The organism is Pseudomonas fluorescens, assembly GCF_001623525.1.
In the GTDB taxonomy this organism is placed as follows: Bacteria; Pseudomonadota; Gammaproteobacteria; order Pseudomonadales; family Pseudomonadaceae; genus Aquipseudomonas; species Aquipseudomonas fluorescens_Q.
Map to the genome: position 1 here is coordinate 1,315,897 of NZ_CP015225.1, position 114,032 is coordinate 1,429,928.

Genomic DNA, 114,032 nt, shown 5'->3' on the forward strand with positions numbered 1-114,032 from the left:
CGTGGTGCGTCCGACCTTCGGGCAATTGGCGCCGGGTTTTGTCATCGACGATGACGAGGCCACGTTCGGCAACCCGGAGCTTAAACCGCTGGAATCGAGCAACCTGGACCTGGGCATCGAGCACTTCATGGGGCACGCCGGCACGGTCTCGGCCTTCGTGTTCTACAAGGACATCAAGAATTTTGTCTACAACACCGACCTGGCCGGCACGGGCGCCTGGACCGATTTTTCAGAGGCCCACAGCTACGCCAACGGTGACAGCGCCAAGCTGTATGGCCTGGAACTGGCCTACTCGCAAAAGTTCGACTGGCTGCCAGCACCTTGGAATGGCCTGCTGCTCGGCGCCAACACCACCTTCAGCCGTTCGGACGCCGAGATCGAAGGCTTCGACCAAGCCAGTGGTACCCAGCGCAAACGTAGCATCGACTTGCCGAACCAGTCGGACACGGTCGGCAACCTGATGTTGGGTTGGGAAAACGACAAGCTGAGCCTGCGGCTGTCGGCCAACTACAAATCCGCGTACCTGTTCGAGCTGGCGTCGATCAGCGACCGCGACCATGACCTGCATGTCGATGCCCAGACCTTCGTCGACTTCAGCGCGCGTTACTCGCTGACCAAGAACCTGCAAGTCAGCCTCGAGGCCCAGAACCTCACCGACGAGCCGTATTTCGTCTACACCGGCCACCGCTCCTACAACGGCCAGTACGAAGAGTACGGCCCGACCTACAAGCTGGGGCTGACCTTTACCCATTTCTGAACCGCGATACCTGTGGCGAGGGAGCTTGCTCCCGCTTGGGTGCGTAGCGCCCACAAAACAGGTCTGCTGCGCAGCCCAGCGGGAGCAAGCTCCCTCGCCACAGGAATAGTGAACATGCCATTTCTGAAGTTGGCCCAATGACAAGGATTTTCCCGTTGATCACGATGTTTTTCTTACCCAAGCGCTGCCTACTGGCGATGGCGCTCAGCCTGGCATCAGCTGCCGCGCTGGCGGCTGCTTCAGCGCCCAAGCTAAAGCTGCAACCCTGGCCTCAAGCCGAACTACGGTCGATCAACGCCCTGGCATTCCTGCCTGGCCCTTCGACGACCGAACGCCTGGCCAGCGCCCGCGAGGGCCTGTTCTTGCTCGATGCCCAAGGTCGCGAACTGACGCGCCTGAAGGGCACTTTCGAAGGTGTCGATAGCCGTGCCCAAGGCGAGAACGTGCTGGTCGCCAGCCTCGACAGCGAGCGCCAGCAAGCCATGGTCGTCAGCCTCGACCCAAAAAGTCGCCAGTGGAGCACGCCGCTGTACCTGCCCACGCGGGACTTCCCGGTCAACGGCCTGTGCCTGTACCGCGACGAGGCGAGCAACCTGTTTGTGTTCCTGGTCGGCGAGGAAGGCAAGGGCGAGCAATGGCTGGTGGGCAATGGCGAGCGCCTGAGCGACACCGCGCAACGGGTGCGGGGCCTGCCGTTGCCGCCGGATGCCAAGACCTGCCAGGTGCAGGACAGCGCTAATCAGTTATTCGTCAACGAGGAGCGGGTGGGTTGGTGGGCCTACCCGGCATCCTCTGAGGCCGAGACCGTGCGGGTGCCCGTGGCGATGCGCGCACCGTTCGGCGAGCTCCAGCAACGCGCCGGGGCCATGGCCGTGTTGCCGGGAGGCCTGTTGGGGCTGGACCCGGAAGCGGCGCGCCTGCATGTGTATCAGCAGCAGGGAGAGGGTTGGAGTGCTGAAGCCAGTCTGCCGCTGGCGGGTCTGAAGGAACCGGAAAACCTCGCGGCGCGGCTGACGAAAAGTGGCATTGAAGTGCTGCTGCGCGACGATGACAACGGGCACCTGTACCAAGGCGAAATCAGCTGGAAACCCACGCCAGTGCCTTTGCCGCCGGTACTGCCCACTGTGACGGCCATCGTCCAGAGCGAACCGGTGGCCCGCCAGGGCGATGCCGCCGATGACCCGGCGATCTGGGTGCATCCAACGACGCCCGGGCTGAGCCGGGTGCTGGGCACCAACAAGAAGCAAGGCCTGCTGGCCTATGACCTGCAAGGCAAGCTGCTGCAGGAGCTGGCGGTCGGGCGCCTGAATAACGTCGATGTGCGGGCGAACTTCAAGCTGGGCACGCAAACCGTCGATCTGGCCGTGGCCAGCAACCGAGATCGCAACAGCTTGAGCCTGTTCAGTATCGACCGCGCCAGTGGCGAGTTGCGCGAAGCGGGCGAAATCATGACGTCATTGAAGGAAATCTACGGCATCTGTCTGTTCCAGCCTGCCGAAGGTGAGCTGTATGCCTTCGCCAACGGCAAGGACGGGCGCTTCGTGCAGTACCGCCTGAGCGCGCCGGACGGCGTGGTGAAAGGCCAGTTGGTGCGCCAGTTCAGCGTCGACAGCCAGCCCGAGGGTTGCGTGGCAGATGAGCGGCGCCAGCGTCTGTTTCTCGGTGAAGAGGATGTAGGTGTCTGGGCGGTGGATGCCCGGGCCGACCAACCGGCGACCTTGAACAGTGTGATCAAGGTTGGCCCATTGTTGCACGCTGACGTTGAGGGCATGGCCTTGTACCAGGCCAACGGCCACGACTACCTGGTGATCTCCAGCCAGGGCAACGACAGCTACCTGGTGCTCGATGCCGAGCCGCCTTATGCCGTGCGGGGCGCCTTCCGGGTCGGCCTGAACGCTGCCGCGGGCATTGATGGCGCGTCGGAAACCGATGGCCTGGAGGTGACCTCGATGAACCTCGGCGGGCCTTGGAGCCAGGGCATGCTGGTGGTCCAGGATGGACGCAAGCGCATGCCCGAGCAGACCCAGAACTTCAAGTTCGTGCCCTGGGCCGACGTGGCGAAAGCGCTGCGCCTGCCTTGAGCGACGCTGTCATCAACCGGTCACGAACATTTCATCGAATAACTGCCAGACAGGAGTTTCAACCATGCAAGCCACTCTGGAACACATGACGATCTGGGGCCTGATCAGTGACGCGAGTCTGCTGGTCAAGGCGGTCATGCTCACGTTGCTGCTGGCCTCGCTATTGAGCTGGTATCTGATCATCCAGCGCAGCGCCGTGCTGCAACGCAACGAGCGTCAGCTCAACGGCTTCATGCAGCGTTTTCGCAGCAGCCAGGATCTGTTGCCCTTGTACCGGGAACACGCACAAGTCCGCGAAGAAGACGCTGGTGTCACGCCGATCTTTCAGGCGGGTGTGCTGGCCTTCACTCAGCTCAACCAACCTTCAAGCACGCCAGAAGTGGTGCTTGAAGGCGTCGAGCGCGCGCTGCAAGTGGCGATCAGCGAACAGGAAATACAGCTGGAAAAAGGCCTGCAATTTCTCGCCACCGTCGGTTCGGTCAGCCCCTACATCGGTTTGTTCGGCACCGTCTGGGGGATCATGAATGCCTTTATCGGCCTGTCCCAAGTGCAACAGGCCAGCCTTTCCACTGTGGCACCGGGCATTGCCGAAGCGTTGATCGCCACGGCCATCGGCTTGTTCGCGGCAATCCCGGCGGTCATTGCCTATAACCGTTTCGCCGCTCGCGGCCAGACCCTGCTGACCCGTTACTACGCCTTTGGCAACGAGCTGCAGGCGCGTCTGCACCGCAAGCTGCACGGTGCACCGATGAACCTGGCCACGGCCGCTTGAGAGGAGAGGGCAGATGCTCGTCAAGCCACAACGCAAGCACGGCCCCAAGGCCGAAATGAACGTGGTGCCGTACATCGACGTGATGTTGGTGCTGCTGGTGATTTTCATGGTCACCGCACCGATGCTGACCCAGGGCGTGAAGATCGAACTGCCCAAGGTCGCCAGCGAAGCACTGGCCAACGACAGTCGCCAGCAAATCCTCACCCTGTCGGTCAAGGCCGAGGGCGGTTACTACTGGAACCTGGGCGGTGAGCTGGACACCCACCACGCTACTGACAGCGCTGTGGATCTGGAGCAGATGCGCGTGAAGGTGGCGCAGGTCGTGGCCGAGCGCAGCGATACCCAGGTGTACATCCGTGCCGACGAGCATGCCGATTATGGCCGGGTCGTTGCAGCCATGGCCGCGTTGCAGCAGGGCGGCGTGAGCAATCTGGGACTGGTGACCGAGGCGCCGCAATGACGGCGATGATCATGCACAGGCCCTCCTTGAGCGTGCCTGCGCTGGGCCGTCGCTTCTGGAAAAACGGCCTGGCGGCGGGGCTCGCCGTGGCCCTGCACGTGGGTGTGGTGGCGTTGTTGGTGCTGGGTTGGAGCGTGGAAAAGCCAGCCGCCGAGGCGCCCCGGGTGTTGCGCACGCAACTGGTGATGTTGCCAGCGCCGCCGGTGCCCGAAGCGCCTGCACTGGCCGCTGTCATTCCTGTAGCACCGCCATCGGCCGAGCCGACTTCGGCGCCGGTAGAAGCGCCGCGTCCCGTTCCCAGCCAACCCGTTGTCGATCCGCGTGTCCAGGCACAGAAACTGGAGCAGGCGGCCCTGGCGCGCAAACGGGTCGAGGAGCAAAAGCGCGAGCAACAGGCCCAACAGCAGCGCGAACGCCAGGAAAGCGAACGACGCAGGCAAGACGCCGAGCAGCAGGTCGCCGAACAACAGCGTCAGGCCCGGCAGGCGCAAGCACTTGCCGAGCAACGCCAAGCCGAACAGGCGCGCCAGGCCGTCGCCGACAGCCGCAGCTACCAACCGCTGAGCAAGCAAGCCCCGGACTATCCACAACGCGCCCTGGACAAGGGCCTGGAAGGCGATTGCACCGTGGAATACAGCGTGACGCCGGACGGGCGGATCGATAACCCCAAGGTGCTCGACGGTTGCCACCCATTGTTCATCCGACCGTCCTTGGCTGCCGCCCAGACGTTTCGTTATCAGCCGCGGATCATCGATGGCAAGGCGGTGACGGTGCCGGCAGTGCGCAATACCTTTCACTACCGGATCAAATAAACGCCGTATCTAGACATCGGCCAAGAACCCCATTGTGGCGAGGGAGCTTGCTCCCGCTGGAGCGCGCAGCGGTCCCAAAATCTTGCGCTCGCTTCGCAACCGAGCGGGAGCAAGCTACCTCGCCACAGGGGATGTGTGGTCCTTACTTGCGGTAATGACTTGGCGCCACACCCACTTCGCGACGGAATACCTGGGAGAAGTGACTGGCGCTGCCATAGCCGACCTCCAGGCCGATATCGATGACGCTGCGCTCGGTTTCCAGCAGCAGTTGCCGGGCCCGGGCCATTCTCAGTTGGATGAAGTATTGCGAAGGTGACCGCCCGGTGGCGCGTTTGAACAGGCGGCTGAAGTGGTATTCGCTCATACCGATGGCTTGGGCCAGGTCACCGAGGCTGAAGGGTTCGGCCAGGTGTTGTTCCATCAACTGGGTCACCCGTTTGAGCTTGAAAGCGGGCAGGGCGTTACGTGCGGACATGTCGTCGGCATTGGCATCCAGATAATGCCGCGCCAGGTGCACCGCTACGCACTGAGCCACGCCCTGGATCAGCAAGGCACTGGTTTCACCACGCCGGGTCAATTCCGCCCGAATCTGTTCGAGCAAGGCCGAAAGTGCTTCATCCCGCCCGCCAGAGACTTCCCGCAGCTGGATCGCGCCGCTGCCGCCGGCTTCGGCAAGGGCGCGTTCCAGCAATGCCAACCCCAGGTACAGATGCATGACCACAAACGGCTCGCGACTGGTCACTTGCCAGCGCATCTCATAAGGAACCGGGGATGTGGTCAGGAAAAAATCTCCGCTGCCCACGGTATTCGCTTCCCACGCCTCGTCGGCAACGCGCTCCTCGACGATGGCTTCCCCGGACAGCACCCAGACGAGCAACGGTTCGGCCACTGCCGGCACGACGATGTGTGCTTCGCTGCGCTCACGGACAAAGATCTCGACCAGAATCTCCTTGGCCGATACGCCGTCGGACGTCGCCAGGCGCTCGCCGCGAATGTGTGCCTGCAGGCCGGTTGCTGATGTTCGTTCAGTGACTTCCATGCTTCGCATGCCTCGATGGAACGGCCGCCAGGTCAAGCCGGGCCGGCAGCAGGACGGTGCTGGCGCAACAGTTCGATCTGCTGGGACGGGATCAACTCGCGCAACGCCTTATAGAGCGCGCGAGTTTCGAGCAGGTTCCAGATGCGCAACATGGTTTCCAGCGCGTCCAAGGGTTTGCTGATGAAATCCCGGGCGCCGAGGGCCAGGGCCCGCAGGCGCGTGTCTCGGGTCGCGTCGGCAGTCAGCACCAGGATCGGCAGGTAATCATTGGCCGGAATGCGCCGGTTGAGTTGCTCCAGCACGGCAAAGCCGTCGAACGCCGGCATGTGCAGGTCGAGGATGACCAGGTCCGGCTCGAAGCTGTTGAACAGATCGAGCGTGCGCAAAGGTTCGGTGCTGCTCAGCACGTTGTGCAACCCTTCGCGGGCCAGCAGTTGTTCCATCAGGTCCAGGTTGGGGCGCTGATCGTCGACGATCAGGATGCGCAAGTCGCGATTCATGCGGGCTCCGGTAGATAGTGCTCGAGGTGGCCCAGGAAGGCCTGGATATGAATAGGTTTGGTCAGGATCGCCGTGGCGCCGGCGTCACGCAGGGCGCGGTGGGTCAGGTCGCTGGCATCGGCGGTGATCATCAGCACGGGCGTGGCGGCGGTGGCCGCGGACTGGCGCAAGCGGCGCAAGACTTCCAGGCCTTCGAGGTCAGGCAGGCTGACGTCCAGCAGGATCAGTTGCGGGCTGTGCTGGCGAGCGAGGTCCAGGCCCATCTGGCCTTGCATGCTCGACAACAACTGGATGCCCGGGCGGCGTTGCATCAGGGTTTCGATCAGCGCCAGGCTCGACAGGTTGTCTTCGATGCAGAGGACTTTGCCGTGATAGTCCAGAGGCGAACGCGTCACCGCCAGGGCGGCGATGGGTGGCAAATGCGCGCCAACTACCTGGGTGCCGGGCAGTTGCAGGGTGAAACAGCAGCCGTGTCCGGGCTCGCTGTGGACCTGCAGGTTACCTTGCATCATTTCCAGCAGGCTCTTGCTCAACGACAACCCCAAGCCAGTACCCTCGACCTGGGGATCGGCACCCAGGCGTTCGAAGGGCTTGAACAGTTGGTCCAGCTGTTCCGGGGCAATGCCATGCCCCGTGTCGTTGACGGCGATGCTCACCTGATGGGCCTGGACGCTGACTTCGATGCGCACCTCACCGCCGGGCCGGTTGTACTTGATGGCGTTGGACAGCAGGTTGAGCAGTACCTGCACCAGGCGTTGGCGGTCCGCGAGCACGCCGCTGTCGTCGGGCAGCGCTGGCAGCTCGGCCAAGTGGATCCCGGCGTCGGCGGCCATCGGTGAAACCAAGGTCAGGGCTTCGTGCAGCACCGTCGACAGGGCGATCGGCTCGATGTTCAGCGGCAGGCGCCCGGCTTCGATCCGGGCAATGTCCAGCACCTCGTTGATCAGCGCCAGCAAGTGCTGGCCGGCCCGCAGGATATGGCTGACCTGGGGGCGTTGGCCAGCCGTGGAGTCCATGTCCAGCAATTGAGCAAAACCGAGGATGGCGTTCAGTGGCGTACGCAGCTCATGGCTCATGCGCGAGAGAAACTCGCTCTTGGCCCGGCTGGCGCTTTCGGCTTCTTCGCGGGCGGTACGCAGGGCGATCTCGGCAGCGCGCCGGTCGGTGATGTCGCGGGTGATCTTGGAAAAACCGCGCAAGGCGCCGGTGCCATCGTATTGGGCGGTGATGACCACGCTGGCCCAGAAGCGGCTGCCGTCCTTGCGGCAACGCCAGCCTTCTTCCATGTAATGACCGTCGCGGGTGGCTTCGCGCAAGGCCATGTCCGGGTGCGCCGGGCATTCCTCGGCCAGGTAGAACAGGGAAAAATGGCGGCCGAGGATTTCCTGCTCGGTGTAGCCCTTGATCCGTTCCGCGCCGGCGTTCCAGGTGGTGACGTAGCCTTGGGCATCCAGGGCGAAGATCCCGTAGTCCTTCACGCCATCGATGATCAGCCGCAAACGCTCCTCGTTGTCGCGCAGGGCCCGCTCGCGTTCGGCGAGCAACTGCCCGGCCTCCACCAGGCGCGTGCCGAGCTGGCCTATTTCGTCCTGCTCCGGCGGTTGCGGCAACAAGGGTTGGCCCAAGGCCAGGCGCTGCGCGTTGCCTTGCACCTGCTGGACGCGGGCGACAATGCCCTTGGACAGGAACAACACCGCGACAATCGCCCCCAGCAGCCCGCACACCGCCGCCAGCAAGGTGGCGAACAACAGGCGCATGCGCGTGGCCGAGGCGGCGGCGCTGCGGTCGGCGAGCAGGGCGTCCTCGCGGATGCGCATGGCGCTGATCTGCTCGCGCAGCACATCCAGCACCTGTTTGTTTTCGATCAGGATCGCGGTGATGGCCTCGGGGTCGTCGCGCTTGCCGTTGCGCAACGCGAGCAGACCGTCGAGCTTGTCGGCGATCAGCGGGGTGATGGTCTTGAGGTGTTCACGCATCCTGGCATCGCGAATGTTGTGGTCCAGGCGCTGCAACGCCGCGTGGATCAGCGGCGTGGCCTGTTCGTAGCTGGGCAGGAAATCTTCGCGCCGGGTCAGCAGGTAACCTCGTACGCTGGCCGCTGCCTCGGCCAACAGGGTATGGACTGTCTGGATATCTCCCTGGACCAGCAGCACCCGGCGCACGTCCTCTTCGGCCCGTGCGGTCTGGCGTTCGGTGATATAGATCAGCACCAGCGACAACAGCAGGACCACCAGGGGCAGGGAAATCACCACCAGGGCCTTGCCTCGCAAGGGCAGGTCGGCCCAGCGGCGGGCGGCGAGAAACCTCATGGCCATTGCCCGGAGGGTTGCGCCACCAGGCCCAGGGCAACGCCGCGCACGGCGGCCTGGGTCCGGTCGGCGGCGCCCAGTTTGCCGATGACCCGCTCTACGTGGGCCTTGGCCGTGCCGGGCGCGATGCCCAGCTTTTCGCCGATTTCGCGGTTGCTGAAACCGCCGGCCACCAGCCCCAGGACCTGGCGTTCTCGGGCGGTCAGGGCCTGGACTTGAGTGGCGCCATTCGCACCGCGCTCGGCCATGCGGCGCAGCAGGCGCGCGCTGACCGAACTGTTCAACGCCTCTTCGCCCTGGGCGACCCGTTTGAGGGCGTCGAGCACTTCATCGCGGCTGGCGTCCTTGAGCAGATAGCCGACCGCGCCCGCACCGATGGCGGCTTCGAGGTGGTCTGGGCTGTCATCCATGGTGAAGATCACGACTTTGATTCCGGGCTGGCGCTGTTGCAGGATCCGCGCCGCGCCCAGGCCGTTGAGGACGGGCATGCGGATGTCGAGAATCGCGATGTCCGGCTGTAGCCGCTCGCACAGGTCGAGGGCTTCCTGGCCGTCGCGGGCCTGGCCGACGACCTCGAATCCCGGGTTGCCGGCGAGCATGCTGATAAACCCGGTGCGGGTGACTTCGTGGTCATCGGCCAGCAGCAGGCGCAAGGGTGGGTTCATGGGTGTCCTCCGTGGGCCGGTAGCGGCACGCTGGCCAGCAGTCGGGTGCCGCCTCCGGGCTGGCTGCAACAGCTCAAGTGGCCGTCCAGCAAGTGCGCGCGTTCCTGCATGGCGGCCAGTCCCAGATGGCAACTGCCGTTGGTTTCGATGGGTTGCTCCAGGGCGAAGCCACGGCCGTCGTCCTCCACGCGCAGGCAAGCGTGGCCGTCTTCTACCGCCAACCCCAAACACACGTGGCTGGCCTGGGCGTGCTTGAGGATGTTGTTGATGCCTTCCTGGGCAATGCGAAACAGGGCGATCTCCGTGTGGCCCGGCAGGCGCGCGGTGCTGTGTTCGACCCAGGTCACCGTCAGGTCCGCGTCACGCAGGCGGTCGGCTTCCTTGTCGACGGCTTTGTACAGGCCGAAATCATCCAGTACGTGGGGGCGCAGGCCACCGATCAACTGCCGGCCCTCGCCAACGCAGCCTTGGGCCAGGTCGAGGATGCTTTGCAGTTCGTTCGCCAGTGCAGGCGGTAGCGACGGGCAGCGACCGGCGAAGCCCTGCAAGCGTTGATGCAAACCGGCGAGGTTCTGCGCCAGGCCGTCGTGCAGGTCGTAGGCCACGCGCTTGCGTTCGTCTTCCTGGGCGCTGAACAGGCGGTGGACCAACTCGGACATGGTCCGCTCGCGGGCCTGGAGTGCTTCGAGCAGACGGCTGTTCTCCAGGTGCGCCGCCAACAGCGTTGCCAGCAATTGCAGCGATTCGATGTCTTCGTTGTCCGGCGCGCCGAGGGCCACGCTGTTACCCAGCAACAACGCCCCGAACTCTATACCGTCGGAGGCCCGCAACGGCACCCGCAAGACCTGGGGCAGGGCGCTGCCGGGCGACTCCAGCCATTGTGGGCCGGGCGTTTGTGGCCGGGCCAGGTTGGCGAGCAGCTCGAGTCGCTCCGCGCTGCCGTGGCTGGCGAGGGTGCGCAACGGATGGTCCGGTGCCCACTCCAGCAGCAGGCCATGGTCCATGGCCATGAACGCACACGCCCGTTGCAGCGCACGCTGGCGCATGGCCGACAGGGGCAGTTGCGTCAGTTCATGGCCGGTGCCCAGCAGCAGGCCCAGGCGTGCGGCGCGGCTTTGCGACTGGCGATATTGGCTGCGGATGGCCAGGGCGCTGCCGGGGTCATGGGGTGGGCTTTGCATGGGGAACTCCAGCGTGGAAGAGGACCGGTCCGGTTCGCGGTGGCGTCATTAGAACGTGTCACCGGCACCGGGCCTATCTGCCGAACGGCATAGGCGATTGGCACCGGTTGGCCGATGGCGAAGGCAGGGAAGGCCGGCAAAGTGGCCCCATTGAAACCCAAAGGAACGCTTTGATGAAAATGAAAACCTGCGCCATTGCTGCTTTATTCCTGCTGGCCGCACCACTTGTCCAGGCGCTTGAGGCTACGCCTTATGTGTATCGCACGGTGGCCGAGCAGCCCAAGAATGTGAATGACCGCGAGATCGCGGCACTGTTTGACCGCTGGAACGCCGCGCTGCAAACCGGTAGCGCCACAGCCGTGACCGGCCTCTACGCCCCGGATGCGATTTTGCAACCGACTGTTTCCAACAAGGTGCGCAATACACCGGCGCAGATCCAGGATTACTTCGAGCATTTCCTGGCCGGCAAACCGGTCGGGCAAATCAACTACCGGGAGATCCGCCATCTGGGCCCCGATGCGGCGATGGACAGTGGTGTCTATACCTTCACGCTCACCCAGGCCGACGGTTCCAAGCGCGAGGTCCAGGCGCGCTACACCTTCCTCTATGAGCGCCTCGATGGCCAGTGGAAGATCATCAACCATCACTCATCGGCCATGCCCGAGGTGGCGAAGACCTTGCACGCCAGTCACTGATCGCACTGCTCGCTCCCACAGGTTTCAAAGTCTGCCCTGTGGCGAGGGAGCTTGCTCCCGCTGGGCTGCGTAGCAGCCCCCAACCACTACCATCCCCTGTTTAGACACACTTTGTACAAAGAGCTTGGATTAACGCGCGAACATTAATTAGAATCAGTCTCATTTAAGACTTTGCGCAGGCTTCTGGACATGTGTGATGCAGTTACGCCGACGGAGCATTCCCTCCATGCGTTGTACCGTGACCACGGTAGTTGGCTGGAAGGCTGGCTGCGACGGCGCATGGGCAATGCCTGGGATGCGGCGGACCTGCGCCAGGATACCTTCCTGCGGGTGCTTTCCAGTTCCCAGACATTGGCTGACCTGCAAGAACCCCGGGCTTATCTGCTGACCGTTGGCAAACGTCTGCTGAGCAATTTCTACACCCGGCGCAGTCTGGAACAGGCGTATCTCGACGCCCTGGCGAGCCTGCCAGAAGCCTGCGCACCGTCGCCAGAGCAACGCTGGCTGCTGCTGGAAACCCTGCAAGCCTTGGACGAACTGCTCGATGGCCTGCCGCCCCTGGTGCGGCGGGCTTTTCTCTGGAGCCAACTTGAAGGCCTGGGTTATCGCGAGATCGCCGAACGCCTGCACGTGTCCGAACGCACCGTGAAACGCTACATGGCCCAGGCCTATGAGCATTGCCTGTTGGTGGACTTCTGATGCGCTCGGCCCCTTCACCCGAAGCCCGCGAAGCGGCGCGGGCGGCGGCTCGCTGGTTGACCCTGATGGAGTTCGACGCAGATGCGTTCGACTCGGCGGCCCTGCAACGCTGGCGCGACAGCAGCGCTCATCACGAAGCGGCCTGGCAGAAGGCCCAGCGATTGCGCCAGCGTTTTGCCGGGGTGCCCGCGTCCCTGGGCATGGCAGCACTGGACCGCCCAGTGCTGGCTCGGCGCGAGGCGCTCAAACGCGCATTGGGCGTCGCCGCATTGGTCCCGACCGCTTGGTTGCTGGGGCGAGAGCTGCCATTGGAGGCCTGGCGCGCTGATTTGCACACCGCCACGGGCGAGCAACGGCGCTGGTCGCTGGTCGATGGCAGTGCGCTGCAACTGAACACCGACAGCGCCGTTGACCTGGACCTCAAGACGCATCGCCTGGTGCTGTTGCGCGGCGAAATCGCCCTCACGCTCGCCGGGCGCACGCCGCTGTCCGTTCAATCACCCTACGGGCTCATCACCGTCGGTCGTGGCGAAATCTGTGTGCACCTGGGCGAACGCGATTGCCGGGTGTCGGTGGTCAGCGGCTCGGCACAACTGCAACCCTTGCGCGGGCCATTGCTGAGCCTGGAAGCAGGCCAGCAGGTCAACATTCAGGACTCGGGCGCGGGGCCAGTGAAGGCGTTCGACGTGGCACAGCTGGGTTGGCGTGACGGCGTATTGGTTGCGCAGGACCAGCCACTGGGGCATTTCCTGCGGGAACTGAGCCGCTATCGCCCCGGGGTGTTGCGTTGGGACGAAACCCTGGAACCCCTGCGAATCACAGGCAGCTTCCGCCTGGACAACACCGACCGAATCCTCACGCTGCTTGCGGCCAGCCTGCCGCTGGACGTGCACATGCGCACTCGCTACTGGGTCACGTTGACACTTCGCAAAAATATGGCCTGAGGCCTGTCCCCTTTTTTTGTCTCGCTTGTCATTCAAGGCAACTGAACAAAAATGAGAGCGCTTTCCAATGTCCGCAGTTGCACCTTTGCTTTTGCGCCCGGCCTTTGCCGGCTGGCGTCCGCTGTTGAACCTGAGCCTCATGCTGAGTTTGAGCACCAGCCCATTCTTTATCTCGTCGAGCCTGGCCGAAGACGCCGACCGGCGCAGCTACCAGGTGCCGGCTGGCAGCCTCGGCGTGGCGTTGACCCGGTTTGCCGGGCTGGCGGGCGTCAACCTGTCGGTGGACCCGGCCCTGGTGGGTGGTCGCAACAGCGCCGGCCTTTCGGGTGAATTCGGGGTTGAGGAGGGGTTTGCCCGGCTGTTGTCGGGCTCGGGCCTGCAATTGCAAGCGGTGGGTGAGCAGGCCTATATCCTGGCGCCGGCACCGGAACGCGGCAGCCTGCAACTGGCACCCACCTCGATTCTCGGCGCCACGGCGTCGACAGATAGCCCGGCGTATGCCGGTGGCCAGGTTGCTCGTCGCGGTTCGCAAGGCTTGCTGGGCTCGCGGGACTTCATGGAAACGCCGTTCAGCATGACCACCTATACCAGCGCGGTGGTCAAGAACCAGCAGGCGCGCACCTTGGGCGACCTGATCGCCAGCGACCCCTCGGTCCGCGCCACCAACCCGGCGGGCGGGCGCTACGAGCAGTTCACCATTCGCGGTTTCAGCCTGTTCAACAGTGATGTGGCGTACAACGGTCTCTATGGCATCTTGCCGACCTACACCATCGACATGGAGATGGCCGAACGCGTCGATATCCTCAAGGGCCCGAGCCAGCTCATCAACGGTATCTCGCCGCGGGGCAGCGTGGGGGGCGGGATCAACGTGGTGCCCAAGCGTGCCACCGACAAGCCCATCACCTCGTTCACCGGCAGCTATGCCTCCAACAACCAGCTTGGCGGTGCCGTGGATGTCGGTCGGCGTTTTGGTGAGGATGACAAGTTCGGTATCCGTTTCAATGGCGTGAAGCAGGCGGGCGACACCGAATGGGATCACCAGAGCGTGGACCGCGAGATGGCGGTGCTGGGCCTGGATTTTCGCGGTGAGCGCCTGCGACTGTCGACGGACATCGGCCACACCGAGCGTAACACCGACGCGCCCCAGGAACGCGTGCAGGTGGGTGCCAATGCACAGGTTCCTCATGCCAGTGACGTACGTGACAACTACGCCCAGTCCTGGAGCAAGGCACGCACCAAGGACACCTTCGGCGCCGTGAACGCTGAATTTGACGTCAACGATTCCGTCATGCTGTATGGCGGTGTCGGCGCGCGCAAAAGCGAGCACGACTTCCTCAGGCACAACGTTTCGGTCACCAACGACGCCGGTGACTTCACGGTTCAGCCCCGAGATTTTACCCGCGACGAAAATGTCCGCACGGCCACGGCCGGGGTGCGCAACTGGTTCCATACCGGTCCGGTGAGCCATGAGGTCAACCTGGCGGCCAGTTATTTCTACATGGATTTCGAAAATGGCGGCGCCCGCTACGCCAACGGTCGCAGCAACCTCTATGACCCGGTACAGACCCCGACGCCGAGCAACCCGACCCGACAGGACGACAAGGTCTATACCGAGAACCGCTTCAGTGGCGTGGCCTTGTCCGACACCCTGGGGCTGCTCGATGATCGCTTGCTGCTGACCCTCGGCGCCCGCTGGCAGCGGGTGAAGGTTGACGACTGGACGAATAACGTCAAGGGCGACACCGCCTACGACGAAGAAAAGGTTTCGCCGTCGGGCGGTATCCTGTTCAAGGCGACCGACAAGCTGTCGTTGTATGCCAACTACATGGAAGGCCTGAGCCAGGGCAAGATCGCGCCGTCGACCTCGGTGAACGAGGACGAGATTTTCCCGCCGTTCATCAGCCGTCAGGTCGAGGTGGGCGCCAAGTATGATGCCGGTCCGTTCGCCGTCACCGCCGCCCTGTTCCGGATCAAGCAGCCGGCCTATGCGACCGACGCGACGACGCGTGTCTTCGGCCCGAACGGCAAGCGAGAAAACACCGGCGTGGAGTTGAGTGTGTTTGGCGAACCGCTGAAGGGAACCCGTTTGCTCGGCGGCGTGATGTACATCGACAGCGAACTGACCCATACCACCAACGGCACTTTCGACGGCAACCGCGCACCGGCCACGCCGAAGTACAACGTCAACCTCGGCGCCGAGTGGGACGTGCCGACGCTACAGGGCCTGACCCTGACCAGCCGTGGCATCTATTCCAGCTCGCAGTACCTGGACCAGTCCAACACCAAGGAAATCGATTCCTGGGAACGTTTCGACGTGGGCGCCCGCTATGCATTCAAGGTCGACGAAAAACACATCACCCTGCGGGCCAACATCGAAAACGTGGCCGACAAGCGCTACTGGAGTTCGGCCGGCGCGTCGGATGACAGTGAGCCTGGCTTGACGCTGTCGACCCCGCGCACCTATCTGCTTTCCGCAACCGTGGATTTCTAGGCCGAGGTGCCGCTCCAGGGAAGGAGCCGCCTGGGTTCAGATGTCGCGAAACAGATCGTGGGCATCCAGCAACCGCCAGGCGATCTCGGGGCGTTTTTCCAGACCGCGGCGAATGGCGGCGGGGATTGACTGGCGAATTTTCCGGCACAGCCCGGGCTGCTCCTGGAATTCGATGGCGATGCCGCGCATGGTCCGCACTTCGTTATAGCCGGGCTCGACGCTCAAGCGGATCCCCAGGTTCTCGTACAGGCGTTGCTGCAGGCGCTGGAGTTCGTCGAGGCTCTGGATGTTCTCCAGGCGTTCAAGCAGGCGTTTTTCTTCCTGGCGATTCAGGCAAAGGATGCGCAGGTCGCTGCCAGGCGCTTGCAGCAAGGCATCACGGCCACAATCGCAGACGCCGGGCGGGCAGGGGGGACGGATCGGAATCGACGCGGTCATGGGCTCCACAAAAATCTGCTGCACAACGAAACAGCGAGCTTATCGCCGGCCCAGGCAATGTGATGCCTGGCGGCATGTGGGTCAAGCCTGTTGGAGGGGCCGCTTGTCTGGCGCGGCTGTGGGAGCTTGCTCGTGATAGCGGTGAGTCAGCCTGCACCTTTGTCGGATTTGCCACCGCCATCGCGAGCAAGCTCGCTCCCACATTGCGGATACACATGTTGTGCCCGACATGGATCCCCTGTGGGAGCGAGCTGGCTCGCGATAACGGTGGTTTAGTCAAGAGCGTTACAACCCCAACTCAGACAACCCCGGATGATCATCCGGCCGGCGGCCCAGCGGCCAGCGGAACTTGCGCTCGCTTTCCTTGATCGGCATGTCGTTGATGCAGGCATAACGGTTGTACATCAGGCCTTGCTCGTCGAACTCCCAGTTTTCGTTGCCGTAGGAGCGGAACCAGTTGCCCGAGTCGTCGTGCCATTCGTAGGCATAGCGCACGGCGATGCGGTTATCGGTGAAGGCCCAGAGTTCCTTGATCAGCCGGTAATCCAATTCCTTGGCCCACTTGCGGGTCAGGAACGCCTTGGCTTCCTCGCGGTTATGGGCGAATTCGGCGCGGTTACGCCATTGAGTATCCAGCGTGTAGGCCAGGGATACTTTTTGTGGGTCACGAGAGTTCCAGCCGTCTTCGGCCAGGCGAACTTTCTCGATCGCCGATTCACGAGTGAACGGCGGCAACGGCGGGCGAACTTCGGAAGAGGCAGACATGGCGGATCTCCAGTGAATTGACGAATTGCACAAGGGTTCAACGGGTCAGGCGTGTAACAGTTTTTTCAGCAAGTCCTGGGCGTCGTCAGCCGCGCTGTGGTCGCCCATGACCAGCGCCACGGTAATGGCGCCGTCAATCAGAATCAGGAGTTGGCGGGCCAATGCGTCCGGGTTCTGGACACCTTGTTCGACGCACAGCCGGGTGACGTAATCGAGCAACTTCTGTTTGTGCATCTTCGCCACTTGGCGGACCGGATCCTGTGGATCGCCTGTCTCGCCACTGGTGTTGATGAATGCACAGCCGCGAAAACCTTCGCTGTCGAACCAGCCCTTGAGCACGGTGAACAGGCTGAGCAGCCGTGCCGTCGGTGTGGGCGCCTTGTCCACTTCGCTGCTGAACCAGTGCATCCAGCGCTCGTCCCGCCGCCTGAGGGCGGCCACGATCAGGTCGTCCTTGTTGGCGAAGTAGCGATAGACACTTTTCCTGGAGACGCCGGCGGTTTTCACCAGAAGGTCCATGCCGGTGGCGGCGATGCCACTTTTATAGATCAACTTTTCGGCGACATCGAGAATGATGTCTCGTGTTTCATTACTAGTGATTTCGTTCATGAAACAAAAGTAGAATGATCGTTCTCCTTGGTCAAGTCTTTTTTTCTTGAGGACAGGAAGACCCAAACCCATCCATGGTGTAAGCTCATCCGTTCTTCGGAATCGACCTTTTGCGAGCCCTATGCCGTCGCTTTTCAAACGCTCCCTGCTGCCCAAGCTGCGCAGCTTTGCACTGACCGCCGACGCGGTGACCATCCTCGATGGCGCCGCCCAATTCCGCCGTTGCCTGCTGGAGAAAATCGCCCAGGCCACCCAGCGCATCTACATCGTCGCGCTGTACCTGCAACAGGACGAGGCCGGCCAGGAAATCCTCGATGCCCTGCATGCCGCCAAGGCCGCGCGTCCGGAACTGGATGTGGTCGTGGTGGTGGACTGGCTGCGGGCCCAGCGCGGGCTGATCGGCGCCAAGAAGCAGCCGGGCAACTCGGCGTGGTACCAGGAACAGACTCGCACCCATGCCAGCGAAGTGCCGATCTACGGCGTGCCGGTACAGACCCGCGAGCTGTTCGGCGTGCTGCACTTGAAAGGCTTCGTGATTGACGACTGCGTGCTCTACAGCGGCGCCAGCCTGAATAACGTCTACCTGCACAAGTTCGACAAATACCGCTACGACCGCTATCACCTGCTGCAGAACACGGCACTGGCCGATTCGATGCATCACCTGGTGCAGCACGGCCTGATCACCTCCAGGGCCGTGCACCGCCTGGACCTGCCGAACCTGCCCAGCACCCGCAGTTTGCGCAAGGACATCGGCGACCTGCGCAGTCGCCTCAAGTACGCGACCTATGACACCAGCGTTGGCAGCCTCGATAAGAGTGGCCTGTCGGTAAGCCCGTTGCTGGGGGTGGGCAAGAACAATCCGCTGAGCCGGGTGATCGGTGAGCTGATCGCCAGCAGTCGCCAGCAACTGACCATTTGCACACCGTATTTCAACCTGCCCCTGGCGGTGACCCGGGAGCTCAATCGCGCCCTGGCCCGGGGGGTCAAGATCGACATCATCGTCGGCGACAAGACTGCCAACGACTTCTACATTCCGCCAAGCGAGCCGTTCAAGATCATCGCGGCGCTGCCATACCTCTACGAAATCAGCTTGCGGCGCTTCGCCAAACGCCATCAGCGCGCTATCGACAGCGGCCAATTGAACCTGCACCTATGGCGTGATGGGGACAACACCTATCACCTCAAGGGCATGTGGATCGACGAGCGCTACACCTTGCTGACCGGCAACAACCTCAATCCACGGGCCTTTCGCCTGGACTTGGAAAACGCGCTGTTGCTGGACGACCCCAAGGGCGAGTTGCTGGCGCCGCGCCAGGCCGAGCTTGAACAGATCTACCGCCACACTCGCCGGATCGAACGCTACCTGGACCTGGAAACCCTGCCGGATTACCCCGACGCCGTGGCCAGGTTCCTGAAACGGGTCAGCCGGGTGCGGATAGAACGGCTGCTTTACCGGATCCTGTGAACATCCGCGCCATGTCGAAAAAAGACACTATCTCCATTCAGTTGGTGCGTGAGGCGCTGCTGCAAAGCTGCGCTCCCGGAGCGGCTACCGATGAGGTATTGAGCAAGGTAGGCATCGATCCCGCATTGCTCGACGACGCCCAGGCGCGGGTCCCGGCCCATGCCTATGCGCGGCTCTGGCGTTTGCTCGCCCGGCGCCTGGATGACGAGTTTTTTGGCATGGACCCGCGCAAGCTCAAGTCCGGCAGCCTGGCGTTTCTCTGCCAGTGCGCCATGGCCCAGCCGACGCTGGCGAGCGGCTTGACGGCGGGGCTGGGTTTTCTGTCGCTGATGCTCGAACACCTGCCGGCCCAGTGGGTGCGCCAGCAAAGCCTGGCGGAGATCGTGCTGCTGGAAGACGATCAGGAACCGCGCCGGGCCTTTACCTACTTCACCTACTGGATGATCGTCCATGGGGTGGCCTGCTGGTTGGCTGGGCGGCGCATTCCCATTCTTTCCGTCGAGCTGCGTTGCCCGGCGCCGGATTTCTGCGACGACTACCGGGTGATGTTTTCCCAGAACCTGCGTTTTGACCGGCCTCGCACCCGGATGATTTTCGCCGCCGAATGCCTCGACCTGCCGATCAGACGCAACGCTGATGAGCTCAAGCGCTTCCTGGCCCAGGCCCCGGCCAACATCCTGGTCAAATACCGCGACCCGCAAAGCCTGGCCAGCCGTATCCGGCACGACCTGCGGCAGTTGCCTGCCGAACAGTGGCCGGAAACCGAGGCCCTGGCCCAGCAGTTGTGCGTGTCCGCCTCCACCCTGCGTCGACGCCTGGCGGAGGAGGGCCAGACTTACCAAGGCCTCAAGGACAGCGTGCGCAAGGACCTGGCGATCACCTGGCTGGCCGAGCCCTCCATCAGTTTCGTCGAAATCACCTCACGCCTGGGTTTTGCCGATGCCAGCTCCTTCTACAAGGCGTTTCGCAAATGGTCCGGGTCCAACCCGGGGCATTATCGCAGCCTGATTCTCAACGACCCTGATTGACCCATCGGGTGGCCTCCAATCTTGTGCCTCCCACAGGGTTTTTCGCTACGCTCATAAAACCGTCATTTATTTCTGATAAAAGCCTGTGCAGGCCCCGGAAAAGCCGAGCCATCCATCAGGTAATGTATGCAAATGACCGTTTTGGGCCGCGTATGAGAGTACTGGTCACTGGCGTCGCAGGGTTCATCGGATTTCATACCGCCAAGCGGCTGTGCAGCGATGGTCATCAGGTCATTGGCATCGACAACCTCAACAGTTACTACAGCGTCGAGCTGAAACAGGCACGACTGGCTCAGTTGGCCGAATATCGCGATTTCCGCTTTCAGCTGCTGGATGTGGCAGACAAACAGGCACTGTTGGAGTTGTTTGCCGAACAGGCCTTCGACCAAGTCGTCCACCTCGCGGCCCAAGCCGGCGTGCGTTATTCCATCGACAATCCGGACGTTTATGCGCAAAGCAACCTGGTAGGTTTCCTCAACGTATTGGAAGCCTGCCGTGCCCATCGGCCGGCGCACCTGATTTTCGCCTCGAGCAGTTCGGTGTATGGCTTGAACGACCGCCTGCCGTACGCCACGACCGACCCTGTCGATCAGCCGGTGTCTTTCTATGCCGCGACCAAGCGTGCCAATGAGCTGATGGCTCACGCCTACTCGCATCTCTATGGCATTCCCACCACCGGCCTGCGGTTTTTTACCGTGTATGGGCCTTGGGGACGGCCCGACATGGCGCCATTCAAATTCACCGATGCCATCCTCAACGGTCGCGCCATCGACGTTTACAACGACGGCGCGATGTCTCGCGATTTCACCTATATCGACGACATCGTCGAGGGCCTCGTGCGCCTGATTCCGCTGCCGCCGACCGATGAGACCGGCGTGCGCAACAAGGTCTACAACATCGGCTTCGGCTCACCGGTGAAGCTTTTGCAGTTTATCGAGTGCATTGAAGAAGCGCTGGGCATCCGCGCGATAAAGAATTTCTTGCCACTGCAATCGGGCGACGTGGTCGACACGTGGGCGGACACTCGTGAACTGGAGGAACGGGTGGGGTTTCGCCCACAGGTCGCAGTGCCCGTCGGTGTGCGGTCGTTTGTCGATTGGTACCGCGACTATTACGCCGTCTAACCACTCATTTCCCAGCTTTTTTTCTGGAGCATCATGCACGAACCCCCTTATGTATCGGTTCTGATTCCGGCCAAAAACGAGGCAGGTAATCTCATTCCACTTCTTGAAGAAGTGCGCACGGCGTTGGCCAATGAGAACTTTGAGGTCATCGTGGTGGACGATGGGAGCACCGACGCCACCGCCGCTGAGTTAAGCACCTTGCAAGGTAGCGGCTACCAGCAATTGCGAGTGCTCAGCCACACCCGTTCCCTCGGGCAGAGCACCTCGGTCTACCACGCCGCTGAAGTGGCACGCGGGCATTGGTTGGCAACCCTGGACGGCGACGGTCAGAACGACCCGGCCGATCTGCCGAAAATGCTCGACCTGGTGCGCGGCTCCGAAGGCACCCCCGCGGGCGTCAAGCTGGTGGCAGGGCATCGCGTCAATCGCCGGGACACGGCGAGCAAGCGCTGGGCCTCGCGATTTGCCAACAAATTGCGCGCCAGCCTGCTCAAGGACCAGACGCCCGATACCGGTTGCGGCATCAAGTTGATCGAGCGCGAGGCGTTTCTGCGCTTGCCGTATTTCGATCACATGCACCGTTTCATTCCGGCGCTGATCCGCCGTCACAACGGCCGGATGCTGGTTCATCCGGTCAATCACCGTGAGCGCGGGGCCGGGGTGTCCAATTACGGCAACCTGGACCGGGCGCTGGTGGGCATTGTCGACCTGTTCGGGGTGTGGTGGCTGATCAAACGCACCCGCCTGGACGTCAACGCACAAGAAACCGAGGTGTGAAATGGGCAGAGAATCGTTGTGGTTGGCCGTTGGCTTCGGTGGTCAATTGGCATTCACCGGGCGTTTTGCCCTGCAATGGCTGTACAGCGAATACAAGAAGCGCAGCATGATTCCCGTTGGCTTCTGGTACCTGAGCATCGTCGGCAGCGCGCTGTTGCTGGCCTATGCCATCTACCGCGAAGACCCGGTGTTCATTGTCGGCCAGTCCTTCGGCTTTATCGTTTACCTGCGCAATTTGCAGTTGATCGCCAAGCATCATGAGCAGGAAAACCCCGAACTGGCCAAGAAGGGCTGAGACGGTGCGGATACGACTATCTTCCTCGCGGCTCGAGCTCCTGGCGTTTGTGGTATTGGCCTTGATCATGGTGGGCGCTGGCCTTGGCTGGCGCCAACCGATGAACGTCGATGAGGAGCGCTTCCTTGGCGTTGCCCTGGAGATGCTGCAGAACGGATCCTGGTTCATTCCCCATCGCGCCGGTGAAATCTACGCCGACAAACCGCCGCTGTTCATGTGGACGGTGGCGCTGTTCGTGCAACTGACCCATCTGCCCAAAGTTGCCCTGTACTTGCCCGCGCTGCTGGCAGGCGCCGTTACCACCGCGTGCCTGTATGACCTGGGCCGACGCTTGTGGGGGCGGCGCGTAGGGGTGATCGCGGCGCTCTTGTTTCTCGCGACCTACCAGACCTACAGCATCCTGCGCACCGGGCAGATCGATGGTTTCCTTGCGCTCTGGACCATCCTGGGGATCTATGGCTTGTGCCGGCACATGCTGCTCGGCCCGGCCTGGCGTTGGTACTACGTGGCGTGTGCGGCGATGGGCTTGGGGATCATCAGCAAAGGCGTGGGTTTTCTGCCGGTGCTACTGCTGATTCCCTACGCCTATGCGCTGCGCAAAGGTTGGAAAGGCGTGGTGGCCATGCCTGGCCAGGCGGGACGCTGGTGGCAGGGGCTGCTCGTAGCATTGGTCGCCATCGCGTTATGGCTGGGGCCTTTGCTGATGATTGTCTCGCAGGGCAGTGCCGACAGCCTGGCATACGCCCAGGAAATCCTGTTCAAGCAGACTGCCGGGCGTTATGCCAACGCATGGGAGCACCGCGAGCCATTCTGGTATTTCTTCGTCCAGGTGATTCCGAAGTACTGGCTGCCGATTGTGTTCATGCTCCCCTGGCTGGTGCCGGCCTGGCGTAAACAACTGCTCAAGCACGACGGTCGGGTGTTGGTGCTGCTCGGTTGGGTACTGCTGGTGTTGGTGTTCTTTAGCCTGAGCAGCGGCAAGCGCAAGCTGTATATCTTTCCCGCGTTACCCGCGTTGATTCTGGTGGTGGCGCCGCTTGTGCCATGGATGCTGCGCCGCTGGTTTGGCGCGCGACCGAGGGGCAGGAGGGTTTTCAACGTATTGGTTGCGCTGTGGTTGTGTGCCTGGTTTGTACGCGGCTTCGTCGAGCCCCACAAGGAAGGCATCAACCCCCACCAGACCTTGATGCGCGATGTCGCGGGGATGACTTCAAATGCCGAGTTGGTACTCGTGGGTTGGCGTGAGGGCCATTGGCTGTTCGCCCGGCAACCCATCGTGCATTTCGGCTTTTATAAGGGCAACGCCCTGGAACAATCCGCCACCTGGCTGCGCAGCCACCCCCGGGCCTTCGCCCTGGTTCCCGCCCGGGACCTGGCCCGCTGTTACGACCCGCAAAAGGCTCGCCGGGCCGGCGATACCTCGAGGGCCGAGTGGTTCCTGGTGGGGGCTGATGCGGATAACCAGCGCTGCCAGTCGCCGGCGCCGGAAAAGGTTTACTCATTCACATGGGCGCATCCTTTCTAGTGGCTGAAAACTCCTCTGTGGCGAGGGAGCTTGCTCCCGCTGGGGCGCGAAGCGGCCCCAGAACCGGACAACCTGGTGTGTCAGGCTGATTGAGTTGAGTGCTTTGGGGCTGCTGCGCCGCCCAGCGGGAGCAAGCTCCCTCGCCACAGGGGGGGCGACAGGCAACACACCCCTGAACCATGGCCAAACCAGTCAAGCAACTTGAAAGCTTTGACCATTGCCGCCACAGCCCTTCGGCGCGAGTATTTGCCTGCTATCCACGGTTCCCCCAACCAATAAAAACCACAGAGGGATGCTGGTCATGCGCGATTATTCGTCCGCCACTTCGCAATTCGATTACCTGCAAACCGTCAACGCCGCGCTGCACGGCTCGCTCGAGGCGCTCAATGCCTGTGTCGAGTGTTGCGACCGACATGCGTTGCCGGGTCGTATCGCCTTGTTCTGGGAGGGCCGTGACGGCAGCGATGCGACTTGGACTTACCGTGATCTGCAGGACAACGCCGCGCGGTTCGCCAATTTCCTCCGCGCCCAAGGCGTCGGCAAGGGCGACAAAGTGGCCGGCCTGCTGCCGCGCACCGCGGAACTCTTGATCGTTGTACTCGCCACCTGGCGTATCGGGGCGGTGTATCAACCGCTGTTCACCGCATTCGGGCCCAAGGCCATCGAGCACCGCGTCGGCAGCTCGGGCGCACGGATCGTCGTGACCGATGCCGTCAACCGTCCAAAGCTCAATGAAATCGCCGGTTGCCCCACCATCGTCACGGTCGGTGGTGAAAAGGGCCAGGGCATCGTGCGCGGCGACTACAGTTTCTGGGCCGAAGTGGCGAACCACTCCAGCCAGTGCGAACCGCTGATGCTCACCGGCGAAGACCCGTTCCTGCTGATGTTCACCTCCGGTACCACAGGACCTGCCAAGGCACTGTCGGTGCCGCTCAAGGCCATCGTGGCGTTCCAGAGCTACACCCGTGACGCGGTGGACCTGCGCCCTGAAGACGCCTTCTGGAACGTCGCCGACCCCGGTTGGGCCTACGGCATTTATTTCGGCGTGACCGGGCCGCTGGCCATGGGGCATCCGATTACCTTCTACGATGGCCCGTTTACCCTGGAAAGCACCTGCCGGGTCATCAACAAATACGGCATCACCAACCTGACCGGCTCGCCCACTGCCTATCGCCTGTTGATCGCCGGGGGCGAGCAGTTCGCCCGCTCGATCAAGGGCAAGCTGCGCATCGTCAGCAGCGCTGGTGAGCCGTTGAACCCGGAGGTGATTCGGTGGTTCGCCGACAATCTGAACGTGGTGATCCACGACCATTACGGCCAGACCGAACTAGGCATGGTGCTGTGCAACCACCATGGGCTGGAACACCCGGTACATCTGGGGGCGGCTGGTTTTGCCTCGCCGGGCCATCGGATCGTGGTGCTGGATGAAAACCAGCGCGAGCTGGGCGTGGGCCAGCCGGGCATTCTCGCGGTGGACCGCAGCCAGTCGCCCATGTGCTGGTTCGCCGGTTACGAAGGCGCGCCGACCAAGGCCTTCGTTGGCGACTACTACTTGAGCGGCGACACCGTGGAGCTGAATCTGGATGGCAGCATCAGCTTCGTCGGCCGCAGCGACGACGTGATCACTACCTCCGGCTACCGGGTCGGTCCGTTCGATGTGGAAAGTGCGCTGATCGAACACCCGGCCGTGGTGGAAGCGGCGGTGATCGGCAAGCCCGATCCGGAACGCACCGAGCTGGTGAAGGCCTTCGTGGTGCTCAGCACCCAATATCGCGCCTCACCGGAGCTGGCCGAGGAATTGCGCCTGCATGTGCGCAAGCGCCTGGCGGCCCATGCGTATCCCCGTGAAATCGAATTTGTCAGCGACTTGCCGAAAACCCCAAGCGGCAAGTTGCAGCGCTTTATCTTGCGCAACCAGGAAATCGCCAAGGCTCAAGAGGCCGCGGCGCAGAACGTTTCAGCTTGAACCCAAGGAAACCATGATGCAGATCGACAACAAGATTTTCCTCGTCAGCGGCGGCGCGTCCGGCCTCGGTGCGGCCACCGGCGAGATGCTGGTCAAGGCCGGCGCCAAGGTGATGCTGGTGGACCTCAACGCCGACGCCGTGGCCGCCCAGGCGCAAAAACTGGGCTGCCAGAGCGTGGTGGCCGATATCAGCAACGAAGCGGCGGCTGAAGCGGCGGTCCAGGCCACGGTCGATGCGTTCGGTGGTCTGAATGGCCTGGTGAATTGCGCCGGTATCGTGCGCGGCGAGAAGATCCTCGGCAAGAACGGCCCCCACGGGCTGGACAGCTTCAGCCAGGTGATCAACGTCAACCTGATCGGCAGCTTCAACTTGCTGCGCCTGGCGGCTGCGGCCATTGCCGAAACCGAGGCAGACGCCGATGGTGAACGTGGCGTGATCATCAACACCGCTTCGGTAGCGGCCTTCGACGGCCAGATCGGCCAGGCCGCCTACGCGGCCTCCAAAGGCGCCATCGCCAGCCTGACGTTGCCGGCCGCCCGTGAGCTGGCGCGCTTCGGTATCCGGGTGATGACCATTGCCCCGGGGATTTTCGAAACCCCGATGATGGCCGGCATGACCCCCGAGGTGCGTGATTCCCTGGCCGCCGGCGTGCCATTTCCGCCGCGCCTTGGGAAACCGTCCGAGTACGCGGCGCTGGCCAGGCATATCATTGAGAACAGCATGCTCAACGGCGAGGTGATCCGTCTCGACGGTGCCTTGCGTATGGCAGCCAAATAAGTAAGGAGGATTCATGATGTCCAACGATCCTATTGTCATCGTCAGCGCCGTCCGTACCCCCATGGGCGGTTTCCAAGGCGAACTGAAAAGCCTCACCGCCCCGCAACTCGGTGCCGCCGCCATCAAGGCCGCCGTGGAGCGGGCCGGTATCGCGCCGGGTGTGGTTGAAGAAGTGCTGTTCGGCTGCGTGCTCGCCGCCGGCCAGGGCCAGGCACCGGCACGTCAGGCCGCACTGGGCGCCGGGCTCGACAAGTCGACCCGCTGCACCACGCTCAACAAGATGTGCGGTTCGGGCATGGAAGCGACGATCCTCGCCCACGACATGCTCATCGCCGGCAGCGCCGAGGTGGTGGTGGCCGGCGGCATGGAGAGCATGTCCAACGCCCCGTACCTGCTCGATCGCGCCCGCGGCGGTTATCGCATGGGCCATGGCCGGGTGCTTGACCACATGTTCCTCGATGGCCTGGAAGACGCCTACGACAAAGGTCGGCTGATGGGCACTTTCGCCGAAGATTGCGCCGAGGCCAATGGTTTGAGTCGCGAGGCCCAGGATGCCTTCGCCATTGCGTCCACCACCCGCGCCCAGCAGGCGATCAAGGACGGCAGTTTCGATGCCGAGATCGTGCCGTTGCAGGTCATGGTCGGCAAGGAACAAGTGACCATTCGCCACGACGAGCAGCCGCCGAAAGCGCGGATCGACAAGATCGCCTCGCTCAAACCGGCGTTCCGCGAGGGCGGCACGGTGACGGCGGCCAACGCCAGTTCCATTTCCGATGGTGCCGCTGCCCTGGTGCTGATGCGCCAGAGCCAGGCTGCCCAGCGTGGCCTCAAGCCCCTGGCGGTGATCCACGGTCACGCGGCGTTTGCCGATACTCCGAGCCTGTTTCCCACCGCACCGATTGGTGCCGTGAAGAAACTGATGCAGAAAACCGGTTGGTCGCTGGATCAAGTCGACCTGTTCGAAGTCAACGAAGCCTTTGCCGTGGTCGGGCTGGTGACCATGGACAAGCTGGAGATTGCCCATGACAAGGTCAACGTCCACGGCGGCGCCTGTGCGCTGGGCCACCCGATTGGCGCGTCTGGCGCACGGATCCTGGTGACCCTGCTGTCAGCCCTGCGCCAGAAGGGTCTCAAGCGCGGCGTCGCGGCGATCTGCATTGGTGGCGGCGAAGCCACGGCCATGGCCGTCGAATGCCTGTATTAAGGAATTACCATGCTTGCGACTGAAGAACAGACTCAAATCCGCGACATGGCCCGGCAGTTCGCCGAGGAACGCTTGAAACCGTTCGCCGCCGAATGGGACCGCGAGCACCGTTTTCCCCGGGAAGCCATCGATGAAATGGCCGAGCTGGGCTTCTTCGGCATGCTGGTGCCGGAGCAGTGGGGCGGCTGCGACACCGGTTACCTGGCGTATGCCATGACCCTGGAAGAAATCGCCGCCGGCGACGGCGCGTGCTCGACCATCATGAGTGTGCACAATTCGGTGGGCTGCGTGCCGATCCTCAAGTTCGGCAACGATGAGCAGAAGGCGAAATTCCTCACGCCCCTGGCCAGTGGCGCGATGCTTGGTGCCTTCGCCCTGACCGAGCCCCAGGCCGGTTCGGACGCCAGCAGCCTCAAGACGCGGGCGCGGCTGGAGGGGGATCATTACGTGCTCAACGGTTGCAAGCAGTTCATCACCTCCGGGCAGAACGCCGGGGTGGTGATTGTGTTTGCGGTGACCGATCCGAGCGCAGGCAAGCGTGGCATCAGTGCGTTCATCGTGCCGACCGATTCGCCGGGCTACAGCGTCGCGCGGGTCGAAGACAAACTCGGCCAGCATGCCTCCGACACTTGCCAGATCCTCTTCGAGGATTTGAAGGTGCCGGTGGGCAATCGCCTGGGGGAGGAGGGCGAGGGCTACAAGATCGCCTTGGCGAACCTGGAAGGCGGGCGCGTGGGCATCGCGGCGCAAGCGGTGGGCATGGCCCGCGCGGCGTTCGAAGCGGCCCGGGACTATGCCCGGGAACGCTCCAGTTTCGGTAAGCCGATCATCGAGCACCAGGCCGTGGCGTTCCGCCTGGCCGACATGGCGACCCAGATCGCCGTGGCCCGGCAAATGGTGCACTACGCCGCCGCCCTGCGGGACAGCGGCCAGCCAGCGCTGGTGGAGGCCTCCATGGCCAAGCTGTTCGCCTCGGAAATGGCTGAAAAAGTCTGCTCCATGGCATTGCAAACCCTGGGCGGCTACGGTTACCTGAACGACTTCCCGCTGGAGCGCATCTACCGCGACGTGCGGGTCTGCCAGATCTACGAAGGCACCAGCGACATTCAGCGCATGGTCATTTCGCGCAATCTTTGAACAGGAGTCCTGCATGAGTTACGAAACGATTTTATTGGAGATCAAGGACCGCGTCGGCCTGATCACCCTCAACCGTCCCCAGGCCTTGAACGCCTTGAATGCGCAGATCGTCAGCGAACTGAACCAGGCGCTGGATAGCCTGGAGGCTGATCCGAAGATTGGCTGCATCGTGCTGACCGGCTCGAAAAAAGCCTTTGCCGCCGGTGCCGATATCAAGGAAATGGCCGAGCTGACCTACCCGCAGATCTACCTGGACGACCTGTTCAGCGACAGCGACCGCGTGGCTAACCGTCGCAAGCCGATCATCGCGGCGGTGAACGGTTTTGCCTTGGGCGGTGGCTGCGAGCTGGCGTTGATGTGCGACTTCATCCTGGCCGGCGACAACGCCAAGTTCGGCCAGCCGGAGGTCAACCTCGGCGTGCTGCCAGGCATGGGCGGCACCCAGCGCCTGACCCGGGCGGTGGGCAAGGCCAAGGCCATGGAAATGTGCCTGACCGGGCGCTTCATCGATGCCGTGGAGGCTGAGCGTTGCGGTATCGTGGCGCGGATCGTACCGGCCGATGAGCTGCTGGATGACGCACTGAAAACCGCAGCGTTGATCGCCTCCAAGTCGGTGCCTATCAGCATGATGGTCAAGGAAAGCGTCAACCGCGCCTTTGAGGTCAGCCTGTCCGAAGGCGTGCGTTTTGAGCGGCGGGTATTCCACGCCGCGTTTGCGACGCAAGATCAGAAAGAAGGCATGGCGGCATTCGTGGCCAAGCGCGCGGCGGAGTTCCAGGATAAGTAAGGCGGCGTCAGCCCCAGACAACCCATAACCCGTGGCGAGGGAGCTTGCTCCCGCTCGGCTGCGCAGCAGTCGCAAACCGGATCATGCGGTTCGGCTGAAAAAATGCAGAGGCCTGCTTCGCAGGCCAGCGGGAGCAAGCTCCCTCGCCACATTGGGTTTGTGTAGAGCCGAAATTGGAGCTCGACCAAAGTCCCTGTGGGAGCGAGCTTGCTCGCGATGCTTTTACAGCCATCACACCAGGTAGTGTTTCAACTCCCGGGCGATGACCATCCGCTGTATCTCGCTCGATCCTTCATAGATCTGGGTAATCCGCGCATCACGGTAGTAGCGTTCCACCGGATAATCCTCGAGATACCCATACCCACCATGAATCTGTATGGCCGAGGAGCAGACTTTCTCGGCCATTTCCGAGGCAAACAGCTTGGCCTGGGAGGCTTCTGACAGGCAGGGTTGGCCCGCGCTGCGCAGGCGGGCGGCGTGGAGGATGAGCAGGCGGGTGGCGTTGATGCGGGTGTGCATGTCGGCCAGCAGGTTGGCGATGCTCTGGTGCTCGATGATCGGCTTGTCGAACTGGACGCGATCACGCGCGTAAGCCAGCGCCGCTTCGAATGCCGCGCGGGCGATGCCCAAGGCTTGCGCCGCGATGCCGATGCGGCCGCCTTCCAGGTTGGACAGGGCGATGGCCAGGCCTTTGCCGCGAGCCCCCAGCAGGTTGGCTTCGGGAATGGTGCAATTGCTCAAGGTGACTGCGCAGGTGTCCGAGGCGCGGATGCCCATTTTGTGTTCGGTGCGATCAACGATGAAACCCGGCGTATCGGTGGGCACCAGGAACGCTGAAATGCCTTTCTTGCCCAGTTCAGGGTCCGTCACGGCAAACACGATCGCCAGTTTCGCTCGCTTGCCATTGCTGACGAACTGCTTGGCGCCGTTGATGACCCATTGGCCATCGCGCAATTCGGCCCGGGTGCGCAGGTTGTGGGCTTCGGAGCCGGCCTGGGGCTCGGTCAGGCAGAAGCAGCCAATGGCCTGGCCACTGGCGAGGTCGGCCAACCATGTCTGTTTTTGTTCGTCGGTGCCGAAATTCAGCACCGGCCCGCAACCCACCGAATTGTGGATGCTCATCACTGCGCCGGTAGCACCGTCGCCTGCGGAGATTTCCTCCACGGCCAGGGCATAGGCGACGTAATCGACGTAGGTACCGCCCCATTCTTCCGGCACTACCATTCCCAGCAGGCCCAGCTCACCCATCTTCGCCACCAGACCGTCGTCAATCCAGCCGGCCTTTTCCCACGCCTGGGCATGGGGGGCGATTTCACCACGGGCGAAGTCCCGGGCCATGTCGCGGATCATCACTTGTTCTTCGGTCAGTTCGAGGTCATGCATGGCTCAGTTCCCGTGGTCGTCGAAGCCCTCGAAGAAACTCGCCACATGGTCGGCGTCCAGCGCCTCCAGGGTCGGCGGGTTCCAACGCGGGTTCTTGTCTTTGTCGATCAGCAAGGCGCGTACACCTTCGATCAGGTCACCGCGTTCGAACCATTGCTGATCCAGATGCAGTTCCAGGGCAAAACAGTCTTCCAGGCTCAAATGCCGACCGCGCCGCAGCATTTCCAGGGTCACGGCCATGGCCAGGGGAGAGCGGCTGTCCAGCAGGTCGGCGGTCTTTATTGCCCATTCATGGCTGTTGGCGACGGTGACCTGGCGCAACTGCTCGACCATGCTCGGCACGTCGGGCAGGCCGAAGAAATGATCGATGGCTGGCCGCAGATCGGCCAGGGGCGGGGCAGGCAGCTGTTGCACACCGAGTTTGGCCAGCAGGCTCTGCAGGTCCTTGAGTGGCGTATCACCCCACTCCAGGCGATCGAGGCGCGCATCGAGCTGTTCAAGCTTGCGACTGTCCAGATACCAGTCGGCCAGCCCGCAATACAAGGCGTCCGCCGCGCGGATCTGCACGCCGCTGACGCCCAGGTAGATCCCCAGTTCGCCAGGAATGCGCGGCAGGAAGTAACTGCCGCCCACGTCCGGGAAATACCCGATGCCGACTTCCGGCATGCCCAGGCGGCTGCGCTCGGTCACCACCCGCAGGTCGGCCCCTTGTGCCAGCCCCATGCCGCCGCCCAGCACGAAGCCATCCATCAAGGCGACGATTGGTTTGCGGTAGTGATGAATCGTCAGGTCGAGGGCGTATTCCTCGACGAAGAAATCTTCATGCAGGGTGTCACCCTGCTTGTGGCTGTCGTACAACGAACGGATATCACCGCCGGCGCAAAACGCCTTCTCGCCCGCGCCCCGCAGCACCACGGCTCGGATCTGTGGGTCCAGGGCCCAGCTATCGAGTTGTTGCTGCAAGCTGCGCACCATGCCCAGGGTGAGGGCATTGAGGCCGGCGGGGCGGTTCAGGGTCAAATGGCCAATGTGATTGCGAACTTCGACCAGCACCTCATAGGCCGCGGTGTCGAGGGTTTCCGCGGCGTGTGATGAAACCTGAGCTGTCATCGCTAACTCCCTGCTTTTATTCTTCTTTATGAATTGTGTCGCGCGTACCTATTCAGGATCGTAACAGTGCAAATTTGCATTGCACAACCGGGATACGTGCAGGTCCTTTCTGCATATTTATAGCAGCCACAGGCTCAATCGCGACTAGAGAGAACCTCCGCGATGCTGCGGCGCTTGGCATTTCGCTCGCTGGCGTGGATCAACTGCTCGAGATCTTCCGGCGTGACGTCAAAGAATGCTTCCATTTCCGCCAAGGCCAGTTTCAGGTCTTCGGCCGTGATCGCCTGGCGGTCGACGGGAGGGTGGTCAGCCGGTATGACGGCCAGCGGTTCGCTGGCACGCTTGGGATAGCGCACCTGCGTCAGGTTGTTATACGCCAGCGCAAAGGCCAGCAACCCGGAACCGGCCAGCATCGCCGCACCAACGGCTTGCCAGTCCAAGGCAATGATAGACGGGGCGGCCAGCACCAGCGTCGCCGCCAGGGCGCCTGCCGGCGGATGCAAGCAACGCAGCCAGCACATCAACACCAGCGCCATGCCCGCCGCCAGGCAGGCGCTACCCAGCGTACGGCCCAGTACATGGGCCACCAGCAGCGCGACGACCGACGCACACAGGTAACCGCCGACAATCGACCAGGGCTGGGCGAGGGCGCCCGATGACACCGCAAACAACAGCACCGCCGAGGCGCCGAGGGGGCCGATCAGGTGTTGCGCCACCTCAAGGCCGAAGACCTGGCCACAAAGCCAGACACTGAACATCGTCCCCAGCGCCATGCCGATGGCGGCGCGGCTCCACTCGGTGGGACGGGTATTGATAGCGGCGGGGAACCAGCGAGAAAGCATTAAGCGAAAATCCAAAAAACGAACAAAAAAAGGGGCTTACGGGAGTGTCCCAGAAAGCCCTTTAAGTGTTCCAACAGTTGGGGGAGGAACGGTGCACAGTGTGCCCCTCACAACTCTTGCTTACAAATTCATATTAATGCTGGTTGAGTGCATTAATTTTGAGGTAACGCCCACAGGTCACGCGCTTCTCGAAGCCGGGAACCACGTTTGCTGGGCGATAGGCAGGTTGCGCGACTGCCCGCGACCCATCGGGAAATAGGTGAAACCCTTGTCGGCCATGCGCTCCGGATCGAAAAGGTTACGACCGTCAAAAATCACCGGGGCCTTGAGCCGTTGTTGGATCAGGTCGAAGTCCGGCGCCTTGAAGGGCTGCCATTCAGTACAGATGACCAATGCGTCGGCCCCCGGCAACACCGATTCCGGCGTACCCATCAGCATGAGTCGGGGCTCGTCGGGGTAAAGCAATTGCGTCTGTTGCATCGCCTCCGGGTCAAAGGCTCGGACACTGGCTCCCGCAGCCCAGAGCGACTCCAGCAGGGTGCGGCTCGGAGCATCGCGCATGTCGTCGGTGTTGGGCTTGAAGGCCAGGCCCCAGAGGGCGAAGGTCTTGCCGCGCAGGTCGCCCTGGTAGAACGCGTTGATCCGCTCGAACAGCTTGTGTTTCTGCCGCCCGTTGATGGCTTCCACCGCTTGCAGCAGGTCGCTGGAGCAATGAGCCTGCTCGGCGGTGTGGATCAGGGCGCGCATGTCCTTGGGAAAGCACGAGCCGCCGTAGCCGCATCCCGGGTAGATGAAGTGGTAGCCGATGCGCGAGTCGGCGCCGATGCCCAGGCGCACGGACTCGATGTCGGCCCCCAGGTGTTCGGCCAGTTCGGCAATCTGGTTGATAAAACTGATCTTGGTCGCCAGCATGCCGTTGGCGGCATATTTGGTCAGCTCGGCACTGCGCAGGTCCATGAACAGGACCCGGTCGTGGTTGCGGTTGAACGGGGCGTACAGGTCGCGCATGGTTTCGCGCACTTCATGGCGCTCGCAGCCGATTACGATGCGATCCGGACGACGGCAATCGGCGACCGCCGAGCCTTCCTTGAGGAATTCGGGGTTGGAAACAATATCGAACTGCAGCAGGCGACTGGCCTTGAGCAGGCATTTGTCGATGTGCCCCCGCAGAACGTCGCCGGTGCCCACCGGCACGGTGGACTTCTCCACCACAATGAGCGGTTGCTCGCGGTAGCGGGCGACGGCCTCGCCGACGGCCAGGACCTGGCTCAGATCGGCACTGCCGTCGTCCCGGGAAGGCGTGCCCACGGCGATAAACAGCACCTGGCCGTGCTGCACGGCGAGCTGTTCGTCGCAGGTGAAATGCAAGCGGCCAGCCTCCAGGCCTTCACGCACCAGCGCGGCCAGGCCAGGCTCGTAAATGCTCACTTGGCCTTGGCGCAAACTGTCGACCTTGCGCTCGTCGATGTCCATGCACACCACGTCATGGCCCACTTCGGCCAACACGGCAGCTTGCACCAAGCCTACGTAACCACTTCCGAATACGCTGATTTTCATGGCGAACTCCCTGGAACTTTCCGAGCGGGCGACATGCACAACCAGCCATTCGCCGCCGTGCGCTCGGTCCAGAATAAGTCGGGGATATTGCAGTTCACTTACAGCCTGCCACCGCAGTCGTTTTCAGCGGAAGAAAGTAGGCGCCCCATCCGCTTGCCAGCAGCACCAGGTTCGCACCATCGCGCAGCAGCAGGCGCCCCGTGGCCCATCCCAGCTGCCTGGCGCTGACGCGGCCGCGGGCAATGTCCCAGCGAGCAAAACCATGCAGATGCCGCAGGACATCGAAGCTCATCAGCGCCGACGCGGCCAAAAAATAGACAATCCGCTGCCAATAGGGGACACCCAACGCCTGGAGCAGATCGGTGGTGACGTGCTGATGAGCCACTTCTTCGGCGCAGTGCCAGCGCCACAGGCGTGTTTGCGAGGAGGTGCTGGTCGACAGCAGCCCGCCACTGCGCAAGGCGATCCGCGAGGTGACGGCCGTCACATGCTCGAACGCCGCGGCCAGGGACAGCTGCGCATGGAGTGACAGCTTGGCACGCAGGGCATCGAGGTCCTTTTCGATCTCGCGTTCGTATTTCTTGACTTCAAAACCCTGCTTTTCCAGTTGTTGGTTGTAGAGACGATGGGCTCGCTGGTGGGCGCGTTCCTCGGCCACGAAGTCGCGCGACTGGTTAGCCAGTGGCGAGGTTGGCGGCAACTGCAAAGCGGATGATTGCACCACTGAAATCACAAATTGTTCGCCGGCAGGGAGCAGCACCGAAAAGGCATCGAACAGGTAGGTTCTGATCGGTGTGTCGTTCCAGAAGGGCTCGCAGTTGTTTTTCATGGCTTATTTCCAGAGTCGGGGACCGAGTCGCATCCATGTCGCAACGAACGTGGGCAGTCCTGTCGTGCCACCGGGCTTGTCTTTGGCGAGCACCCTCGATTGCGCGTACGCGTGGAACCAACGGGTTGCCGGCGCATGATGGTGGGTGCGATGCAGCGAACGATGGAGGATCAGCCAGGAGAGGATCTTTGGCAGGCGCACGTCCGTGGTGATCTCACAGGGCGCGCGTCGCGGGCCTTGGGCCGAGATCCGTACGCCATAGTGCTCGGCCTGCGTCAGCCAGAAATCCATCCAGGCAAACAGGCAATAAGGGAGCAGATAGACGCAGACGACCAGTCGAGGCACCTCATAGAGACCGAACGCCAGCGCACCCGCAAAAACGCCGATCACGGCGTTGTTCCAGCGCCAGCGCCAGACCGCGTTCGGCGGCAGGTAGCGGCGGGAGATCCTGTTGGTGGATATCGCCACCCAGAGTTGCTCCGCGGCGCCCAGCAGGCTGATCCAGCGGGTCGGCCAGGTCTGTTCGTACATCAAGCCTTCGGGATCATCGGCCTGGCAGGTCTTGCGGTGGTGTTCGAGGTGGAAGTAGCGGTAGCCCACGAAGTTTGCCGCAAAAATGCCCGCCGCGAACACACCCACCGCCTCATTGAGAGGTGTGCCCACAAGGAACTGGCGATGCACGCCTTGATGCTTGATCTCCTGGACACCGATCATCAGGATCGCCTGGAGCACGATCAGCGGTGCGACAGCCAGCCATGTGAATGCCTCCTGCGTCGCCAGCCAGCCGATCGCGGCAGTATTCAGGACGCACAGCAGCATGAATAGGTAGCTGGGAAGATTGCTGCTCGATGAAGGAAAAGCCACTGCACGGGCAACGGCTAGAGCCCGGGAGGTACTCACAGGCACACGAAGACCAGTTTTTTCATGCGTTGCAACCAGGGCAACGGAACTCTCTTCCAGATGAATGAAAGGCCCGACAGCGGTACTTTGCCTTGGATCAGCACGCCGACATCCAGCGAAGGCTCATGGGGGAAGTAGTTGTCTTTGATGGCGACAATCTTGCGAAAGCCTTTCTTGAAGTAGTACCGCAGCTGTGGGTCCAACGGCACTCCCTGGCGTTTACTCAGGATGTAGTGCGCCTCTGTGAAGCCGGGGTTTTTCGAGCGCCAATCCCTTAGGCCCGGGACCGGAGATCCCAGGTAGATGACCGACCAGCCTTGTTTCAGCGCGTAGGGCCAGAAGAATTCGAAAATCGCCTTGGCCGCTTTCGGGTCGACGCTGCTCAGGCTAATGCCAAACAACGCATCCGTTTTGGCCGACTCGTCACCGTGCTGTTTCCTCGCGCAATCTGCCCAGGTCGGACACTGGCGAATATGGTCGTGCCGAGTCGGTTTCATGAACAGCGATGCCCGCGCGCTGCCGCTGCGTGTGCAAAACGCACCGACACTCAGGGCAGGGAATGCGGCGATTCGGGAGGCCAGCATGGCGGCATCGGCCCGCTGGTCGTCCGTCCATTTCCTTTGCTCGAGCTCAAGCAGCGAGGGGATGTCTGCACACGACAGGAACCGAACACATATCTCACCTTCACGGGACCTGTCGCTGTTCTGCGCGTCATGCCTGTGTTCCCGATGATCTGGCGTTGTAGCCGGCGCTTCGGGCGTTCTGTTTTTCAGGAATGCTTGCATCAGGCAGATGGCTCACCGATCGAGGGACGGGATCAATCGGTGCCCACGGTATGTCACCGGTGTGAATATCTGATGACGAAATGAATGGGCAGCTCAATTCATATCGAGTCGATACCCGGGCGGTAACTGTGCGACGAATTCGCCGACCACTTCCCGGGTCAGGCTGACGATGTCTTCTACCCGTTCCATTCCGGCGCCGGTCCGCCAACTGGCGACGATGTCCATGACCGATGGCAGCGGCACGCCGTCCACCAAGGTCAATGTGCCCTGGGCCAGTTCGCCGACGACCAGCGCCGCGGGCATGGCGCCAATGCCAAAGCCGTCGCGAACCAGGCGGGTAATGGCCGAGGCCGAGTTCACGCAGTTGATGCGGGGCGAGACGATGTTGGCCGAATGCAGGAGGTTGAGAATGTCCTGGTGGGGGCGAGAGTTGCGTGAGAAGGTCACTATGCGTTCCTGGGACAAGTCCTCCAGCGACGCATAGGACCGGTCATAGACGGAGCCGGTGCGCACCACCCAGTGCATCGGGTAACGGGTCAGCAGCGCGTTGCGTACACTGTCCAGGCGCAGGATGTCGGTCTGGAAAATGATGTCCTGGTAGCCTTTTTCCAGTTGCGAGCACAGGTTGCTCGCGGTGTCGGCCGACAGTTCGATTTCCAGGGCCGGGTAACATTCCATCAGGCGCGTCACCAAGGGGCTGAGCCAGGTGTGGATCACCGTATCCATCGCACCGATGCGGATTCGGCCACGCACCTGGCGCGGATCCTTGATCACGGCTTTCATGCTTTGCATGGTGTCCATGATGCGCTCGGCGTATTCCAGCACGCGCTGGCCTTCGGAGGTCAGCGACACACCTTTGGAATCGCGCACGAACAGGCGCACGCCCATTTCGTCCTCCAGGGCGGCGATCCGACTGGAAATGGACGCCTGGGTGGTGAACAGCTTTTCCGCGGTGAGGCGAAAACTCTTCAGGCGGGCGACCCAGACGAAGGTTTCGAGAAACTTGATGTTCACTTGGGGCGATTCCTTGAAACAGTCATGCAAGACTCCTGAAAGCGCACGGGCGGCCTGATCAAAGATCTTCCAGGTACCGGATAACATCCTGGAGCGCGCCTGAATCCGGGACGTTATCGAGAACCGCTTCAGGCTGGCACCATGGGTACTCCAGCCGCGATGCCCAGGCCATGATCATTGGCAGATCGGTTGCCGGCAGGGTCTTCATGTGTTCGATGGTGATGGTCAGTCGCTCGGCCAGGCTCGACGCCGGATCGAACTGCCAGTCATACAGGCCACAACCGACGCGTGCCTCGCCACCGTTCTTGTCGGACATCGCCACCAGCCACTTGCACTGGAACGCCTCGGCGTTTGCCGGCGGCGGGGCGGCCAGGCAGAACGTGTAGACGTTTTCGAATGTCTGGCCAAAGCGACTGACCAACACGTCGCCAATGGCGGTACGGCCTTCGACGTGGTCGGGAAACGTGATGGAACCGGTGCGCACGTTCATGTGCAGCGTAGCAGTCGGCGTAAAAGCCTGATCCAGCAGGTGAGGCCGGTTGCCGTCCTTGGCGCTGATGTATTGTTGAATCGATTGCTGAGCGGTGTTCATCGTGTGTCCCTTCAAGTTGAAAGCGGCCTCGTCCGAGGTTTACAAATCACTGTTCCATAAGTCCGTCACCAGCATGCAGCCAGGGGCGTGGGTGATGCACAACGGTGGACGTGAGGCCTGGACCACCGATTGAGGCGTTACACCGCAGGCCCAGAATACCGGGATCTCGTCCGCTTCCACCGGCACGGCATCGCCGTAATCCGGTGAGTCCAGGGATTGAATGCCGATCAGTGACGGATCGCCGATGTGTACCGGGGCGCCGTGAACGTTGGGCATGCGCCCGGTAATCTGGATCGCCTGGATCGCCGCGGCGGCTTTCATCGGCCGCATGGTCACCACCATTTTGCCAGACAGGCGGGCGGTGGGGCGTGTGTCGATGTTGGTCTGGAACATCGCGACATTGCGCCCCAACTCAATGTGCCGCAAACGGATGCCGGCCTCCAGCAGGGGTTGTTCGAACGAGAACGAGCAACCGAGGGCGAAGGCCACCAGGTCGTCCTGCCACAGGTGTTCGATGTCCAGCGGCGCTTCGCTCAACTCGCCGTGGCGGTAGACCCGGTATTGAGGTACCTCGTGGCGGATATCGATGGCGGCGCCCAGGTTACGGAAGAACGGATCGCCTGGCTCGGTCACGTCAAGCACCGGGCAAGCCTGGCGATTGAGGGTGCAGTAGCGCAGGAACTCATTGGCCCAGTCGCCGGGCAGGATCACGATATTGGCTTGCACGCGGCCCTGGCCCAGGCCGCTGGTATGGCCCTGGTACTGACCGGCGGCGATGTTTTGGCGCAGGGCCAGGGGTGTGCATTGCTGCAGTTGTTCGAAGGACATCATGACGGGGCTCTCCAAGCGTTCGTTCGCTACTTTGAGAACAGCGTGGGTATGACGTCCAACAAGGAATATTGCTACCCCGTGACAACTAAAAGTTATTCAAGAGGTGGTTGGCCGTTCAGCCCGGGAGCCGCCACCATGCGTTGCGGCCCGACATCAACGGCGTATTGGCTGACCACCTGGCGACTCATCTGGACGATGTTCTCGACCAGTTCCAGGCCGACACCCGCGCGCCACGAGGCCACGACGTCGAGTTGGGGCAGGGCGGTGCCGGGTTCGAGCTGGATCAATTCGCCGCTGGCCAGGGGCTTGGCCACCAGCGCGGCGGGCAGGGCGCCGATGCCGAATCCGTCGCGAATCAATCGGGTCATGGCCGACACCGAGTTGACGCAACTGACCCGTGGCGCACTCACGCCATGGGCGTACAACAGGTTGAGTACATCCTGATGCGGTCGCGAATGCTTGACGAAGGTGATGATGCGCTCGCCGGCCATCTCCACCAGTGACGCGTAGGGGCGGGCATAGATCGACTGGCTGGCGGCGATCCAGTGCATGGGGTAGTGACCCAATTCCAGGTTGCGCACGCTTTCGTGGCGGACCAGATCGGTCTGGAACACGATGTCCAGGTAGCCTTTTTGCAACTGGTCACAGAGATTGCGCGCGGCATCGGCGGTGATTTCGATTTCCACGGCGGGGAAGGCTTGCATCAGCATCGACATCAACGGGCTGAGCCAGGTGTGGATCACCGTATCCATCACGCCGATGCGCACCAGGCCTTGCTGCGCACTGGTGGTGTCCAGTGACTGCTTCAACGCCCGCTGCACTTCGAGCATCTGCTCGGCGTAGTCGAGCACCTTGAGGCCTTCGGGGGTCAGCGAAACCCCGCGCGAATCCCGTACGAACAGGCGCAGGCCCAACTCCTCTTCCAGCGAAGCGATTCGGCTGGAGATCGCCGCCTGGGTGCTGAACATCTTCTCGGCGGTGAGGCTGAAACTCTGTAGCCGGGCGACCCAGACAAAGGTTTCGAGGAATTTGAGGTTCATGAGGGCTCTCTGGGTGCGGGTGGTTCTTATGTTGCAATTGTTTTGCAATTGTCACTCCAGATCGGGCCGTTGGGGCATCAAATTTTCTTATGTCCCATCTGCTGTTTTTCCCGTTTGACGCTGTGCCGATCCGCCACCAAGAATCCGCTCCACGACGCAGCCACTGCGTCCGCATCCCCAACGACAACGCCTTCACAAAAAAATAACGAGGCGTGTCCGTCATCTTCGCTTGCTGCCGCAGGAACCTTCCATGGAAAAGACCATGACTGACTGCGTAACCACCGGGACAGGGCGCACGGGCCCGTTCAGTTGGTACGGCCCCCTGTCGAAAAATGAAAAACGTACATTCTGGAGCTGCAAGATCGGCTATGCCCTGGACGGCATGGATACGCAGATGCTGAGTTTCGTCATCCCGACCCTGATCGCGACCTGGGGGATTTCCAAGGGCGACGCCGGCTTGATCGGCACCTGCACGCTGCTGGCCTCGGCGGCCGGCGGTTGGATCGCCGGGATCCTGTCCGACCGAATCGGCCGAGTACGGACCCTGCAATTGACGGTCCTGTGGTTCGCATTCTTCACCTTCCTGTGTGGGCTGGCGCAGAACTACGAGCAATTGCTGGTGGCCCGGACCTTGATGGGTTTTGGCTTCGGCGGTGAATGGACCGCAGGGGCGGTATTGATCGGCGAGGTGATCCGCTCCCAGGACCGGGGCAAAGCGGTGGGCATGGTGCAGGCCGGATGGGCGCTGGGCTGGGGGCTGACGGCGCTGTTGTATGCCGGGTTGTTCAGTTTCCTGCCGCCGGAAGACGCCTGGCGGGCGTTGTTCCTGATTGGCCTGGTGCCGGCGCTGTTTGTGCTGGTGATCCGTCGACTGGTCAAGGAGTCGGACACCTTCGAACATGCGGTGCGAGAACGCCAGGCCAAGCCGGAACTGGGCTCTCGCTGGGCCTTCTTCGAGATCTTCGCCCCACGGATGCTCAGCACGACGTTGCGCGCCTCGCTGTTGACCACCGGTGCGCTGGGCGGCTACTACGCCATCACCACGTGGTTGCCGACGTACCTGAAAACCGAGCGCGGCTTGAGTGTGCTCGGTACGGGCGGCTACCTGGCGATGGTCATCGTCGGTTCCTACATCGGCTACGTGACCAGTGCGTTGCTGACCGATGCCATCGGCCGCAAGAAGAACTTCATCCTGTTCGCCGTCGGGTCCATGGCCATCGTCCTGGCCTACACCCAATTGCCAATCGATAACACCTGGATGCTCTGGCTGGGCTTTCCACTGGGTTTCTTCGCCTCGGGCATCTTCGCCGGCATGGGCGCATTCCTGACCGAGCTGTTTCCCACCCGCATGCGCGGGTCGGGGCAGGGCTTCTGCTACAACGCCGGGCGTTCCATCGCGGCGCTGTTCCCATTGTTCATCGGCGCGTTGAGCAACACCTTGCCCATCGGCACCGGGATCGGCGTGTTTGCGGCCGGCGCCTATGGCGTGGTGATCCTGGCGGCGTTGAGCCTGCCGGAAACCCGCGGCAGGCAGCTCGAGTCCTGACCACCCGCGGCGTCCGCGCACAGCGTGGACGCCGCTACAACCCTTAAAACAACAACCATCGGACGCGATTGCAACGCCCCCGAGAGGGTTCGCTCGCGTCCAAAAAAAGGAGCATGCCATGGGGCATTTCACATCCACCTGGTTTTATACCCCCGCCGGTACGTTGCTGGGCCTGAGCCTGATCGGCGTGCCGAACGCCCAGGCCGACTTCATCGCCGACAGCAAAGGCAGCCTGGAGGCCCGCAACTTCTACTTCAACCGCGACTTCCGCCAGGAGGGGGCACGGGACAAGGCCAAAGAATGGGCGCAGGGCTTTCTGCTGCGGATGGAGTCGGGATACACCGCCGGGACCGTGGGTTTCGGCCTCGATGCCTTGGGCATGGCCGGTTTCAAACTGGACTCCGGGGGCGGTACGGCGGGCACCAACCTGCTGCCAGCGGATCGGTCTGGCGGCTCGCAAGACCGCTATGGCGAACTGGGCCTGACCGCCAAAGTCCGTGTGTCCAACAGCACCTTGAAGCTGGGAACGTTGCAGATCAAGGACCCTGCGGTGAGTTCCAACGACACGCGACTGTTGCCGGGAACCTTCAAGGGCGGCTTGTTGAGCGTGCAGGAAATCGATCGTTTGAAGCTGACCGCCGGGCAACTCACGCAGATCAATTTTGTCGACTCCACCGATTACCAGGACATGACCGCCAACCGCATCGGCGGCAGCAGCGACAAGTTCCAGTTCGCCGGAGCGGACTATCAGTTCCTGCCGAACCTCACGGCGCAATACCGCTATAGCCTGTTGGAAGACATCTACCAGCAGAACTACCTCGGCTTCGTCCACACCCTGGACCTGGGCGCAGGCCAGTCGTTCAAGAGTGACGTGCGCTATTCGCGCAGCACCGAAGACGGCAGTTTTCGCGAACTCGACAACCAGGCTTTCGGCGCCATGTTCACCTACAGCCTGGCGGGCCATGCACTGGGCCTGGGCTACCAGCGCATGAGCGGCGACGATCCGTTCCCGTACATCGGACGCAGCGATCCCTACCTGGTCAACTTTGTGCAGATCGGCGACTTCGCCAACATCGACGAGCGTTCCTGGCAAGCGCGCTATGACTATAACTTTGCGGCTATTGGCGTACCCGGGTTGACCTTCATGACTCGCTACATCACCGGCGACAACGTCCAGCGCAGCGCACCGGGCGAAGGCAAGGAATGGGAGCGCAACACGGATATCGCCTATGTGGTACAGGATGGCACCTTGAAGGGCCTCGGCTTGAAATGGCGCAACGCAACGGTGCGCTCGAATTTTGGCAACGACCTGGATGAGAACCGGTTGATCGTCAGCTACACGATGGCGCTTTGGTAAAGAGATCGCTGGTAAAACCGATCCTGTGGCACAAGAACTGGCTCCCTCGCCACAGGGTCATCACTCCTTGGATAAAAGGAGCATTGCACTCGATCAATGGCGTCGTTGCCTGTATACAGGTGCGCTTCGAAAGGGATTTTCAAGGCAAAACAAGGGAGCTGTCGCTGTGATTTACCTGATACGCCATGCCACGCCGCTGATCGATTACAAGCCCTGCAAAAGCGCGGACTGCAGGCGCGCAGGGTGTATCGCTCGGGGTGTTTTACCGTCGAGTCGCTAACACCATGACGGGGATTGCTCGGCCACCAGCAGTAACGACTGCGGCACCGGGCTTTGTGGGTGCTGAGGTTCCTGCAGGAGCACCAATCGGAAACCGGCCATGTCCAGGGCATTGAGCCAACTGGACAAGGTGCGGAAGTACCACGGCATACGTTGCCATTGGCCTTTGAACCCATCGAAGGTTTCTTCTCGCCAACCGTCCTGATAATCGCCCGCCGCCACGGTCCATGGATGCAGCGTCTGAACCACCAGCGCGCCACCTGGGCTGAGCAGGGCATTCATCGCAGCGAGCAATGGGATGATGTCCTGGTGCAGCAGGGCGAAGTTGGCGCAGATCAGGTCGTAGCCGCTGCCAACGTCCACCTTCTCCTGCACCAGTGCCTCATAGCTTGCCAGATGCACCGGCGAGGAACCCGCCGCCCGGGCCGCTTCGACCAGCGTCGCGTCGCCATCCACACCGACCGCTTCGATGCCCCTGTCAGCCAGCGCCCGCAACAGCCAGCCTTCGCCGCAGCCCAGATCGAGCACGCGCTCGGGCTGGCGGCTCTGCACCACCAATAGCATGGCCTGGTCCGTGACCGTCAGCCGGCTTTCGATGGCCCCCGTGCGGATGGCTTCGATCCAGGACTGGGCATTGTGGTGCCAGCTTTGAAGGAGGGTGGTTTCCGAGGACGACATTGATCCAGCTCCGCAATGGATTGGGTAAGCATAGGCCAATCGCTGGCGCAGGGAAGCCAGTGGTCAAAGCGGGCGGTCAAGAAACAACAGGCGTGCGGCCAACGCTGCCATGACCCCGGCAAAACCATACGTGCCCAGGCGCCTTGAAATCCCGCCGCTTGCCAGCTTCGCCCTGAGCTGAGCGGCGCAAACACCCAACAGCGTATGAAAGACGAGTGCAATCAGCGCCAGCAACGCGCCCAGGAAGATCAACTGCACACTGACGCCTCCAGCCTTGACGTTGACGAACTGGGGCAGGAACACCATGAAGAACAGCAGCGCCTTGGGATTCAAGAGGCTGTTGAGGGCGCCTCGGCAGAAAATTCTCCACAGCGAAGCCACCTGGAGCTGGCTATCCTGAGTCGCTGCTGGCGTTCTCAGTGCTTGCCAGGCAAGCCAAAGCAGATAACCAGCCCCGGCCAGGCGCAGGATGTCGAACGCCGGCGCCCAGCTCATCACCAGCGCACCAATGCCCGCGCTGACCATCATCGTCATCAGCACGTCCGAAAAGGAAATGCCAAGGGCGGCGGCAATACCGGCACGCCAGCCGTGGGCCAGCGCATGACTGGTGACAAAGGCCATGTTGGGCCCTGGGACGATCAGCAGAAGCACAACAGCAACCACGAACAGGTAGAGATTGGCGGTATCCGGCATGGGGATCACTCCGTGGGGTGAGCCACGACAGTAAGCGAATGACGAGGAGGGCGTCAGTTACAGTCCGGGCCAATCTGATAGCAACAGTCGTTTCTCGCGATGCATCAAGGCAATCGCTAAACTGCTGGCCCGAATTTCAGCAAGGAAGTGGGTGGATGCGTTCGCTCGTCAGCAGTGTGCTTCTTTCCATGACGCTGGTATCCCCGGCCATGGCCGAGCCAAGGGCGTTTTCGGTGAATGATCGTAGCGGCCAATACCTGGTCGACGTGTTGTTCCCGGAGCCGCCGGAAGACCCGCATCAACTGGCGCGTGCCTTTATCACCATTCGCGACAACACCACCCACCAAGCCCTGCAGCAATTGCAGACGCCCGCCGGCAATGTGCCCGTGGACCGCAACGGCAAGGTCGATAATTGGTTACTCGGCCCCCAGAGCCTGTTGTACTTCGACGACTTCAACTTCGATGGCCGCCTGGACTTGGCGATTCGTAACGGTAACGATCCCGACGCGAGTTACAAACCGGCGTTCGACGTCTACCTGCAAGACCCGCAGAAAACCCAATGGGTCCTCAATCCTGCGCTGACGGGCCTGGCAAAGGAGGACAGCAAAGGCATGTTCTCCGTCAGCCCGCTGGACGGCGTCCTGCTTTCGCAAACCGACCGCGACTGCTGCTGGACTCGCGCCACCCACTGGAAAATGCGCGGCGACGAGTTGGTCCTGCTTCACTCAGACACCGAGGAGCAAATCCAGCCGACCGAGGAGGGCGAAAATACCAGCATGCCCAGCGGCTACACGCGACGCACCACCGGTGAATTGAAAGATGGCCAGTGGCTCGAACAATCGAGCCTGGAAGGTCCGGAGAAGGAGGATCCAGTGATTCTTGCCGGAACCCTCGACGCCAGGACCCCGGTAGAACTCTGGTACCAGGTCCAGGGAACCGTGATCATTGGCGAGGTGCGCTACACCCAGGCTGGCACTGGCGACGCGATCAAGCTGCTAGGAACACGGGACGACGCCGACGACGATCTCATCAGTCTCCACGAATACGCCGATGACGGTCGTCAAACCGGTACCTGGCGGATCTCCCGGGAAACAGCCGAACCCTACAATCACACCGGCACCTGGGTCAGCGGCATTCAGGGCGACGACAGCAAGTTGGCGATCCTGCTGCACGATGAAGAACGGGAATTGGATGGCGACAAAATCGACGACGTCGACGCTGGCCAGCGCAGCGGCCATTACCAGATGCGCCAGGACGCCCTGGGGCGCGACGCCGACCTGGACTTGAAGATCCTGCCGGACCGCGACGCCAACGGAAAAGAAATCGCGGAATTGAGTGTGACCTTGAAGGGCGGCGTGACCGAGCATCACATCGTACCGATGGAAAGCGAAAACCTGATCATCGTGCGCGAGCCGCAAGTCTCCGAGAAAAACGCTCCGTATCACATTCAATTGGTGAAAGGCTTCGCGGTCATTGGGAACAACGCTGGGCCGGATTCGCAGGAGGGGCTGGCTGGGGTATATTTGAAGCAGTGAACACAGCTTCGGTTAGGACGCATTGCTGTCGACGCTGACCAGGTCGTCAGACAATGCTTGCCGGTTTCCAACTTGAGGTCCGGGGCACCGAAGCCGCACTTGCCTCCACCTGTACCATCAGTGGCCTGTAGCAGGGTCTCCATGATAATCATCTAGACTGCTCCTTCATCCTCCTGCCTGGGACTGGCAGCTTATGCGGATATGTTTTTTTGACGGGGCTGATCGCATCGAACTGGGCTCTCGATCCAGTTTTGCTGACGGTCCGTCCATGCAGCAAGGGGGGAGCGGGGCGACCAGGATCGAAATGCGTGAACCGTGGCTGGCCGACAGCTTTATTCACCGACATTTTGCCGGGGCCGATCAGACACACCGTTTGCGCGCGCTGTTATCCGCCCAGGAGTCTCTGGTCCATCTGCTGGATGATCGCGAAGTTCACCGCCAGGTAGCCAGCAAACTATGGAGCGGGGAGCTGTGTGCTTACGTTTTTCCATACCAACGGCCGATGCCCGTTCGCGTACCGGCCTCGGTCGCTGTAGAAGAGGTCGTTGCGCCGGTGTCTGCCGCAGCCCGCAAGCGTCTGCCAGTAAAAGCCTCATCCGAATCTGCCAGTCGACCTGAGCCGGTGGTACTGACATTCGTGGAGATCGAGTTGTTGGATATGCAGGGGCAGCCCGTTGCCGGGGAATCCTATGTCATTGCATTACCAAACGGGACCCAGCACAGCGGTGTGCTTGACGAGCTCGGACGGGCGAGGGTGGATGGCCTTGATCCGGGCAACTGTCAGGTGACGTTTCCGGAATTGGATCAGCGTGCGGTGGAGCGCTGGAAGGGCTCATGAATTGGACTTGAGACGGATATGCTGCCACGCGGCGTCCAAATTCTGGGGCATGCCGGCGCGCTTGCGCAGCCCGGTGGCCTTGGGCGTGATCCAGGGTTTCGGTGGGTCTGGCAATGGAAATGGCATCACTGTTTCGGGAGTATTGCCTATTTTCAGTTTAGCGACGGCCTCGGCAATTTCCTTCAGTGTGACGCGCATGCTGCTGGTGCTGTTGCTCACATCTTCGTTTGCGCAGGCCTGGCACCGACGGTCGAGCTCAGCGGTAAGTTGCTCACCAGCCTGAGCGATCTTGACCACTTCGTCGCACCAGGGCGCTGTCTGATTCAAGCTTCGATTCAGGGTGAACGCTTGTGTCGCACCGTTGAGTCTGACGACGATCTGGTTGCAATGGACAGTGAGGTCTTCTGCGAGATCCGGCCCATATTCCGTCAGGTTCTGGTTCATCGTGTCCATCGCGCTGCTCCATGTATCCTTGTCGCACTCATAGGTTTCCAGGGCATTCCAGACATCAAGGACATCGCGCTCGTGGCTCAGAAAAGCAGTGACAAAAGCCGGGTCGTGACGGGGATAGCCTTTTTGGTCCTTGTAAAATTTGGCGTGCAGAGCCATGACCTTTGCCAGGCGGTCCCGGCAGACGTATTCGATGTGCGTTTGCTCAAATCCGGCATTCCATAACGGGGCATACGCACCAAGGGTGTCACACGCCGCTTTCAGTGCCTCCATGTCCGCTTGGTAGGTAGCCAGGATGACCGCATGCAGGCCGAGCCGGGGAAGTTCGTGGACGCTGCGGGTGGCCGGGGCATTCCCGCTTTGTGCGGCCTGCAGCTGAGTGATGTGCTCGCGTGACTGCAGCACGTGCGTGGCCAGCTCCAGGCTCCAGCAGGCAAGGGCATCCATCGCCAAAGCCGAGAACGGCGCCTGGGGCGTCGTCGAGTAGTACAAGAACTCGATGGCCGAGCGGGTTTGATCCTCCGACACGGGGTAAGCGGTGTAGCGTTTCACTTTGTCGCGCAATGTTGGCACCGTCAGGGTTTTGAACCACTCGTCTCCACGCTGCCATTTCAGGAACTCGATCGTTAGGTTGAGGCTGTGGGTCATCTCCAGAAACACGCCTCGCAACATTGCCAGGTGCCGCATGCGGGCGAACACAAGCTCCTTGCGGTTCAGGCCGAGGACAAGAATGTTCTTGCCACCCCTGTCGCTCGTGGGCTGCATTTGTTGGTTAAGGTCGTCGAGAGGGGCAGGAATGGCTTCTCCCGTCTCGGAATCGAAGCTGATGTGTTCGCGCGGATTCTCGGTGACAGGATTGATCAACACCGGCCTTTCGGCATTGCTCGGGTTGTTCCACGCGTCGTGTCGCGGTGGACCCAAACGACCCCATTCGCCAATGGCTACCCAGAACTCCTCCTCGGTGTCGAAGTCTTCCAGGCGCGGCGGTGGGGTCGTCAGGTTGTCCGGTATCACGTCGAAGTAGTTCTTCTTGTAGGTCTCGTTGCACTCCTTGCATGACCACAAGTGGTTGCTCCAGTCATAAACGTATTGAAAATAGCCGAGGTTATCGAGTGCCTGGGCGCCCACGGGGACGAAACCGTCGTGGCGTTTTTTCGGTCGAAAGTGCTCGACGTCCCCGCCTGCGGTGCTCATGAAGCGCGCCTCGCAAAAGGCACACTTGCCATATTGGTCCACCTTCAGCAGCGCCTTGGCGTGAGGCGGCTTGTACTGATCGTCGTCGATGACGATTTTCACCGCGCCTTTTGGAACACTTTTTGTTTTGGCGGTGTTGGTGCCTTTGGTGCAGAGGACCACCATGGCGCCAGCCTGGACAGCTTCCTGGATGCCTTTTTGCATCTCAGCATGCGAGCGCTGTAGCGCGGGAGGGGCCGTTGGCGTTTTGTGAACCTGGATCATAGGGAGGCCTCTCCATGGTAGCCGTGGAGCGTCGCGCGTACGGCATCGCTCAGCAACTCATCGTCGTCAGGCAACCCGGCCTGCATCTTGAAAGCACCGATGGCCACCCGGGTCGCGTCATTCAACTGACCATCGCATTCGCCGCTGAAGTAGCCGAGACCACGCAAGCGTTGTTGCACGCCCTTGAGGGTGCTGATCGGGTCGAGCGCGCGAAGCCTCAATGGGTAATCGCGGGAGAAGCCGTCAAAGGTTACGCGTACGGTGATGTCATCGGCGGTTGGCTCGAGCGGCCAGACAATATCGCCGTTCGCTTCAGCCGTGCCACGCCCCAGCAGCGTGTCACCACGCAGTACTTCAAAGTGGCGCGCCAGGCCTTGTCCGGCGAGCGCATAAGGACGAAACCGAAGCAAGGCAGGCGTGTTCAGCACGCGGAAAGTGTGCCTTCGCCCGGTGGCGTTCTGTTCGAAGGTCGCTTTCGTGCGAGGGGGAACGAACAATAAATCCCCCGACGCGAGCGTCGTCCCGTCCGGGTGTTGCTGGCGCAGGTTGGCATTGCGTGGGTGATCCCAGAGTGTCGAGCGCGCGTGTCCATAAGCGTAGGCCACGCTGTCGACGCTTTCGGCGGCTCCCAGTGCCAGGACGATGCCGTCACCGCCAGGGTCCGATCTGGCATTCATACTGTCTATCCTTGTATGTCGCACTAAGGTCGTGTGTAGGAAATCGCACCCATTCAGCAGGCGATTTAAACCTTAGTACGTTATTTGCCTTTTTGGGAACACGGAGAACTTGGCGACAGTTGGTTGAGGGATATCGATGACGTCACGGTACAGCATTGAATTGAGAGGATGAGATTGGCTTCAAATCCAGCCATCGATGGGGGCCGTGGGAATATCTGTGAGTACACATAATGTATATTATGTTAAACAACGTATGGGTAGATGTTTACTCCTTCACCTGAGCCGTCTGCCTCCTATCACCCCCCCTCAGCTCGAAACCAGAACGATTAAGCATCAATAGCTACCAAATCCACATGTGGCCGTTGCGAATTGAAGCGTTCGCGAAACTAGTAGAAATGCACTCAAGCTTCCCTGGAACCCGCGTCAGCCGTAGCACCATTCGCCAAACGGCTCCTAAACGACGCTCACCTCTCGACCCTCAAAACTCACGCACGCACACCCAAAAACGCCCACCTCTGCGGCCATCTCAACCAACGTTGAGGCGTTTAGCATTCATGTCATGTTTCTGAAACAACAGAAACATATGCGTACTCCGTGTGTGTACCACGCTAAAATAAGCAGACAACCTTGGTAGGAAATACCCGTGAGCAACTCTGACAACCGATTTGACTACGAAGCGTATACCGCTTCAAAAAACGAGCTCCGCAAACTCATCGAAAATGATTTTGCGGAGGTGATCGCCCTTGTCAATAAATGCGATCATCTCATTCTGGACTCCATCGAAGACCTGGGCTCTACTGAAGCACTTACAGCCGCCGTTCACGCTCATTCCCTTTTTGTGGCAGCCTATGACCTAGCGAGCGCCGGCCATTTTTCGGCATTATTTCCACTGTTTAGAACCGCGATGGAATCAGCCATTTATGGCTACCTATTTAACCGCGAAGAAGGCCTAGTCGAAAAATGGCGGAATCGACACACTTCAGATGCTGATTTCAATGCCAGCAAACAAGCATTTACAGCAGCAATTAAAAGATTCAGAGGTTACATCCAAGAGCACGACGAAAACTCCAATGACACCCCATATGAACACCATATATTCAGCCTTTATGACGCTGCCATTGACTTTGGTGCACACCCGAACCCAATTGCACTCACAAACAATACGTCTGTAGTGGTAGAGCCTCAGCAGCTAAAAGTCAGCTATGAATACCTGCGCAGGAACAAAATAGGAATACTACAGGGGCTTTATGCATGCATTGATTACGCACTGGCAATCGCTGAAATTAATCATCTTTCCCGAATGCTAGTCAACCCAGAGCTGCCCGGACTCGACGCCACTTTTCTAGCTACATTTAATGAAAATAATGCATTAGCTGACAGGCTAAATGGACAACCTATCGGCTTTGACAACCGGTACTACAAGCGCATAAATCCTTTCGTACGAAAGCCTTCAGACGAGAAAGAGTAGCCAATTGAACCGGCGCATACCGGGATTGGGATCATCCCATCCTGGTTGCTGCTTTTCCCTCCAGGAGACATTATCTTGGGTGGATGCCATCGACTGACAAATCCTCACTGACATGCGCCGTGGCTTCGACGGATTGGCGGCTTTGGTGCAGACCCAGCTGAAAGCCGATCCCTTCTCCGGTCAGATCTTCGCCTTTCGTGGACGACGCGGTGACCGGATCAAGTTGTTGTGGTGGGATGGCGACGGCTTATGCCTGTTTTGCAAACGGTTGGAACAAGGGCGCTTTGTCTGGCCGCAAGCAACCAGCGGCAGCGTGTCGCTGACGAGCGCGCAACTGTCGATGCTGTTGGAGGGCATTGATTGGCGCAGGCCAATTCGTACAGCACCTGTCCTTGCGGTCTGACTTGCCGCACTGAAAAACCCCAGTAACATGCGGTCATGACTCTCGTGACCGACTCTATGCCCAATGATCTTCAAGCTTTGAAGGTTCTGGTCTCTGCCCAGCGGGCAGAGATTGAGCGCTTGAAGATGATGATCGCCAAACTGCGTCGCACACAGTTCGGTCGCAGCTCCGAGCAACTGGACACCATGATCGACCAACTCCAGTTGAGTCTGGAGGAGCTGGAAGTCAGCCAGACAACACTAACGCCTCCAACCGAACCGCCACTTCGTACCGTCCCTCGGCGCAAGCCGTTACCTGAACACCTGCCTCGCGAAATCCACGTCCATCAGCCCGAGTCGCAATGCGCTGACTGCGGTGGGAAGCTTCGCCAGTGAGGTTCGCGGTCAACCGCCCGACCGGCGAAAAGCAGCTCGGCAAAGCCGAGCCGGCCCACTGTTGCAGCAATTGCACGTGTGGCTTAGCCAAACACTGACTCAGCTGTCGAAAAAATCGGCATTGGGTGGTGCGATTTTCTATGCCCTGAATCGGTGGCAGGCACTGGTGCGCTACTGCGATGACGGGCGGATTGAGATCGACAACAACGCTGCCGAACGAGCATTGCGCGCCGTCGCGCTAGGCAGAAAAAATTATCTGTTCGTCGGCTCCGATGCCGGTGGAGAGCGAGCTGCTGCGATTTATAGCCTAGTGGGCTCTGCCAAACTCAACGACCTGAACCCGCAAGCCTATTTGACCCACGTGCTGGAGCGAATCGCCGAGCACCCCATCAACCGGGTAGAGGAACTGTTGCCCTGGAACGTTTCCCTTAACCCCCTCGAACACAGCGAGGCTGCTTGACTCATGCCCAAAACGATTTCTCCGTCCATGATTAAAACCGATCAGGTTCTGGTGCTGCACATCGAATTTAAATGGATAAAACCTTCGATCTGGCGTCGAGTTGCAGTGCCTGAAAACATCACCTTGAGCAAGTTGCATCAGGTGATCCAGGCTGTATTTGGCTGGAGCGACACGCATCTGCATGAGTTTGAAATTGATGGTGAAAGTTACGGTGTGCCTGACCCGGATTGGGGCCCGCCGGTGATTTCTGAGCAGCGTAAAAAGCTGATCAACGTGTTGTACGGGAAGAAGACGTTTCGTTATGTCTACGACTTTGGCGATAACTGGGAACTGCGCATCAAAGTCGAGAAAACCTTGCCCGCGATTATTTTCCCGCAGGTGCCGTGTTGCATCGATGGGGCCAATAGATGCCCGCCGGAAGATATTGGCGGTGTGGCTGGTTATGAAGAGTTTCTGGCAGCGTTGGCAGATCCGAATCATGCCGAACATGAAGAAGTGTCGGAGTGGTATGGGGATGATGGATTTGATCCGACGGCGTTTGACTGCGATTGGGTCAACCAATGGCTGAAGAAGCAGGTGAAGGCCTGATTAGCAAGAGGGTGTCGGGCGGACGCTTACAATGAAAGGCGAGAGCTCGGGACATTTGTGGGTTCGGCTGCAAAGGGGCAACCGCCACTTGACACTAAGTTACTGCAAGTTTGCAAAAGGTTATGCGGTGATGGTCTGCTGACTGCGGTATTTACGGCGCTTCTTTTCGTACATTGCCGAAGGTAGCTAATCCTTTTCGTTCAACGTCTCATCGTCTTGGCCTGCCACTTCGAATCGATCCTGGCTTTACTGGACGGTTACGCCATTTGGCTCCAAAGCGGCCGTCAAGCCGACGGTTGGTCTGACACTTCGACGATGCCACGCCGTTATGCAAGTCGTTATCTAGCCGAGTCGGCCAACCTCCATAACGCCCAGCGTGCCTCAGCAGCGTGGAGCCGACTTGACAGTTAAGGAGGTTCACCGTGACCAAATCAGCTGATCAAGAACACGCTTCACCCTCCTCCTCTTTTCCTGCCTACGTGTTCGAGGGCCCGGCTCAGATTGCGAGCAGCATATTCAACAACAGCGACGTCACCCAACTGGGTTCCAGTCTCAGCGCTTACCCCGCACACCGTCAGTCGGTTGCTTGATAGTCACGTACATATGCCCGCCGCCTTGACCATACCGATAGAGTTTCGCCGCCTTACACCTTGAATCGTCTAACCAGGCGTTGCAGGTCTCCCCCAAGCTGAGCCAGCTCTACACTGGAGACCGAGATCTCGGCGCTGGCTGTCGCCGACTGGTCCGCGGTTTCACGCACATTCAAAACGCTACGGTTGATTTCCTCGGCCACCGCGGTCTGCTCCTCCGCAGCAGTGGCAATCAACATGCTCATTTGCTGAATGTCCGATACCTGTTGCGTGATGGCTGCCAAAGCGTCCCCGGTGTTGCGCACGCCGGTGACGGTCGACTGAGTCTGCTGCACACTCGCTTGCATCATTCGCGAGCTTTCTTCGGCGATGCGCTGCAAGCCTTCGATCAGACTTTCAATTTCTTCCGATGACTGTTGAGTTCGCTGCGCCAGGCTGCGCACTTCATCAGCGACCACCGCAAAACCGCGACCGGCCTCACCGGCGCGCGCCGCTTCAATGGCGGCGTTGAGCGCCAACAGATTGGTTTGCCCAGCGACTGTTTTGATCACATCGAGCACGCCACCGATTCGTTCGCTTTCCTGATGAAGACAGGTCATTGATTCGGCCGACATGCCAACCTCGCGGGCTAGTGTTTCTATCTGGGCCACTGCTTGCTGCGATACTTCCAGTGCATTGCTGGCCTCGTGGTCGGCCTTTTTTGCCGCCCCCGCGGCATCTTCCGAGTTACGAGCCACCTCCTGCACGGTGGTCGTCATTTCAGTCATTGCAGTTGCTACCAGGTCGGTTTCACTCTTCTGGCTGTCGATACCTGCCTGGGTCTGTGTCGTGATCGTCGCCAACTGGCTGGCGGATGCAGCAAGCCGATGGGAGCTGTCACCGATCTGCGAGATAACGTCGCGCAAGCGTTGAGCCATGTTGTTGATCGAACGCAGAAGGTGGCCCAATTCGTCGGCGCGGTCGCTTTGCAGTTCCACGGTCAGATCGCCGTTGGCAATACGTTCCGAAGCCTGCAAAGCCTGTTGCAACGGGATCACGATCTGGCGGCCGATAATCCAGGAAATCAGTCCCCCCAGTACGAGGGCAAACAATGTGACGCCCCCAAGGATCGCGAAAACAAGATCCACACTTGTCTTGGCGCGAATCTCTTCAGCGGCATACAACTCATTGATTTCGTTTTGGAGGGAGGACAGGGATTCATTCAGTTTGAGCACGGTTTGCGTGACATCTGCCCCAGTCTGTTTCTGATTGCGTGTGTCGATATAGGCCCGCAGTTTTTCGTCCAGGCGCTTTATTGAATCCAGATCCTCCAGCGGCCAACCACCGGCGCGAATATCATCCAACACACCGGAGAGCATCTGTTGCATGGTTTTCAGGTTGGCATCGTGCTTGGCAAGCTGCTCTGAGTCCGCCGTCAAGGCATAGACGAAATTGGCGTCGCGAGAGAAGGCAGTTTGGTCGAACAGACTGCCGAGTTTGTTGATCCGTTTCAAGGATTGCCCATCGCTACGCAGTCCATAGAAACCGGTCAAGGCGAGTAATATGGCCAAAGCCATTAACAATCCGAATCCCAATCCCAGTTTTCGGGTGACCGTCAGATGTTTCAGTGCAAATCCGTGCGGCATAGACGACAACCTCGTTATTTCAGTTTATTAAGGGCGTATTGACGGACTTACCAGCCCGTTTTTTCGTGTTAAGGACGTAGCTCACCGATACCCATCGACCTTTTTCGTGTCACCCACCGGTTCGTCAAGGCAATCAACGCTTTCTTCCTGCCATGGTCTCAGGCATGCAAATGCGGTCGCATCAATGCTTCAAACCATTCCTGAAAGACCGCCAGTCGCCGCGAACGCTGCCTGCGATTCGGGTAGACAAGAGACACCTGCATGGGCGCAGCGCGAAACTCGGGCATGACCTCCACAAGTTCGCCTCTGTCGAGTAGGTGCTGGACATCGAAGCGCGGAATCTGGATCAGTCCTGTCCCCGACACGCAGCAGGCGATGTAGCTTTCGGCGTTGTTGACGATCACCCGACTGGGTACGGCGACCTGCCGTTCGTTGCCCGACACAAAGTAGTCCCAATGCAATTCCCGTCCTGTGGAGGGCGAGGCGTACCCCACCGACCAGTGCCCCTGAGTCAGGTCATCCGGCTTGACCGGCACGCCATGCTCACGCAGGTAGCCCGGACTGGCGCAGTTGATCAGTGCGATATGGCCGAGGAGGTGAGCAACCAGACTGCTGTCATGCAGTGCGCCAATCCGCACGGCGCAGTCAACACCTTCGTGCACTAGATCAATTGCGCGGTCGGTCGAGCCCAATGCCAATTGAAGGCGTGGATAGCGACGCAGGAAGCTCGGCAGTGCGGGGGCGATCAACCGGCGGGCGATACGGCTAGGAACGTCCACATTGAGCCTCCCGGAAATCTTGCGCTGGCTAACATGAAACAGCTGATCGATGTCTTCCGCATCTGAAAGGAACAGACGAACGCGCTCCAGCAACTGCATGCCATCGGCAGTCAGACGCACCTGTCGCGTCGTTCGATGCAGCAGGCGTGTGCCCATGGCCGATTCGAGTTGCTGGATGGCCGCCGACACCGACGCGCGCGGCAGTTCTAGCGCATGGGCCGCTTTTATGAAACTGCCCATCTCGGCAACCTGAACGAAGACGCGGTACTGATCAAGTTTGTCCATTCATTCCTTTCCACATAGCCTGCATTCAGGATGAGCAACGCCAGCGCTCCCTCTGGGGTATCCGCAAAGTTTTCAAGCAAGCACCATGCCACCGACAGATGCAGACAGAGGAAGCGCTCGAAGTAGGCAAAGCAGCGGCGGTCCTTGATGCTATTTGGTGGTGTATCCACCATTGATGAGGATGGTCTGGCCGGTGACCCACCAGCCGTCGCTCACTAGGTGGCGAATAAAAGGCACTACATCCTCGATGTCGGTCAGGCCGGTCTTGCTGAACCCCGACAGTGCTGCGGCCGTCTTGTGGTACGCGACTGCATCGGCCCCCTCGGCCGGGTAGAAAAAAGGCGTATCCATCGGGCCCGGGCCGACCGCCGTCACCGAGATGCCGCGTGCACCGAACTCCTTGGAGGCCGCGCGGGTGTAATGCTCCACCGGCGCCTTGGTGCCGGCATAGGCGGCATAAAATGGCGTGAATGCACCCAACAGCGATGTAACTACCGTGCAGATCTTGCCGTTGTCGTTGAGGTTCTTGCCCGCCTCTTTGAGAAAGAAGAAGGCGGCCTTGGAGTTGACCGCTGTCATCTCGTCGTACTCGGCTTCGCTGATTTCGGCCATGGGTTTCTTGAGCACCTTGCCCACGGTGTTAATGGCGATGTCGGGCTTGCCGACTGCGGCGATGGCATCAGCAAACAGCTTTTCGACGGCTGCGGCTGTCGTCAGATCCCCCCGCAGGGCCACTGCCTGCGCGCCGAGGGCCTGGATCGCAGAGACGGTCGCGTCGGCATCGGCCTTAGATGCGCTGCTGTTGTAGTGAATCGCGACGGCCTTGGCGCCCTGCGCGGCCAGATCGCGGGCAATCAAGCCGCCAAGGTTCTTGGCGCCGCCCGCGATGAGAACGACTTTACCTTCGATGGAATGGTCTGCCATGGGGAAATCTCTTTCATAAATGGGTGGAACGTCCGAGCTTAGGCTGCACAATCCCGGCGATAAACCATGAGTAACTGGATGGACAATCCAGAAAAACGATCCAATCAGGAGTGTTTGGACAGACTGATCCTGCCTTTTTATGGGCTTGCCCTGGTGCTGATTACACTGGTGGAGGCAGTCAAGGGGTTACCGCTTACTTACGCGCAAACCCTCACAAAACCTACCTTTTTCCTTCCTGTGGTCGGTACTGCATTGATGGCGGCGGGCATGCTGAGCTTGGCATGTCCAGTTCTGCAGTGACCGCCTTCAGTTTCGACGAAGCCAGGCAGCAACTCACTTTTACCCAGACACGCCGACTGGGAACAGCCATCGAAAGGCAGGTACCTTTCAGCGATATCCTTTGGATATCGGCTTACGTCCTGTCCAGTTACGGTCATTTCGGACATTTTCAGCTCGGCTTTGTCGGACCCAAGGACAAGTTTTTGAAGTGCCGCTTGAGTACGGATTTCCCGGTCGCGGAAATGGAGTTTCACATTGCTTGGTTGAAGGGGTTGATCGGCGAGCGGATGAGCGATATTTGCTGGCTGGATACGTGATATTGGAGAAAAGCGGCATCAAGCTGGAACGCATGCAGCTATGAGCAACTGCGCAAGGCAAGTGGCCCTACGTGTTGGTTGCCAGCAACTACGGGGAGATGGTGTATGTCAGCTACCCGCAGAACGATTCGATATCCCTGGCTTATGAGAACTTTGAGGCGCCGTAATGGTTTACGGCGGCGGACAACTCGTTGTTCCTGTCCATAAATCGGAATGGCCTGGAGGGTTATCCGGTACCAGCTGCGTTCACTGAAATGTACCCAAGGTTTCAGTCCAACCTAAAGATCATCAGGCCACTGCTGCCACTGCACCCCATTGATGAGATGCCCACGGCGAATGAACAAACCACTGTTGAAGGCCTTGAGCAATCGGGAATCGTCGGTCCCGTTGAACCCTCGTTCGCTGGCATTCACGACTTTTCTGAGATTCCAATTGGAAACCTTGGAAGCTGCATATTCGATCCCCACAGTCCCGTTCATGCGCTTCTCGAGTCGGTAATTCAAACACCAATTCAACAGAGGGTAAGTCTCGCGCTGTGCCTCATCCATTAGAAACCTGTTCAAGTTGCTGGGCGCACGGAAGTCGAGTTTGTCCGTGCATCTGAACGCAACCGATGCGGCATTCGATGGATCTCCCTCTCGATCGAACAAATACTCCCAGAGGTACCGCTTCACAGTGTTGGACTGGTCGATAGACTGAATGGTCTGGCGGCTGATCCACCGTTTGACATCCTTGAACATGGCTCCGGCCTTGGGGCCGAGATTCAAGCCTATGCCAATCAGGTACCACTGGATTCTGTGGGTATGCTCACCGTGCCAAGGACCGGCACCGAGATCCTTGAAGGGGCGTCCCGATGCCAGTTGATCGTTGAACAACGACAAGACGTTACCGACCAGCAAGTCTGCCGGTAAGTGCTTGCTGGAAAAGAACTCCTTGTCGACATTGAAGCCGTTATCGGCCTCCCAGCGGGACAGCACGGTAGTCAGCAGCTTGCTAGTCGTTTCCTTTGCCAACTCGGCAAACCTATGGAATTCATTGGGTGTGCCTTTCTTCCATTTTTTTCTCATGCCGCTCAGATGATTGAATAGATTCAACACCGTCTCTGGCGTAATGGTGACGCCCTTGGAGCGTAGAGCCGCCTGGACAGCCATTGTCCGTTCAGAGAACAACAGAAATAACTGGTGCTCCAGATACGCCAGCGCGCCCCTGCAATTTTCTTCCGCTGACAGAAACGCCCCCACATCGCAGAAGTCCTGGAAGTAGGCGCTGTTCTGAAACGCTTGGGAAAAGTGATTGGTGAAGTCCAAAGCTACACTGGCTTCGCTTTGAGCGGGCATCGCGTTTTCCTCCATGAATGGCCTTTTCAGCTTAGTCCCGGAACACGGCGCTGCACGCTCTTTGGTAGCCGTGGTCCGGCTGTTTTAGCTGTTTTCTGAATAAACCCTATAACTAAAGAGCCTAACCAATGCCCTCCTGTCGCCTATCTTGAAACACAATTCAGCGCTGTTCCCTTGGTCGAATAGCTTCTCGAGATAACGGCAGACGTTATCCATGGAAACGGATTCTGCCATCCGTCGGCGCTGACGGGTGTGAATTACGAGGCGATATGGAGATCACGCAAAACAACCGCCTGGTGCAAGTCGACAGCCCCCTCGGTGGCGATGTCCTGTTGTTGCAAAGCATGGAAGGCAGCGAAGAGCTGGGGCGGTTGTTTCACTACGAATTGGACCTGACCTCCGAAGACCGGGCAATCACGTTCGACCAATTGCTGGGCAAGCCGATGGGCCTGACCCTGGAGCTGTATGACGGCGGCAAGCGCTATTTCCACGGCATTGTCTGCAGTTGCCGGCAATTGACCGGCCACGGTCAGTTCGCCGGTTACCGCGTCAGCTTGCGCCCGTGGTTCTGGCTGCTCACGCGCACCTCCGACTGCCGGATTTTCCAGAACAAGACGGTGCCGGACATCATCAAGCAGGTGTTCCGCGACCTCGGCTTCTCCGATTTCGAGGACAGCCTGAGCGGCAGCTACCGCGAGTGGGAATATTGCGTGCAGTACCGCGAAACCAGCTTCGACTTCGTCAGCCGGTTGATGGAGCAGGAAGGCATCTATTATTACTTTCGCCATGACAAGTCACGGCATGTCCTGGTACTGGCCGACGCCTATGGCGCTCACTCCACGGCGGCAGACTATGAATCGGTGCCCTTCTATCCGCCCGATCGGCAAATGCGCGAGCGCGATCATTTCTACGACTGGCAACTGGCCCGGGAAGTACAACCCGGCTCGCTGGCGCTGAACGACTATGACTTCCTGCGCCCACGCGCCAGCCTCGAGGTGCGCTCCAGTGTGCCGCGCACCCACACCAACGCCGACTACCCGCTCTACGACTACCCCGGTGAGTACGTCCAGAGCAACGATGGCGATCACTATGCGCGTACTCGCATCGAAGCCATTCACAGCCAGTTCGAGCGTGTGCAATTGCGCGGTCGTGCCCGCGGCATCGGTTGCGGTCATGTGTTCACGCTGACGGGATACGACCGCGCGGACCAGAATCGCGAGTATCTAGTGGTGGCCGCCCGTTATCAGATTCGTCAGGATGCCTATGAAAGTGGCCAGTCGGACGTCGCCGAACAGTTCGTCAGCGAACTGGACTGCATGGATGCCAACCAGGCCTTCCGCCCTCTGCCCCTCACGCCGATGCCCATCGTCCGTGGACCACAAACCGCCGTGGTGGTGGGGCCCAGTGGCGAGGAGATCTGGACTGACCAATATGGCCGGGTCAAAGTGCATTTCCATTGGGATCGCCATGACCAGTCCAATGAAAACAGCTCCTGCTGGATTCGTGTTTCCCAGGCCTGGGCCGGCAAGAACTGGGGATCCGTGCAGCTCCCGCGGATCGGCCAGGAAGTGATCGTCAGTTTCCTCGAGGGCGATCCGGATCGGCCGATCATCACCGGCCGTGTCTACAACGCCGAACAGACCGTGCCCTACGGGTTGCCGGCCAATGCCACCCAGAGCGGGGTGAAAAGCCGCTCGAGCAAGGGTGGCTCGCCGGCCAACTTCAATGAAATCCGCATGGAGGACAAGAAAGGCGCCGAGCAGCTGTTTATCCACGCCGAGAAAAACCAGGACATCGAGGTCGAGAACGACGAGACCCACTGGGTTGGCCATGACCGCCGCAAGACCATCGACAACGACGAAACCGTGCACGTCAAACACGACCGCACCGAAACCGTCGATAACAACGAAACCATCACCATCGGTGTGGATCGCACGGAAAAAGTCGGCAATAACGAAACCATTTCCATTGGCGTGAACCGTACCGAGAAGGTGGGCAGCGACGAGAAAATCACCATTGGCGCCAATCGCACCGAGAACGTGGGCAGTAACGAGACCATCACCATCGGCGCGGACCGCACCGAAAAAGTCGGTGCCAACGAGAAAATCAGCATCGCCAGCAACCGCACCGAGGACGTGGGCGGCAACGAGACCATCGGCATCAGCGGCAACCGTAACGAAACGGTCCAGGGCAACGAAGGCATCGAGATCAGCGGCAACCAGAGCACCCAGATCGGCCAGAACGAATCCCGCGACGTCGCCCAGAACCGCACCACCAACATCAAGCAGAACGACAGCCTGGACGTTGGCAAGCACTTCTCCCTGACCGCCGGCGACTCCATCAGCCTGACCACGGGCGACGCCAGCATCACTATGAAAAAGGACGGCACGATCATGATCAGCGGCAAGAACATCACCATCGACGGCTCCGGTGCCATCAAGATCAAGGCCAGCAAGAATGTGGTCGTCAAAGGCCAGAAGATTCTGCAGAACTAGCCATGGAGTAGGCGCTATGACCGTTGAATACCACCTCCCCGCCTCCTCCACGCCAGTGCGCGTGGAGGGCGTCGTGATTGGCGTGCTTCTGGATGTGCCCAAGGCGGACGCCCCAGTGGTGGCCTTCCCCGGTTGCCCCGCTGACACAGGCCTCGCCGCGCGCACTACCACACCGCTGAGCCGAGAGGACATCGGCGTCCAGGTCGCGCTGATGTTCGAGGCCGGCGACGTGGCCCGACCGCTGGTGATCGGCCGCATCCAGCGCCTGCCGCAAACCGCCATGCCAGCCGTCGCCCAGCTGGACGGCGAGCGCTTGGAATTTACCGCCGAGCGGGAAATCGTCCTGCGCTGCGGCAAGGCGAGCATCACCCTCACGCGTGAAGGCAAGATACTTATCCGAGGGGCCTACCTGTCGAGTCGATCATCCGGCGTGAACCGCATCAAGGGCGGCTCGGTACAGATCAACTGAGGCAGTGACGCCATGGAATTGGTAAACAAGACCCGCCTCGTCGGCGGCTATACGACCTCAACCGATAAAACGGGCCGTGAATGGCTGGTCGTGGTGGCGAAAGGGACCTACGGCATTCCAGATCACCCTGGACATCCGCCGCGCCTGCTTGAACAACAGGTTCCGCTGATCATGGCCGATGTATTCCCGGGGGAGCCCTGCGAATCAGCCGCGTTATACGAAAACGATTTTGCGCTGCACAAGCCCCGCTGCGATGTTCTGCTGAATGGCCACTGCCACGCCCCCAACGGTGAGCCGGCAACAGAGGTGAACGTAGCGCTGAAAGTGGGGACTCTCGTCAAGGCATTCAAAGTGATTGGGGCACGAAACTATGAGGATAGCGCCCTCTCCCACTCGATAAGCAAACCTGTTCCATTCACCACAATGCCGATTACCTACGCGCAGGCTTTCGGCGGCGTGGATCGCACGCATGCAGACCCGGCCAAACACAAATGGTACCCATGGAACCCGGTTGGAGTCGGATTTTACCCCTCGGCGAGCAGTGCCCAGACCAATGGCTTGCCGCTCCCCAATACCGAAGAACTGGACAGGCCGGTCACCGCTCCCCACGAACATTACAAGCCAATGGCATTTGGCCCGATTGGTCGGGCATGGCGGCAGCGTATCCAATGGGCAGGCACTTATGATCAGGCGTGGCTTGATCATCAATTTCCATTTCTTCCCGAAGATTTTGACGTGCGCTACTTCCAATGCGCACCCGAGGACCAGCAAATCGATTATCCCCGTGGGGGCGAAGAAGTCGCGCTGCTTAACCTGAGTGATAAAGGCCGCTCGGCATTCAGGCTTCCGGCAAATCTGAAACTCGCGATGCTTGTCGTTTTTCACGACGACAGCACACGGGAAGCCGTCGCTGTGGTCGACACCATCATTCTTGAACCAGACGCGAATCGCCTGACGCTGACATGGCGAGCTTCTTCACCCCTCGGGCGCAACATCAGGGAGGTGGCCAAGGTCATCGTCGGGCAAACCGCCGCTCAGTTCGAACAGGCCAAGGCCAACGAAGAACGCATGCGCGCGAAACAACACTTCAAGTCATTGGCTCAACTCATCGCGTGGACAAAGGAAGCCTATCCTCCCGCGGAAGAGGAAACATGACCTCCATGCAGGGGCACGCCCTCTTCATTACCAGCATGGGCATGGCCTGCCCCGTGGGCTTATGCGTCGCCAGCGCCTGTACTGCCAAGCGCGCCGGGCTGTCAGCACTCCAGGAGCTGCCGTTTTTTGACAACGCGTGCGAACCGATCATCGGCGCGGCGGTGCCCAGCCTTGACCTGGCTTTGCCGGCAGCAGCGCGCATGTCCGAGCTCATGCAGCATGCACTGGTCGAGTTGATACAGGGTGCGCCGAAGCTGGATTGGACAGAGGTGCCATTTCTCCTGTGCCTGGCTGAACCGGAGCGCCCCGGAATCAATATCAGGGAAATAGCCCAGGCCGTCATACAGGACGTATCTTCCAAGTTGGGCATACGGTTCCATCCAACGCATTCCAGGGTCATCCCCTCCGGCCATGTTGCCGGCATGCATGCCCTTCATGAAGCCAGTCGATTAATGCAGGAAACACGGGTCCCCGCCTGTGTGGTGGCGGGTGTTGACTCACTGCTCAGCGCCTTGACGCTGCAGTGGCTGGACGAACATCGCCGGCTGAAAACGGCCACTCACAATGACGGCTTGTTTCCTGGTGAAGGGGCTGCGGCCATCCTGATTCAGGCCTATCGGCAGCCTGGCACCTGCTTGAAAATCTCAGGCCTGGGCTTTGGGCAAGAAGAGGCGCCTCTTTTGTCGAGCAAACCCCTGCGAGCAGGCGGGCTGACCGACGCTGCTCGTACGGCACTCGCACAGGCCAAGCTGGGTCTGCATGAAATTGATCTGCGCCTGTCCGATGTCACGGGAGAGCAATACGGGTTCAAGGAACTTCCGTTGATGGAGGCCCGGCTTTTTCGGACAGTGCGAAAAGAGGATCAGCCACTGTGGCATTGGGCAGAGGCCATGGGTGACACCGGGGCCATTGCTGGAATCGTCCAATTGATACTCGCCGACCAGGCGTTTCGCAAAGGCTATGCACCGGGAACCACCGCGATCTGTCTGAGCAGTGCCCTGGCCGGTGCACGCGCGGCGGCTGTCGTGCGCGACCTTAGCCAGCCGGAGGGGGACCTATGAGCTGCGACGTTTACGCAAACGGCGATGAGATTGCATGCAAAGCGGGTGGCGGCAAGGTCATCGCGGCGTTCCCGGATGTCTGCCTGACACCACCGCCACCTCCGGGGGGACCTATCCCGGTGCCCTATCCGGACACCTCGTTTTCCAAGGACATGAAGAAAGGCAGCAAGACCGTCAAGATCGAAAACAAGGAGATCATGTTAAAAAATCGCTCCTTCTATAAAACCTCCCCGCTGGGCGATGAAGCCGCCACAAGAAGCCAGGGGGCCGGTGTCATCACTCACGTCATCACCGGCAAGACCTATTTTGTTTCATGGTCAATGGATGTTCTTTTCGAAGGCCAGAACGTAGACCGACATACCGATCTCACCACATCGAATCATGCCAGCCCCGCAGCGAATGCGGCCGTGCCCATGGTCAACACCGCCAAATACAGTCCGGTGCAACAAGACGCCAAGGTACCGGGCAAACACAAATGTGAATGTTGCGGCGGCGCGGCGCACTCCAAGGCTCAAGCGAACGGGGAGTACATGACGGAAGAGCAATTCTACGGCACCGCAGAAAATCCCAGGAATGCAGCCGTTCTCGCCAAAGTCCGGGCCAATCCCAAGTGCAGGCACCTGTTGCCACCCGCCGGAAAGCAACCGAGCGGCTGTAATAAGTACTACGTAACGAGCAAACGAGAGAAAGCCAACATTGAAAATGATTGGGCGATTAACCGGCCGGGCTATATGCGTTGGAAAGAAGTGGGCCAAGGAGAGCCGGTGGCGCATAGAGTCCCCAAGGCGGCCGGAGGTTGTCCGTCCGGGCAAGGGAATCTCGCCCCTACTGGCAAGAAGTGTGAGAAGCTCGAAGGAGAGCTGAGTGCACTTCAAGAGACACGCATCAATAGTTTTCCAAGGCCCGAATGATGAAAGCCTCTATTTACAAGCACACCCAAAGACCCGCTTTCCTTCAAGACAGCTTCTATTGGAAAGGACGTGGATATCACTACAGCGGGAGCGCTCCGGCAGAAGTATTGTCACCTGACGGATGGATGAGCAATGACCCGTGGATTGCACTTGCTGCGATTCTGGAGCATGCCAAGCGTGGAAATTACAGCCATGTCTCCCAACTGCGCAAATGGATAGTGGACCCCGATTGCGATCCAACGCTGGTATCGGCCTGCCTCGGTCTGACCGCTGATGCAGGGCTCGACACGGACCTGGATTTCCTGGCCGAACTCATACTCGAAGGCCCCACTTACCTTCGCATCGAGGCGTGCCTGGCAGCCCAGTGGTCTGGTGTGCTGTGGTTGATACCTTTCATGGTCGAGGCATGGCGTACGTTTGCGCGTCGGGCCGACCGTGCCGCCGTGGAAGCCAATTTAACCAATCTTCTTGACCCCATCGAAAACGAACCCGAGTTTTTTGACAGTGGCCTGAACGAAGTCGACTACAAAGCGGCTGTCGATTCACGACTCAGCCAACTGCAGGACGCTTATGGCAGCGATCGCTGCTCAATTTCCGGGGGGATGCCCGTCGACATGAACAAACAAGTCTGGGTCATGAGAAAGTCCCTGGTTCCTTCAGGCACTGACGAATGGATCGATTGGAGCAACTTTCTCATCTGGAGGCGTAAATTCGAGGTGTATTCCGGCGTTGACTGTTCCAGCTTCTATGGAAAAAACGGCGAGTTTCAACCGCTGAATGCGGCCGCTGTCCTGGACCGATACATGGCCTCTCCCCTGCACTTCGAAGTCGGTAAACGTTACTTCTTTGGAAACCTGGTGCCGTAACAAGACAGAGACGTCATGGTCCCCATCTCATCAATGATCGAGCAACATGCCGAAGAAGCTTGCTTCCTCATCCTCCTGCACGATCACGCCGTGCGCGCGCCCCACTATGACCTTGATGACCTCGGCAAACTGGATGAACGCATCGACGCTCATCTCGATGGCCTGCGTATTGCCGGCTCAACGAGCCTGGAAATTCTGCTGACCCAGCTTGGCCCGCACACCGTCGGAGAGATGTTCGCCTGTGTGCTGCTGGCCTTCGAGGCGGCCAATGCGAAGGTGCTGTCGCGGCTCAGCGAGCACTTGAGAAGTGCCACGGAAACTGAACGAGGTTACCTGATGGCCCTGGGGTGGCTCGACTGGGAGCGGATATCGCCCTGGATCGAGCGCATGCTCGCCTCCCCCGAGCCCTTGTTTCACCGCCTCGGCCTGGCGGCCTGCGGCATGCATCGCCAGAATCCCGGCCCTATCCTGCTGACCGAACTGTCCCACGCCGACCCCAGCGTGCTGGCACGTGCCGCCCGCACGGCTGGCGAGCTACGCCGGCGTGACCTGCTGCCGGCGATTCGTGCCCACCGCCAGCATGAAGACGCCGCCACGCGCTTCTGGGCCAACTGGGCCACCAGCCAAATGGGCGACCAGCAAGCCTTGGAGGCTCTGCGCTCATTCGCCGAGCAACCGGGCGAGTTCCAGTACCGCGCGCTCTGCGTACTGCTGGCCTGGCAAGAGCGCGAACCCAGCATCGCCTGGATACGGCAATGGGTACAGGATCCCCGGGATCGGCGCATCGGCGTCCAGGCCCTTGGACTGCTGGGCGATCCGGTCTGCGTGCCCTGGTTGATCCAGCAGATGAGCGACCTGCCCTATGCCCGCGTCGCCGGCGAAGCCTTCAGCATGATCACCGGCGCGGACCTGGCGTTGCTCGATCTGGAATTGCAGGCCCTGCCGAATTTCGATGCGGGCCCGAACGACAACCCTGAAGATCCCAATGTCGCCATGGACCCCGATGAAAACCTGCCCTGGCCCGATTCACAGGCAATCGAAAGATGGTGGCAAGCCAATAGCGGACACTTCCAGGAGGGTACTCGTTATATGCTGGGATTGGCCCATAGTGAACACAGCTTTCAGCAAGCCCTTGTCCGCGGCCAGCAACGCCAGCGCATCGCCGCCGCCTGCGGTCTCGCCCGCTTCCGGCCAGACGTGGCGCTTTTCCCTACCAACGCACCGGCCTGGCGGCAAAAGCGGTTGTTGGGGATGACGGCGGTGTCCGGGCGTTGATCAGGATGTTCATATAGCGCGCCGACGCCTGGCAATCACTTACCCCCCTTTGGAGGCACCATGCCAAACGCAACTGGACAGAACCCTGTGGCACTCATCAGTGGGGTTGGAAGTGAGATCGGAATCGGCATGGCGATCGCGCGCAGACTGGGTACAGCAGGCGCCAGACTGATCGTCACCGCCAGCAGTGCACGCATCAACGATCGAGTCGCAGAACTGCGCGCCGAAGGGTTCGAAGTCGAAGGCCGGGCCCTCGATCTTACCGATGAAAACCAGGTACGTGAGTTTATGGCGTGGGCGGAGTCCCTCTGGGGCCAGATCGATATCCTGGTCAACAACGCGGGCATGGCCATGCAAGGCAGCCCGGAGTTTTTTTCCGACGTTGCAAGCATGGATCTGCACACCTGGAACCTGACGCTGGCGCGAAACCTGACCACGGCCTTTCTTCTTACACGGGCAGTTCTGCCCGGCATGCGGGCGCGTCGTTACGGGCGCATCGTCAACATCAGTTCCACGACCGGCATTCGGTGCAGTAACCCCGGTGAAGCGGCCTACAGCGCCGCGAAGGCCGCGATGGTTGGAATGAGTATGAGCCTGGCGCTGGAAGTCGCCCAGCAAGGGATCACTGTAAACAGCGTCGCTCCCGGCTGGATCACCACAGGATCGACCACTACAGAGGAAGCCAAAGCGGCCGAATACACGCCGATGGGCCGCGCTGGACGTCCCGAAGAGGTCGCTGCACTGGTGGCTTTCCTGGCGTCTTCAGAGGCGAGCTACCTCACGGGGGAAGTTATCGTGGTGGATGGCGGAAACTGCCTGGTGGAGAACAAGGCCCCTTGATCTGAATCCATGGCCAACACCTTTCCCTTGTGGGTGCTCACGATTGCGGTGGTCCGGTCACTTGAACAACTCACTGCTCATGAAATCAATGAACACCCGCAGTTTCGGCGCCAGGTGCTTGCTTGAAGGCCAGAGCATGCGGAAGGTACTCTGATGCCGATTGAAATCGTCGAGGACGGTGACCAGTTCACCGGCGGCGATGGCATCGCGCACGGTGAAGTCCGGCACGCAGGCAATCCCCAATGCATCGCGCACGACGTACAGCAACGCCTCGGTGGTGTTGCAGACCAGGGTGGCCGGCAGGTTGAGATCCGGCTGCCCTTCCCCGTTTATCGGCCAGACCTGCATCCTGCCAGTACTGGGAAACTTGTAGAGCAGGCAGGCATGGCGCAGCAGATCCGCCGGCACCTGCGGCGTGCCGTGTTCGGCGAGGTACCGGGGCGAACCGACCACGACGAGCTTGAACGTGCCCAACGGACGGGACATCAGCCGGGAGTCGTTCGGTTCTCCAGTCCGAACGACGACATCGAAACCTTCCTCGATGATGTCCACCAGCCTGTCGGAGAAATCCAGGTCCAGTTCGATACTGGGGTAGCGGCGCATGAAGGCCATCAGCGTCGGCATGACCAAGTCTGCAACCAGCGGCAAACTCACCCGCAGTTTGCCCCGTGGCGCTTGGCGGGTTTGCGACAGTTCCAGTTCGGCCGCTTCGACTTCGCAGAGAATACGCCGGCAACGCTCGAGGAAAAGCGTCCCTTCCGCCGTCAGCGTGATACTGCGCGTGCTGCGATGAAACAGCCGCACACCCAGGCGTTCCTCGAGCCGGGCGACGCTTTTGCCCACTGCCGAAGACGAAATGCCCAGCGCCCTGCCCGCCTCTGAAAAACTGCGGGTTTCGGCCGCGCGAACAAAAAAATCAATCCCGCTCAGTGATTCCACGCCAGGCTCCAATTGCGGACATTTTTTCCGATGTGTTGCGCACTCTAGCATTCTTGTCTCGCCAAGGAGGGGCACTTACCGTAGTCGGCACTTATCAATCTGCGATTGACGCCGCTATCCGGCGGGTCAGAAGCGTTCCAGGCAGGTGACACATGACGATTGCCAATACCCATATCGACGCCGATGCCGAGGTTGTCCCGGACACCGCGCCGCTCCCCATCGGATCACTGTTTGCCCTCGCGCTGGCGGCATTCGTGACCATCCTCACCGAAGCCTTGCCCGCCGGTCTTCTTTCACAGATCAGCGAAGGGCTGGCGATCTCCGAAGCCCTCGCCGGCCAGTTGGTCACGGTCTACGCGATCGGTTCCTTGCTGGCGGCCATTCCATTGACCGCCGCGACCCAAGGCATGCGACGCAGATCGCTGTTGCTGATGGCCATCGCCGGTTTCGCCGTTGCCAATACCGTCACGACGTTTTCTACCCATTATGGTTTGACCATTGTCGCGCGCTTGCTGGGGGGCGTATCGGCCGGGCTGCTGTGGGCCTTGTTGGCCGGTTATGCCGCCCGCATGGTGCCCGAAAGCCAGAAAGGTCGAGCGATTGCAATCGCCATGGTGGGCGCGCCCTTGGCGTTATCCCTGGGCGTCCCGGCTGGCACGCTGCTCGGCAATCTGGTCGGTTGGCGAATGAGCTTCGCCCTCATGAGCCTGTTCGCCGTGGCCTTGATGGTCTGGGTACGACTCAAGGTGCCTGACTTTCCCGGGCAGGCTTCCAGCAAACGTCTTGCCCTGGGCCAGGTCTTCACCCTGCCGGGCGTTCGTTCGGTGTTGTTCGTGGTACTGGCTTTTGTCCTGGCGCACAACATTCTCTTTACCTATATCGCTCCGTTTTTGACGGCGGCGGGCCTGGGCGAGCGAACGGATCTGGTCCTGCTGGTCTTTGGCGTCGCATCGTTGCTGGGGATCTGGGTCGTCGGCGTGCTGATCGATCGCCATCTGCGGGCGTTGACGCTCGCAGGTACGGTGTTGTTCGCCCTTTCGGCCATGATGCTCGGGGCAATGAACGACAGGCCTGCGGCGGTGTATATCGCCGTGGCCGCCTGGGGAATCGCTTTCGGAGGGGCTGGGACGCTGTTCCAGACGGCCATCGCCAAGACTGCCGGAGACGCGGCGGATCTCGCCCAGTCAATGCTGGTCACGGCCTGGAACCTCGCCATTGCCGGCGGCGGGATCGTCGGCGGCATTCTGCTCGATCATCTGGGGGTGGTGGCGTTTGCGCCGGTCCTGGTCGTTCTCCTGCTGCTGACGTTGGCGGTGGTGGGGTCTGCCAGGCAGTACGGGTTTGCGAAGCGCGTTCAATGAACAGGGTGAATCAACGTCACTCAAGTCTCATGCTCTGCCGTCAGCGCCGGGGTGGCGCTTGCCCGGTATTTCGACAGGCTTACCCAGGCCAGCGGTATCGCACTCAGGCAGGCCGCCGCAAACAACCAGTGGGCCGCCGCCAGGGCATCTCCGCTCTGGCGGTAGATCAGGGTAATCAGCGCAGGCGTGGCACTGCCGAAGAGGGTCACCGATAAGGCGTAGGCCAGTGAGACACCCAAGGCCCTGACCTGCACCGGAAACAGCTCTGCCAAGGCCGCCGCAGCCGGCCCGGTGTAAAGCACCATCAACACTGCCAGCGCGCATTGGAAGATGATCAGCGTCTGGAGACTGGGACTGTTGTTCAGCCATACGAACCCTGGGTAGGCACAGAGCGCGACCCCCACGGCACCGATGAGCATCACGGTGTAGCGCCCGATACGGTCCGACAGCAGTGCCGTTAACGGACACAGCAGCGTGATGAGGCCGACCAGCACCAACCCCAGGTAGGCCTTGTTGCGCGGAAGCTCAAGCACCATCGATGCATAGGTCGGGATGAAATTGATCAATTGTGTCGCGACCGTCCAGAGCACGACGATCAACACCCCCATCACGAGGTTGGGCAGATAGGGGCGAAGGCTAGGCCCCTTCCCGGCCATCGCGTGCTTATCTTGATTATCGAGAAAGCGGCGCAGCGGCTCGCTTTCCTCGAGACTGCGGCGAATTTTCAAGCCTGCGACCACGACCAGCAGTCCGAAGACATAGGGCACGCGCCAACCCCACTCATCCAACTGGGCGGGCGTCAGCGCGCTCGACAACAGACTCGCACTTAAACCGCATAGCAGGAATGATCCGGCTTGTGCCACTTGTTGGCTGGACGCAAATAGCGCGCGGCGGTCCGCCGGTGCTGTCTCGACAAGATAGGCCAGCGCGCCACCGATCTCTCCTCCTGCTGCAACCCCCTGCAATATGCGCGCGACGACAACGCTCAGCGGTGCCCACCAACCGATGGTCTCGTAGGTCGGGCATACGGCAATGATCAGGGTCCCGGCGCCCATCAGCATGATGGACAGCGTCAGCGCGGCCTTGCGCCCCTGGCGATCGGCATAGCGCCCCATCAGCAGCGCGCCCAACGGTCGGGCCACGAAGCCGACGGCGAGCGCCAGGTAGGATGCGAGCAACGACATCAATGGGTCGGAAGCCGGAAAGAACGCTGCGGCAATCTGCAAGGAGAAGATCGCAAACAGGGTGAAGTCGAACCATTCCAGTGCGGCGCCCACGCTCACCGCCAGCACCAGCTTCCTGCGTTCGCGCCCCTGGCTATCCAAGGCTGTGGCGCTCATTGCGCACCCCCTGCGGGAAATGGCGGCAATGGCTCACAACGTGCCAGGCGGCGCAGGAACTGTTCACAGGCCTTGAGCTGGGCCAAGTCCACATACTCGTTCACTTTGTGCGCTTGCTTGATGCTCCCTGGGCCGCAGACGATCGTGGGGATCCCTGCGGCCTGAAACAGTCCGGCCTCGGTGCTGTACGCCACTCGCTGTCGGCCATGGGCCATTGAGCTAGCCTCGCGGACCCACTGCGCGAATGCCTGGTTGCCCTTCTCATCCAACCCCGGGGTATGCAACGTGTGGGAAAACTCGATGGACGCTGCCCAAGCGCGATCATCCGTCTCACTGTGCATGGCCTGCTTAGCGTCGTCCTTGATCTGTACCAGCAGTTGCTCGGCATCACATCCGGGCAGGTAGCGAATCTCGAAGTCAAAGCTGCATTGACCGGGAATGACATTGCCAGCGACACCGCCATTGACCCGGCAGACCTGGACGGTGGTGTACGGGACATCGAACCCGCTGTCCAACGGCCCCTGTGAAAGCCGCCTGGCCACGTGCTGAAGCTGCATCTGTACCCGCGCGGCATAGTCGATAGCGTTGACCCCCTCGTTCGGCAACGAGGAGTGCGCCACCTTGCCATGGACACAGCAATTGATTTCGTGACGCCCCTTGTGGCCGATCACCAACGCCATTGAAGTCGGCTCGCCGACAATGCAACCGGCGGGCTCCAACTGCGCCTGGGTGATGAACGGGGCCAGATGTTTCGCCCCCATCGCACCCACTTCTTCGTCATAGGACAAGGCCAGGTGAAAGCTTTGTCGTGCAGAGGCCATCAGCTCGGGAACCATCGCCAGCACCACGGCGATGAACCCCTTCATGTCTGAACTGCCACGACCGTAGAGCCGGTCCTGATCCAGATAAGCGCTGAACGGGTCCTGCGCCCAAGCCTGGCCCGCTACCGGCACCACGTCAGTATGTCCGGACAGGATGATGCCCCCGGGGCGTGGCGGTCCCAGGCTGGCAAACAGGTTCGCCTTGCGCCCGGAGGCGTCCGGTAGAATCTGGGCCTGTACCCCGAAACCGTGCAGGTACCCGCTCACCCATTCGATAAGGTCCAGATTGGAGCGGTCGCTGACCGAAGGGAAACCGATCAAGGTTCGTGCGATTTCCAATGTGCGTGCCAGTACGCTGCGGTCGTCATTCGAGCAAGCGTCTGCCGCCCCCTGCGCAAAGGCCAAGGAAAGAGTCATGGGATGCTCCAGCAAACAGAAGTCTATTTTTGAAGGGCAACAGGCATAGGCCCTGAATGAACAACGCGCCTGTCTCGCGAAAACCAGACGTTGGACAACAACACCGCCACGCACACCACCGTAACCAGGACGGGAACCCAAGGGCTATGCCAGGTGGAGAGCACGAACTCGGCGGCCAAGGCAATGACCGGCACGCAAGGCGTGAGAATGGACACCCGCCCACCTCCCAGGTGCTGAATGGCAAATTGCAGGGTAAACACCGGAATCAGCACGCTGACAAACGCCAGCTTGATCAACTGGCCGAGCATGGCGGTATCCAGCGTGAGCAGTTGGTGCAGATTTTCCCGGCCGACCCACCCTGTGACGATCAATAGCAGGAAGAACCTGACGCACAGGATATCCATGGCGCTGTACTTTCTGTCGCGGTTCAGTCGAGCCGAGCAGAACACATAGATCCCGCCCGTGATCCCGGCAACACTCGCCAGGGCGATGCCTTCATGCAGGTTGACCAGGCTTACCTGGGCCGTGACCCCAAGCGCGAGACGCATAAGGACCAACGCCATCAGCGACAGCAGGATCAGCAGCGCGCCCAGCCAGCGGGAACGACTGACCGAGGAGCGCGCCACCAGCATTTCACAGGCCACCACCACCAGCGGCATCCAGCCCTGATAGATGGCCGACTCCACCGACGCCTCGATGCGCTGCAATGCCATGAACATCAACCACCAACTGAACAACGTCAGCACATTGAGCAGCAGCACGCCTCGCCACTCCTCGCGTAGCAGGCGAAACGGGTCATGACCCCGCAAGGTATGCACCAGGAAAAATACCGCCCAGGCCATCAGGAAGGTAATGAATGTCAACGCCGCCCCACTGATACGGGTGAACGCCACCATGACCCAGACGGCCGAGAGCGCCGTCGAGATGCAGTAGACCGCCATGCTGACGGCACCGAGTATTCCTGTCTTCATGCCTGCTCCTTGAGAAAAACCTGTGCTTGGCGCCCTACCTGATCGATCAAGCGGTTCCCGGCTCCAGCACTTCCACCTGGGTCGGTACGTAGTGCTGCAAAGCCTCGAAGTCGGCGCGAAGTACCTTTGGGTCTGCGTTATACAAAGTCAGGATGCCGGCGGTATCGGCCAGGGACCGGGAGTCCACCACCATTCCGGGGGCGACCCGCCAGTCGATGTCGTAGATACTGGAAATGGGGGGCTCGTTGAGCTGGCTGATCCGGCCTTTGCGCAAGGGCAACAAGGCGGACACCACGTTGTTCTTCTCGTTGGGCTTGATGGCATCGAGAGCTGCGACGCCGGCTGTGAGGTAGAGATTGGCGTCGATCAGGTTGATGTCGCTGTTTTTCTCGTGGTACGGCACCCCGATGCCGCCAGGTACGCGTGCGGCAATTTCCAGGAACACCGGATAACCGCGCTTGCGGTCCACGAAGACCTCGTGGTGCGTCGAACCGTTGCGAAAGTTCAGGGCCGCAATCACGTCCCGATTGAATGCCTCCAGGGTCGCCTTGAGCGTGGGGTCGGCCACGGGAATCACGCTCAAGGGCTTGCCCTGGACGAAGTCAAAGTTGGTGCAACCCAGTTCCAGCACACCGCAGTAGCGGATTTGACCGTCGACCACAAACGAGTCGCATTGGAACATGTCGCCGTCAATGAACTCGTCCACCTCGTAATCAAAATGATACGGCGAGGCCAGCACTTGTTCGCGGGCCTTGATGAATTCGGCCTCGCTGCGAATGATCGACACCTCGAAACTGCCCGCTGCGTTCACCGGCTTCAGGACCAGGGGCAAGCCCAATCGCGCCGTCAGCTCGGCGTAGTAAGCCTGCGGCTCAGCCGATAGCCGTACGTGATCCAGTGGCACAAACTCGGGAATGCGTATCCCCTTCTGGCTGACGGCATGTTTCATCAGCACTTTGTCGCGAAAGTTCGCCACGATCGCCTGTGTATCCCCCTCTAATCCGAACTCCTCGCGCAACTGAGCCGCCAGTTCAACATGGCACTCTTCCTGGCAGAAAATACGCAATGACGAAGTATTGCCCTGCACGGCTCGCAGCTCATCGCTGATGATGCTGCGACATTGGTCATGGTCCAGCAGCGGACGGATGTTGCGCTGCAGGTCGGCATCGACGCGCACAACCTGTGAGACATTACGCTCGAGCGCGGGCGGCAGGACGTCGGCATGATAGGCGATCAGCACTGTCCGGCAATCTCGACCCAGCGTCTGCAACGCCTTCTCGGAGGCAAAGTTAAGGTAATGGGGCGTCAGGAAAACGATGGTCTGGATCATAGTAGTGCCTCACTGGAAGTCGACGTTCATGCGATAGAGAAGGCGCGCATCGGCGCCCCCTTCACTTTTGGGTATTGGCGGACCTTTATGCAGCGTTGAGAGGTTGTCCCAGATGACGATGTCGCCTGGGCGGTAGGCATGCCGATAGCGCGGTGCGTGCTGGACAAGGAAGTCGACCAGGCTGTCGAGAATGCGATGGGACAGTGCAGGCGTTACCCCTTCTATTTGCATGGCCGTTGCAGCCGGTGCATACAGCGACGCCGTGCAGGCGAGCGGGTGTTGGTACACCAGGGGGTGGACCACGGTGTTTTCCAGTGCGCCAGCCTCCTGGGAATTGAGCTGTTGCACCGCTGCATCGGCATTGCGCAGCGCGTCGCGATTGCCGAAACGATGGTGAATCCGCAGGTTTTCCAGGTCGAGACCTTTCAGATACGGCGGGCAACCTGGGCTTTCCAGCCACTGGCGAACCTGCTGCAGGCCTGCGACACAATCGATGAATTGGGTCTCGCCGTGTTGGTCGGGTACACGTACCGACAGCAGTGACGTGAACACCGTGTTCGCCGATTTGTACGACATGTCCGTGTGCCAATACCCTCCTCCTTCATGCACGCCCAAGGCCTGGCCGTCCCGATGGAGATTGGTCACAGTCAGCACTTCCCGATAATCCTCGAGGCAGTACTTGGCCAACACATGATGGACAGGCGAGCCCAGCCTGCGCATCAACTGCACATAAGGGGCGACGCTGACGTCCTGGTTGGCGATGACCAGTACCTTGGCCTGGGCGATGGCCTGCTTGAGCGCCGCTGCCGACTGACCGAGCACGTCGCCAATGTCCAGGCGTAGCGGCTGGAACATCCTCACGCCCATGACCGCAGTCCTTCTCGCAGCGATATGGCGGCACTCATTTCTGCAGCTGCCGGCACCATCGTGTTGATCGACGCATAACCTGAGGCAGCACCCGCGAAATACAGGCCCGCGACAGGGCTTTTCCCATCCTGGTGACAGGTAAAGCCGGTTTGCTGGTTGAGCAGTTGCGGCCAGTCGGTGGCGGGCAGTTGTGCGGTGACGCCGATGGCCGAAACAAGGCATTGCTCCTTCGCCGACACATCCAAATGCAACTCATGCCCGTCGAATGCCTGGGCGACGACCAATCGACCCGCCTCTTGAGCCTTGCGACAGGAAGCCTGGAGCAGCGGATGGCCGTTGAGTGACGCCGGAAGGTCCATGACGACCTTGTCGCCATCCTGGTGAATGCTGTTGTAGGCATGTAACCAGATATTGGCCCGGCCCGTGCTGCTGGCGCTGTTGAGCGGCCCTTGAAAGGAACTGGACGAAGTCTTGGCAATCATTTCCAGCGTGCGCTGGCTCAGGGACCTGAGGGCAAAGCGATCATCGGTCTCTTGGGGGTATAGCCCCAGATAGGATTTGATCAGGATCGACACATTGCGGGCGAACGGCGCCAGGAGCAGTGCGATCTGGAACGCACTGTTGCCACTGCCGAAGATGACCACATCTTGCTGCAGGAAACGATGAGCCTGGCCCCGCGCAACCATTTGATAGACGTCAAAGCAATTGAACCAATGGGCACTGGGCATTTCGAAGGGCGGCGCCTTCGGGCGAATCCCGGTTGCCAGGATAATCTGCTGTGCACGCAAGGAACGATGCTGGGAACCCGGGGCCAGGCTCACCTCGAACAGCCCCTGGACCTTGCTGACGGTGACCACCCGTTGCTGGATCTTGGTCAATTGCAAGGCTTCGAAGTTACTACGGATGTAGGCTGCGTATTCCTCACCGGTGGGGCTGACGCACAACTTGCGCATGAACCTTTGCAAGGGATAGGGCGCGCCTTCGATCTCCAGTTCATTGCAGTAGGACTGCAATGGATGATCGCCCATCATGCCCATGCACCCCCCGAATACATCGCTGATGACAGCGACTTTCAGGCCCAGATCAATCAGCCGGATACACTCGCTAAGCCCTGCGGGACCGCCGCCTACGACAATGACGTCGAACACATGCTGCTCCATTTCAAAAACCCTCCAGGCGGACACAGGCTTGATCAACAATGGGTTTGGCTACCGAGAAAGAGAACCTGACATAGGTGGGGCATGGCCCCTGGTAGAAGGGCGTCGCGGGCAATGGCATGACCCCGCAACGAGCGGCCAGGTGTTGACTGAATTCAACGGGGGACAATAAAGGCGCCCGCCGTGAATAGTCAGCCATGATGTAATGGCCGCCCGCCGGTAACCGGACATCCAGCCCGGCAGCCATCAGCGCACCTGCCAGGCGATCACGTTTGTGCTTGTAGTGCTCACGCAAGCTGTCCAGTCGCCCGGCGGTCAACTCATCGAGCAAAACAGCAACGGCCGCCTGTATGGGGGTGGGTTGGCAATAGCTCAGGTAGAGATGGTGGGCATAGGCTCGCTCCATGAAGGTTGCCTGCGCGCATAACCAACCAATTCGCACGCCCGTCATGGACAACAACTTTGAAGCGCTGCCTGCCACCATCATGGGAATCTGCTGGCTGGGGTAGCGCGCCGGTGTGTCAGCGTCGTACTGATAGTGACGATAGGCTTCGTCGACAATCACCATGAAATCATGGTTTTTTGCCAGCGCCACCAGGTGCTGCCAATCATCAGCGGACATGCACCACCCTGTCGGGTTATGGGGCGTATTGAGCAGCAGTATGCGAACACCCGCGCGCAACTGCTGTTCGAGCAGTGCCCAATCGGGGCCGATCGACTCCCCTACCGACAACGGCACTGCAACAAACTCCAACCCCAGCAACGTGGCCATTCCTGGGTAGTAGGGATAAAAGGGCTCAAAGAACGCGACCCGGCTGCCGTACTGCGTGGACGCTGCGTACAGGGCCAAGTACAAGGCCTCGGTACAGCCACTGGTTACCAGCACTTCGCTGTCGGGCGCATAGCCGGCACTGTGGGCCGCAATGCTTTCGCGCAAAATCATTTCGCCGCGTGGGTCGGCGTACTGCCAGCCCGCCCTGACCTGGCGGGCCAACGCCGCATTCATGGCATTGTCAAACAGGGGTTCAGGAAGCCCTTGCGAAAGGTTCAGCGCTCCTGAGGATGCTGCATATGCACTGGCATCCCTGAAGGGCGCCACTCGACCAATCAATGTCAAATCATCCATGACTTCCCGCCCCCTTGTATTGATTGGTCAGGCGTGAGTGGCTATTCGGTTGAGTCCTTGCCAGAAACGGGTCAACAAGTTCAGTACATCGGCAGCGCCCTCCAGAATATTGTTGCCGTTGTCAGTGTCCCGGGCCGCCTCCATGACCGCGTCACTGATCCATTGCACATGATCGGTTTCTACCAGCATGTGCAGATAGAAATAGGTGAAATCTTCGTGTTTCCACCCGCTGTAGAGGCGGAAGCCTTCGTACAGGTTGGCGATCATCGGAAAGCCGAACTCTTCGATAACGTAATGAGCACCAATGGCATGCTCTGTCGAACCCTCGAGGAAAATTCGACGCAGGCCATCGACCAACTCACTGGCTTCGGGAATATATTCAACCTTCTTCCAGTCATCCAACGTGATGCCAACGCCGGCAAGTACACGCTCGAACATGATGAAGTGTGCCTCGCCTACCCCATCGCCCAGCTCGGACACGACCGTGCGCGCCAGCTTCATCCGAATCACTTCGCTGTCGGTGCGGTGCGAGGTACCCGCCAGGATCTGGGGGAACGTACGAATGTAATAAAAGTACTGCTGGAACACTTTCTTCAGCGTTGCCTTGGGCAGCGGTGCCTGTCGAAAGGTTTTATAGAACGCATTGGTGTTGATCCCCGAAGCCGTGATCATTCCTTTAATCGAATGAATGATTTGCTCACCCGTGAGATAGCCTTGTTCCATTTGCTGAGCCGGCATAGATCCCCCCAAATACGATAAGGTAGCTTGGATGGCCGCGACGGAATGTCGCTGCGCGTTTCAGATAGTAAACAAGCAATTCACGCAAACAAATTAATACTTTTAATCGAAGGCGTTCCGAACAATAGATTTATTTTTAAACATGAAAATCGTGATATTAATTCCATTTAGAATCAATTGATTATGAGTTGGTATTATTTTATCGCACAAAAATAGAGCATTATCTTTTTTTTGCACCAGCAAGATGCATGTCGGGCGCTAAGCTCAAATTAAATCACCCCGATTTGGAAGTCTTCTATAGTGAACAATCAACCCATTGACATCGCATTCACCATCAAAGCCGAGCGAGCCGCCCGGGAATGGTCCATCGGCGAGCTCGCCCAGCTATCCGGCGTATCGAAGGCAATGATCAGCAAAATTGAAAACGCACAGGTCAGCCCGACGTCGACGATCCTGGGCCGGTTGTCGGGAGCTTTCGGCTTGCCCCTCTCCACCCTGTTGCATCGAGCCGAGGGACGCTCGGGACTTCTGTCAAGGGCGGCGGAGCAACCGCGTTGGGTAGACCCGGAAACTGGCTACGCGCGCCAGCAAGTCTCCCCGCGGGAGGGCTGGCCACTGGAGCTCATCAGTGTGCAACTGCCTGCGGGCGTGCGTATCAGCTACCCGGCCACGGCCTATGCGTTCCTTCATCAGCAGGTGTGGGCCACGCAAGGCACGCTGACGTTTACCAAAGGCACCACCACCTACATCCTGGAGCAAGGCGACTGCTTGCAATTGGGGCTGCCTGAAGAAGCCTGCACGTTCGAAAACGCCACAGCGCAAGTGTGCGAATACGTCATAGCCCTGATTCGCAAGTAGCAACCGCCCCTTCAGTGCCCGCCTGCACACCGACCGCACCATCCAGACGTTCATCCAGGGGGCGAGCGCACGGCATTCGCGCAATATGCCTATGACTTCGCAGCGCCTGGCGTTCCAGGCCTGAAGGCATCGCTGATGTACCTCAAGGGCGACAATATCCAGACGGCCAGCGGCCAGGATGCCGGTGAATGGGAACGGGATATTTCCTTGGACTATGTGATCCAGCGCTTTGATCGGGAGGTCAATCTCCGCGCAAGAAGCCGGAGTGTCCCGATGCCAGAGGTATCGCTAAGCGCTGGCATTCCTTGTATCTGGCCGAACCGACGCCTCTTAAACAAATTTTTAAGAAAAAAGGTGGACTTTTAAAAACCTGCTACATTCGAGTGTGAGATGGATTCTCACAGACATCAGGAAGGTACAGGGATGACCAATTTCGACGCTGCCGCAGGCATCAGCGTGACGGAGCTCAACACCTTGTTGGGCGAGTATTACCAGAACGCCCCCAGCACTAATGACCCATTCAAGGGCAGCCTGCCCAAAACCCTGCCAGACCTCGGAGCAGTGACGCTGACTTGGGATGTCGGTGCTGCGCCTAGCCTTGCTTTCGGTCCTCCCTCCCCGGCTATCTGGAATGCCGCGCTTGCGCCGAACGGCGAAACCAATGGGTCCCAGAGCATCCCTTTGCCCAGTTTGCCAATGGTCCAACTCACCTTGCCGATGCTGACGGCCAGCTACACGCTGGGTAGTGCGCCCGCGGTAGGCGGTACCGCCCCGAGCGTAGTGGTCTACGCCACGCTCACCTTTACGCCGGGAACACTGGCACTCGACTTGGTGGCAGTGTCATTGGACGAGAGCAAATTCTCCGCGTGGGACATAGCCATATTCAATCTGATGCTGTTGCCGCAGATATTCACCTCTGCTAATCAGATGCTGGCCCTCGTGCACCTGCCCAACCTCGATTGGAACGGGGTGACACTCAACCCTGTACAGCTGCAACTCACTGCAAGCTATTTGCTCGGTGCGACGACGCTGACCACCAACACCAATGCGCTGGATATCGACGGAGTAACCTGGCCCACCGATCCGGTGTTCGTGATCGCCAGCAATGCGCTGATCAACACGGCAATGGCTGTTTTCTTGAAGCCTTACCAGGGGTATCCGTTCTCCGACAGCGGCGACTTCAAGAAACTGGCCGATTGGAGCTACAACGGCTCGATCTCCTCGCTCTCGGCCACAGTCAAGCAGGTGGCCCCCTTGACCATCAATGCCCAGTTGAGCGCTTCGCTCAATGCGCAGGCCACCCTCACGACGGCGGGCATGGCCCTGGCGGCGGCAGGTTGTGCCCTCGGTGCGGCCCTGCTGTAACCCTCAAATTCCTTGCCGGAGCAACGCCCATGTCGAGCATGTTTGATTACGATGTTTCCATCAGTCCTTCGCCCGCCGAAATCGATCTGACCGTGGCAGTCGATGGCGTCGCTATCAGCGCGACGATAACGTCGGTACCGTCGCTGACGTTTAAATTGACGCCGACAGGAAACCTGGTCCAGAAGATTCTGTCCGCGGTTGCCTATCCCATTGCGACCCTCATCGCCGCAGAGGTCAAGGACAAACCCAAGGACGCGTTGCAAGGCAAAGTCGAGCCCATCGGCTCTGTGCCCAACTACGATACCAATGGTATCCGCATCGCCCCCAGCGCTCTGACCTTGGGTAGCGTCAACATCGGCGATAGCCCGATGTTGAAAATCGTCGCGACACTGGCGATCACCACTCCTCCCTCTACCAGCGTCTGATCTGCCTACGAGAGCGCATCGCATGCCTACTATCGACGACTTCCTGCCGAAATTGACGGCTGCCTCCGGCACAGCTTCCTTGGCCGCTACCCTGCCCCAACAATTTTCGGTATCGGCTTGTGGCCCCTATCCGTTGGCCAGCCACGTGGACATTCCCAGCAATTCCAACGGTGGCGAATTACTGCTGGCATTGAACGACATCTCGGTGTCGCCAGTGACGTTGTTATCCATCGTTCCCGACCATGATCCCCGCCGTATCGTGGTGACCCTGGCGCCGATGCAACTGAACGGAACCTACGAACTGTTTGGCCTGGAAAGTGCGAAGGTGCAATTGGATACCGGTGGATTGATGGCGCCGCTGGCAAGCTTTGCCGTGGGTGCGAGTACTGTTGATGATACCGATCCACCGACTATCACCGAGAAACAGTATGACCAGCTGCAGCAAGCCAACGATCAGCGTACCCAGTTGAATCAGACTGCAAATGGCCGCTCTCTGCTGGATATGTTCAACCAACACAACGACGCCTACAACGCTGTCTTCACTACCAATGCACGTTTGCGCAAGCTCTGGATAGGCGATGGCGCCACCGAGCAGATGTCCGACTATACGTCCCAGGCGTTGGATACACCGGGCATGCCGGTCAATCCAGCGATCACGGACAAGTCCTTTGGTACGACTTCGCAGTCCTACAATGAGAACGCGTTAGCGCAACAACTCAATCTCTACGGCGCCTGTTATCACCCCTACCCCGAGGCTGCGACGGCCGCGCTGACTTTTCAGACGCAAGTTGCCAACGCCACCCAAAACACCCAGCAGAATGTGGTGCCTATGACCGCCCAGGCTGTCTATAGCGCTGTCGATAAAGCCTCGCCTGCGAATCAGGCAAACTTCCTGTTGCAGACCCAGAGCCTGGAAAGCGCGTTGTCACGGATCCTCGACAATAGCCATGACGATACCGATCTGGATCTATGCGCCCAGCACGGTTTCATCATGGACGCCGAGACTCAGGCGCGTGTGCAGTCCATCTATGCCGAATCATTGCGCCTGCATGATCCCAAGCGTCGCTTGCCCCTGCATAGCGGCCCCTTCTCCAGTTCGCTCGCGCAAAGCCGCTTCGTCTTCGCCCTCAGCGAGCAGCCCGATGGCGCGCTGACGCTCAAACTGCAACGCAGCAATTTGAGCGTGCCGGCTCTAGACCTTGACAGCGCGCAGTGGCAGGGCCAGGCCGGTGAGGTCGGTCGCTCGCGTCTGGGCAGCGCCAACTTCATCCGAGGCATCCTCGAAGACCGCATTGCCAGCCAACTGACTCGCGTACTGCGAATGCTCGCCAGCCAGGAGGCATGATGTCGGCAAGCGACTCCATTGCTGTAGTCATCGCGCAACAGCCGCCAGCATCGTCGGCATCAGTGTACGCGCGCATCAGTGAAGAACTGCTGGCCGAAGACCTCGTGCGTTTCCGGCAGGAAGTGGAGCTGGCGTTGGAACCGCAGGCGCCCTACCTCACCGACGTGGAACGGCAGATGTTTGCCGGAGGTAAAAAGATACGCCCTTTGGTCATGCTCCTGTCGGCGCGGCTCATCGCGCAGGATGGGCCTCTGCCCGACAAGGTCTACAAAGGCGCGGCATCGCTGGAGATGCTGCATGTGGCCACCTTGATCCACGACGACATCGTCGATGAGGCTCAGTTGCGACGAGGACTGCCATCGGTGTCGGCGGCTCGCGGCAGCAAGACCGCGCTGCTGATCGGCGATCTGCAATTCGTACAGGCGCTTCGCGGGTTCGCCACCGCCGTGGATACCGAGCGCGACATGACCTTGGTGCGGTTGGTGTTGGATACCGCGTTCGATATCTGCCGAGGCGAGTTGGACGAATTGGACCGGACCTTGCCCGAGGATCACGATGCACGCCTGGCGCGCTATTACCAGACCATCGACCGCAAGACCGCAGTCTTGTTTCGGTTGGCTTGCCAGGGGGGTATCGATCTGGCCGGTGGGCGTAGCCGTGATGCCCGCCGCGGTGGCTTCTTCGGGCGCGCCTTGGGTCGTGCGTTCCAGATCATGGACGACGTGCTCGATGTGGTGGAGTACGAAAGTTCGGCGGGCAAGCAGTCAGGTATCGACCTGTTACTGGGTCGACTGTCGCTGCCGCTGATCTATGCGATGGAGACGCTCGGCCCGACACATGCAATCAGCCAATCGCTGCGCGAAGGCACGCCATTGACGGGGCATCGTTTGGGCGATGCATTGGACGACTTGCGTGATTGTGGCTGTATCGACAAGGCCTACGCGGCTGCCCGGCGCGAAGCCTTGCAGGCGCTGTTCTATCTCGAGCCATTTCCTCCAGGCCGCTATCGCGACGCACTGGAGGAACTGGCACTACACGTCGTTGACCGCCCATTGAACGGCTGACCCTGCACCTGACGGAGCACCCATGAGCACCTTGATGAGTTTTTTTCTCGACACGCTGCAACCGTGCCTCAACGACCCGGACAATGCCAAGCTATGGCTGCCCAAGCAACTGGCGGAGATGCAAGGGGGGGATGGAAATCCGGTGCTGCCGGTGCATGCCGACGAGCAGGATCTGGGCTATCTGACCGGCGACAATGGCAACTATATCGCCCAGCGGTTCGCCAACGTATGGTCACTGATGAACGACGAAGACGCCGTGCCCGATCCCAAAAAACCGTATCCGTACCTGAGTCTGTCTGCAGTCCTGGTGGACGGTTTGCAAAACATCTTCGTTAATCCGTCGTCCTCCACACTTACGGGCCAAGGCTACTCCATCACCCTGCCATTGCTGTTCAATTACTATAACGGCCCCTCGGGGCAGACACATTTGCCGCCGCTGACGATGTCTGGCAACTATCGCATCGACCAGTCGCTCCTGATCGGGGACGCTCCCGACACCTCGACCACTGACATCATCGGCACCGGTGCGTTCACTGTCGCGTTCAGTGAATGCATGTTGAACGCGCAGGTCAGCGTGACCATCGAAGGCAGCGCCGCAACCCGTTCCCTGGCCATCGGGGTGAGCGACCTGAAAATCACCAACGTCAAGGGCGGTTCCATCACGCTGAACTTCACGCAACTCACGCTGGATGGCGACCTGACGGGCAAAGATGAGCTGATTGAGTTGATCAGGCAGGCGCTCAGCGCTTCCCAAGGCCAGGCAGCCATGGTCGGCGCATTAAGCAGCATGTTGAATTTGCCCTCCAACCTGCAAAGCGTCAACGATATGCTCGGCACACAGGCCGAGAACCTCATGTCCAGTGTGTTCGGCCCCCTCCCTGCCCAAGGCTTGCCCAATGACGACAGTGGCCAGGACGCGGCTTCGCCCGTGGACCTGTTCCTGTTCGATCGCACGCGCGTGGCGCTGAACGAAGCGAACAGTAACTGGTATCTCCCGTGGCAACTCGCGTGCTCGTCGGATCCGGTGCTGGAGCCTTATTCCAATCCTCAGATCGACATACCCGATCAGACGTATGGGGGGCTGAAGTACACCAACATCCAGTTGACCAAACTGACGCTTTCGGGCGGTTCCAACGCCCAAGCACCGCTCTCGGCGGTCACGCTCAGCACTCCGCGGATTGCCGCCACGCTCAGTTTCGGCGCTCTGGCAGAGGGGCCGGTACGACAGCTCGACCGCCCGGGCCCGACGGTCAGCCAGCCCGTTCCACCAGCACCGCCGCTCACCGTGAACGCCGGGTTCTCGCTGACCCAGCAGGGCCTCAAGCCAGTCCTACTGCAGGGCACCCTGACCGCGACCGTGGTCAACCTGCAAAGCTCGCTGACGATCACCCCGTCAGGCGCCGATGTGAATGCCTTGACGCTCACGATCAGCGATATCAGCGCAAACCTGGACAGTGCCCAGATAGATGTGTCGGTGACTCTGACGCCACGCGACACCGCGTTGGAGCAGATCATCGGCCGCTTGTTCCAGAAACCCGAAGTCCAGTCACAGATCGCCAAAGCGCTGAACGATGCGCTCAGCGCCCAGGCGCCACAGCTGTCGGAAGAGTTCAGCCAGATCGCGCGTAAAGCCATCCTCAACCAACTTAACAGTTAGGAGAACATCATGTCCGACAGTCAACTCGTCCAATTGCTGGAAAACATGCTACTGACGCCCGCCTCCGACTTCTACTTGTCCTCGATTCTCTACAATCCGGACGGTAGCGCGCTGGACCCACTGACCATCGCCGAAGTGGACCTGGGCTCATTCACGATCGAAAAGATTCCGATCGACATCGTTATCAAGAAACTGAATATCCTCGGACTGAGCAACAGCCAGGTGAAGCTCGATAATGGAACCGACCCCGAGATCGTCGTCGACGGCAGCACCGTGACCTTCCACGGCAAACAGCCCAATACACAGGATGGGTACCAACGCCCCCCCGCCGTACCCAACCAGATCCAGGCCAGTGGCGAATTGCACGTCAACCTGAACCACATCGACATGCCACCGGGTACTTTCAGCTTGACCATCAACCACGTCGATGACCTGACCGGGGTCTTCAGTGCTACCGAGGCGGTGGATGGACAGCTCGATACCGCAGTCGTCAACTTCAGCGCGTTGTCGGTCAATCCGGTCGTCGGCAATGGCAACATAACGATCGATATCGATCTGGCGACCGTCTTTAAAGCCACCATCAACCAACTGCTCAATGAGGACGCCAACCAGACGAAGCTCATCGCCGCGCTCAACGGCCAGCTCTCCAACCCCAATCTGCTCGCCAGCCTGTCGCAGGTCGCCACCACGGAAGCCCGCAAGGCCTTGGCCACTATCTGATTGAAAAAGGAGTTTCGACCATGTCCACCGATTTCATCGCGGGCCTTTCGCAATCGTTATTAAACAACGCCAGTGAATCCATTTTTCCCACCATCGCGCCCAAGCTGAGCGACACCGCAAACATTCCCGATGCGAACGCGAGTTTGACCTGGAGCGTATCTGCACCACCGACATTCAGTTTGGCCGCCAGCGGTAGCGGTCAAACTTTCATGGTCAGCATGCCGGTGGAGCTGTCCGTGACCGTGGCCGGCGGGGACCCCACCAGCAGCACAGTCGGTGCCAATGCCAGTGCACGGGCCACAGTAGATGGCAACGGTGTGGTGCGTCTGTCAGTGACCGATATCAACTTTGTCACCGATGATCCGTTTGTGAACGAAATCCTGGACGCCTTGAAGAGTGATATCGCCAGCCGGGTGAACAGCCTGATATCCGCCATCGCCATACCGCTGGGGCCCGTCAACGGTATCACCTTTGCCGGATACGCCCTGTTGATCGATGGCGGCAACGCCTATGCGGCGGGCGGATTGTTCTCGCCGGTGGCGATCAGCCAAAAGCAACCGCCATCCAATGGCGGCTTCAACCTGGTACTCACCGAGCCGCTGATCCAACAGGTCGTCGCCAATCTGTGGTGGAGCACAGTACAGAAGACCTATTCGGCCAGCGGTGCCGTCGTGCATCTCAACAGTTACAGCGCTTCGGTCAACAACGGTAACCTGACGCTGACGCTCAACTTGAGCGGTAGCTACAGCTTGGGGCCGGCAGACTGGGATATTTCCATCAGCCCAGTCACCGCGACGCTGCAGGTGGTGGTGGATGCGCAACGTAACATCCGTATAAGCGGCGGCAGTGTTTCTCGCCCATCGGTCAACATCACGCCCTCCAATTTCTGGGCGTGGATGGCGACGTTGGGCGGTGGTGTGATCTCCTCCATTACCCTGGCGATCCTCAACGATGTGGTAGGAGGCCAGATCCAGGAAACGATCCAAGGTCAGCTGGCCCAGACCCTGCTGCAAATTCCGGATCTGAGCGGCAATTTCGAAGGTTTCACTCTGCAGGTGACGCCTGAGAACCTGAACATCACAGGCGTGGGCAATCAGATCCTGCTGACAGGTACCGCCAGCGTCACCGCCAGCTGAACGATATCCCGGCGGAACCAGCGTTGACACCGCCGGGATACCGAAATCGCCTTCACATGGAGTGAACGCCCATGCCGGAAATCGCCGATTACATGTCATGGAATATTGAAAGCCTGTCCTCGAAGAAATGCGCCAAGGACGTCTTTCGCAACGTCAACGTCGCGGCCTGGATCGCCGTGCTGATCGACGAGATGCAGGCTAACGTCATCGGCGTCATGGAAGTGACGCTCGGCACGGGTGAGCAAGCGGTGCAAGTGCTGGTCCAGGCCATCAATGATCGCAAGAAGCTTGTCGGCTCAGGCAGCAAGTGGAAATACGAGGTGTCGCAGCGAAATATTGAAGTCGCCCATACGTTCGCCCGGCGCGCCGACAAGTACGCATTGCTTTGGGACGATGCAAACGTCAGCGTCAGCAACATGGCGGTCGCCACCAGCACCAAGGTGATTTTCGCTGACCGCAATCCATTGTTCTGGAACATGCAGGCCAGAACCGCGGGCAAGCCCAAGGAACTCAACTGCCTGCTCTGGCATGCCCCTCAACCCAAGTATCACAAGAAAGATGCGACCATCCAGTTGCTGGCAGATCTAAGTGAAGAGATCGAGATCAACACGGGCAACACGGCCTTTTTGATCTCTGGCGACTTCAACTACAACACGGCCAATGCCGCTACCTATGCGCCTCTGACCAGCCTGAAGTTCTCCGGTATATTCGACGGCGAAAAAACTACCCTTACCTCGTTGAAATCGTTCGTCAATGACATCGCCAATCGCCAGAAAATGATCCAGCAAGGCGATGTTGACGACGCCTTTTTGGCAAGCGCCTACGACAACATATTCATCCGTGGCATCACCTCCAATTGGGAACTCAAGGTCTGCGTTCCCAACGTCGTCCTCCAGGAAATCATGGACAGCTTCACCTTCATGATCGTCACCCGCATGCAGCTGCAACTGGCAATGAAGAATGCCAAGATCATCAGCGACCACATGCCTATCGTCATGACTCTCGAAGAATAACCCCAGCGAACTTCGCTCTCTGATGAAGAAATGGCCATGGATATCCAAACGCTTCGCGAGAACCTCAAGATTGGGCTGGACGGGACGACAACCATCGTTGCCAGTACGGTGACCACGGCAAAATTCGCCGACTTTTACGGGCGCATTTTCGACCATCAACCGCTGACCATTTCCAATGCGAGCATCGGTCCCGACGACGCCGGCAATACAGTGCAGCGCGTCGGCACCGCCTCGCTTTTTCGCCAAGTGGCTAACGCTCCCGTAACAGCCACGTTTGTGCTCGATCCGCAAAGCGGCGACGTCACTGTCCAGTTGATGTTCACTTTGATTGGCACAGGACGAAACTGGAAATTTTCCGACAGTTTCCCGGATCTGCCCGTCAGCTTCGATTTCAGTTCCAGTGTCACCGCTCCCCAGACGTCGGCGCTGGACGATCTCACGCTGACCTCGGCATGGTTCTATGCACTGACCGATGCTACCGTCGTTGATATCGACTTGGGCTCCACCAAGGCGCCAGTGTCGCTGGACGCAGGGCTCGGTTTCGCCGGCATTGTTGAGCTTAACGGCGTACTGCTGGCGCTGGAACATCTGCTGGACGTCAACGACCGTTTCGCGATCGGCGGAAACATCGTCGAACCCTCCGTGCAGGTGTCGCCGCTGCGCGAGATCGTTAACAATTTCCCATGGAAAGAACAAAACTCGCCGCCGGGCATCAGTCTGTTCGTGGACCTGGGACTGGACGTTTCCATTTCCGAAAAGCTTGCGCTTACCCAGACGATCTTCTCGGTTTACAGTCCTTTGAGCGCGAAATGGTGGATGGCCAACCCCAGCTATGAGCCATTCATGGCGATCAGTGGTGCGCTGACGATACCCAGTGCCGGCCTGACCGTTGAGCTGTCATCGAAGATTCCCAAGGGCACTCGCAAGCTGGTGATCACCGGAGAATTCAGCGGTTTCACCCTGAGCAATCTGGCGGACCTGCTGGACCTGGCAGGCACCTCGACGCTAATCGACTACCTGCCGGGGCCACTGCAAGACGCCCTGCATGATGCCGGCAAGCTGCAGTTGCTGGACGCGGCGATCGCACTGACGGGGTCGGGCACCGGCCTTAGCGTCGACTATGTCTACCTGACCGTTGGTATCCCGGACGCTCAATGGAAACTGCTGGGCGATGAGTTTCTGCTCGAATCCATATCCGTTGAGTTCCATGTCACCCTGCCTTTTATCAAGCCTGCACCGGGTGCTTCGATAAATGCGTTGTTCCTGATCGGTAATGCCGCCCAAGTAAACGTTAGCGCCGGCTATCCTGATTTCTTCATTGCCGGCGAACTGGAGGACGCGGTTACGCTGCCGCTGCAGGCGCTGGTCACGCGGTACCTGCCGTCGATCCAGCCGCCGGCCGATCTGACGATCGACATGCTGTCGGTCAACATCGATACCCAGGCCGGCTACAACTTTTACACCGAAATGGCCGACTCCCCAGGGTGGGTCATTCCACTGGGCCCGCACAACCTGGCCATCGAGGACATTCAATTCGGCTTGTCAAAAGGGCTCGGGGCGAACGCTAAGACCTCGGCTCAGTTTGCCGGCGGGCTGGTCTTCGACGACAACCTGACGCTGGCCATGTCTTACGATCCCACTCAGGGGCTAGCGTTGCGGGGTGCCCTGCCCCAAGTCACGTTGAACGGGCTGATCGGCTGGCTATGCAACGCCAAAGATGTACTGCCCAGTGGGCTTGGCGACTTGACGTTTACCGACTCGACGTTGTTGATCACCAAGAACCAGGATCAATTCAAGCTTTCGTTCGGAACCCAGGTTGCCAACGCCGGCTCGCTGGCTTTCGAACTTCTGGACCAACAAGGTACCTGGGGCTTTGCTCTGGGCCTGGACTTGTCCCTGTGCAAGCTGTCGGCGCTGCCAGGACTTGCATCCATCCAGGCGTTCCTGGATATCTTTCCCATTGCCGGCGAGCAGGTGGTGATCGTTTCCACGCTGAAGAAGTCGGATTTCACTTTTCCGGCTTTGGACCTATTTCAAAATCCGCAGATCAAGTCAAAACAGATCACTATTCCGGCCTGGTCAGGTGGACTGCAGGAAGGCTTCTACTTTTACGCGCAGACCCAACTGAAGCAAAACAGGATCCTGCAAAACCTGGCCAGAATGCTGTCCATTTCGCCAGACACGAACCTGAATGCGGGGATATTCATTGGCACCGATGCCGGCACCCAGGCACGGCTTTTCGCAAATATCAGCACGGTGATCAATCGTTCGGTAACGCTCAGCGGGGCCTTGGGCGTTCAGATACAGGCCGAACAGGTTGAGTTCTATCTGACCGCCACCGCTCGCGCCACCCTCGAGTCGCAACCGGTGCGCTTCGATGTCAGCTTGGCAGTCGTGGAAAACGGCGCATTCGTATCGGGCGACATGGTGGTTGAAAACGATAACGGCACCCTCGACTTCTCGGTATTCAAGCTCAAGAGCTTGGCGTTCGAGCTTGGCATTTCCTTCGAAGGCGAACCTTCGATCGGATTTGCCGCCGAACTGGATATAGCCGACATCGATAGCGCCTTGGCGGTGTTCATCGACACCGTGCAACCTAGCCAGTCAATGGTTGCCGGCGCTGTCAGCGACCTCAGCCTGGCCAAGGTCTTTGACGAGTTGACCGGTGCTACTGCCTCGGACTTGCCCGGTTTCCTGCGCGATGTACTCACCCAGATAGCGGTGGGTCGATTGCACAGCTTCGACAGTGACTGGCCGACCTACCACGATGCCCTGAACCATTACGACCTGGCTAAAATTCGTGAAATGTTCGCCGCCGGTGGCGTTGACCTGCCCGCCGATAGTGGCCAGATCCAGTTGATTGTGAACACACCGGACCAGATTTGGTACCTGCTCGATCTTTCCACGATGTACCACTACGAAATGCAGCGTAACGGGGGGCAGATCTCGGTGTCCCTGGAAGCCCAACTGTACGTCGTGCCTCAGCCAGTCAGCATCGCCACATTGACGTTCCCACAGGGCTTCCACATTTTTGCCGATATCCAGTTTCTGTGGATCCGAGAACAGATCAAGGTCGAGGTCATGCCGCAAAAAGGCATCGCCTTCAATGTCGAAATGGCGCCAATCGTCATCGGCAATGACAAGCTGTTCAAGCTCACGGGTGCCCAGGGCTCGGGCGGCCCTAGTGTGCTGCTGTGCACCTTCTCGGACGCCACTAACCCGCAACCGTCCTATCGAACGCCCGCATTCATGATCTCCGGTGAAGCTTATCTACTGGGTATCGGCCCGCAAATCGATATCGATATTCGAGCTGACCATTGTCACTTTGAACTCAAGGACACCACTCTCGGTGGTTCGACCTTCAACCTACAGGCCGATATCGACGGTATCGACTCAATCAACGCACAAGGTTCGGCCAGCGTCGGTATTAACGAGTCCATCGATCTTGGACCACTCGGCACGCTGAGCATCGACGACACCATCAATGCCGACCTGGCCTTCGGCACCACAGGCCAGGGAATATTTGCCAACGCCTCGTTCAGCTTTACCTTGGCCAGCAGCACGCATGACATCGCCAGCTTCGACCTGGATGTCGACATTGGTCCTCTGGAAAATCTCCCAGGCATCCTGCTGGAGAAGATCAAACAGTTCTTTGTCGGATTGTTCCAAGACGCGAAGAAATGGTTGGAATACGTCTATCAGGGCATCCTGAAGGGCATTGAAGGGATCGAGCAAATCGGCAAGATCCTCAGAGACACCTTCAAACTTGCGTGGAAGCAGGCCGCCATCTTCCTCCAGGCTGTGGGCTATGCGGCCGAGGACGTGGAGAAGATGTTGATTGCAGTCTTCGACAAAACCGTCGAAGAAGCGCAGGAAATCGTCGACTTCCTGTACAACAGCATCAAGAATTGCGCGATGAAAAGCGGCTTGCTGGCCGTTGCATGAGAAATGCCATTGGTAGCTCTCGTCTGGCGCTCCAGTCAATTTGCAAGATTAGGCAATCATCCGCCCGGATCGTGCAATCGCTCCCAAACATAGCTTTCTATAGTTAACCAGAGCCAAACCATCCGGAGCTGGTACCCCTATGAGCGCCCTCAACATCAATGGCCGTGAATACACGGTCGACGTAGACCCAAGCACCCCGATTCTTTGGACCTTGCGCGACACGCTGGGCATGACCGGCACCAAGTTCGGCTGCGGCGCGGCGTTGTGTGGCGCTTGCACCGTGCACCTGGATGGCCAGGCCATTCGTTCCTGCGTGACGCCCATTGCCGCCGCCGAAGGCAAGAAAATCACCACCATCGAAGCGGCAACCAACGGCAGCGATCCGGTCGGCAGCGCCGTGCACGAAGCGTGGGTCAAGCATGACGTGGCGCAATGTGGCTACTGCCAGAGCGGCCAGATCATGAGCGCGACCGCTTTCCTCAAGGCCCAACCCAAGGGCAAGCAGCCCACGGCCGCCGAGATCGACTCGGCCATGGCCGGCAACATCTGCCGCTGTGGCACCTACGCCCGTATCCGCGCCGCGGTGGCTGATGCCGCCAAAGCCCTTGCCTGATCGGAGCAGACCATGTTGAACGAGATCTTCCCGAACGAGCGCCCTCGCGCCTTGCAACTCCTGCTTGAACGCGACGAGGCTGACAGCCCCGCTACGCTGCCGCGCCGCAGTTTTCTCAAGATCGTCGGCATCGGCGGGCTGGCCTTGGGGGCGTTTCCACACCTGGCCCTGGCACAAGAGACCAATGGCGCCGCTGTGCCGCTCAAACCGAGCCAGCAACCCTCGGCATTTGTGCAAATCGCGCCCAGCGGCGAAGTGACGGTGACCATCAACCGCCTGGAGTTCGGCCAAGGCGTGCAGACCGGCTTGCCGATGATTCTTGCCGAAGAACTCGATGCCGACTGGAGCCTGGTACGCAGTCGCAACGGCAACAGTGACGCCGCCTACATGGACCCGAATTTCGGCATTCACCTGACCGGCGGTTCCAACTCGATCAAGAACAGCTACACCCAGTACCGCGAACTCGGCGCCCGTGCCCGCGCCATGTTGCTGAGTGCCGCCGCCGCGCGCTGGAACGTGGACGTGGCGAGCCTGAGCACCCAGGCCGGCATGGTCCTCGGCCCGGCAGGCCGTAAAGCCAGCTACGGCGAGCTGGCCGAAGCCGCGATGGCGATGCCGGTGCCCGAGCAGATCACGCTCAAGGATCCCAAGGATTTCCGCATCATCGGCCAGGCTACGACACGCATCGACGCCAAGGCCAAGAGCAGCGGCCAGCAGGATTTTGGCATCGACATGCATCTGCCGGGGCAGCTCACCGCTGTTGTCGCCCGACCTCCGGTGTTCGGCGCCAGAATCGCCTCCCTGGATGACAGCGCGGCACGTGCCACGAAAGGCGTAAAAGCCGTGTTGCGCGTCCCACTGGACGGCGGTGCCGAAGGTGTTGCGGTGGTCGCCGACAGTTACTGGCAGGCAAAGCTGGCACGCGACGCGCTGAAGGTGGAGTGGGATGCGAGCGCTGTAGAAAAAGTGGACAGCGAGAAACAATTGGCGCAATACCGGGAACTGGCCAATCAGCCCGGCCCACTGCACTTTGATGCCGACATGACGCCACTTGCCAGCGCGCCGCATCAACTGGACGCCGAGTTCGTGTTTCCCTACCTCGCCCATGCCCCGATGGAGCCCCTCAATTGCACCGTGCAGCTCGCCGGGGATGGCGCTCAACTGTGGGTCGGTACGCAGTTCCCCGGCGGTGACGGTGCCGCGGCCGCCAAGGTACTGGGCCTCAAGCCAGAGCAGATCCAGGTGAACGTGCAGACCGCCGGCGGTGGTTTTGGCCGGCGCGGCGTGCCCACCAACGATTTCGTCGTACTGGCTTGCGAGGTCGCCAAGGCCGCGCGCACCGCCGGGGTCAACGCCCCTATCCGCACCCTTTGGAGCCGGGAGGACGACATCAAGGGCGGTTACTATCGGCCCATGCACCTGCACCGTGCGCGCATCGGTTTTGACGACAGCGGCAAAGTACTCGCCTGGGACCACGCCCTGGTGGGCCAATCGATCATCACCGGCACCGTGTTTGGCGGGCGGGTGAAAAACGGCATCGACCCGACCGCCACGGAAGGCCTGCGTAATCCGTATCCGCTGCCCATGCGGCTGACGGTTCATCACCCCAAGCTCAACGTTCCCGTGCTGTGGTGGCGCAGCGTGGGCTCCACCCATACGGCGTTTGTGATGGAAACGCTGATCGACGAGATCGCCCGCACGACCAAGCAGGATCCAGTGGCCTACCGGATGAAGCTGTTTGGCGACCAGAGCCCACGCCATCGCGAGGCGCTGCAATTGGCCGTGGACAAGAGTGAGTATGGCAAGCGCCAGTTGCCGGCGGGCCATGCCTGGGGCGTGGCGGTCCACGAGTCGTTCAGCTCGGTGGTGGCCTACGTCGTCGAAGCCTCGGTGCAGGACGGTCGTCCGGTGCTGCATAACGTGACGGCCGGTGTGCACTGCAACCTGGCGGTCAACCCTCGCAGTGTCGAGGCCCAGGTCCAAGGCGCGGCGCTGATGGGATTGTCGATGTGCCTGCCAGGTGGCGCGATCACGCTGAAAGATGGCGTGGTGCAACAAAGCAATTTTGCTGACTTCAGCGTGCCGCGCATTACCGACATGCCGACATTTGCCGTCCACATCGTGCCCAGCGCCGAGCCTCCTACGGGGATGGGTGAACCCGGCCTGCCGGCACTGGCCCCCGCTTTTGCCAACGCGGTGGCGAGCCTGACGGGTAAACCGTTGCGTGAGTTACCTTTCAAATTGGCGTGACAGGCGTGTGAGGCTGTCTGGCCGCAACGCCAGACAAGCCTCACGATCACAAGCGAATGCGCTTGATATCCCGCTGCGGTGGCGCGCCGAACAGGCGGCTGTATTCACGGCTGAACTGCGAGGCACTTTCATAGCCAACCAAGCCCCCTGCACTGCTCGCGTCGACATTCTGGCTCAACATCAACTGCCGAGCGGCTTGTAGCCGCAGCTGCTTCTGGTATTGCAACGGACTCATTCCGGTCACGGTGCGAAAATGCTGGCGAAACGTGGACGGACTCATGTGCGCTTGTGCCGCCAGATCGTCCATACGCAACGCCTGGCGAAAATTCAGTTTCAGCCAGGCAACCGTCTTGGCGATGTGCTGGCTGGGTGACCCGGCAGCGATCACATGCAGCAACTGTGGCGCGTGGGCACCGCTCAACAGGCGCGCGATGATCTCTTCCTTGATCAGCGGAGCGACTGTCTCAAGCAGCGACGGTTCCCCCAGCAGGTCTATCAAGCGTCGCAGGGCGTCCAGCACCCTGGTATCCAGGGCTTGTACGGTAACCGGTCGAAACGCGTCGTCCCTCATGCGTTGTGACAACTGCATGCGCTCGGCCACCTGCATCACCATCGTGCTGTCGAATCTCAGCATCATGCCCAGGAACGGCTTGGCGACGCTGGCTTGGGAGATGTGGGAAATGACCGGCAGATCCACGCAGGTCACCATCGACTGGCCCGGCGCGTAAGTCAGTATCTCGTCCCCGAGCATGGCTTGCTTGCGGCCCTGCAAGGTCACGCCGATACCCAGGCCATAGATGCAGTGCGTCGGCGCGGTGATCGTGTTGCGCCGATGCAGGCTCAAGCCGGCAATGGCGGTGATCTGGTCGCCCTCGCTGGGCACCAGCTGGCTGACCGAACCGGCCAGGCGACTGATGTCGCTGACGCCCTGGTCGCAGTTGAAGTCGGTGTGCACATTTCACTCCTTGAAAACATCGGACCCACGCCTGGCGGTGATGCGAACACTGTTCGCCATCACCGTAAGTCGTTGATCAATATGGACGCAGTATGCTGGGTCGGCGGTTCGAGTCGCTTGCCTGATTGACGCAATTTCTTACTCGATTTAACGATCCGTAGCTCGCATCAGTCACCTCGGGCCAGAAATGACAATATGTTTCAGGAGTTTGGGGGGCACAAAGTGATGGTTTGGCTGGGTGCCTAAAGATTCTGGAAGATGTAGCCGGTTGACCGCTGATCATCCAGCGCGACCCCCACTTGCAGCAGGTGTTGGGCCAGGGCCGGCGTTTCGACCCGCACTTTCCAATCCAGGCCTGTCGGTGCCACCGGGGCGCGATCGTAGCGAATGATCGCCTCAGTCAGCTGCGCCCGATCAGGCAAGTACACCGCCAACGCGTTGCCTTTCCAGGCGGCGACGTTCATGCCCATCGCTTCACACAGCGCAATCTTGGCCTGGGCATCGTCCCTGTCCGCCTGGCGGGAGCGTTCGATCTGATCGGCCAGGATCGGATCGACAACGCGGTCGCTGAACAAGACCTCGCCCGTCTCCCAGACCTCAGGCGGGCAGACCTTGTCGGCAGGACGCAAGGCAATGAGCGGATTGATTTCCATCGGATAGATTCGACAGACCAGCGGCCGCTCTTCATAGATGCCGCAACGACCATCGTCGCCGAGATTGCGGCACTGCGTCAGCGCATTGCCCGCCAGTACCGCCACGACTCGAATCTGGGCATCGCCACTGGTGACGGCCACGGCCCGTTGGGCGCTGTGGGCGAATTGCCTAGGCTCGGAAGGCCAGGTTGACTCATCGAACGCCTCCAGTATGACCGCCACCTCATGTCCGCGGTGTAGCCACTGCCTTGCCTCATCCAACGTCAGTGGAATCAGCCGCCCCTTGCAGCAGATGCCGCAGCCGTTGCAGGCAAAGCGGATCGTGTTGTTTTCCATATCAAGCACTCGCACACGTGTTTTCGATGGCCTACAGAAGTCCCCGCCACTCGGATACAGCTGTGGCAGGGCCTCAGGGCCGCGAGAGTATGTGGAGCGAAACGCCTATCCGGTTGCCGGATTCGCCGGCATGTTTGCCTGATCCAAGGTGATTTCAGGTATCAGCCTTTGGGAGGCGAACCCGTTGTTTCGGGTTCCCCTTCACTTCAGATGCCGGGAACGCGGCCTCACTGGAGGTGATCGGCGTCGATCACGGCCTGGGCGAACGCTCGCGGTGCTTCTTGCGGCAAGTTGTGGCCGACACCGCCATCGATCAGGCGATGTTCGTATTGGCCAGTGAAACGCTTGGCATAGGCTTCGACGGGCGGATGAGGAGCGCCATTGGCATCACCCTCCAAGGTGATGGTCGGCACGCTGATCGACGGGAACGTCGCCAGTTTCTTTTCCAGTGCATCGTATTTGGCCTCGCCCTTGACCACGCCCAGGCGCCAGCGATAGTTGAAGATTGAAACGGCGACATGATCGGGGTTCTGCAAAGCGGCGGCACTGCGCTCATACGTTGCGTCATCGAAGTTCCACTTGGGCGACGCCAGTTTCCAGATCAGTTTGGCGAAGTCGTGGGTGTTTTTCTCGTAACCGAGGCGGCCGCGCTCGGTCGCAAAGTAGAACTGATACCACCACTGCAGTTCGGCGGCCGGTGGTAGCGGTGTCTTGCCGGCCTCCTGGCTGCCGATCAGGTAGCCACTCACCGCCACCAGCGCCTTCACCCGCTCCGGCCAAAGGGCCGCGACAATGTCGGCGGTGCGTGCGCCCCAGTCATAACCGCCGAGCACGGCCTGCTTGATCTTCAGCGCGTCCATGAAATCAATCAGATCGCTTGCCAGTGCAGAAGGCTGGCCGTTGCGCAGGGTCTTGGCCGACAGGAAGCGCGTGTCGCCATAACCGCGGGCGTACGGGATCAGCACGCGATAGCCCTTCTCTGCCAGCGCGGGTGCCACATCCGCGTAGCTGTGAATGTCATAGGGCCAACCATGCAGCAGGATGACCACCGGCCCATCGGCGGGACCGACCTCGGCATAGGAAACGTCCAGCAGGCCAGCCTTGACGTGCTTCAGCGGGCCGAACGAGGTGTGACTGCCCGGTGTAATGGCGCCGATGGTGCCGGCAGGTACATCGGCGGCGTTAGCCTGCGACGAAGCGAAGCCCAAGGCGCCCAATTGCATCATCGCGAACACCAGGAGGGCCGGGGTGAACAAGCGACCATGGCGCGCTGCGGATGGGTGGTTCAGAGTCGTGTCCATGTGAATCTCCCTTACGAATGGCGGGTGAGCGGCTCCCGGTTCTGAGCCGCCAGGAAAGGTTTAATGAGCGGTCTGGGCGACGGTGTTTTTCGCGGCGCTACGCAATGGCCGGAATGCCTCGCGCAACTCTTCGCTGAACAATTGCGGCTGCTCCCAGGCAGCGAAATGGCCGCCCTTGCTGACTTCCTTGAAGTAGGACAGCGATGGGTAGGCGCGCTGGGCCCAGGTTTTCGGTGCGCGGTAGATTTCACCGGGGAACACGGTGATCGCCACCGGGACCTTGATGTCAGCGGTTTTTTGCGCCACCGCGCTGAAGTTATTGTTGTTGTTCTCCCAATAGAAACGGGAGGACGATGCGCCGCTGTCGGTCAGCCAGTACAGGCTGATGTCGTCGAGCATTTCATCGCGACTGAGCACACGCTCCGGCTTGCCTTCGCTGTCAGTCCAGGCGGCAAATTTCTCGTACATCCATGCCGCTGTGCCCGAGGGCGAATCTGCCAGCAGGTAACCGATGGTCTGCGGCCGGGTCACCATCATCGCGCCGTAAGCTGCATTGCGGCCGAAGAAGCTGCTCAGCGAGTTGTAGGCAGTGCGTTCTGAAGCGCTCAGCCCGGCCGGTGCCGGTTCGCCGCTGTTGATCGGCTTCACCAGCTCCGGCGGCACGGTCGCCGGCATGTTCAAATGGATACCCAGCAAACCGGGCGGCGCCAGGCGGCCCAAGGCGTCGGAGATGACCGACCCATGATCACCGCCCTGGGACACGTAATGGGTGTAGCCGAGGCGTTTCATCAGCACGTCCCAGGCCTTGGCCACGCGGTCCGGGCCCCAGCCCAACTCGGTCGGCTTGCCGGAAAAGCCGTGACCTGGAATCGATGGAATCACGACGTCGAAAGAGTCCTCGGCACGCCCCCCATAGGCGGTCGGATCGGTCAACGGGCCGATGGTCTTGAGGAACTCCAATTGCGAACCCGGCCAGCCATGGGTAAGGATCAGCGGCATGGCGTTGGGATTGCGCGAACGCACATGAATGAACTGGATGTCGACACCATCGATCGTGGTGATGAACTCGGGCAATGCATTGAGCCTGGCCTCGGCCTTGCGCCAGTCATAACCGTTGCCCCAATACTTCACCAAGTCCTGTACCTGGGCCAGTTGCACGCCCTGGGAAACGTCATTGACGGTTTCCTTGTCCGGCCAACGGGCGTCGGCAATGCGCTTGCGCAGTTCGGCCAGCTTCGCGTCATCGACATGGATGCGGTATGGGCGGATGGCCTCGGATTGAGACGATTGAACCGTACTGGCTGGCGCGACCGCGGCGGTGGCCGCCCAGGCACCTGGGCTGGCAGCGAGCAGTGCGAGACTGAGCGCACTGCCCCTGGCGGTGTGAACCAGGCAACGGTGCCAGGCGCAAACGGATGAAATTGCAAGCATGATGACTCTCCTTGAGTGAGTGGCCCACGGACCTGGATCAATTGTCCTGAGCGCAGTCCTGGGCGACGGCGTTGTAGTCCAGTGCCTGGATCTGGCCGGCCGAGTCCAAATAGGTCATGCGTGTCTCCACGACGCCGCAGCCCGAGCCTTGCTTGACCGAAAGCACCTTGGCGACATCCAGGTGGTCGCCATACAGGTAGGTGTGAGGCTTGATGCTGTCTTGGGCATTGGCCACGACAGCGCCAAGGCTCAGTGCGGCAAACAAGGAAGCGATGCTGAGGTTTTTCCAGTTCATGATGTTATCTCCGACGTGGGGTGAGCCAGTGAGACGGCTGGGGCTGTCTCGGTGGGCTCATTTGACGTCGGCCAGGTATCGCCCATGTGTCAGCGACGGCCTGGAGTGCAACGGTGCGTATCGACAGTGGCGCTTGATACATGGAGATACATTCGTGCCAGAGGACTGCGCTAGCGCGAGGCGCTCGAAAAAAGGCCTGCTGCGCTGCCTTGCCTTTGCGCAGGCAACTCCAGTGCGGCGCGAGCCTGTCGAGTTACGTGCGTCGAGCTACAGATTCGCCTGGCCCCGACAATTGGCCTTTGCTTTATGATGTTCGCCATCTCATGACTGACTGATGGAACCCCCATGACTTTCGATTTCGACACGGTATTGGAACGCCACGGCACCGGCAGTACCAAATGGAGCCGCTACCCGGCCGATGTGTTGCCGATGTGGGTCGCCGATATGGACTTCCCCGCCCCACCGGTGATCATCGACGCGCTGCACAAGCGCCTGGAACATCCGATGCTGGGCTACAGCGTGGCCCAGGACGATCTGCGCGCCGCCGTCGTGGCCGATCTGTGGAGCAAGTACGCCTGGCGCGTCGAGCCCCAGCAGATTGTGTTCCTGCCGGGTGTCGAACCGGGCTTCAACATGGCCCTGCATGCCTTGGTAGCGCCCCAGCAGAATGTCGTGGTGCAGGTGCCCAACTACCCGCCGCTGCGCAACGCCCCAGGTCACTGGCAGTTGAACAAAGTGGAATTGCCATTCAACCCGGTCAACGGTGAATTCCACACGCCATTGGCTGCGTTGCGCGAGTCCTTGCAGGGCGGTGGCGCGCTGTTGCTGAGCAATCCTCACAACCCGTTGGGCAAGGTGTTTGACCGCCAGGAACTCAAGGCCGTGGCAGACATCTGCCTGGAGCAGGACGCCTGGATCATCTCCGACGAAATCCATGCCGAACTGTGCTTCGACGGTCGTGTACACATCCCAACCGCCTCCCTCAGCCCGGAGATTGCCGAGCGCACCATCACCCTGATGTCCGCCAGCAAGGCCTTCAATATCGCCGGGTTGAAGACCTCGTTCGCCATTATCCAGAACGCCAAGCTGCGCGAACGGGTCAACAGCGCCCGGGCCGGCATGGTCGACAGCGTCAATGCCCTGGGCCTTGAAGCGACCCGTGCGGCCTATAGCGAAGCCGGCCCGTGGCTAGAGGCCCTGAAGGCGTACCTGCAAGCTAACCGCGATTACCTGGTCGATGCAGTGAACACTCGCCTGCCGGGCATCACCATGACCGTACCCCAGGGCACTTACCTGGCTTGGCTGGATTGCTCCGGGTTGGGACTGGATGACCCGCAGGGCTTCTTCCTGAAAGAAGCCAAGGTGGGGCTGAGTGCCGGCCTGGATTTTGGCGACGACGCCGGTCAGTTCGTGCGCTTGAACTTCGGCTGCCCGCGGGCGCTGCTGGAGGAAGGGATCACGCGGATGGAGCGCAGCCTGAAGGCCAGGGTCTGATCCTGTGGCAAGGGAGCTTGCTCCCGCTGGGCTGCGAAGCAGCCCTCAGATAGGGGCCGCTACGCGCCCCAGCGGGAGCAAGCTCCCTCGCCACACAAGCTCCTGGCCGCAATGGGGTCTGTGCTTTATTCATGCATATCCGGCGCATGGACAAAGCACAGCTTGTTGCCCTCCGGATCGCGGCAATAGGCCCCGAAATAGCCTTCGCAATACTGCGGCCTCGGGCCGGGAGGGCCTTCGTCGGAGCCGCCCATGGCAATCGCCTGCTCCCAGGCAGCACGCACGGTTTGCGGGGAGTCCGCGGCGAAGCTCACTTGCATGCCATTGCCCCACGTAGCGGGCAGGCCATTGAAAGGCAACTGGACGAAAACCTGGGGCCAATGCTTGCCGGGCTGACGCCAGCCTTCTCCCGGCGGGCCCGAATCATTTTCGCCCTCGATGCGCTCCAGCCCCAGGCAGCCGAGGACTGCATCATAAAAAGCGACCATTGTCGGCAGGTCGCGCGCGCCGATCTGTATGTGGCTGAACATTGCCCTGCTCCTTAAACGACACCTGTACTCATATTGGAGAATACAGGCCCGTCCAATGTTCGCCAGGCTCCTCTATTCGCCGACGAAACACGCCTTATTACGCTCATCGACTGGCCGGACAATTCGACCGAACTCTGCCCGAAAACCCAAAGTCCACCCTCCATCGCAACCCACCTGGAGAACGACGATGGTCGACTACCCTTTCCCGCCTTTCCCGAAACAAAGCCAGCCGGTGCCCGGCACCCAGCGCAAAATGGACCCTTACCCGGACTGCGGCGAACAGAGCTACACCGGCTCCGGACGCCTGGCGAACAAAATCGCCCTGATCACCGGTGCCGACAGCGGTATCGGTCGTGCCGTGGCCATTGCCTTTGCCCGTGAAGGCGCGGACGTGGCGATTGCCTACCTGGACGAGCATGAAGACGCCAAGGAAACCGCGCGCTGGGTCGAGCAGGCTGGGCGCCAATGCCTGTTGCTGCCCGGAGACCTGGCAAACAAAGACCAGTGCCGCAAAATCGTCGATGAAACCGTCGCCCGCTTCGGGCATATCGACGTCCTGGTCAACAATGCCGCGTTCCAGATGACCCATGAAAGTCTTGAGCAAATATCCGACGAAGAATGGGTGCGTACGTTCGATATCAACATCACCGCGATGTTCAGGATCTGCCAGGCCGCCGTGCCGCACATGAAGCCGGGGGGCTCGATCATCAACACCAGTTCGGTCAACTCCGACATGCCCAAGCCGACGCTGCTGGCGTATGCCACCACCAAGGGCGCCATCGCCAACTTCACCGGCGGCTTGGCGCAAATGCTCGGCCCCAAGGGCATCCGTGTGAACAGCGTGGCACCCGGACCGATCTGGACGCCGCTGATCGTGGCGACCATGCCCGAGGAAGAAGTACAGAATTTCGGCTCCCAGACACCCCTTGGCCGTCCCGGCCAGCCGGTTGAAGTGGCGCCGATCTACGTGCTGCTGGCCTCGGACGAAGCCAGCTACATCTCCGGGACCCGCTATGGGATCACTGGGGGTAAACCGATACTTTGATCAACGAGCTTCGATCGTTCCCACGCTCTGCGTGGGAATGCCGCCAGGGACGCTCCGCGTTCCGTTTCTCATGCGTGACTCAGAGCACCCACACGTACCAGCCCACTCGCTCGAAACGCCAGACCTTGTGCTGGAAGACCATGTCTTCACGCACCGGGAACTGGCGGCTGCGGTGGTCGTCCTGCTGTTTTTGATCGGTCATGATGTCTTCCTACCGACGCTCACCGGCCACAGCCCGCTGGTGGAAGGCCGGCAATTGCTGCAAGGCGTACTGCGCTGCCCACAGTTGCACCTGGCCGCGACTGCCAAAGAACCGTTCACAGCGACTGAACAGTGCTCGCTGACCGTCCACATCGAACGCCCAGGCAAAGCAGACGGTGCCGGCGGGTATTCCGTCCTTGTCGTCTGGCCCGAGCAGACCGGTGGTGGCCACCGCCGCATTGGCATTGGCATCGTGCAAGGCGCCGAGGGCCATTTCCTCGGCGACTTCACGGCTGGTGAGATTGAAGGTCTTGATGGTGCGTGGGCTGACACCGAGCAAGCGCTGCTTGGCCTCAGGGGAGTACACCACATAACCGCTTTCGATCAGTGAACCACTGCCGGGCACCTCGGCCAGCAATGTGACGATCTGTCCGGCGGTGCAGGATTCGGCTGTGGTCAGGCGCAGGTCATGATCGCGCAAATAATCAACCAGGATTTGGGCAACAGTCATGGCAGACGGTCCTTCGGGGATGCTGATGGGTTGACCTCTACCGTTGTGTTTCATTCCCTTTATCGCCCCGTCGGCCAGGACCAGCAAATAAATGAAACCCGAGTCTTTTTCTGTACCTCAAACTCCATAAGGGCCTCATGCAGAGGTCGTCCTGATCAGGAGGTCGTCATGTCCGCACCTTTCGTCAAACTGTTCACGCAGCCCGAATTCGCCTGGGCCGACATACGCGAGCAAGAACAGGCGCATCCACGCCATTACCTGGCTCATTTGCTGCTGCTCGCGCTGATCCCCGCGGTATGCCTGTTCATCGGCACCACTTGGACCGGATGGAGCCTGGCCGAAAACGAAACGGTACGACTCAGCAGTGCCAGCGCGCTTCAATTGTGCGTGCTGCTGTACGTGACCATCGTCGCCGGCGTCACGTTGATGGGCCTGTTCATTCGCTGGATGTCCCGCACCTTCGACGTCCGCCCGACGGTCAACCAATGCATCGGCTTCGCCGCCTATACCGCAACGCCGTACTTCCTGGCCGGAATCTTCGGGCTTTACCCGAGCCGCTGGCTGGCCGTGGCAGTGCTGTTACTGGCGTCGGCCTACTCGACGTTCCTGCTGTTCGTCGGGCTGCCCAAGTTCATGGGCCTCAAGAAGGAACAGGGCCTGCTGTATTCGGCAAGTGTCTGGGGCGTGGGGCTGCTGATCCTGGTGACGATCCTGGTGGAAATGATCCTGCTCTGGTTCAACTACCTGCAGCCGGAATATTTGCGTGTCCCGGTGGGCTGAATGCGTTTTCGGGGTGCACAATGCCGATGACAGCGGCTTGAGGTGATCCGGTTAAACTTTCTTCATACCGATACGCCTGCGCATCTCAGCCGTAATACTCTGCCGAGTTCGCTTGAGCCCAGCCCAAGGCTCATGCCCAACCTCCGCCAGACGCTCATGAACATTGTGCACGTTCCACACATTCGCCCCCTTGAGCTCGGCCACCTCCTCGCGAAAGATCGGCACCGACACCGGCAACCCTTCCCGAGTCCGGGCGGCATAAGCGCAAATGGTGGTAGCGCCCAACCCATTGCGCAGGTAATCGATGAAAATCCGCCCTACCCGATTCTTGGGCCCGGACACCGCCGAAAAACGGTCTGGCAGCAGCTTGGCCATGTGACTGACAATCGCATGACTGAACCCCTTGACCTCGTCCCAACCCAGTTTGCGCGTCAGCGGCACCACCACATGGATGCCCTTGCCACCGCTGGTCTTGAGGAACGCCTTGAGCCCTAGTTCATCGAGCACCGACAAGGTGAGCTGCGTCGCCTCGACCATGCTTTTCCAGGGCAGCGCCGGGTCCGGGTCAAGGTCGAGGACGAAACGGTCAGGCTTGTTCAGATCGACGGAAGTGGCATTCCAGGTGTGCAGCTCCACCGTGCTCATCTGCACCGCGCCGATCAGCGCCTCGGCGTTGTTGATGATCATCACCGGCTGCCCGGTCAGTTCCTTGTCCAGGCTGGTGATACCGGGAATCGCCAGGCGCTCGGGGTTCTTCTGGAAGAACAGTTCCCCGGCGATGCCATCCGGCGCCCTGACCAAGGCCACCGGGCGATCCGCCAGTTCCGGCAGGATGAATTCGGCCACGCTGGCGTAGTACTCGGCCAGTTGCAGCTTGGTGGTGCCGCTGCTGGCGTCAATGACCCGCTCCGGATGGGTGATGCGGACCTTGCAGTCCAAGGCCGGTGCCTTGGCCTTGGCCTTGCTCTTGGTCCTGGCCGGTGTCGCGCCAGGCTCATCTTTGGCTTTGGCTTTGGCTTTGGCTTTGGCTTTGGCTTTTTTTGCCGTAGCGTTTTTTTTCACGGGCTTGGCCAACTCCTGGGTAATGTCCTTGGCCGGCTTGTCGTCGCGCAAGCCATGGAAAACCGCATGGCGCACCGAGCCGTCCTTGGTCATTTCGGCAAAGGCCACTTCGGCCAGCAGCTTCGGTTCCAGCCAGTGCACGCCCTTGGCTTCGTAACCGGTGGGCGGGTTCACCACGGCGGCCTTTTTCGTCTCCAGGGGCAGCAATTGCTGGTAGATGCTTTTGAGGGTGGTTTCGTTGAACCCGGTGCCGACCTTGCCGGCGTAGCGCAACTGGCCGCTGTCGGCATCATGCAGCCCCAGCAGCAAGGCACCGAAGGCGCTGCGAGCGCCCTTGGGCTCGCTGAAGCCCACCACCACGAACTCCTGGCGATTCTTGCACTTGAGCTTGATCCAGTCGTTGCTGCGCCGGGACACATAGGTGCTGCCGATGCGCTTGCCGATCAGCCCTTCCATCTGCATCTGGCAGGCGCTGTTGAGCAGCGCTTCAGGGTTTTCTTCGAAGGCATCGGAAAACCGCAGCAAAGGGCTTTCGTTGGACTCCAGCACGGCCGCCAATGCGGCCCGGCGCTCTTGCACCGGCACGTTGCGCAAATCCATGCCATTGAGGTAAGGCACGTCGAACAGGTAATAGGCGATCTTGCCGCTGCTGCCGGCCTCGAAGGCATTCTGCAAGGCCTGGAAATCCGGCACGCCCTGGTCGTTGGCAACCACCATCTCGCCGTCGAGCCAAGCCGATTCCAGGCCCAGCGCGGCCAATGCTTCGGCTTGACTGGGCAATTTGTGGGTCCAGTCATGGCCGTTGCGGGTCAGCAGCCTGACGTCGCCGTTTTCGATCCGCGCCATGACCCGATAACCGTCGAACTTGATTTCATAGAGCCACTCGCCGTCGGGCGCGCTTTCCACCAGGGTCGCCAGTTCCGGCTTGAGGGTGTCCGGCAGCGGCCCGGCGACCGCGCCGCTGAGGGTGGTTTTCGAGGGGCGTTTCGGCGATTTCGGGCGGACGGCTTTTTCCGGTTGTTTCACCGCTTTGGCGGCAGCCTTGCCTCGACGCTTGGGCACGAGGGTGCGATCGCTGAGCACGCTGTCCGGCTCGGCCTGGACCACGTCGTATTCGCTTTCGGGGCGGGCGGCCTGGTCCTGGTGCTTGATCAGGAACCACTGCTCCTGCTTGCCGGGCATGTGGGTGCGCACCAGGTTCCACAGGCCGCTGAGCTTTTCCCCTTGCAGCTCGAACTTGAGCCGGCCTTTTTCATAGGCCTCGTGGGGATCGCCCTGGGGAATCCAGACGCCCCGGTCCCAGACGATCACGTCACCGGCGCCATAATGGCCCTCGGGGATGTTGCCTTCGAACGTGGCGTAATCCAGCGGATGGTCTTCGACATGCACCGCCAGGCGCTTGGCTTTCGGGTCCAGGGAGGGGCCTTTGGGCACCGCCCAGCTCTTGAGTGCACCGTCCAGTTCCAGCCGAAAGTCGTAATGCAGCCGCGAGGCGTCGTGTTTTTGAATACAAAACTGCAAGGCATGGGCAGTCTTCGCCGATTGGCGCGAGCGCTTCGCCGCCGGCTCCGGAGTGGCGGCGAAATCCCGCATGCGGTTGTAGTCATCCAGGGTCTTGCTGCTCATGGACCACCAGCCACCTGTTGCAACGCCGGATCGGCGACCGGCAGCCCGACGGTTTCCGCGAGCAATTGATCGACCACGCGGCCCAGGGCCTGTTCGACGGAATCGCCCAGCAACAGCCCCTGTTCGAAAAGGACGATTTGCCGGTCGGCGCTGGTGCCTTCCTGCACGATACGGCGCACTTGCCCGAATACGTCCTGGACACCCAGCTCTGCTGCGGTCTCACCGAAGGTTTGCTCGGCCAGGGTCAGCCATTCACCGATCAGCATCGGCTGCTCCTGCCCCTCGACGATGAACTCCGCGAGAATCCCATGACGCTTGGCCCGCCAGCGATTTTCCTTGAGGACCCACTGGGACATCTGGCTGTAGTTGGCGCCAGGCCGGCGCTGCGCCACGGCATGGGCCACCATCAGGCGAAACAGCGAGGCGAGGCACAGGACGTCGTCGACCCGAGGACAAGCATCACAAATGCGCAGTTCCAGCGTGGGGTAACGTGAGGAAGGCCGTATCACCCACCAGCAATCGCTGGGTTGGCGAATGGACCCGGTACGCATGAGCATGTCGACGTAGCTGGCGAACGCCGACTCGTCTTCGAAAAACTCCGGCACGCCCATGCGTGGCCATTCATCGCAGGCCACTTGTCGATAGCTGCTGAAGCCACTGTAGCCACCGTTCCAGAACGGTGATGAAGCGCTCAGGGCCAGGAACATCGGCAACCAGGGCAGGATCTCATTCATGACCCGCACTCGATCCTGAATGGCCGGAACTTCCACATGGATATGCAGGCCCGACAGCACGCTGCGCCTCGCCACCCGTTGGTAATCATCGAACAGTTGCTGGAAATGCAGCTCGTCGGTCGGCTGCAGTACTTGGGTCGTCATCGGATGTGAACCGGCGCTGAGCAGACCCAGGCCATAGGGTGCCAACCGCTGGTTCAAGTCCGTACGCACCTGGCTCAGGTAATCGGCCGCCTCTGACAGGCTGCGAAAGATGGGCGATGCCATCTCGACCTGGCACAGGAACATTTCATGGGCGAAATGCTTGCCCAGTTCGGCCTGGCAAGCTGCGATCGCTTGTGCGGGTGGCTCGCCTGGCATGCAACGGGTTTGCAGATCGGTGATGAAATACTCCTCTTCAATGCCGAATTTCATGCGCCTGTTCATCGATAATCCCTCCGATAACCCCGCCGATACCTGCGCCAATGCGGGTTACAACCAACGCCACCACGGCGATCCTTTCCACATCCTGATAACCCGGCGTCAGCAATTCCTCACCAAACACGTCCGGGTCCAATTCCTTGTAGGTCCAGCCGAAATCCGCCGAGTCACGCCATTGGCCCAGCGCTTCCAGGAACGGGTCGCGCCCATCCACCATCGCCACGCCGGTGTAGAGCACCAGCGAGCCGCCCGGTGTCAGCCGGGGCAAGGCCTGTTCGACGATACGCAACGACAACCCGGCGCCCAGTGCGCCGCCGCCATGGCGGTAGGCGCGCTCGGATGGATCAGCCATGTACGGCGGGTTGGCGACGATCAGGTCGAAGTTGCCTGGCACGTCCTGCAGCACGTCGCTGCGAGCGACCTCGACATTGCCCACCTCGGCCAGCGCGGCGTTCACGGCGCTCAGGCGCAAGGCTTGCGGGTTGATGTCCACCGCCAGTACTTGCGCTTCACGCCGGGCGCGGGCAATCACGATCGCACCGACGCCGGCGCCACAACCGATGTCCACGGCGCGATGTACCGCCGTGAAGTTCTGCTGCAGATGAGTATGGATCAGTTGGGCGAAACGGTAGCTGTCAGGGCCGAAAAACACCGCATCGGTGGCCTGGGTGGGGAACGGCGAATGAGCGAACAGCAAGCCATCCAGGCTCGACCAGCGCACCCGGCTGCGCAGCAGGCCGTCGCGCTCTTCCAGCACTTGGGCTTCTTGCAGTTGCCGCTGTTCATCGGCACTGATCAGTCCCGGCGCAAATGGCCGCGACCAACCGAACACGTCCCGCAAGGTCTTGGAGCGTTCATTGCCGGGGCGCTGGTTGACTCGCTCGTGGGTCAACGGCGTTGGGGTAATGAAACGGTAGCCGTCGGCTTGCAGGCGCCGGCCCAGTTGCAACAGCGCAAGGTCCCGCTCGGACAGGCGTTCTTCATTCATGCAGGGCTCCCTAACGAAGTGCGGATTTGAGTTCGATGAACCGACGAGTCGCCAACAGGCCGGCCGGATGGCTATGACGCCGAGCACAGAGCCAGGGCATCAGAACCTGCATCTGCTCGTTGGGCGTCCGCCCTTGCAGTGCCTGTTGCAAGCTTTGTACATCGGGATCGTCCATCGGCGTCGTCGGCTCGCAGGCAGCAACCGGACCGCGCCGGACGCCGGATCTTGTACCCTCGTCCAGCCAGTCACCGGCTATCCAATCGTGCAGCAGCTGTTTTTCGTAGGGGCTGAACACCCCGAACATGGCTGCTCCGGCCCCGTTGATCAGCGTCCAGAAGCGGCTGTTCTGCGGGTCTTCATGGCGTTTGATCCAGCCTTTGTTCTGCATTGCCGCCAAGAATCCTTCCAACTGGCCCGGCGCCAAAAGCCACTGGTTGACGGTCTTGCCTTCGAACTTGCAGTAATCGGAATGCATGTGCTGGCCGAACGGGCGTTTGCGTTCAAGCATGTCCAGCACTTCGCGGGTCAGGTCGAACGCGCCGATGATGTCCCGGCTGCCCTGCCCCAGGTCGTTGAGGCGATAGCCCAACGTGACCCGGTGCCAGAAGGCTTCCCGGTCGGCTTCCATCGGCATCAGCTGCAGCAGCCCTTGTACGGCCTTATGGGCGTGGCCGGTGCTGGCGTTGTCGATGGTGACATGAAGGGTGAAATAGTACGGATCGATGTCCAGTTCGCTCAGCTCATAGGCGCTGATCAGCAGATGCAGGGGCAATTGCTCATAGCCCAAGTTGTAGCCGATGACTTCTGGCAGATATTCGTCGCCGGCGTACCCCAAGGCCAGTTGCACGGCGCCTTGCAGATAAAGGTCGTCGTCGATGTCCGGGGCATCCGACAGATCGTGTTCGGCGAGCAATTTTCGATAGAGCACCACATGGTTTTGCGCGGGATGACCGTCCCCCAGTTCTTCCAGGTAGGTGCACAGCAACCCTTCGAAACGGTGGTCATGCCAGTGCTTGACCACGCCATACAGCCAGGCGCCGTCCACCCGTTTGGTCGGCGCCACAGCCTGCAGGAAGTACAAGGCGTGGGCCTTGCTGCTGAAGAACTCCCGCGCGCCGCCATTTTTGCGCCGCTCCAGGTAGTCAGCGTATTGCCGGGCCACGCCGGCGCTGTGCTGCTCGACCCAGGCCAGCAGCGCCATGGGGTCGTCGGGCATCTCCTGGGGAAGCGCCGCGGCCTTTGCGATGCATTCCTGGAGGAACGTTTGGGCGACGGCTTGCTTGTCAGCGTCGTCAGGGCCCTGGAACAGTCGTTCATAGCATTGGCGCACGTGCCCGTCAGGCGTAACAGGGTGCACGGTTCCCGGCTGGGATTGGAGGGGTGTCAGCGCAGTCATAAGGGCCTCTTGGGTTTCGGCGGACGCTGAATCAGCACGTCTCTTCTGTTGCAGAGCACCGGCAACGACGAAAAATTCCGTTGGGTTGAAGGGCAGGCGGATAAACGGGTTGTCCATTCACGAGGGGAACCCTCGTTTCGCTCCAGCCCTCGAATACTGAGAACCACCCCAGCTGTTGAATGTGGCAACGGCGCTGTTGTGCCGAGGAGCTTGCTCCCGCTAGACGCGAAGCGGCCCATGCAATGGGCGCGTCAAAGTTTTTACGACTGCTTCGCAGCCGAGCGGGAGCAAGCTCCCTCGCCACGGGTTTTACCCACCGGCTGTACCAAGCGCTATCCAAGGAGCAACGATGACTTTCACGGTATGGGTAGCGGTGCTCGGTGCGGTGTTGCTGACCCTGGCCTTGACCTCCTCCTATCTGCGCTGGATGCCGGTCACCACCTCGGCGATGTGCCTGGTACTGGGCGTTGCCATCGGGCCGATCGGATTGGACGTGCTGAAGCTGGACATCAGCGACTCGGCGGTCTGGATGGAACACCTCACGGAGGTCGCGGTGGTGTTTTCATTGTTCGTCAGCGGCCTCAAGTTGCGTTTGCCCCTCAAGAACCGTACCTGGCGTGTCGCCTATGGGCTGGCCGGGCCGGTGATGATCCTGTGCATCGCCGGCCTGTGCCTGGCATTGCATTATCTGTTGGGCCTGGGTTGGGGCGTGTCGATGCTGATCGGCGCGATGTTGGCACCTACCGACCCGGTGCTGGCGGCGCTGGTGCAGGTCAATGACGCGCGGGATGACGACCGGGTACGTTTCGGCCTGTCGGGCGAAGCGGGACTGAACGACGGGACGGCATTTCCTTTTGTGATCCTCGGCCTGTTGATGCTGCGTGAAGACGGCAGCGGTTTTCTCGGTGAATGGCTGCTGCGTAACGTCCTCTGGGCGGTGCCGGCCGGTTTGCTGGTCGGCTACTGGATGGGCCGCGGCATTGGCAAGCTGACCTTGTCGATGCGCATCCGGAATGCCGACAGCACGCTGTCGCCCAATGACTACCTGGCCCTGGCACTGATTGCCCTGGCTTACGTCGTGGCCGAGTGGATCCAGGGCTATGGTTTTCTCTCAGTGTTTGCCGCCGGCCTGGGGCTGCGCCAGGCTGAGGTCAAATCCACCGATGAAGCGGCGCCGCCGGCAGAACACCTGGTGCAACCGGTGGTGGGCCACGAAACCGTCGATCCCCAACAGGCTGTCCTGGGTGATACCGAGTCGCTGGACGATGGTCAATTGGCCGCAGGGGTCATGATGAGCGACATGCTCGCATTCGGCAGCCTGGTGGAGCGATCGATGGAAGTGTTTCTGGTCACCCTGCTTGGGGTCGTGCTGGCCAACCATTGGGACTGGCGGGCCTTGGCGATCGGTGCCTTGCTGTTTGCCGTCATCCGCCCGTTGAGTGTGCTGGCGTTACCCTGGGGGCGATTGCTCGACGGACCGCAACGGCTGCTGATCGGTTGGTTCGGCATCCGAGGGATCGGCAGCCTGTTTTATTTGTTTTTCGCCTTGAACAACGACCTGCAGCCGGAGGTGGAGCAACTGTGCATCAACCTCACCCTGTCGGTGGTGGCGTTGAGCATTCTGGTTCATGGCGTCACGACCCAACCGACCCTGGCATGGTATGAGCGCCGCAAGCATCCGAGGTGAGTAACTGCGGCAGGAGATGAACGCTGTTGTGGCGAGGGAGCTTGCTCCCGCTCGGTTGCGCAGCAACCGCAAAGCTTGGGGCCGCTTCGCAGCCCAGCGGGAGCAAGCTCCCTCGCCACGATGATGTTTGTCCTCAAGATCGCGTGGCTCAACCGCCAGGATCGCCCATCTGGATATAGACCGAATACACCCCCAGCAATACCCAGAAGGTGGCGAAGATCCATGGTGTACGCACCGAGAACAGCAGCGACTTGCGGTAGCCTTTGTGCGTCGACTCCCGCTCGTTGAACAGCGGTGACTCGTCGTAGGCCAGGCCCATCAAGGGTTCGGCGCGCAATAATTCGCTCTGTTTGAAATGCCAATGATCGATGATTTCGTAGGCCGCCTTGATGCCCGGCCAGGCATTGAGCGAGCTCAAGAATCCCAGCAAGGCCAGAAATGGCGGCACGATCAGCGTGAACAACTTGCCCCACTCCGGGTTCAGGTTGGCCATGCACGAAGCAAAGGCGATCACCAGGAAAGATTGGGCGGCCAGGTAAGCATCGGTTCGGTTGGCCAGGATGCTGGTTTCGTACTGGATTTCCCGGCGATAGAAATCCAGTCGTTCCTTGGGTGAACCGAACAGTTTGGCGTTGTGTTCCGTCAGTTCTTCTTCCGGGGTGGGCCCGGTGAGTATTCTGGGCATTGCGAAGGACGAGCCTCTCTGATGATTCGAATTCATTAGAAGAACCCGACGCACGGCAAGTTCAAGCCAATGGACCGCAGGTGCATCCAACGTCCGGGGAAACGCTCCCCAACCGCCAGGGTCTCTAGTTCATCAGGGCAAGAGGACGCTTGTGTGGATTATCTTGGATGGGTGCAATGGCCAGCGATGCTCGTCACGGTGCTGGCCGCCTGGTTGATCGGCTCACGCCAACCGCGACGCCGGATG

General features: G+C 60.4%; 105 protein-coding genes and 2 pseudogenes (2 of these 107 only partly in view). 58 read left to right on the forward strand and 49 right to left on the reverse strand.

All coding sequences use genetic code 11. The features are described from left to right. The 5 genes from TK06_RS05635 to TK06_RS05655 form a co-directional block, all read left to right on the forward strand. Positions 1 to 757, forward strand: partial view of a TonB-dependent receptor gene (locus TK06_RS05635; RefSeq protein WP_063321208.1) — the 3' end only. It extends 1,766 nt beyond the left edge of the window; 757 of the gene's 2,523 nt are visible here — the last part of the coding sequence; its start codon lies beyond the left edge, outside the window; its stop codon occupies positions 755 to 757. A 155-nt stretch (positions 758 to 912) separates the two neighbouring features. Next, a complete protein-coding gene (locus TK06_RS05640; protein WP_409077373.1) occupies positions 913 to 2,838 on the forward strand; it encodes a phytase in 1,926 nt (641 codons plus the stop codon). Between the two features lie 64 nt (positions 2,839 to 2,902). Continuing rightward, a complete protein-coding gene (tolQ, locus tag TK06_RS05645; protein ID WP_063321209.1) occupies positions 2,903 to 3,610 on the forward strand; it encodes a protein TolQ in 708 nt (235 codons plus the stop codon). A gap of 13 nt (positions 3,611 to 3,623) precedes the next feature. Further along, on the forward strand, positions 3,624 to 4,070 hold the full coding sequence (tolR, locus tag TK06_RS05650) for a protein TolR (protein ID WP_063321210.1): 447 nt from the start codon (positions 3,624 to 3,626) through the stop codon (positions 4,068 to 4,070). Beyond that, complete coding sequence (locus TK06_RS05655) at positions 4,067 to 4,882, forward strand: energy transducer TonB (protein WP_063321211.1); 816 nt, start codon at positions 4,067 to 4,069, stop codon at positions 4,880 to 4,882. Before tolR ends, TK06_RS05655 begins: the two co-directional genes overlap by 4 nt. A gap of 142 nt (positions 4,883 to 5,024) precedes the next feature. On the opposite strand, the gene TK06_RS05660 is transcribed toward TK06_RS05655, so the two are convergent. From TK06_RS05660 to TK06_RS05680, 5 genes are read right to left on the reverse strand one after another with little or no spacing between them, the layout of a single operon-like run. Next, positions 5,025 to 5,921: a helix-turn-helix domain-containing protein gene (locus TK06_RS05660; protein ID WP_063321212.1), complete on the reverse strand. Its 897-nt coding sequence runs from the start codon at positions 5,919 to 5,921 to the stop codon at positions 5,025 to 5,027. A 32-nt stretch (positions 5,922 to 5,953) separates the two neighbouring features. Next, entirely contained in the window at positions 5,954 to 6,421 is a 468-nt protein-coding gene (locus tag TK06_RS05665) for a response regulator (RefSeq protein WP_018610463.1), read from the reverse strand. Continuing rightward, complete coding sequence (locus TK06_RS05670) at positions 6,418 to 8,730, reverse strand: ATP-binding protein (protein ID WP_063325075.1); 2,313 nt, start codon at positions 8,728 to 8,730, stop codon at positions 6,418 to 6,420. Before TK06_RS05670 ends, TK06_RS05665 begins: the two co-directional genes overlap by 4 nt. Beyond that, positions 8,727 to 9,395, reverse strand: a complete 669-nt coding sequence (locus tag TK06_RS05675) for a response regulator (protein ID WP_063321213.1) — start codon at positions 9,393 to 9,395, stop codon at positions 8,727 to 8,729. Before TK06_RS05675 ends, TK06_RS05670 begins: the two co-directional genes overlap by 4 nt. After that, complete coding sequence (locus TK06_RS05680; RefSeq protein WP_063321214.1) at positions 9,392 to 10,576, reverse strand: sensor histidine kinase; 1,185 nt, start codon at positions 10,574 to 10,576, stop codon at positions 9,392 to 9,394. Before TK06_RS05680 ends, TK06_RS05675 begins: the two co-directional genes overlap by 4 nt. Positions 10,577 to 10,749: 173 nt before the next feature. Between TK06_RS05680 and TK06_RS05685 the strand changes: the two genes are divergently transcribed. The 4 genes from TK06_RS05685 (at position 10,750) to TK06_RS05700 (ending at position 15,405) form a co-directional block, all read left to right on the forward strand. Continuing rightward, positions 10,750 to 11,271 carry an SgcJ/EcaC family oxidoreductase gene (locus tag TK06_RS05685; protein ID WP_014338290.1) on the forward strand — a complete coding sequence of 174 codons (522 nt, stop codon included), beginning with the start codon at positions 10,750 to 10,752 and terminating at the stop codon, positions 11,269 to 11,271. A gap of 189 nt (positions 11,272 to 11,460) precedes the next feature. Continuing rightward, positions 11,461 to 11,970 (forward strand): sigma-70 family RNA polymerase sigma factor, encoded by a 510-nt coding sequence (locus TK06_RS05690; protein WP_063321215.1) that lies wholly within the window; start codon positions 11,461 to 11,463, stop codon positions 11,968 to 11,970. Further along, positions 11,970 to 12,914 carry a FecR domain-containing protein gene (locus tag TK06_RS05695; RefSeq protein ID WP_063321216.1) on the forward strand — a complete coding sequence of 315 codons (945 nt, stop codon included), beginning with the start codon at positions 11,970 to 11,972 and terminating at the stop codon, positions 12,912 to 12,914. Before TK06_RS05690 ends, TK06_RS05695 begins: the two co-directional genes overlap by 1 nt. Positions 12,915 to 12,981: 67 nt before the next feature. After that, a complete protein-coding gene (locus TK06_RS05700; RefSeq protein WP_063321217.1) occupies positions 12,982 to 15,405 on the forward strand; it encodes a TonB-dependent receptor in 2,424 nt (807 codons plus the stop codon). A gap of 36 nt (positions 15,406 to 15,441) precedes the next feature. Here TK06_RS05700 and TK06_RS05705 read toward each other — a convergent pair whose 3' ends face one another. The 3 genes from TK06_RS05705 to TK06_RS05715 all read right to left on the reverse strand — a co-directional run bounded on the left by TK06_RS05705 (position 15,442) and on the right by TK06_RS05715 (position 17,217). Continuing rightward, a complete protein-coding gene (locus TK06_RS05705; protein WP_083569150.1) occupies positions 15,442 to 15,843 on the reverse strand; it encodes a hypothetical protein in 402 nt (133 codons plus the stop codon). A gap of 285 nt (positions 15,844 to 16,128) precedes the next feature. Then, positions 16,129 to 16,608 (reverse strand): DUF1348 family protein, encoded by a 480-nt coding sequence (locus TK06_RS05710; protein ID WP_046062452.1) that lies wholly within the window; start codon positions 16,606 to 16,608, stop codon positions 16,129 to 16,131. A gap of 45 nt (positions 16,609 to 16,653) precedes the next feature. Continuing rightward, positions 16,654 to 17,217: a TetR/AcrR family transcriptional regulator gene (locus TK06_RS05715; RefSeq protein ID WP_063321218.1), complete on the reverse strand. Its 564-nt coding sequence runs from the start codon at positions 17,215 to 17,217 to the stop codon at positions 16,654 to 16,656. A 121-nt stretch (positions 17,218 to 17,338) separates the two neighbouring features. Here TK06_RS05715 and pssA point away from each other — a divergent pair, with 121 nt between their 5' ends. The 11 genes from pssA (at position 17,339) to TK06_RS05770 (ending at position 29,303) form a co-directional block, all read left to right on the forward strand. Continuing rightward, on the forward strand, positions 17,339 to 18,682 hold the full coding sequence (gene pssA, locus TK06_RS05720) for a CDP-diacylglycerol--serine O-phosphatidyltransferase (protein WP_063321219.1): 1,344 nt from the start codon (positions 17,339 to 17,341) through the stop codon (positions 18,680 to 18,682). An 11-nt stretch (positions 18,683 to 18,693) separates the two neighbouring features. After that, entirely contained in the window at positions 18,694 to 19,710 is a 1,017-nt protein-coding gene (locus tag TK06_RS05725; protein WP_063325077.1) for an AraC family transcriptional regulator, read from the forward strand. A 152-nt stretch (positions 19,711 to 19,862) separates the two neighbouring features. After that, on the forward strand, positions 19,863 to 20,834 hold the full coding sequence (locus TK06_RS05730; RefSeq protein ID WP_063321220.1) for an NAD-dependent epimerase: 972 nt from the start codon (positions 19,863 to 19,865) through the stop codon (positions 20,832 to 20,834). Positions 20,835 to 20,867: 33 nt separating this feature from the next. Beyond that, positions 20,868 to 21,611 (forward strand): glycosyltransferase family 2 protein, encoded by a 744-nt coding sequence (locus tag TK06_RS05735; RefSeq protein ID WP_063321221.1) that lies wholly within the window; start codon positions 20,868 to 20,870, stop codon positions 21,609 to 21,611. 1 nt (position 21,612) lies between these two features. Continuing rightward, positions 21,613 to 21,906, forward strand: a complete 294-nt coding sequence (locus TK06_RS05740) for a lipid-A-disaccharide synthase N-terminal domain-containing protein (protein WP_063321222.1) — start codon at positions 21,613 to 21,615, stop codon at positions 21,904 to 21,906. Between the two features lie 67 nt (positions 21,907 to 21,973). After that, entirely contained in the window at positions 21,974 to 23,431 is a 1,458-nt protein-coding gene (locus tag TK06_RS05745; RefSeq protein WP_063325078.1) for an ArnT family glycosyltransferase, read from the forward strand. Between the two features lie 301 nt (positions 23,432 to 23,732). Continuing rightward, positions 23,733 to 25,397: an AMP-binding protein gene (locus TK06_RS05750; RefSeq protein ID WP_063325079.1), complete on the forward strand. Its 1,665-nt coding sequence runs from the start codon at positions 23,733 to 23,735 to the stop codon at positions 25,395 to 25,397. Positions 25,398 to 25,413: 16 nt separating this feature from the next. Further along, the gene (locus TK06_RS05755) at positions 25,414 to 26,175 is read left to right on the forward strand and encodes an SDR family NAD(P)-dependent oxidoreductase (RefSeq protein WP_063321223.1); all 762 of its coding nucleotides are present in this window, start codon (positions 25,414 to 25,416) and stop codon (positions 26,173 to 26,175) included. 16 nt (positions 26,176 to 26,191) lie between these two features. Next, positions 26,192 to 27,379 (forward strand): acetyl-CoA C-acyltransferase, encoded by a 1,188-nt coding sequence (locus tag TK06_RS05760; RefSeq protein ID WP_063325080.1) that lies wholly within the window; start codon positions 26,192 to 26,194, stop codon positions 27,377 to 27,379. A gap of 9 nt (positions 27,380 to 27,388) precedes the next feature. Then, a complete protein-coding gene (locus TK06_RS05765; RefSeq protein ID WP_063321224.1) occupies positions 27,389 to 28,516 on the forward strand; it encodes an acyl-CoA dehydrogenase in 1,128 nt (375 codons plus the stop codon). Positions 28,517 to 28,529: 13 nt separating this feature from the next. Next, positions 28,530 to 29,303: an enoyl-CoA hydratase gene (locus TK06_RS05770; RefSeq protein ID WP_063321225.1), complete on the forward strand. Its 774-nt coding sequence runs from the start codon at positions 28,530 to 28,532 to the stop codon at positions 29,301 to 29,303. A gap of 231 nt (positions 29,304 to 29,534) precedes the next feature. Here TK06_RS05770 and TK06_RS05775 read toward each other — a convergent pair whose 3' ends face one another. From TK06_RS05775 to TK06_RS05825, 11 genes are all read right to left on the reverse strand, one after another. Next, positions 29,535 to 30,686 (reverse strand): acyl-CoA dehydrogenase family protein, encoded by a 1,152-nt coding sequence (locus TK06_RS05775; protein WP_063321226.1) that lies wholly within the window; start codon positions 30,684 to 30,686, stop codon positions 29,535 to 29,537. A gap of 3 nt (positions 30,687 to 30,689) precedes the next feature. Then, positions 30,690 to 31,796, reverse strand: a complete 1,107-nt coding sequence (locus TK06_RS05780) for an enoyl-CoA hydratase/isomerase family protein (protein WP_063321227.1) — start codon at positions 31,794 to 31,796, stop codon at positions 30,690 to 30,692. A gap of 134 nt (positions 31,797 to 31,930) precedes the next feature. After that, positions 31,931 to 32,638, reverse strand: a complete 708-nt coding sequence (locus TK06_RS05785; protein ID WP_063321228.1) for an HPP family protein — start codon at positions 32,636 to 32,638, stop codon at positions 31,931 to 31,933. 177 nt (positions 32,639 to 32,815) lie between these two features. Beyond that, positions 32,816 to 34,195 carry a UDP-glucose dehydrogenase family protein gene (locus tag TK06_RS05790; protein WP_063321229.1) on the reverse strand — a complete coding sequence of 460 codons (1,380 nt, stop codon included), beginning with the start codon at positions 34,193 to 34,195 and terminating at the stop codon, positions 32,816 to 32,818. A gap of 94 nt (positions 34,196 to 34,289) precedes the next feature. Next, entirely contained in the window at positions 34,290 to 35,024 is a 735-nt protein-coding gene (locus TK06_RS05795) for a metal-dependent hydrolase (protein ID WP_063321230.1), read from the reverse strand. Between the two features lie 3 nt (positions 35,025 to 35,027). Next, positions 35,028 to 35,843 (reverse strand): fatty acid desaturase family protein, encoded by an 816-nt coding sequence (locus tag TK06_RS05800; RefSeq protein WP_238992592.1) that lies wholly within the window; start codon positions 35,841 to 35,843, stop codon positions 35,028 to 35,030. Between the two features lie 77 nt (positions 35,844 to 35,920). Next, complete coding sequence (locus TK06_RS05805; RefSeq protein WP_063321232.1) at positions 35,921 to 36,709, reverse strand: hypothetical protein; 789 nt, start codon at positions 36,707 to 36,709, stop codon at positions 35,921 to 35,923. Between the two features lie 93 nt (positions 36,710 to 36,802). Beyond that, entirely contained in the window at positions 36,803 to 37,723 is a 921-nt protein-coding gene (locus TK06_RS05810; protein ID WP_063321233.1) for a LysR family transcriptional regulator, read from the reverse strand. A 58-nt stretch (positions 37,724 to 37,781) separates the two neighbouring features. After that, positions 37,782 to 38,315: a hypothetical protein gene (locus tag TK06_RS05815; protein WP_063321234.1), complete on the reverse strand. Its 534-nt coding sequence runs from the start codon at positions 38,313 to 38,315 to the stop codon at positions 37,782 to 37,784. A 39-nt stretch (positions 38,316 to 38,354) separates the two neighbouring features. Further along, positions 38,355 to 39,146 carry a putative hydro-lyase gene (locus TK06_RS05820; protein ID WP_063321235.1) on the reverse strand — a complete coding sequence of 264 codons (792 nt, stop codon included), beginning with the start codon at positions 39,144 to 39,146 and terminating at the stop codon, positions 38,355 to 38,357. Between the two features lie 92 nt (positions 39,147 to 39,238). Then, positions 39,239 to 40,186, reverse strand: a complete 948-nt coding sequence (locus tag TK06_RS05825) for a LysR family transcriptional regulator (protein ID WP_063321236.1) — start codon at positions 40,184 to 40,186, stop codon at positions 39,239 to 39,241. A 262-nt stretch (positions 40,187 to 40,448) separates the two neighbouring features. Between TK06_RS05825 and TK06_RS05830 the strand changes: the two genes are divergently transcribed. Both TK06_RS05830 and TK06_RS05835 read left to right on the forward strand, forming a co-directional pair. After that, positions 40,449 to 41,732: an MFS transporter gene (locus TK06_RS05830; RefSeq protein ID WP_161951730.1), complete on the forward strand. Its 1,284-nt coding sequence runs from the start codon at positions 40,449 to 40,451 to the stop codon at positions 41,730 to 41,732. A gap of 118 nt (positions 41,733 to 41,850) precedes the next feature. Further along, positions 41,851 to 43,089, forward strand: coding sequence for an OprD family porin (locus TK06_RS05835; RefSeq protein ID WP_063321238.1), 1,239 nt, complete (start codon positions 41,851 to 41,853; stop codon positions 43,087 to 43,089). A 276-nt stretch (positions 43,090 to 43,365) separates the two neighbouring features. Here the strand turns inward: TK06_RS05835 and TK06_RS05840 are convergent, their stop codons facing one another. Together TK06_RS05840 and TK06_RS05845 are read right to left on the reverse strand one after the other, a co-directional pair. Beyond that, the gene (locus tag TK06_RS05840; RefSeq protein ID WP_063321239.1) at positions 43,366 to 44,046 is read right to left on the reverse strand and encodes a class I SAM-dependent methyltransferase; all 681 of its coding nucleotides are present in this window, start codon (positions 44,044 to 44,046) and stop codon (positions 43,366 to 43,368) included. Positions 44,047 to 44,109: 63 nt separating this feature from the next. Continuing rightward, positions 44,110 to 44,739: a LysE family translocator gene (locus tag TK06_RS05845; protein ID WP_063321240.1), complete on the reverse strand. Its 630-nt coding sequence runs from the start codon at positions 44,737 to 44,739 to the stop codon at positions 44,110 to 44,112. A 155-nt stretch (positions 44,740 to 44,894) separates the two neighbouring features. Between TK06_RS05845 and TK06_RS05850 the strand changes: the two genes are divergently transcribed. Continuing rightward, positions 44,895 to 46,274: an XAC2610-related protein gene (locus tag TK06_RS05850; RefSeq protein ID WP_063321241.1), complete on the forward strand. Its 1,380-nt coding sequence runs from the start codon at positions 44,895 to 44,897 to the stop codon at positions 46,272 to 46,274. A gap of 304 nt (positions 46,275 to 46,578) precedes the next feature. After that, positions 46,579 to 47,112, forward strand: a complete 534-nt coding sequence (locus TK06_RS05855; protein ID WP_153044823.1) for a carboxypeptidase-like regulatory domain-containing protein — start codon at positions 46,579 to 46,581, stop codon at positions 47,110 to 47,112. Here the strand turns inward: TK06_RS05855 and TK06_RS05860 are convergent. Both TK06_RS05860 and TK06_RS05865 read right to left on the reverse strand, forming a co-directional pair. Further along, positions 47,107 to 49,020 carry a hypothetical protein gene (locus TK06_RS05860; RefSeq protein ID WP_063321243.1) on the reverse strand — a complete coding sequence of 638 codons (1,914 nt, stop codon included), beginning with the start codon at positions 49,018 to 49,020 and terminating at the stop codon, positions 47,107 to 47,109. The genes TK06_RS05855 and TK06_RS05860 overlap by 6 nt on opposite strands. Continuing rightward, positions 49,017 to 49,697, reverse strand: coding sequence for a peptidoglycan-binding domain-containing protein (locus TK06_RS05865; protein WP_063321244.1), 681 nt, complete (start codon positions 49,695 to 49,697; stop codon positions 49,017 to 49,019). Before TK06_RS05865 ends, TK06_RS05860 begins: the two co-directional genes overlap by 4 nt. 643 nt (positions 49,698 to 50,340) lie before the next feature. Between TK06_RS05865 and TK06_RS05870 the strand changes: the two genes are divergently transcribed. The 5 genes and pseudogenes from TK06_RS05870 (at position 50,341) to TK06_RS05890 (ending at position 52,990) form a co-directional block, all read left to right on the forward strand. Beyond that, complete coding sequence (locus TK06_RS05870; RefSeq protein WP_063321245.1) at positions 50,341 to 51,165, forward strand: hypothetical protein; 825 nt, start codon at positions 50,341 to 50,343, stop codon at positions 51,163 to 51,165. A 112-nt stretch (positions 51,166 to 51,277) separates the two neighbouring features. Then, entirely contained in the window at positions 51,278 to 51,568 is a 291-nt protein-coding gene (gene tnpB, locus TK06_RS05875) for an IS66 family insertion sequence element accessory protein TnpB (protein ID WP_063321246.1), read from the forward strand. A 128-nt stretch (positions 51,569 to 51,696) separates the two neighbouring features. Beyond that, positions 51,697 to 51,942 (forward strand): hypothetical protein, encoded by a 246-nt coding sequence (locus tag TK06_RS33360; protein WP_428993591.1) that lies wholly within the window; start codon positions 51,697 to 51,699, stop codon positions 51,940 to 51,942. Beyond that, a pseudogene (locus tag TK06_RS33365) lies at positions 51,911 to 52,402 on the forward strand (IS66 family transposase); the annotation flags it as partial. The gene TK06_RS33360 and the pseudogene TK06_RS33365, both read left to right, overlap by 32 nt. A 3-nt stretch (positions 52,403 to 52,405) precedes the next feature. Beyond that, the gene (locus tag TK06_RS05890) at positions 52,406 to 52,990 is read left to right on the forward strand and encodes a plasmid pRiA4b ORF-3 family protein (protein WP_063321249.1); all 585 of its coding nucleotides are present in this window, start codon (positions 52,406 to 52,408) and stop codon (positions 52,988 to 52,990) included. Between the two features lie 643 nt (positions 52,991 to 53,633). Here the strand turns inward: TK06_RS05890 and TK06_RS05895 are convergent. The 3 genes from TK06_RS05895 to TK06_RS05905 form a co-directional block, all read right to left on the reverse strand. Beyond that, on the reverse strand, positions 53,634 to 55,205 hold the full coding sequence (locus TK06_RS05895) for a methyl-accepting chemotaxis protein (protein ID WP_086936582.1): 1,572 nt from the start codon (positions 55,203 to 55,205) through the stop codon (positions 53,634 to 53,636). A 158-nt stretch (positions 55,206 to 55,363) separates the two neighbouring features. Further along, positions 55,364 to 56,269: a LysR family transcriptional regulator gene (locus tag TK06_RS05900; protein ID WP_063321251.1), complete on the reverse strand. Its 906-nt coding sequence runs from the start codon at positions 56,267 to 56,269 to the stop codon at positions 55,364 to 55,366. Between the two features lie 150 nt (positions 56,270 to 56,419). Beyond that, the gene (locus TK06_RS05905) at positions 56,420 to 57,193 is read right to left on the reverse strand and encodes an SDR family oxidoreductase (protein ID WP_063321252.1); all 774 of its coding nucleotides are present in this window, start codon (positions 57,191 to 57,193) and stop codon (positions 56,420 to 56,422) included. A 66-nt stretch (positions 57,194 to 57,259) separates the two neighbouring features. Here TK06_RS05905 and TK06_RS05910 point away from each other — a divergent pair, with 66 nt between their 5' ends. Then, positions 57,260 to 57,493 (forward strand): hypothetical protein, encoded by a 234-nt coding sequence (locus tag TK06_RS05910; protein ID WP_153044824.1) that lies wholly within the window; start codon positions 57,260 to 57,262, stop codon positions 57,491 to 57,493. After that, the gene (locus tag TK06_RS05915; protein ID WP_063321254.1) at positions 57,475 to 57,789 is read left to right on the forward strand and encodes a hypothetical protein; all 315 of its coding nucleotides are present in this window, start codon (positions 57,475 to 57,477) and stop codon (positions 57,787 to 57,789) included. The genes TK06_RS05910 and TK06_RS05915 overlap by 19 nt, the downstream gene beginning before the upstream one ends. 278 nt (positions 57,790 to 58,067) lie before the next feature. On the opposite strand, the gene TK06_RS05920 is transcribed toward TK06_RS05915, so the two are convergent. Next, on the reverse strand, positions 58,068 to 59,126 hold the full coding sequence (locus TK06_RS05920; RefSeq protein WP_063321255.1) for a LirA/MavJ family T4SS effector: 1,059 nt from the start codon (positions 59,124 to 59,126) through the stop codon (positions 58,068 to 58,070). A 269-nt stretch (positions 59,127 to 59,395) separates the two neighbouring features. On the opposite strand from TK06_RS05920, the gene TK06_RS05925 reads away from it, so the two are divergent. The 8 genes from TK06_RS05925 to TK06_RS05960 are packed head-to-tail and all read left to right on the forward strand — an operon-like array spanning position 59,396 to position 68,198. Next, entirely contained in the window at positions 59,396 to 61,621 is a 2,226-nt protein-coding gene (locus TK06_RS05925; protein WP_063321256.1) for a type VI secretion system Vgr family protein, read from the forward strand. Positions 61,622 to 61,637: 16 nt separating this feature from the next. Then, positions 61,638 to 62,090 (forward strand): DUF6484 domain-containing protein, encoded by a 453-nt coding sequence (locus TK06_RS05930; protein WP_063321257.1) that lies wholly within the window; start codon positions 61,638 to 61,640, stop codon positions 62,088 to 62,090. A gap of 12 nt (positions 62,091 to 62,102) precedes the next feature. Continuing rightward, a complete protein-coding gene (locus tag TK06_RS05935) occupies positions 62,103 to 63,245 on the forward strand; it encodes a DUF2169 family type VI secretion system accessory protein (RefSeq protein WP_063321258.1) in 1,143 nt (380 codons plus the stop codon). Next, positions 63,242 to 64,306 carry a 3-oxoacyl-ACP synthase gene (locus TK06_RS05940; RefSeq protein ID WP_238992593.1) on the forward strand — a complete coding sequence of 355 codons (1,065 nt, stop codon included), beginning with the start codon at positions 63,242 to 63,244 and terminating at the stop codon, positions 64,304 to 64,306. Before TK06_RS05935 ends, TK06_RS05940 begins: the two co-directional genes overlap by 4 nt. After that, positions 64,303 to 65,217, forward strand: coding sequence for a DUF4150 domain-containing protein (locus TK06_RS33185; RefSeq protein ID WP_063321259.1), 915 nt, complete (start codon positions 64,303 to 64,305; stop codon positions 65,215 to 65,217). The genes TK06_RS05940 and TK06_RS33185 overlap by 4 nt, the downstream gene beginning before the upstream one ends. Then, a complete protein-coding gene (locus TK06_RS05950; protein WP_203417404.1) occupies positions 65,217 to 66,083 on the forward strand; it encodes a hypothetical protein in 867 nt (288 codons plus the stop codon). The genes TK06_RS33185 and TK06_RS05950 overlap by 1 nt, the downstream gene beginning before the upstream one ends. Before the next feature lie 15 nt (positions 66,084 to 66,098). After that, positions 66,099 to 67,358: a TIGR02270 family protein gene (locus tag TK06_RS05955; protein WP_063321261.1), complete on the forward strand. Its 1,260-nt coding sequence runs from the start codon at positions 66,099 to 66,101 to the stop codon at positions 67,356 to 67,358. A gap of 60 nt (positions 67,359 to 67,418) precedes the next feature. Beyond that, positions 67,419 to 68,198: an SDR family NAD(P)-dependent oxidoreductase gene (locus TK06_RS05960; protein WP_063321262.1), complete on the forward strand. Its 780-nt coding sequence runs from the start codon at positions 67,419 to 67,421 to the stop codon at positions 68,196 to 68,198. Positions 68,199 to 68,255: 57 nt separating this feature from the next. Here TK06_RS05960 and TK06_RS05965 read toward each other — a convergent pair whose 3' ends face one another. Next, positions 68,256 to 69,137, reverse strand: coding sequence for a LysR family transcriptional regulator (locus tag TK06_RS05965; protein WP_063321263.1), 882 nt, complete (start codon positions 69,135 to 69,137; stop codon positions 68,256 to 68,258). 152 nt (positions 69,138 to 69,289) lie between these two features. On the opposite strand from TK06_RS05965, the gene TK06_RS05970 reads away from it, so the two are divergent. After that, positions 69,290 to 70,498 (forward strand): MFS transporter, encoded by a 1,209-nt coding sequence (locus tag TK06_RS05970; protein WP_063321264.1) that lies wholly within the window; start codon positions 69,290 to 69,292, stop codon positions 70,496 to 70,498. A 20-nt stretch (positions 70,499 to 70,518) separates the two neighbouring features. Here TK06_RS05970 and TK06_RS05975 read toward each other — a convergent pair whose 3' ends face one another. Genes TK06_RS05975 through TK06_RS06010 form a run of 8 tightly spaced genes read right to left on the reverse strand, consistent with a single transcriptional unit; the run spans position 70,519 to position 79,199 of the window. After that, a complete protein-coding gene (locus TK06_RS05975; protein ID WP_063321265.1) occupies positions 70,519 to 71,838 on the reverse strand; it encodes an MFS transporter in 1,320 nt (439 codons plus the stop codon). Next, positions 71,835 to 73,076, reverse strand: a complete 1,242-nt coding sequence (gene argE / locus TK06_RS05980) for an acetylornithine deacetylase (protein ID WP_063321266.1) — start codon at positions 73,074 to 73,076, stop codon at positions 71,835 to 71,837. The genes TK06_RS05975 and argE overlap by 4 nt, the downstream gene beginning before the upstream one ends. Before the next feature lie 23 nt (positions 73,077 to 73,099). Then, positions 73,100 to 74,047: an EamA family transporter gene (locus tag TK06_RS05985; RefSeq protein ID WP_063321267.1), complete on the reverse strand. Its 948-nt coding sequence runs from the start codon at positions 74,045 to 74,047 to the stop codon at positions 73,100 to 73,102. 46 nt (positions 74,048 to 74,093) lie between these two features. Next, a complete protein-coding gene (locus tag TK06_RS05990; protein WP_063321268.1) occupies positions 74,094 to 75,377 on the reverse strand; it encodes an ATP-grasp domain-containing protein in 1,284 nt (427 codons plus the stop codon). Positions 75,378 to 75,386: 9 nt separating this feature from the next. Next, positions 75,387 to 76,244, reverse strand: a complete 858-nt coding sequence (locus tag TK06_RS05995; RefSeq protein WP_063321269.1) for a TauD/TfdA dioxygenase family protein — start codon at positions 76,242 to 76,244, stop codon at positions 75,387 to 75,389. Beyond that, entirely contained in the window at positions 76,235 to 77,392 is a 1,158-nt protein-coding gene (locus TK06_RS06000; RefSeq protein WP_203417405.1) for an NAD(P)/FAD-dependent oxidoreductase, read from the reverse strand. Before TK06_RS06000 ends, TK06_RS05995 begins: the two co-directional genes overlap by 10 nt. A 13-nt stretch (positions 77,393 to 77,405) precedes the next feature. Then, a complete protein-coding gene (locus TK06_RS06005) occupies positions 77,406 to 78,527 on the reverse strand; it encodes a pyridoxal phosphate-dependent aminotransferase (protein WP_063321271.1) in 1,122 nt (373 codons plus the stop codon). Positions 78,528 to 78,554: 27 nt separating this feature from the next. Further along, positions 78,555 to 79,199, reverse strand: coding sequence for an iron-containing redox enzyme family protein (locus TK06_RS06010; RefSeq protein WP_238992595.1), 645 nt, complete (start codon positions 79,197 to 79,199; stop codon positions 78,555 to 78,557). Between the two features lie 366 nt (positions 79,200 to 79,565). Here TK06_RS06010 and TK06_RS06015 point away from each other — a divergent pair, with 366 nt between their 5' ends. From TK06_RS06015 to TK06_RS06075, 13 genes and pseudogenes are all read left to right on the forward strand, one after another. Then, positions 79,566 to 80,123, forward strand: coding sequence for a helix-turn-helix domain-containing protein (locus TK06_RS06015; RefSeq protein WP_086936583.1), 558 nt, complete (start codon positions 79,566 to 79,568; stop codon positions 80,121 to 80,123). A gap of 13 nt (positions 80,124 to 80,136) precedes the next feature. Beyond that, positions 80,137 to 80,348: pseudogene (locus TK06_RS30625) on the forward strand (OprD family outer membrane porin); the annotation flags it as partial. Between the two features lie 198 nt (positions 80,349 to 80,546). Then, positions 80,547 to 81,488, forward strand: coding sequence for a hypothetical protein (locus TK06_RS06025; protein WP_063321275.1), 942 nt, complete (start codon positions 80,547 to 80,549; stop codon positions 81,486 to 81,488). A 29-nt stretch (positions 81,489 to 81,517) separates the two neighbouring features. After that, positions 81,518 to 81,913: a hypothetical protein gene (locus TK06_RS06030; RefSeq protein WP_063321276.1), complete on the forward strand. Its 396-nt coding sequence runs from the start codon at positions 81,518 to 81,520 to the stop codon at positions 81,911 to 81,913. Positions 81,914 to 81,935: 22 nt separating this feature from the next. Continuing rightward, complete coding sequence (locus TK06_RS06035; RefSeq protein ID WP_063321277.1) at positions 81,936 to 83,258, forward strand: hypothetical protein; 1,323 nt, start codon at positions 81,936 to 81,938, stop codon at positions 83,256 to 83,258. Next, positions 83,258 to 84,322: a polyprenyl synthetase family protein gene (locus TK06_RS06040; protein WP_109790733.1), complete on the forward strand. Its 1,065-nt coding sequence runs from the start codon at positions 83,258 to 83,260 to the stop codon at positions 84,320 to 84,322. Before TK06_RS06035 ends, TK06_RS06040 begins: the two co-directional genes overlap by 1 nt. 22 nt (positions 84,323 to 84,344) lie before the next feature. After that, positions 84,345 to 85,979, forward strand: coding sequence for a hypothetical protein (locus TK06_RS06045; RefSeq protein ID WP_063321278.1), 1,635 nt, complete (start codon positions 84,345 to 84,347; stop codon positions 85,977 to 85,979). A gap of 9 nt (positions 85,980 to 85,988) precedes the next feature. Next, on the forward strand, positions 85,989 to 86,699 hold the full coding sequence (locus TK06_RS06050; RefSeq protein ID WP_063321279.1) for a hypothetical protein: 711 nt from the start codon (positions 85,989 to 85,991) through the stop codon (positions 86,697 to 86,699). Between the two features lie 20 nt (positions 86,700 to 86,719). Next, positions 86,720 to 87,835 carry a hypothetical protein gene (locus TK06_RS06055; protein WP_063321280.1) on the forward strand — a complete coding sequence of 372 codons (1,116 nt, stop codon included), beginning with the start codon at positions 86,720 to 86,722 and terminating at the stop codon, positions 87,833 to 87,835. Positions 87,836 to 87,906: 71 nt separating this feature from the next. Further along, positions 87,907 to 88,848 carry a hypothetical protein gene (locus TK06_RS06060; RefSeq protein ID WP_063321281.1) on the forward strand — a complete coding sequence of 314 codons (942 nt, stop codon included), beginning with the start codon at positions 87,907 to 87,909 and terminating at the stop codon, positions 88,846 to 88,848. A gap of 30 nt (positions 88,849 to 88,878) precedes the next feature. Further along, positions 88,879 to 92,793, forward strand: a complete 3,915-nt coding sequence (locus TK06_RS06065) for a hypothetical protein (RefSeq protein ID WP_153044825.1) — start codon at positions 88,879 to 88,881, stop codon at positions 92,791 to 92,793. Between the two features lie 139 nt (positions 92,794 to 92,932). Next, positions 92,933 to 93,406 (forward strand): (2Fe-2S)-binding protein, encoded by a 474-nt coding sequence (locus TK06_RS06070; protein WP_003201837.1) that lies wholly within the window; start codon positions 92,933 to 92,935, stop codon positions 93,404 to 93,406. Between the two features lie 12 nt (positions 93,407 to 93,418). Further along, positions 93,419 to 95,656 (forward strand): xanthine dehydrogenase family protein molybdopterin-binding subunit, encoded by a 2,238-nt coding sequence (locus tag TK06_RS06075; RefSeq protein WP_063321283.1) that lies wholly within the window; start codon positions 93,419 to 93,421, stop codon positions 95,654 to 95,656. A 46-nt stretch (positions 95,657 to 95,702) separates the two neighbouring features. Here TK06_RS06075 and TK06_RS06080 read toward each other — a convergent pair whose 3' ends face one another. The 5 genes from TK06_RS06080 to TK06_RS06100 form a co-directional block, all read right to left on the reverse strand. Next, positions 95,703 to 96,611 carry an AraC family transcriptional regulator gene (locus TK06_RS06080; protein ID WP_063321284.1) on the reverse strand — a complete coding sequence of 303 codons (909 nt, stop codon included), beginning with the start codon at positions 96,609 to 96,611 and terminating at the stop codon, positions 95,703 to 95,705. A 242-nt stretch (positions 96,612 to 96,853) separates the two neighbouring features. Beyond that, a complete protein-coding gene (locus TK06_RS06085; RefSeq protein WP_063321285.1) occupies positions 96,854 to 97,600 on the reverse strand; it encodes a YkgJ family cysteine cluster protein in 747 nt (248 codons plus the stop codon). 227 nt (positions 97,601 to 97,827) lie between these two features. After that, positions 97,828 to 98,901: an alpha/beta fold hydrolase gene (locus TK06_RS06090; RefSeq protein ID WP_063321286.1), complete on the reverse strand. Its 1,074-nt coding sequence runs from the start codon at positions 98,899 to 98,901 to the stop codon at positions 97,828 to 97,830. A gap of 60 nt (positions 98,902 to 98,961) precedes the next feature. After that, on the reverse strand, positions 98,962 to 100,332 hold the full coding sequence (locus TK06_RS06095; protein WP_063321287.1) for an epoxide hydrolase family protein: 1,371 nt from the start codon (positions 100,330 to 100,332) through the stop codon (positions 98,962 to 98,964). Between the two features lie 37 nt (positions 100,333 to 100,369). Continuing rightward, positions 100,370 to 100,627, reverse strand: a complete 258-nt coding sequence (locus TK06_RS06100; protein WP_063321288.1) for a DUF2790 domain-containing protein — start codon at positions 100,625 to 100,627, stop codon at positions 100,370 to 100,372. A gap of 345 nt (positions 100,628 to 100,972) precedes the next feature. Here TK06_RS06100 and TK06_RS06105 point away from each other — a divergent pair, with 345 nt between their 5' ends. Beyond that, positions 100,973 to 102,121, forward strand: a complete 1,149-nt coding sequence (locus TK06_RS06105; RefSeq protein ID WP_063321289.1) for a MalY/PatB family protein — start codon at positions 100,973 to 100,975, stop codon at positions 102,119 to 102,121. A 125-nt stretch (positions 102,122 to 102,246) separates the two neighbouring features. Here the strand turns inward: TK06_RS06105 and TK06_RS06110 are convergent, their stop codons facing one another. Continuing rightward, entirely contained in the window at positions 102,247 to 102,651 is a 405-nt protein-coding gene (locus tag TK06_RS06110; RefSeq protein WP_063321290.1) for a VOC family protein, read from the reverse strand. A gap of 187 nt (positions 102,652 to 102,838) precedes the next feature. Here TK06_RS06110 and TK06_RS06115 point away from each other — a divergent pair, with 187 nt between their 5' ends. Continuing rightward, positions 102,839 to 103,696: an SDR family oxidoreductase gene (locus tag TK06_RS06115; RefSeq protein WP_063321291.1), complete on the forward strand. Its 858-nt coding sequence runs from the start codon at positions 102,839 to 102,841 to the stop codon at positions 103,694 to 103,696. A 79-nt stretch (positions 103,697 to 103,775) separates the two neighbouring features. On the opposite strand, the gene TK06_RS33190 is transcribed toward TK06_RS06115, so the two are convergent. Together TK06_RS33190 and TK06_RS06120 are read right to left on the reverse strand one after the other, a co-directional pair. Beyond that, positions 103,776 to 103,898 carry a hypothetical protein gene (locus TK06_RS33190; RefSeq protein WP_259332310.1) on the reverse strand — a complete coding sequence of 41 codons (123 nt, stop codon included), beginning with the start codon at positions 103,896 to 103,898 and terminating at the stop codon, positions 103,776 to 103,778. A 9-nt stretch (positions 103,899 to 103,907) separates the two neighbouring features. After that, positions 103,908 to 104,408: a CinA family protein gene (locus TK06_RS06120; protein ID WP_063321292.1), complete on the reverse strand. Its 501-nt coding sequence runs from the start codon at positions 104,406 to 104,408 to the stop codon at positions 103,908 to 103,910. A gap of 168 nt (positions 104,409 to 104,576) precedes the next feature. Here TK06_RS06120 and TK06_RS06125 point away from each other — a divergent pair, with 168 nt between their 5' ends. Continuing rightward, positions 104,577 to 105,188: a Yip1 family protein gene (locus TK06_RS06125; protein WP_063321293.1), complete on the forward strand. Its 612-nt coding sequence runs from the start codon at positions 104,577 to 104,579 to the stop codon at positions 105,186 to 105,188. 51 nt (positions 105,189 to 105,239) lie between these two features. Here TK06_RS06125 and ligD read toward each other — a convergent pair whose 3' ends face one another. From ligD to TK06_RS06145, 4 genes are read right to left on the reverse strand one after another with little or no spacing between them, the layout of a single operon-like run. Beyond that, positions 105,240 to 107,876 carry a DNA ligase D gene (gene ligD, locus TK06_RS06130; RefSeq protein ID WP_063321294.1) on the reverse strand — a complete coding sequence of 879 codons (2,637 nt, stop codon included), beginning with the start codon at positions 107,874 to 107,876 and terminating at the stop codon, positions 105,240 to 105,242. Continuing rightward, positions 107,873 to 109,036, reverse strand: a complete 1,164-nt coding sequence (locus TK06_RS06135) for a carboxylate-amine ligase (RefSeq protein ID WP_063321295.1) — start codon at positions 109,034 to 109,036, stop codon at positions 107,873 to 107,875. The genes ligD and TK06_RS06135 overlap by 4 nt, the downstream gene beginning before the upstream one ends. Further along, complete coding sequence (locus TK06_RS06140) at positions 109,008 to 110,018, reverse strand: methyltransferase (protein WP_063321296.1); 1,011 nt, start codon at positions 110,016 to 110,018, stop codon at positions 109,008 to 109,010. The genes TK06_RS06135 and TK06_RS06140 overlap by 29 nt, the downstream gene beginning before the upstream one ends. Before the next feature lie 10 nt (positions 110,019 to 110,028). Beyond that, positions 110,029 to 111,414 (reverse strand): iron-containing redox enzyme family protein, encoded by a 1,386-nt coding sequence (locus tag TK06_RS06145; RefSeq protein WP_063325083.1) that lies wholly within the window; start codon positions 111,412 to 111,414, stop codon positions 110,029 to 110,031. 349 nt (positions 111,415 to 111,763) lie between these two features. On the opposite strand from TK06_RS06145, the gene TK06_RS06150 reads away from it, so the two are divergent. Further along, positions 111,764 to 113,101 carry a cation:proton antiporter gene (locus TK06_RS06150; protein WP_063321297.1) on the forward strand — a complete coding sequence of 446 codons (1,338 nt, stop codon included), beginning with the start codon at positions 111,764 to 111,766 and terminating at the stop codon, positions 113,099 to 113,101. Positions 113,102 to 113,249: 148 nt separating this feature from the next. Here the strand turns inward: TK06_RS06150 and TK06_RS06155 are convergent, their stop codons facing one another. Beyond that, positions 113,250 to 113,786 (reverse strand): hypothetical protein, encoded by a 537-nt coding sequence (locus tag TK06_RS06155; RefSeq protein ID WP_063321298.1) that lies wholly within the window; start codon positions 113,784 to 113,786, stop codon positions 113,250 to 113,252. Positions 113,787 to 113,939: 153 nt separating this feature from the next. Here TK06_RS06155 and TK06_RS06160 point away from each other — a divergent pair, with 153 nt between their 5' ends. Further along, positions 113,940 to 114,032, forward strand: the 5' end (the start) of a protein-coding gene (locus TK06_RS06160) for a hypothetical protein (RefSeq protein ID WP_063321299.1). 138 nt of this gene lie beyond the right edge of the window; 93 of the gene's 231 nt are visible here — the first part of the coding sequence; its start codon is at positions 113,940 to 113,942; its stop codon lies beyond the right edge, outside the window.

What these genes read in the sequence shown, in the direction of transcription:
- tolQ (WP_063321209.1), top strand. Translation starts at nt 2,903, where the DNA reads ATGCAAGCCACTCTGGAACACATGACGATCTGGGGCCTGATCAGTGAC.
- tolR (WP_063321210.1), top strand. Translation starts at nt 3,624, where the DNA reads ATGCTCGTCAAGCCACAACGCAAGCACGGCCCCAAGGCCGAAATGAAC.
- TK06_RS05655 (WP_063321211.1), top strand. Translation starts at nt 4,067, where the DNA reads ATGACGGCGATGATCATGCACAGGCCCTCCTTGAGCGTGCCTGCGCTG.
- TK06_RS05660 (WP_063321212.1), bottom strand. Translation starts at nt 5,921, where the DNA reads ATGGAAGTCACTGAACGAACATCAGCAACCGGCCTGCAGGCACACATT.
- TK06_RS05665 (WP_018610463.1), bottom strand. Translation starts at nt 6,421, where the DNA reads ATGAATCGCGACTTGCGCATCCTGATCGTCGACGATCAGCGCCCCAAC.
- TK06_RS05670 (WP_063325075.1), bottom strand. Translation starts at nt 8,730, where the DNA reads ATGAGGTTTCTCGCCGCCCGCCGCTGGGCCGACCTGCCCTTGCGAGGC.
- TK06_RS05675 (WP_063321213.1), bottom strand. Translation starts at nt 9,395, where the DNA reads ATGAACCCACCCTTGCGCCTGCTGCTGGCCGATGACCACGAAGTCACC.
- TK06_RS05680 (WP_063321214.1), bottom strand. Translation starts at nt 10,576, where the DNA reads ATGCAAAGCCCACCCCATGACCCCGGCAGCGCCCTGGCCATCCGCAGC.
- TK06_RS05685 (WP_014338290.1), top strand. Translation starts at nt 10,750, where the DNA reads ATGAAAATGAAAACCTGCGCCATTGCTGCTTTATTCCTGCTGGCCGCA.
- TK06_RS05690 (WP_063321215.1), top strand. Translation starts at nt 11,461, where the DNA reads ATGTGTGATGCAGTTACGCCGACGGAGCATTCCCTCCATGCGTTGTAC.
- TK06_RS05695 (WP_063321216.1), top strand. Translation starts at nt 11,970, where the DNA reads ATGCGCTCGGCCCCTTCACCCGAAGCCCGCGAAGCGGCGCGGGCGGCG.
- TK06_RS05700 (WP_063321217.1), top strand. Translation starts at nt 12,982, where the DNA reads ATGTCCGCAGTTGCACCTTTGCTTTTGCGCCCGGCCTTTGCCGGCTGG.
- TK06_RS05705 (WP_083569150.1), bottom strand. Translation starts at nt 15,843, where the DNA reads ATGACCGCGTCGATTCCGATCCGTCCCCCCTGCCCGCCCGGCGTCTGC.
- TK06_RS05710 (WP_046062452.1), bottom strand. Translation starts at nt 16,608, where the DNA reads ATGTCTGCCTCTTCCGAAGTTCGCCCGCCGTTGCCGCCGTTCACTCGT.
- TK06_RS05715 (WP_063321218.1), bottom strand. Translation starts at nt 17,217, where the DNA reads ATGAACGAAATCACTAGTAATGAAACACGAGACATCATTCTCGATGTC.
- pssA (WP_063321219.1), top strand. Translation starts at nt 17,339, where the DNA reads ATGCCGTCGCTTTTCAAACGCTCCCTGCTGCCCAAGCTGCGCAGCTTT.
- TK06_RS05725 (WP_063325077.1), top strand. Translation starts at nt 18,694, where the DNA reads ATGTCGAAAAAAGACACTATCTCCATTCAGTTGGTGCGTGAGGCGCTG.
- TK06_RS05730 (WP_063321220.1), top strand. Translation starts at nt 19,863, where the DNA reads ATGAGAGTACTGGTCACTGGCGTCGCAGGGTTCATCGGATTTCATACC.
- TK06_RS05735 (WP_063321221.1), top strand. Translation starts at nt 20,868, where the DNA reads ATGCACGAACCCCCTTATGTATCGGTTCTGATTCCGGCCAAAAACGAG.
- TK06_RS05740 (WP_063321222.1), top strand. Translation starts at nt 21,613, where the DNA reads ATGGGCAGAGAATCGTTGTGGTTGGCCGTTGGCTTCGGTGGTCAATTG.
- TK06_RS05745 (WP_063325078.1), top strand. Translation starts at nt 21,974, where the DNA reads ATGGTGGGCGCTGGCCTTGGCTGGCGCCAACCGATGAACGTCGATGAG.
- TK06_RS05750 (WP_063325079.1), top strand. Translation starts at nt 23,733, where the DNA reads ATGCGCGATTATTCGTCCGCCACTTCGCAATTCGATTACCTGCAAACC.
- TK06_RS05755 (WP_063321223.1), top strand. Translation starts at nt 25,414, where the DNA reads ATGCAGATCGACAACAAGATTTTCCTCGTCAGCGGCGGCGCGTCCGGC.
- TK06_RS05760 (WP_063325080.1), top strand. Translation starts at nt 26,192, where the DNA reads ATGTCCAACGATCCTATTGTCATCGTCAGCGCCGTCCGTACCCCCATG.
- TK06_RS05765 (WP_063321224.1), top strand. Translation starts at nt 27,389, where the DNA reads ATGCTTGCGACTGAAGAACAGACTCAAATCCGCGACATGGCCCGGCAG.
- TK06_RS05770 (WP_063321225.1), top strand. Translation starts at nt 28,530, where the DNA reads ATGAGTTACGAAACGATTTTATTGGAGATCAAGGACCGCGTCGGCCTG.
- TK06_RS05775 (WP_063321226.1), bottom strand. Translation starts at nt 30,686, where the DNA reads ATGCATGACCTCGAACTGACCGAAGAACAAGTGATGATCCGCGACATG.
- TK06_RS05780 (WP_063321227.1), bottom strand. Translation starts at nt 31,796, where the DNA reads ATGACAGCTCAGGTTTCATCACACGCCGCGGAAACCCTCGACACCGCG.
- TK06_RS05785 (WP_063321228.1), bottom strand. Translation starts at nt 32,638, where the DNA reads ATGCTTTCTCGCTGGTTCCCCGCCGCTATCAATACCCGTCCCACCGAG.
- TK06_RS05790 (WP_063321229.1), bottom strand. Translation starts at nt 34,195, where the DNA reads ATGAAAATCAGCGTATTCGGAAGTGGTTACGTAGGCTTGGTGCAAGCT.
- TK06_RS05795 (WP_063321230.1), bottom strand. Translation starts at nt 35,024, where the DNA reads ATGAAAAACAACTGCGAGCCCTTCTGGAACGACACACCGATCAGAACC.
- TK06_RS05800 (WP_238992592.1), bottom strand. Translation starts at nt 35,843, where the DNA reads ATGCTGCTGTGCGTCCTGAATACTGCCGCGATCGGCTGGCTGGCGACG.
- TK06_RS05805 (WP_063321232.1), bottom strand. Translation starts at nt 36,709, where the DNA reads ATGCAAGCATTCCTGAAAAACAGAACGCCCGAAGCGCCGGCTACAACG.
- TK06_RS05815 (WP_063321234.1), bottom strand. Translation starts at nt 38,315, where the DNA reads ATGAACACCGCTCAGCAATCGATTCAACAATACATCAGCGCCAAGGAC.
- TK06_RS05820 (WP_063321235.1), bottom strand. Translation starts at nt 39,146, where the DNA reads ATGATGTCCTTCGAACAACTGCAGCAATGCACACCCCTGGCCCTGCGC.
- TK06_RS05825 (WP_063321236.1), bottom strand. Translation starts at nt 40,186, where the DNA reads ATGAACCTCAAATTCCTCGAAACCTTTGTCTGGGTCGCCCGGCTACAG.
- TK06_RS05830 (WP_161951730.1), top strand. Translation starts at nt 40,449, where the DNA reads ATGACTGACTGCGTAACCACCGGGACAGGGCGCACGGGCCCGTTCAGT.
- TK06_RS05835 (WP_063321238.1), top strand. Translation starts at nt 41,851, where the DNA reads ATGGGGCATTTCACATCCACCTGGTTTTATACCCCCGCCGGTACGTTG.
- TK06_RS05840 (WP_063321239.1), bottom strand. Translation starts at nt 44,046, where the DNA reads ATGTCGTCCTCGGAAACCACCCTCCTTCAAAGCTGGCACCACAATGCC.
- TK06_RS05845 (WP_063321240.1), bottom strand. Translation starts at nt 44,739, where the DNA reads ATGCCGGATACCGCCAATCTCTACCTGTTCGTGGTTGCTGTTGTGCTT.
- TK06_RS05850 (WP_063321241.1), top strand. Translation starts at nt 44,895, where the DNA reads ATGCGTTCGCTCGTCAGCAGTGTGCTTCTTTCCATGACGCTGGTATCC.
- TK06_RS05855 (WP_153044823.1), top strand. Translation starts at nt 46,579, where the DNA reads ATGCGTGAACCGTGGCTGGCCGACAGCTTTATTCACCGACATTTTGCC.
- TK06_RS05860 (WP_063321243.1), bottom strand. Translation starts at nt 49,020, where the DNA reads ATGATCCAGGTTCACAAAACGCCAACGGCCCCTCCCGCGCTACAGCGC.
- TK06_RS05865 (WP_063321244.1), bottom strand. Translation starts at nt 49,697, where the DNA reads ATGAATGCCAGATCGGACCCTGGCGGTGACGGCATCGTCCTGGCACTG.
- tnpB (WP_063321246.1), top strand. Translation starts at nt 51,278, where the DNA reads ATGCGCCGTGGCTTCGACGGATTGGCGGCTTTGGTGCAGACCCAGCTG.
- TK06_RS33360 (WP_428993591.1), top strand. Translation starts at nt 51,697, where the DNA reads ATGATCGCCAAACTGCGTCGCACACAGTTCGGTCGCAGCTCCGAGCAA.
- TK06_RS05890 (WP_063321249.1), top strand. Translation starts at nt 52,406, where the DNA reads ATGCCCAAAACGATTTCTCCGTCCATGATTAAAACCGATCAGGTTCTG.
- TK06_RS05895 (WP_086936582.1), bottom strand. Translation starts at nt 55,205, where the DNA reads ATGCCGCACGGATTTGCACTGAAACATCTGACGGTCACCCGAAAACTG.
- TK06_RS05900 (WP_063321251.1), bottom strand. Translation starts at nt 56,269, where the DNA reads ATGGACAAACTTGATCAGTACCGCGTCTTCGTTCAGGTTGCCGAGATG.
- TK06_RS05905 (WP_063321252.1), bottom strand. Translation starts at nt 57,193, where the DNA reads ATGGCAGACCATTCCATCGAAGGTAAAGTCGTTCTCATCGCGGGCGGC.
- TK06_RS05910 (WP_153044824.1), top strand. Translation starts at nt 57,260, where the DNA reads ATGAGTAACTGGATGGACAATCCAGAAAAACGATCCAATCAGGAGTGT.
- TK06_RS05915 (WP_063321254.1), top strand. Translation starts at nt 57,475, where the DNA reads ATGTCCAGTTCTGCAGTGACCGCCTTCAGTTTCGACGAAGCCAGGCAG.
- TK06_RS05920 (WP_063321255.1), bottom strand. Translation starts at nt 59,126, where the DNA reads ATGCCCGCTCAAAGCGAAGCCAGTGTAGCTTTGGACTTCACCAATCAC.
- TK06_RS05925 (WP_063321256.1), top strand. Translation starts at nt 59,396, where the DNA reads ATGGAGATCACGCAAAACAACCGCCTGGTGCAAGTCGACAGCCCCCTC.
- TK06_RS05930 (WP_063321257.1), top strand. Translation starts at nt 61,638, where the DNA reads ATGACCGTTGAATACCACCTCCCCGCCTCCTCCACGCCAGTGCGCGTG.
- TK06_RS05935 (WP_063321258.1), top strand. Translation starts at nt 62,103, where the DNA reads ATGGAATTGGTAAACAAGACCCGCCTCGTCGGCGGCTATACGACCTCA.
- TK06_RS05940 (WP_238992593.1), top strand. Translation starts at nt 63,242, where the DNA reads ATGACCTCCATGCAGGGGCACGCCCTCTTCATTACCAGCATGGGCATG.
- TK06_RS33185 (WP_063321259.1), top strand. Translation starts at nt 64,303, where the DNA reads ATGAGCTGCGACGTTTACGCAAACGGCGATGAGATTGCATGCAAAGCG.
- TK06_RS05950 (WP_203417404.1), top strand. Translation starts at nt 65,217, where the DNA reads ATGAAAGCCTCTATTTACAAGCACACCCAAAGACCCGCTTTCCTTCAA.
- TK06_RS05955 (WP_063321261.1), top strand. Translation starts at nt 66,099, where the DNA reads ATGGTCCCCATCTCATCAATGATCGAGCAACATGCCGAAGAAGCTTGC.
- TK06_RS05960 (WP_063321262.1), top strand. Translation starts at nt 67,419, where the DNA reads ATGCCAAACGCAACTGGACAGAACCCTGTGGCACTCATCAGTGGGGTT.
- TK06_RS05970 (WP_063321264.1), top strand. Translation starts at nt 69,290, where the DNA reads ATGACGATTGCCAATACCCATATCGACGCCGATGCCGAGGTTGTCCCG.
- TK06_RS05975 (WP_063321265.1), bottom strand. Translation starts at nt 71,838, where the DNA reads ATGAGCGCCACAGCCTTGGATAGCCAGGGGCGCGAACGCAGGAAGCTG.
- argE (WP_063321266.1), bottom strand. Translation starts at nt 73,076, where the DNA reads ATGACTCTTTCCTTGGCCTTTGCGCAGGGGGCGGCAGACGCTTGCTCG.
- TK06_RS05985 (WP_063321267.1), bottom strand. Translation starts at nt 74,047, where the DNA reads ATGAAGACAGGAATACTCGGTGCCGTCAGCATGGCGGTCTACTGCATC.
- TK06_RS05990 (WP_063321268.1), bottom strand. Translation starts at nt 75,377, where the DNA reads ATGATCCAGACCATCGTTTTCCTGACGCCCCATTACCTTAACTTTGCC.
- TK06_RS05995 (WP_063321269.1), bottom strand. Translation starts at nt 76,244, where the DNA reads ATGGGCGTGAGGATGTTCCAGCCGCTACGCCTGGACATTGGCGACGTG.
- TK06_RS06005 (WP_063321271.1), bottom strand. Translation starts at nt 78,527, where the DNA reads ATGGATGATTTGACATTGATTGGTCGAGTGGCGCCCTTCAGGGATGCC.
- TK06_RS06010 (WP_238992595.1), bottom strand. Translation starts at nt 79,199, where the DNA reads ATGATCACGGCTTCGGGGATCAACACCAATGCGTTCTATAAAACCTTT.
- TK06_RS06025 (WP_063321275.1), top strand. Translation starts at nt 80,547, where the DNA reads ATGACCAATTTCGACGCTGCCGCAGGCATCAGCGTGACGGAGCTCAAC.
- TK06_RS06030 (WP_063321276.1), top strand. Translation starts at nt 81,518, where the DNA reads ATGTCGAGCATGTTTGATTACGATGTTTCCATCAGTCCTTCGCCCGCC.
- TK06_RS06035 (WP_063321277.1), top strand. Translation starts at nt 81,936, where the DNA reads ATGCCTACTATCGACGACTTCCTGCCGAAATTGACGGCTGCCTCCGGC.
- TK06_RS06040 (WP_109790733.1), top strand. Translation starts at nt 83,258, where the DNA reads ATGTCGGCAAGCGACTCCATTGCTGTAGTCATCGCGCAACAGCCGCCA.
- TK06_RS06045 (WP_063321278.1), top strand. Translation starts at nt 84,345, where the DNA reads ATGAGCACCTTGATGAGTTTTTTTCTCGACACGCTGCAACCGTGCCTC.
- TK06_RS06050 (WP_063321279.1), top strand. Translation starts at nt 85,989, where the DNA reads ATGTCCGACAGTCAACTCGTCCAATTGCTGGAAAACATGCTACTGACG.
- TK06_RS06055 (WP_063321280.1), top strand. Translation starts at nt 86,720, where the DNA reads ATGTCCACCGATTTCATCGCGGGCCTTTCGCAATCGTTATTAAACAAC.
- TK06_RS06060 (WP_063321281.1), top strand. Translation starts at nt 87,907, where the DNA reads ATGCCGGAAATCGCCGATTACATGTCATGGAATATTGAAAGCCTGTCC.
- TK06_RS06065 (WP_153044825.1), top strand. Translation starts at nt 88,879, where the DNA reads ATGGCCATGGATATCCAAACGCTTCGCGAGAACCTCAAGATTGGGCTG.
- TK06_RS06070 (WP_003201837.1), top strand. Translation starts at nt 92,933, where the DNA reads ATGAGCGCCCTCAACATCAATGGCCGTGAATACACGGTCGACGTAGAC.
- TK06_RS06075 (WP_063321283.1), top strand. Translation starts at nt 93,419, where the DNA reads ATGTTGAACGAGATCTTCCCGAACGAGCGCCCTCGCGCCTTGCAACTC.
- TK06_RS06085 (WP_063321285.1), bottom strand. Translation starts at nt 97,600, where the DNA reads ATGGAAAACAACACGATCCGCTTTGCCTGCAACGGCTGCGGCATCTGC.
- TK06_RS06090 (WP_063321286.1), bottom strand. Translation starts at nt 98,901, where the DNA reads ATGGACACGACTCTGAACCACCCATCCGCAGCGCGCCATGGTCGCTTG.
- TK06_RS06095 (WP_063321287.1), bottom strand. Translation starts at nt 100,332, where the DNA reads ATGCTTGCAATTTCATCCGTTTGCGCCTGGCACCGTTGCCTGGTTCAC.
- TK06_RS06100 (WP_063321288.1), bottom strand. Translation starts at nt 100,627, where the DNA reads ATGAACTGGAAAAACCTCAGCATCGCTTCCTTGTTTGCCGCACTGAGC.
- TK06_RS06105 (WP_063321289.1), top strand. Translation starts at nt 100,973, where the DNA reads ATGACTTTCGATTTCGACACGGTATTGGAACGCCACGGCACCGGCAGT.
- TK06_RS06110 (WP_063321290.1), bottom strand. Translation starts at nt 102,651, where the DNA reads ATGTTCAGCCACATACAGATCGGCGCGCGCGACCTGCCGACAATGGTC.
- TK06_RS06115 (WP_063321291.1), top strand. Translation starts at nt 102,839, where the DNA reads ATGGTCGACTACCCTTTCCCGCCTTTCCCGAAACAAAGCCAGCCGGTG.
- TK06_RS33190 (WP_259332310.1), bottom strand. Translation starts at nt 103,898, where the DNA reads ATGACCGATCAAAAACAGCAGGACGACCACCGCAGCCGCCAGTTCCCG.
- TK06_RS06120 (WP_063321292.1), bottom strand. Translation starts at nt 104,408, where the DNA reads ATGACTGTTGCCCAAATCCTGGTTGATTATTTGCGCGATCATGACCTG.
- TK06_RS06125 (WP_063321293.1), top strand. Translation starts at nt 104,577, where the DNA reads ATGTCCGCACCTTTCGTCAAACTGTTCACGCAGCCCGAATTCGCCTGG.
- ligD (WP_063321294.1), bottom strand. Translation starts at nt 107,876, where the DNA reads ATGAGCAGCAAGACCCTGGATGACTACAACCGCATGCGGGATTTCGCC.
- TK06_RS06135 (WP_063321295.1), bottom strand. Translation starts at nt 109,036, where the DNA reads ATGAACAGGCGCATGAAATTCGGCATTGAAGAGGAGTATTTCATCACC.
- TK06_RS06140 (WP_063321296.1), bottom strand. Translation starts at nt 110,018, where the DNA reads ATGAATGAAGAACGCCTGTCCGAGCGGGACCTTGCGCTGTTGCAACTG.
- TK06_RS06145 (WP_063325083.1), bottom strand. Translation starts at nt 111,414, where the DNA reads ATGACTGCGCTGACACCCCTCCAATCCCAGCCGGGAACCGTGCACCCT.
- TK06_RS06150 (WP_063321297.1), top strand. Translation starts at nt 111,764, where the DNA reads ATGACTTTCACGGTATGGGTAGCGGTGCTCGGTGCGGTGTTGCTGACC.
- TK06_RS06155 (WP_063321298.1), bottom strand. Translation starts at nt 113,786, where the DNA reads ATGCCCAGAATACTCACCGGGCCCACCCCGGAAGAAGAACTGACGGAA.